Genomic DNA, 115,343 nt, shown 5'->3' on the forward strand with positions numbered 1-115,343 from the left:
AAAGAGCGGTTGGTTAAGATCTTTCGTCTCAACCGAGGCGCGCATTCTACAGCAGCCTCATTTGCTGTCAAGTGATTATTTTCAGAAGCTTTCGAAGAATTCTTCAACAACTTCAACCACTTGCGCTTCCGATCTCTCGTTAGCGGGAGGCGAATTCTACAGCGTTACACGCTGCCGTCAACACCTCTTTTTCTCCGCTTTCGACCGAGAGGATCGAAACGTTAATAGAGCCAAACTACACCGCTCTATCAACTCCTTCTGGGCTTCGATGAACTGAAGCAACCCGCTGTCGAATCTCGCATAACTCTTTGTTTACCAAGGAGTTTTCCGTTTCGACTGCGCCGGAAGTGGGGCGAATTATAGACTTTCAGAATCTGCCGTCAACACCTATTTTCACATTTCTGTCATATGCGTCAAAACCGCCCCAAAAACACGAAAGCCGGCCCAAAAGGGCCGGCTTTCAGCTCACCTTACAAGCTAGGGAAGGCGAACTGCGACGCTTCATGACTGGCCCGTTGCGGCCAGCGCTGGGTAATCGCCTTGCGACGGGTATAGAAACGCACCCCATCCGGCCCATAGGCATGCAAGTCGCCAAACAGCGAGCGCTTCCAGCCACCAAAGCTGTGATACGCCACCGGCACCGGCAGTGGAACGTTCACCCCCACCATGCCCACTTCGATTTCGTCACAGAACAAACGCGCCGCTTCACCGTCGCGGGTGAAGATGCAGGTGCCATTACCGTACTCGTGATCGTTGATCAGCTGCATCGCCTCTTCCAGGCTGCTCACCCGGACCACACACAGCACCGGCCCGAAGATCTCTTCCTTATAGATACGCATCTCAGACGTCACACGGTCAAACAGGCTGCCACCCAGGAAGAAGCCGTCTTCATGACCGGCAATACTCAAGCCACGACCATCAACCACCAACTCGGCACCCGACGCCACACCGTCTTCTATATAGCCGCTGACCTTATCCCGCGCCTGCCCCGTCACCAACGGCCCCATATCCAGGCCGCAGGACGTGCCCGCGCCAATCTTCAGCGCCTTGATCTGCGGCACCAGCTTGGCGATCAACGCATCCGCCACTTGGTCACCCACGCACACCGCCACCGAGATCGCCATGCAACGCTCACCGCAGGAGCCGTACGCCGCGCCCATCAAGGCACTGACTGCATTGTCCAGATCCGCATCCGGCATCAGCACCGCGTGGTTCTTCGCCCCGCCCAGTGCCTGCACGCGTTTACCGCGCTTGGTCGCTTCGGAATAGATGTACTCGGCAATCGGCGTAGAGCCCACAAAACTCAGCGCTTTCACCTCTGGCGCCTCGATCAACGCATCCACCGCGCCCTTGTCACCGTGCACAACGCTCAGCACGCCTTTAGGCAGACCGGCTTCCTGCAGCAATTGCGCGATCAGCAACGTCGAACTTGGATCACGCTCCGAAGGCTTGAGGATGAAACAGTTACCGCAAACGATCGCCAGCGGATACATCCACAACGGCACCATCGCCGGGAAGTTGAACGGCGTAATGCCGGCCACCACGCCCAACGGCTGGAAGTCCGACCAGGCATCAATGTTCGGCCCAACATTGCGGCTGTACTCACCCTTGAGAATTTCCGGCGCCGAGCACGCGTATTCCACGTTCTCGATCCCACGCTTCAGCTCACCCGCCGCGTCTTCCAACGTCTTGCCGTGTTCTTCGCTGATCAACTGCGAGATACGCGCTTCGTTCTGCTCCAGCAACTGCTTGAAACGGAACATCACCTGGGCACGCTTGGCCGGTGGCGTATTGCGCCAGGCCGGGAAGGCGGCCTTGGCCGAGTCGATCGCTCGCTGAATGGTTTCGCGACTGGCCAACGGCACCTGGTGGATCACCTGGCCGGTAGACGGGTTGTACACGTCGGCACTGCGACCGCTGTCGCTGACCATCTCACCGTTGATCAAATGCTGAATAAGGCTCATGCAGGGCTCCTGAAAAATTGTTCTATATAGAAGGAGAAATCAGTCGATCTTGTTCAGCACTTCGCCGACCGCATCGAACAGGCGATCCAGGTCCTGCGGCTTGCTGTTGAAGGTTGGCCCGAACTGCAGGGTGTCACCGCCAAAGCGCACGTAGAAACCGGCTTTCCACAAGGCCATACCGGCCTCGAATGGACGCACGATGGCATCGCCGTCACGCGGGGTGATCTGGATCGCACCGGCCAGGCCATAGTTACGAATGTCGATTACGTTCTTGCTGCCCTTCAACCCGTGCAGCGCATTCTCAAAGTGCGGGGCGACTTCAGCCACGCTCTGCACCAGGTTTTCCTTCTGCAACAGGTCCAGTGCCGCCAGGCCCGCCGCGCAGGCAACCGGGTGCGCCGAGTAGGTGTAGCCGTGCGGGAATTCCACCGCGTACTCCGGCGTCGCCTGGTTCATAAACGTGTGATAGATCTCGCTGCTGGCAATCACCGCGCCCATCGGGATCGCGCCGTTGGTGACTTGCTTGGCGATACACATCAGGTCCGGGGTCACGCCGAAGCTGTCGGCACCGAACATAGAGCCGGTACGGCCGAAACCGGTGATCACTTCGTCGAATACCAGCAGGATGTTGTGCTGGTCGCAGATCTCACGCAGACGCTTGAGGTAACCCTGTGGTGGCACCAGCACGCCAGCAGAGCCGGCCATCGGCTCGACAAACACCGCCGCGATGTTCGACGCGTCGTGCAACTCGATCAGCTTGAGCAGCTCATCGGCCAAGGCGATGCCGCCCAGTTCCGGCATGCCACGGGAAAAGGCATTGCTCGCCAGCAAGGTGTGGGGCAGATGGTCAACATCCATCATCGCCTGGCCAAACATCTTACGGTTGCCGTTAACACCGCCCAGGCTGGTACCGGCGATATTCACACCGTGATAACCACGGGCACGGCCAATCATCTTGGTCTTGGTGGCCTGGCCTTTCAGACGCCAGTAAGCCCGCACCATCTTCACCGCCGTATCGGCACACTCGGAGCCGGAGTCGGTGAAGAACACGTGGTTCAGGTTACCTGGGGTCAGGTCGGTAATCTTTTCCGCCAGCTGGAAGGACAACGGATGACCGTATTGGAAGCCCGGCGAGTAGTCCAGGGTGCCCAGTTGCTTGGCGACCGCTTCCTGGATTTCCTTTCGGGTGTGCCCGGCGCCGCACGTCCACAGGCCCGACAACGAGTCGTAGACCTTGCGGCCCTTGTCATCGGTCAACCAGCTGCCTTCAGCCGCCACGATCAGTCGCGGGTCACGCTGGAAGTTACGGTTGGCGGTGTAGGGCATCCAGTGCGCGTCCAACTTCAGTTGGCTGGCCAGGGACGAAGGGGCGTTTTCGGGCATGTTCATCAGCAAAACCTCGCAGGGCAAAAGGCAGCGTAGGGATTTGAAAGCGTTGTTGCAGCTAAATTGCCACGGGGATAAAGTCGGTGAAATCCAACTCTTATAACCTTCAGTCAGGCCTTCACTAAACTATGAGCAGTCGTCGACCCGATCCCCTGGCCCAAGTCAGCGACTTCGATATCCGTCTGCTGCGCATCTTTCGCAGCGTGGTGGAGTGCGGCGGCTTCTCGGCGGCGGAGACCGTGCTCGGCATCGGGCGCTCGGCCATCAGCCAGCAAATGAGCGATCTGGAGCAACGTCTCGGACTAAGACTGTGCCAACGCGGCCGCGCCGGCTTCTCCCTGACCGAAGAGGGCCGCGAGGTCTATCAATCCGCGCTGCAGCTATTAAGTGCGCTGGAAAGCTTCCGTACAGAGGTCAACGGCCTGCACCAGCACTTGCGCGGCGAACTGATCATCGGCCTCACCGACAACCTCGTCACCCTGCCCCATATGCGCATCACTCATGCCCTGGCGCAGTTAAAGGAACGCGGCCCGGACGTGCAGATCCAGATCCGCATGATCGCCCCCAACGAAGTCGAACAAGGTGTGCTCGACGGCCGCCTGCATGTCGGCGTGGTTCCCCAGGCAAGCGCCTTGTCCGGCCTGGAATACCAACCGCTGTACAGCGAACGCTCGCTGCTTTACTGCGCGGTCGGCCACCCACTGTTTTATGCCGACAACAAACAGTTGGACGACGAGCGCATCGACTCCCAGGACGCCATCGCCCCCACCTTCCGCTTGCCCGCCGAGATCCAGGCCCACTATCAGGCGCTCAACTGCACCGCCAGCGCCTCCGACCGCGAAGGCATGGCGTTCCTGATCCTCACCGGCCGCTACATCGGCTACCTGCCCGATCACTACGCCAGCCAGTGGGTGCAACAAGGCCGACTGCGCGCGCTGAAACCGGCTACGCGTTTTTACGATTTGAGCCTGGCATCGGTCACGCGCAAGGGCCGTCGCCCCCATTTGGTGCTGGAAAGCTTCCTCGAAAGTCTGGCGGCAACCCGCTAACGCGGGCTTTGCGCAAAAAGCTGAGCAACTGGACAGCTTTTTGCAAGGGCACAAGGACCTAGAACCGTCCGTCTCGAGTTTGCCCGCCATGCCACCAGATTCCTCCAGCCCCAGCGACCTGATCTACGGCCTCAACGACCGCCCCAAACCATTGCCCGCGATATTGGCTGCCTTGCAACATGTCCTGGCCGCCTTCGTCGGCATCATCACTCCACCGCTGATCATCGGTTCCACCCTGGGCCTTACCGCCCACCTGCCCTACCTGATCAGCATGGCATTGATGGTGTCCGGTGTCGGAACCTTCATCCAGGCGCGCAGGCCGTTTGGCATCGGCGCAGGGATGATCTGCCTGCAAGGCACCAGCTTTGCGTTTCTCGGTGCGGTGTTGTCGGCGGGTTTCCTGGTGAAGCAACGCGGCGGTAGCCCGGAAGACATCATGGCGATGATCTTCGGCGTGTGCTTTTTCGGTGCCGCCGTACAGATCGTGTTGAGCCGCTGCATAGGGCAACTGCGCAGGGTGATCACGCCGTTGGTGACCGGGATTGTCATTACCCTGATCGGTATCAGCCTGATCAAAGTCGGCATCACCGACCTCGGCGGCGGTTTCAACGCGCCCGACTTCGGCGCCCCCATCAATCTGGCGCTGGGCCTGTTCGTGGTATTGACGATCATCCTGCTCAACCGCTCGAACACCCCATGGGTGCGCCTCTCGGCCATCATCATCGGCCTGGCCCTCGGCAGCCTGGCGGCATGGTTCAGCGGCAAGCTGGTGCCGCAAGCCCTGCCCGATCTGCCCTTGATCAGCCTGCCAATCCCGTTTCGCTTCGGTTTCAACTTCGACTGGAGCGCCTTCCTACCTATCGCGCTGATTTATCTGATCAGCAGCATCGAAACGGTGGGTGACCTCACCGCCAACTGCATGATCGCCCGTGAGCCCATCAGCGGCCCTTCTTATATAAGCCGACTCAAGGGCGGCGTACTGGGAGACGGCGTGAGTTGCATGATCGCCGCCACGTTCAGCGCGTTCCCCAACACGACCTTTGCTCAGAACAACGGTGTGATCCAACTCACCGGCGTAGCCAGCCGTTACGTCGGCTTATATATAGGCGTGGTGCTGTTTTGCCTCGGCTTGTTTCCGCTGGTTGGCGCAGTGCTGCAGCAAATCCCCAAACCGGTACTCGGCGGCGCGACCCTGGTGATGTTCGGCAGCGTGGCCGCCGCCGGTGTGCGCATTCTCGCCCAGGCGCCACTTGACCGACGCAGCATGCTGATCATCGCCACCTCGCTTGGTGTCGGCCTGGGCATCGCCGCCCAACCCAACCTGCTGCACTTGATGCCGACCCTGGTGCAAAACCTGTTCGACTCGGCCATCACCAGCGGCGGGCTGACGGCCATCGTGTTGTGCCTGTTGTTGCCGGAAGCCAAAGGCACCACCGCTGCCGCAAACCACGCGCCGGAAAGCGACACGCTGGAATCGCTTTGACGGTTTTATTGCATCAGGACTTGTCTGAGGCTTGAGGGTGGGTTATCTGTGCACACGTCGTCTCTATCGATCAGCACGGAAACCTCCATGAGCCTCGAAGTTCCTGCCCACAGCAACCACGCCGGTAAACCCGCCAGCCGCATTCGGCAAAAGAACGAACAAGCGATTCTTCAAGCCGCTGAAGACGAGTTCGCGCGCCATGGCTACAAGGGCACCAGCATGAACACCATTGCTGCCAGTGCAGGGCTGCCGAAAGCCAACTTGCACTACTACTTCACCAATAAGCTGGGCCTGTATATCGCGGTGCTCAGCAATATCCTCGAACTGTGGGACAGCACCTTCAACGCGCTGACCGCCGAAGACGACCCGGCCGTGGCGCTCACCCGCTACATCCGCATCAAAATGGAATTCTCGCGGCGCCAACCGCAGGCTTCGCGGATCTTTGCGATGGAGATCATCAGTGGCGGCGAATGCCTGACCGAATATTTCAGCCAGGACTACCGCGCGTGGTTCAGCGGTCGTGCAGCGGTTTTCCAAGCCTGGATCGACGCCGGCAAAATGGACCCCATCGACCCCGTGCACCTGATATTCCTGCTGTGGGGCAGCACCCAGCACTACGCCGACTTCGCCACCCAGATCTGCCGCGTCACCGGTCGCACCAAGTTGACCAAGCAAGACATGGAAGACGCCGGCACCAACCTGATCCACATTATTCTCAAAGGCTGTGGCATCAAGCCGGCCCTCTGAAGAAGAGACTTATGCCTTTCATGCTCACCGGCCTTTGCGAGTTTCGTGAAGAAATACGCAAAAGCCGCTTTATCACCCTGGCCGCAGCAATCACCAGCCCGCAGGAAGCCCAGGCGTTTATCGAGCAACACAGTGACTTGAACGCCACGCACAACTGCTGGGCCTGGAAACTGGCCGATCAATACCGCACTAACGACGATGGCGAACCCGGCGGCACTGCCGGGCGACCGATTCTCGCGGCCATCGAAGCCCAGGGTTTTGATCAGGTCGTGGTACTGGTGATTCGCTGGTACGGCGGCATCCAACTGGGCACCGGCGGCCTGGCCCGCGCGTACGGCGGCGGCGCGAATAAATGCCTGCAAACCGCCGAGCGCATCGAGTTGATCAGCCGCGTGCCGCTGAGATGTGACTGTGGGTTCTCCGAGCTCAACCTGGTCAAGCTGCGCGTCGCCGAACTCGGCGGGCTGGTGGTGGAAGAAACCTTCACGGCCAATGGCGTCGAACTGCAACTGGCCCTGGGTGAAGCACATATCGAAACCCTGCAAACCCAGCTCGCCGACCTGAGCCGCGGGCGCATCCTGCTGCAACGCTGAAACTGCTAATGTTGCTCGCGACAATTCACTGAATCGCGTCTGAAAAGGAAGCTCTTCATGTCTACGCGTAAAACTGCACTGATCATCGGCGCCTCGCGCGGGCTGGGCCTTGGCCTGGTCAAGCAACTGCTGCAAGACGGCTGGGACGTGACCGCCACGGTCCGTGACCCGAACAAGGCCGATGCGCTGAAAGCCGTTGGCCCGGTACAGATCGAGAAGCTCGACATGGACGATCAGCAAGCCGTGATCGCCCTGAGCCAGCGCCTCAAGGACCGCACCTTCGACCTGCTGTTCGTCAACGCCGGCGTCAAAGGCCCGGCCAATCAGGAACCGGGCCACGCCACCCTGGCGGAAGTCGGCCAACTGTTTTTCACCAACGCCGTGGCGCCGATCAACCTGGCCCAGCGCTTTGTCGGACAGATCCGCAAAGACAGCGGCGTGCTGGCCTTCATGAGTTCGGTACTGGGCAGCGTGACAATCCCCGACGGTTCCGACCTGGCGCTGTACAAGGCCAGCAAGGCCGCACTCAACTCGATGACCAACAGCTTTATCACTCAGCTCGGTGATCATAAGCTGACGGTTCTGTCGCTGCACCCGGGCTGGGTGAAGACCGACATGGGCGGTGAAAACGCGCATATCGACGTCGACACCAGCGTGCGTGGCCTGGTGGATCAGGTGAATGCCTACACCGGCAAAGGCGGCCATCATTTCGTGGACTACAAGGGCGACACCATCGCCTGGTAAATGTCAGCGATCAAAATGTGGGAGGGGGCTTGCTCCCTCCCACATTTTGATCGCGTCCACTTTCCTACAGATAGACGAGATCCAGATCAACACGTAATCTACCCCCTCGCCTTCACCGGCAACCCTGGATCAGCAGACAGGGCAACACTGAGCTGGCAAACCTGAACCCATCATTCAGAGGAGCCGGCCAATGCCTGCGACCCGTATCTGGTTAAAAAACCCCCTCGCGATTTTCACTGCCAATGGCCTCGATGCCCGTGGTGGCCTGGTGCTGCAAGACGGTGTGATCACCGAAGTGCTGGGCTGGGGACGAGAACCCGCAGTGCCCTGTGCCCAAGTGTTCGACGCCCGCGAGCATGTAGTGCTTCCCGGGTTGATCAACACCCACCACCACTTCTATCAAACCCTGACCCGCGCCTGGGCACCGGTGGTCAATCAGCCGTTGTTCCCGTGGCTGAAAACCCTGTACCCGGTTTGGGCACGGCTGACCCCGGAAAAACTCGCCCTGGCCTCCAAAGTCGCCCTGGCCGAATTGCTGCTCTCGGGCTGCACCACTGCGGCCGATCACCACTACCTATTTCCCGATGGGTTGGAAAACGCCATCGACGTGCAAGTCGACACTGTGCGCGAACTCGGCATGCGCGCCATGCTCACCCGGGGTTCCATGAGCCTGGGCGAAGCCGACGGCGGCCTGCCACCACAGCAAACCGTGCAACAAGGCGCGGTGATTCTGGAAGATAGCCAACGCCTCATTCGCCAGTACCACGAACGCGGCGACGGCGCGCACATCCAGATCGCCCTGGCGCCCTGCTCGCCGTTCTCGGTCACCCCGGAAATCATGCAAGCCAGCGCCGAACTGGCCAACAGCCTCGATGTGCGCCTGCACACCCACCTGGCGGAAACCCTCGACGAAGAAGACTTCTGCCTGCAACGCTTCGGCCTGCGCACCGTGGATTACCTCGACAGTGTCGGCTGGCTCGGCCCGCGCACTTGGCTGGCCCATGGCATCCACCTCAACCCGGATGAAATTGCACGCCTCGGCGCCGCCGGCACCGGCATCTGCCACTGCCCAAGCTCGAATATGCGCCTGGCTTCCGGCATTTGCCCGACCCTCGACCTGCTCGCTGCCGGCGCGCCCATCGGCCTCGGCGTGGACGGCTCCGCCTCCAACGATGCCTCGAACATGATCCTGGAAACGCGCCAGGCCCTGTACATCCAGCGCCTGCGTTACGGCGCCGAAAAAATCACCCCCGAAGGCGTGCTGGGCTGGGCGACCAAGGGGTCGGCGCAATTGTTGGGGCGTAAGGATATTGGTGAACTGGCGGTCGGCAAACAGGCCGACCTGGCGCTGTTCAAACTCGATGAGCTGCGCTTCTCCGGCAGCCACGATCCGATTTCGGCGCTGTTGCTGTGCGGCGCCGACCGTGCGGACCGGGTGATGATCGGCGGCAAATGGCGGGTGATCGACGGCCAGGTCGAAGGCCTGGACCTCAAAGGCTTGATCGCCGATCACACCCAGGCGGCAAAACAGCTGATCGCCGGAACTTAAGCCAGACACCGTTCAAAATGTGGGAGGGGCGGTGCTTATAGGCCCAGCAGCGACAGCATGATAAAGGTCGCAAACAACACAAAATGGGTCATCCCTTCGATGGCGTTGGTTTCGCCATCGTTGAGGTTGATCGCGCTGACAATCAGCGTGATCAACACCATCACCGTTTGCACCGGCGTCATCGCCATCTGGAACGGCTGGCCGGTGTAGAGCGCCATGGCCTCCATCACCGGCACCGTCAGGATCACCGTCGACAACGACGCACCCAACGCGATGTTGACCACCGACTGCATGCGGTTAGCCAAGGCTGCGCGCAACGCGGTCAGAATTTCCGGTGCCGCAGAAATCGCAGCGACCACAATCGCCGTGATCACCGGCGGTGCGCCCGTACCTTCCAGGCCCAGGTCGAGAGTCTTGGACATCACCTCGGCCAGCGCGCCAATCACAATCACCCCAAACACCAACGTACCGATGGAAAACGCCAGGTTGACGGGGGCTGCCTCCGTTTCTTCCGGCTGTGTCTTGCGGCGTTTTTCCGGGTAGCTGTAGCTGAAGAAATAACTGTGCGGCCCCACCTGCATCCTCAGGAACAAGGTGTAGAGCACCACCATCGCGCCGATGGTAAAGGCCGAGTAGATTTTCCAGTCGGCCTCGGGGATAAATTCCGGCACCACCATCGACACCCCCATCGCCGTGAGGATCATCACGCTGTAGGTCCGCGCCGAATCATCGTTGTAGGACTGTTCGCCGTGCTTGATACCGCCCATCAGTGCGGCCAGGCCGAGGATGCCGTTGATATCCAGCATCACCGCCGAGTAGATAGTGTCCCGCACCAGCGTTGGCGACGGCTCGTTGCTCATCATGATCGCCAGGATCACCACTTCCACCAGCACGGCGGCGAGGGTCAGGATCATGGTGCCGTAGGGGTCGCCGACCTTTTCCGCCAGTTGCTCGGCATGGTGCGCAACGCGCATGGAGGCGACGACGATAAAGCCGATCAACGCCACGCCGGACAGCAGCGCGACCATTTGCCCGCTGTGCAGCATCCAGTGCTCCAGCGGGTAGGCGGCGATGGCGGCAATCAGCGCCAGCAGCATGTATTTTTCTTGCTTGAGGGATGTGAACATTGCGGGCCTTATCAAACGGTGAATCAGTCATTGATGGGGTACAGACTGCGCTACGCCGCTAACGTTTCGTTACACCTTAGTTCACGCAGCCCTTGCGCGAACAAAACGAATACTCTCCTGCTGGTCAGGTTTTGCCGATTATTTCAGCCATGGCCTGTAGAATGCCGCCATTGCACCTGATGAGATTTTAGAAATGTACGATTGGCTCAACGCCCTGCCCAAGGCTGAATTGCACCTGCACCTGGAAGGCTCGCTGGAGCCTGAGTTGCTGTTCGCCCTGGCCGAGCGCAACAAGATTGCGCTGCCGTGGAACGACGTCGAAACCCTGCGCAAGGCTTACGCCTTCAACAACCTGCAGGAATTTCTCGACCTGTATTACAAGGGCGCCGATGTGTTGCGCACCTCCCAGGACTTCTACGACCTGACCTGGGCCTACCTGCTGCGCTGCAAAGCCCAGAACGTGATCCACACCGAACCCTTCTTCGACCCACAAACCCACACCGACCGTGGCGTGCCGTTCGAAGTGGTGCTCAACGGCATCGCCGCTGCACTGAAAGATGGTGAGCAACAGCTGGGCATCACCAGCGGCCTGATCCTCAGCTTCCTGCGCCACTTGAGCGAAGCCGAAGCCGAGAAAACCCTCGACCAGGCGCTGCCGTTCCGCGACGCGTTTGTGGCCGTGGGCCTGGACAGTTCGGAAATGGGTCACCCGCCGAGCAAGTTCCAGCGCGTGTTCGACCGTGCCCGCCACGAAGGCTTCCTCACCGTGGCCCACGCCGGCGAAGAAGGCCCGCCGGAGTACATCTGGGAAGCCATCGACCTGCTGAAAATCCAGCGCATCGACCATGGCGTGCGCGCCATCGAAGACGAGCGCCTGATGCAGCGGATCATTGATGAGCAGATCCCGCTGACTGTGTGCCCGTTGTCTAACACCAAGCTTTGCGTGTTCGACGACATGGCCCAGCACAACATCCTCGACATGCTTGAGCGTGGTGTGAAGGTGACGGTGAACTCGGACGACCCGGCGTACTTCGGCGGTTACGTCACCGAGAACTTCCACGCGCTGTACACCTCGCTGGGCATGACCCAGGACCAGGCCAAACGCCTGGCGCAAAACAGCCTGGATGCGCGATTGGTCAAGCCATAACGAACGGTTTCACTGCAGGAGCGAGGCGGGCGGCTAGCCTCGTTCCTACAGGGTGAGTTCCTCCAGCGTCTTACCCTTCGTCTCCTTCCCAAACACCCACACCACCACCGCCGCCACCGCAAAACACAGCGCGCCCAAGGCAAACACCCCGCCCTGCCCGGTTATCGGGAACACCAGCCCGGTCACCAACGGCCCCAGCAACGAGCCCACCCGACCAATCGCCGAGGCAAACCCGGAACCGGTCGCACGCGCCGAGGTGGGATACAGCTCCGGCGTGTAGGTGTACAGCACCGCCCACATGCCAAACAGAAAGAACTGCATCAACAGCCCCGACGTGATCAGCAAACCCACATTGCCGCCAAACACCGCTGCTTGGCCGTAGAAAAACGCCATCACTGCGCCGCCGAGCAAGGTCACGACGCACACCGGCTTACGCCCCCAACGCTCCACCAGCCAGGCGGCCATCAAAAAGCCGGGAATCCCGCCCAGGGAAATGATCACGGTGTAATACACCGACTGGGTCACCGCAAAACCCGATTGCTGCAACAGGGCACTCAGCCACGAGGTCAGCCCGTAAAAACCGAGCAAGGCAAAGAACCACACACTCCAGATCATCATCGTGCGTTGGCGATACTGCGCCGACCACAGCTGCTGAAACGCCGAGAAAAAAGTCCCCGGCACACTCTCAACCCGTGGCAACGCAATCGGTTCCGGCAGGTCGGCGCGGCCCAGTGAGTCGCGAACCTTCTGCTCAATGCCCTGCAACACCTTGTCCGCCGCCTCATGCCGCCCGGCCTGTTCCAGCCAGCGCGGCGACTCCGGAATAAAAAACCGGATCGCCAACACAAACACCGCCGGCACCGCCAACACCAGGAAGATGTCGCGCCAGCCGATCACCGGCAGCAAAAAGTAGGACAGCACACCCGCCGCCACAAAACCCAACGGCCAGAAGCCATCCATCAAGGCGATATAGCGCCCGCGCCCCTTGGCCGGGATCAACTCCGACAGCATCGACTGCGCAATCGGAAACTCCATGCCCATGCCGATACCCAGCAGGATGCGAAACAGCGTCAGCGTCTCCACCGTCTGCGCGGTGGAACACAGGTAGCTGGCGATGCCCCACAGCACGATGCTCCACTGGAACACAGGCTTGCGGCCAAAACGATCCGCGAGCATCCCGGATAAAGACGCGCCCACCACCATGCCGAAAAAACTCGAACTGGCCAGCAGGCCGGCCTGGGCCGTACTCAGGCCAAACTCGGTTTTGATCGAGCCTAGAAGGAAGGTCATCATCGCCAGGTCCATGGAGTCGAAGAAAAACGCCAGGGCAATGATGATAAAAATGATTCGGTGGTAACCACTGATGGGCAACCGTTCCAGCCGTTCCGCTGCGCTATAGCCTTGCATACCCATGCCGCACCTCCTGTGTGGAAATCCCCTCAGCGAGTGTGCGGCATGGCTTTTCCCAATGATTGCTGGATGCGACCTGACTGAAACTCTGAACGACGCCAAACTGGACCAGGATCGCTAGGACGTGGCCAACCGGTTGATTTCCGCCAGCCCGGTATCGCTGACCAGCAACGCGCTGGACTCGTTGATCACGCTGAGCCAGTTCGACTGCAAAAACAGTTGCAACAGCCCGGCCCCCAACGCGCCGCCCAGGTGCGGCTGTTGCTGGCTCCAGTCGAAACAGTCGCACACCAGCGGCAATGACAGCGCCTGGGTAAAAATGCCCAGGCCCGCCAACTGCTGCGCGCCTTTGACGGTGACCTCGGTGCGCTGCTCACAGCGCTCGATCCACCCCACCTCCATCATTCGCTCGTACAGCCCCGCCGCGAGCTCGCCACCAAGGTGGCCGTGGCACAAGCGGGCACGGCGCAACAGCGGTGGCGCAACCAATGCCACCGGTAAGACATTCGGTGTACAGCGCACCGCACTGGCCATGGTGGTACTGGCCAAGGCGTCCACAGCGACACTGACATCGGCCGCTGCCACACGAAACAGCCGTTTGCCACGACGGGCCTCGACCCGCAGCAAACCGCTGCCGGTCAGCCGCGCCAAATGCGCATTGGCCGATGCCGGCGACAGCCCGGCGAGTGTGGCCAGTTCCTCCGAAGATTTGGCCGAACCGTCCATCAATGCCCAGAGCATTGCGGTGCGCTTGGGCTCGGCGAGCAAGTTGGCGATCTGACTGATGCAAGGTGCCTGTTCCATCGGTTCACTCCCTGTTAAATCATTTGTCTGCTGCGGTTGGCGCCAAAGTATAGGTGCGCAAGCCGCCGGTTCCGCGGCGTCTGACAGCGCGGATAGGGACAGGGTCTGAGTGAAATTTCCTGCTTTGGTGGAGGCTACTGCGCGGTGGTTACTCGCTCCGACCAGTGCGCGGACAATGTCGCACAACGGGACACGAGCATTTCCCGCAACAGGTTGATGGGTTTACTCAACTGCGCGCGGTGGGCGCACAGCAGATTGAGCGGCGTTCGTTCACCGCGCAGCTCCGGCAGGAGCACGCGCAAGCGCCCGGCCAGCACGTCGGTGCTTACATCCAGCCAGGACTTGTAGGCAATGCCCACGCCTGCCACCGCCCAGCGCCGTACCACGTCAGCATCGTCGCTAAAGCGATCGCCGCTCACCGTCAGGCTGACTTCGCGTTTGCCATCGTGAAAGGTCCAGTGGTCATGCACTCGGCTGCCGAGCATGTACAGCAGGCAATTGTGCTGGGCCAGTTGCTCCAGATGCCGGGGCTCGCCATGGCGTGCAAGGTAGCTGGGCGCGGCGCAGAGCACGCGCACATTGTTCGGCGCGATGGGCAGCGCGATCAGGCTGGAGTCCTCGGGCTCGCCATAACGCAGGGCGATGTCCACCGGTTGGCGGAACAGGTCGGCAATGCGATCGCCCAGCAGCAGGCGCACCGTCAGTTGCGGGTATTCACGCTGGAACTCATCGAGCCACGGCAACAGCTGGTTGCGGCCGAAGTCCGAGGGGGCGGAGAGTTGCAGCACACCGCTGACATGGTCCTGGCCACTGGCCAATAAGCGCCGCCCTTCGTCCAATGAACTCAGTGACGCGCGCGCATATTCCAGAAAGCCCTCACCCTCGGCGGTCAGGCGCAGGCTACGGGTGGAGCGCGCCAGCAAGCGCGCGCCGAGTTGCTGCTCGATGCGCTTCAACGCGGCACTCGCCACCGCAGGCGACAAGTCCATGACGCGCGCCGCCGCCGACAGGCTGCCCAGGTCCGCCGCGCGTACAAACAACTGCAAATCATCGAAACGCAGCATCTACCCCACTCATTATCAAAATATTGTTGAAACAGACTGCTGTTTTAGCGGCTTTTATCTTCACGGGAAATAGCCAATCATCTGCCCATCCCGTTCATCACGTGTCAGGAGTTGAATATGTCTGCTGCTTTTAACGTCATCGCCACGCTGATCGCCAAACCCGGCCAACAAGACACCCTCGAACCCCTGCTGCGCGGCCTGCTGGAACCCACCCGCGCCGAAGCCGGTTGCCAGCAGTACGACCTGCATCAGGACCTGCAACACCCCGAGACCTTCTACATGCTCGAGCGCTGGAGCGACGACGCAGCGCTGGCCGACCACGACCAGAGCGAGCACATCCAGAGTTTCCGCGCCAAGGCCGCTGACGTGATCGAACATTTCGAACTCAAGCGAATGAAATTTCTCGCCTGATCACCGCCGTTTTCCGGAGCCCCTATGAAAGCCATTGCCTACTACGCATCACTGCCAATCAACGATCCAAAATCCCTGCAAGACATCGAACTGCCGGAGCCCGTCGCCGGCCCGCGCGACCTGCTGGTGGAAGTCAAAGCCATCTCGGTCAACCCGGTGGACACCAAGGTCCGCCAGAACGTCGCCCCGGAAAACGGTGCGGCCAAGGTGCTGGGTTGGGACGTGGCCGGTGTGGTCAAGGCCGTCGGCAGCGAAGTCACGCTGTTCAAGGCGGGCGACAAGGTGTTCTACGCCGGCTCCCTGGTCCGTCCGGGCGGCAACAGCGAACTGCACACCGTGGATGAGCGCATTGTCGGCCATATGCCCAAGAGCCTGGGTTTTGCCGATGCCGCCGCCTTGCCGCTGACCGCCATCACCGCCTGGGAACTGCTGTTCGAGCGCCTGCAAGTGCGTGAGAGTAAAGAAGACCAAGGCCAGAGCTTGCTGATCGTCGGCGCCGCCGGTGGCGTGGGCTCGATCCTGACCCAACTCGCCAGCCAGCTCACCGCGCTGAAAGTGATCGGCACCGCCTCGCGCCCGGAAACCCAAGCATGGGCCAAGGCCTTGGGCGCCGACTTGGTGATCGACCACAGCCAACCGCTGAGTGAAGCGCTGAAAACCGCCGGCCACGCGCAAGTGACCCACGTCGCGAGCCTGACCCAGACCGAGCATCACCTGGACCAACTGGTGGAAGCGCTGCAGCCCCAAGGCAAGCTGGCGCTGATCGACGACCCGAAAGCGCTGGACGTGAGCAAACTCAAACGCAAGAGCCTGTCGCTGCACTGGGAGTTCATGTACACGCGCTCGATGTTCGAGACGCCGGACATGATCGAACAGCACAACCTGCTCAACCGCGTGGCCGAGCTGATCGATGCCGGCACCCTGAAAACCACGGTGGGCGAGCACTTCGGTGTGATCAACGCAGAAAACCTGCGCCGCGCCCACACGCTGCTGGAGAGCGGTAAAGCCAAGGGCAAGATCGTGCTGGAAGGGTTCTGAGAAAAGGTCTGTCAGTGTCGTCTGTTATTCCTGTGAGCAATGGACGACACCGCTAGTCAGAGAGTTGATCCTTGTCATATTTGTGAGCGTATTCGGGTTTATATTGGCCGCCTTTGCCACGATTTTTTTACGTGAGGAAGTCAGCAATGAAGATCCTGATAAAAGCGTTAGCAAAATCCCCAGGCAACAAATGGCAGGTCAGTCTCGACGGCGACGCGTTCACCTTCCGCAGTGAGGCCGAGGCCCGAGCTTTTGCCAACACCCTGCAAGCCCGCATCCAGGCGCCCCACCGCTTTCCGCTCGGCCAGCAACGCTCCGCCGCTGGCTGACTCGTACTTCAGGCCAGCGCCTGCAAGGCCCTCGCCTTTTGCAGGCGCTGGGTCCACATCGCAATCGTCACCGCCAATACACCGCACAAGCTGATGACCATCGCCATCGGCATCGCCGTGCCATCGTGCAACACGCCGACCAGCGACGCGGCGCCCGCCGCCACACCAAACTGAATGCAACCGAGCAACGCTGAAGCACTGCCGGCCCGTGCGCCCTGCCCGCTCATGGCGCAGGCCGACGTGTTGGGCAAAATGCAGCCCAGGCTGGCGATGCAGATAAACAGCGGCACCAGCAACGGCCACAAGGCTTCGGTGCGCAACGCGGCGATGCCCAGCAACGTCAACGCCGCCACAACGTAGACCCATACCGTGCGCGACAACAAAAACACCGGCCCGCGCTTGGCCAGCAACCGCGCGTTGAGCTGTGCCACCAGGATAAAGCCGGCGGCGTTTGACCCGAACAGCCAACCGTAATACTCGGCGGGTACGCCGTACAGTTTGATAAACACAAACGGTGACCCGGCGATGTAGGCAAACATGCCGGCAATCGAGATACCGCCGGTCAAGGCGTAACCGAGGTAAACCCGGTCTGACAACAGCGAGCCATAGCGGCGCAGCGACCCGGACAACGGCTGGCGCGGTTGATGGGCCGGAAAGGTCTCCGGCAACCCCACCGCCACCGCAATGGCCGCCATCACACTGAACACGGTCAGCGCGATGAAGATCGACTGCCAGCCCCACAACCCGACCATCACCCCACCGGCCAGCGGCGCGAGGATCGGCGCCAGGCCGGTCACCAGCATCAGTTGGGAAAATACCTTGGCAGAGCCCACGGCATCACATTTGTCGCTGACCACCGCGCGGGAAATCACCATGCCCGCGCAACCGCCGAGGGCCTGTACAAAACGTGCGCCGATCAGCCATTCGAGTGACGGCGCATACGCGCAGGCGAAGGACGCCAGGGTAAACAGGATGACGCCGCTGAGCAGCGGCACACGGCGGCCAAAGCGGTCGGCCAGCGGGCCGTAGATCAATTGGCCGATGGCCAGGCCGGTGAAGTACACCGCCAGGGTCAGCTGGATATGTTTTTCATCGGTGGCGAACGCGATGGCCATCGCGGGGAAGCCCGGCAGGTAGAAATCAATCGCCAGCGGCGCGAAGGCGCTCAAGGCGCCCAAAATAAGGATTATACGGAGGTTCATCGGGCACCCAAGTGAGTCGGCAGCCCGACAGTCTAGCCGCGCTTGGGTGCGTTGAACACGATAGCTCGCTAACTATTTTAATGCGTCAGGCAAGCTTGACGGCGTAGCCTTCTGCGCTGATCAGGCGGATCACCTCCTCCGACGACAGCTTGCTTTCAACGCCGACTTCCTTCGCTGCCAGGTCCACCCGCACGCTGGCCGCCGGGTCCTGGCTCTGCAACGCTTGGGTCACCGCCTTAACGCAATGGCCGCAGGTCATTCCTTCAACCGTAAATACTTGCATGACATGACTCCTTTAGTGAGGGTGGATGCAGTGTCGACCTTGCCATGATGGCAAGGTCAAGTTCTGAAAACATCGGCCGGGCTGGTATTCAGACGCGCCCTCGGCCAAGCTGCATCCATCAACGATTTGAATTTCGGAGAATTCGCCATGCGCTGGTCGTTTTTTGGCCTTGTCGGCCTGATGAGCTTGTCTGCCGCTGCGCCCATGGCCAGTGCCGCAGAGGACTATGCGGTGCTGATCATTTCCCGCGAACGCCTGGAAGTGCCGACCAATTGCGAAATCGGCCTGTACATCCAGGACCAGTTGGCCGGGCGCCTGTTTCAGGAACAGTCGACCTCGTTCAACCTGCCCGCTGGCAATGTTTCACTACGCCTTAAGCTGCTGCCGGGCCAATCGCCAGGTTGCCTGCCAGGCCTGCTGGCGCCACCCGCGCAGAACATCACGTTGAAGGTCGGTGACGTACGCAAGTTACGTATCGCCCAAGGGCCTGAGGGCATGTACCTCAAACCCGCCGCCCTCGAATACTGAATACCTCCCCTGGGGATCTTTCCCACGCGCAGCAACGAAATGCTTCATGGGACGCTCCAGCCGGCACAAGGCTCTAATTCGGCGCAACGGTGACGCAGAGCGTCACAGGATGTATTCCCACGCAGAGCGTAGGAACAATCGCTTGACCTTCCCCACAGGTCAAGGTTGATCCTTGGGGCAACTTCTCCTGGAGGACTGCCCCATGAATGGAACCACCACGTTTGACCTGCCCATCGGCGGCATGACCTGCGCCAGCTGTGCCGGGCGGGTCGAGCGCGCGCTGGGCAAAGTGCCTGGAGTGCAAAGCGTCAGCGTCAACCTGGCCAACGAGCGCGCCCATATCGAAGTGCTGGGCCCGATGGAGCCTGCTGTACTGATCGCCGCTGTCGACAAGGCTGGCTATACCGCGACCCTGCCACAAACCGAAACCAAGACCGACGCCGATCAGGCGCAGCGCCTGCATCGCGAACGCTGGTCTCTGCTGTTCGCCATCCTGCTGGCATTGCCCTTGGTACTGCCGATGCTGGTGGAACCCTTCGGTGTGCACTGGATGCTCCCGGCCTGGGTGCAGTTCGCCCTGGCCACGCCGGTGCAATTCATCCTGGGTGCGCGCTTCTATATAGCCGCGTGGAAAGCCGTGCGGGCAGGCGCCGGCAATATGGATTTGCTGGTGGCCATCGGCACCAGCGCCGGTTACGGCTTGAGCATCTATGAATGGCTTACCGCCCCCGCCGGCACCATGCCGCACCTGTATTTCGAAGCCTCGGCGGTAGTCATCGCGCTGATCCTGCTCGGTAAATACCTGGAAAGCCGCGCCAAACGCCAGACCGCCAGCGCCATTCGCGCACTGGAAGCCTTGCGCCCTGAACGCGCGATTCGCTTGCAGGACGGCCGCGAAGAAGACGTCGCCATCAGCGCGCTCGTGCTCAATGACTTGGTGCTGGTCAAACCCGGCGAACGCTTCCCGGTCGACGGCGAAGTGGTGGAAGGCCAAAGCCACGCCGACGAGGCGTTGATCAGCGGCGAAAGCCTGCCGGTGCCGAAACAGCCGGGCGATAAAGTCACCGGCGGCGCCATCAACGGCGAAGGCCGCCTGCTGGTGCGCACCCTGGCCCTCGGCGCCGAAAGCGTGCTGGCGCGAATCATCCGCCTGGTGGAAGACGCCCAGGCGGCCAAGGCTCCGATCCAGAAGCTGGTGGACAAAGTCAGCCAGGTCTTTGTGCCTGCCGTGCTCGTGATTGCACTCGCCACACTGGTGGGCTGGTGGCTGTACGGCGCGCCCCTGGAAACCGCGCTGATCAACGCTGTCGCCGTGCTGGTGATCGCCTGCCCTTGCGCCCTGGGCCTGGCCACGCCGACTGCGATCATGGCCGGCACCGGTGTCGCCGCGCGCCACGGGATTCTGATCAAGGACGCCGAAGCGCTGGAACGCGCCCATGAAGTGAGCGCGGTGGTCTTCGACAAGACCGGCACACTCACCTCCGGCACGCCGAAAATCGCCCATCTGGCGGCGGTGGACGGCAACGAGTCCCTGCTGCTGCAACAGGCCGGCGCCCTGCAACGCGGCAGCGAACACCCGTTGGCCAAGGCGGTGCTGGATGCCTGCAGCGAGCAACATCTGGACGTGGCCGATGTGAGCGCCAGCCAATCGCTGACCGGGCGCGGCATTGCCGGGACCCTCGACGGCCGGCAACTGGCGCTGGGCAACCGTCGCCTGCTGGAAGAAAGCGGCTTGAGCGCAGGCGACCTGGCCGGCTCCGCCAAAGACTGGGAGGCCGAAGGCCGCACCTTGTCCTGGCTGATTGAACAAGGCCCGCAACCGCGCGTGCTGGGGCTGTTTGCCTTCGGCGACACGCTCAAGCCGGGCGCCCTGGAAGCGGTGACGCAACTCAAGGCACGCCACATCAGCAGCCATCTGCTCACGGGCGACAACCGCGGCAGCGCCCGGGTGGTCGCCGAAGCGCTGGGCATCGACGATGTACACGCCGAGGTCTTGCCCGCCGATAAGGCCGCCACCGTCGCCGAACTGAAAAAAACCGGCGTGGTGGCGATGGTCGGCGACGGCATCAACGACGCCCCGGCCCTGGCCGCTGCCGATATCGGCATCGCCATGGGCGGCGGCACCGACGTGGCCATGCACGCCGCCGGTATCACCCTGATGCGCGGCGATCCACGCCTGGTACCCGCCGCGCTGGAGATCAGCCGCAAGACCTACGCAAAAATCCGCCAGAACCTGTTCTGGGCCTTTGTGTATAACTTGATCGGCATTCCCCTGGCGGCGTTCGGCCTGCTCAACCCGGTGTTGGCTGGCGCGGCAATGGCGCTGTCCAGCGTCAGCGTGGTGAGCAATGCGCTACTGTTGAAAACCTGGAAACCCAAGGATTTGGAGGATCGACAACCATGAACATCGGCCAAGCCGCCCGCCAAAGTGGCCTGAGCGCAAAGATGATTCGTTACTACGAATCCATCAACCTGCTGAAAGCCGCCCACCGCACCGACAGCGGCTACCGCGTGTACGGCGCCGACGACTTGCACACGCTTGCGTTTATCAAGCGCTCTCGGGACTTGGGGTTTTCATTGGAAGAGGTCGGCAAGCTGCTGACCCTGTGGCAAGACCGGCAACGAGCCAGCGCCGACGTGAAAGCCCTGGCGCGCCAGCATATCGACGAGTTGAATCAGAAGATTCTGGAGTTGGGCCAGCTGCGCGATACGTTGCAGGACCTGGTGGAGCACTGCCAGGGCGATCATCGGCCGGATTGTCCGATTCTCAAGGAGCTGGCGTCGGGAAACTGCTGCACCTGAGCATGATCGTTCCCACGCTCTGCGTGGGAATGCCTCACTGGACGCTCTGCGTCCGCTCTTGGGACGCAGAGCGTCCCTGGCTGCATTACCACGCAGAGCGTGGGAACGATCATTGCTGCGCGTGGGGACGATCAGAAAATCCGGCCTGGGCCGGATTTTTCGTTAGCGGCTCACTGCATCCAGGGCGGCGGCGGTTCTTCGGCCGTCTTGGTCGCCGGCGCATCATCCGCCGCGCGAATCGCCTGGCGACGCTCGTCATCCAGCCGCGCCGCTTCGATCTCGCGGATCACACCGTCCACATCGGCCAGCTCTTCCGGCTCGTCGAACTCGCCGGTCAGTATGCTGGCCGGGTGCAAGGTACCGGCTTCGTACAGCGCCCACATTTCCTTGGCGTACTTGGTGGTCTTCAACTCCGGGGCAAAACGCCCGAAGTAGGAGGCCATGTTGCCCACATCCCGCTCCAGCATGCTGAATGCGTGATTGTTGCCCGCTGCATCCACCGCCTGGGGCAGGTCGATGATCACCGGGCCCGTCGGCGTGAGCAGTACGTTGAACTCGGACAGGTCACCGTGCACCAGGCCGGTACACAGCATCAGCACGATCTGGGAAATCAGGAAGGCGTGGTATTCGCGCGCCTGGTCCGGCTCCAGCGTCACGTCGTTCAGACGCGGTGCTGCATCGCCGTACTCGTCGGCCACCAGTTCCATCAACAGCACGCCTTCAAGGAAGTCGTAGGGCTTGGGCACACGAACGCCCGCGCCGGCCAGACGAAACAGCGCCGCCACTTCGGCGTTCTGCCAGGCATCTTCGGTTTCTTTCTTGCCGAATTTGGAGCCCTTGGCCATGGCCCGGGCCTGCCGGCTGTTGCGGACCTTTCGGCCTTCCTGGTACTCGGACGCCTGACGAAAACTTCGTTTATTTGCCTCCTTGTAAACCTTGGCGCAACGCAATTCGTTGCCGCAGCGCACCACATACACAGCTGCTTCTTTACCACTCATGAGTGGGCGCAGCACTTCGTCGACCAGACCGTCTTCGATCAGGGGTTCAATGCGTTTAGGAGTCTTCATCAGCTTTTATTGTGGGTCCTGTATTACCAAACACGCGTGTGGCACTCGTTATACGGCAATCGGCTCGCCGGTGGGAGGGGCTACCGACCTCTGACCCCTTCAGAATGCATCCAATAGGCCAATTTAATGCGTAATCAACGTTCGATGATCGCCGTCACGCCCTGCCCGCCGGCGGCGCAGATTGAAATCAGCCCGCGCCCCTTGCCCGCCGCGTCCAGCAACTTGGCCAGATTGGCGACGATACGCCCGCCGGTGGCGGCAAACGGGTGCCCGGCCGCCAGGGAACTGCCCTTGACGTTAAGTCGGCTGCGGTCGATCGAGCCCAGCGGCGCGTCCAGCCCGAGGCGCGTCTTGCAGTAGTCCGCATCCTCCCAGGCCTTCAGCGTGCACAACACCTGGGCAGCGAATGCTTCGTGGATCTCGTAGTAATCAAAGTCCTGCAATGTCAGACCATTCCTCGCCAATAGGCGTGGCACGGCGTAAACCGGCGCCATCAGCAGGCCTTCGGCCCCGTTGACGAAGTCCACAGCGGCCGCTTCGCCATCGCGCAGGTATGCCAGGATCGGCAAACCACGCTCCTGGGCCCAGGCCTCGCTACCGAGCAGTACCAACGACGCACCATCGGTGAGCGGCGTGGAGTTGCCGGCAGTGAGAGTGCCTTTTTCGCTACGTTCGAAGGCCGGCTTGAGCGCGGCGAGTTTTTCCAGGGTCAGGTCGGGCCGCAGGTTGTTGTCGCGGGTGAGGCCCAGAAACGGCGTGAGCAAGTCGTTGTGCCAGCCTTCGGCATAGGCGGCGGCCATTTTCTGATGACTTTCCAGGGCAAGCTGGTCTTGCTCGGCGCGAGGGATCTGCCAGGTCTGCGCCATCAATTCGCAGTGCTGGCCCATGGACAGGCCGGTGCGCGGTTCGCCGTTGCGCGGCAGCTCCGGCTTGAGGTGATGCGGACGAAGTTGTAACAGGACTTTTAATTTATCCGCCATGGATTTGCTGCGGTTGGCTTGCAGCAGGATGTTGCGCAGCCCTTCATTCACGCCGATCGGCGCGTCGGAGGTGGTGTCCACTCCGCCGGCAATCGCGCATTCAATCTGGCCCAGGGCAATTTTGTTGGCCACCAGCAACGCCGCTTCCAGCCCGGTGCCGCAGGCCTGCTGGATGTCGTAGGCCGGGGTTTGCGGCGACAGGCGCGAGCCCAGCACGCATTCGCGGGTCAGGTTGAAGTCGCGGGAATGCTTGAGCACCGCACCGGCAGCCACCTCGCCGATGCGCAGGCCGTGCAGGTTGTAGCGTTCGATCAAGCCCTCCAGGGCGGCGGTCAGCATCGCCTGGTTGCTCGCCGTGGCGTACGGGCCATTGGAACGGGCGAAAGGAATGCGGTTACCGCCAATGATCGCTACACGGCGCAATTGAGTCATGAAAAGCTCCCTGTCTGTTGTGGGGTGAGTCTCTCAGACTAGCCTAGGCTCAATCGAACGACTGCCACCCCAAGATGGTCAACCCTTTGAACCCCAGCCTTCGGAGAGCGTTCCATGTCTGACCGTTATATCGACTTCGCCAACTCAAGCCTCGGCCATCGCCTGGTCGCCGCCATTGGCCTGCCGTCACCGGTACGCCTGGAACGCTGGCAAGCCGGGCGCTTGCGTCCGGTCGAAGGTGCACTGCTGATTGGCGGCGGCCCGCTGGCCGCGAAAATCCTGCCCTTCGGCAACAAGCTGACCGACGCCATTTACAGCTACGGCCCCGAGCCGCTGGCCGCGCCTGCCTGGATTCCAGGACATGGCCCAAAACTCAAGGCGGTGGTGTTCGACGCCAGTGACTTGCAGCACACCGACCAGCTCAAACAACTGCGTGAGTTCTTCCAGCCACTGCTGAAAAACCTCGACCACAGCGCGCACCTGGTCATCCTCGGGCGCGCGCCGGAAGGTCTCAGCGACCCATTTGCCGCCAGCGCACAGCGGGCCCTGGAAGGGTTCAGCCGTTCCCTGGCCAAAGAACTGCGCAGCGGCGGCGTGTTGCAATTGCTGTATGTCGGCGACGGTGCCGAGGACCAGTTGGAGGGCGCGCTGCGGTTCTTCCTCTCGCCCAAAAGCGCCTACATCTGCGGCCAGGTGGTTCGGCTGGAGGCCTGCGCAACGCCGGTCGAAGACTGGACGCGCCCTCTGGCCGGGCGTAAAGCGCTGGTCACCGGTGCCGCCCGCGGCATTGGCGCATCCATCGCCGAAACCCTGGCACGCGACGGCGCCGAAGTGATTCTGCTCGACGTGCCACAGGCCAAGGCCGATCTCGAAGCCCTGGCCGCGCGCCTGAGTGCGCGCACCGTCGTGCTGGATATCTGCGCCGAAGACGCCGCCAGCCAGTTGATCGAGCACCTGCCGGAGGGCCTCGACATCCTGGTGCACAACGCCGGTATCACGCGCGATAAAACCCTCGCCAACATGACCCCGGAATACTGGGACGCCGTACTGGCCGTCAATCTCAACGCCCCGCAAGTGCTGACCAAAGCACTGCTCGACAGCGGCACCCTGCACGACAACGCCCGCATAGTGCTGCTGGCCTCCATCAGTGGAATTGCCGGCAACCGCGGGCAAACCAACTATGCCGCGAGCAAGGCGGGGCTGATCGGCCTGGCCCAGGCGTGGGCGCCGCTGTTGAAGGAGCGCGGGATCAGTATCAACGCGGTGGCCCCCGGTTTTATCGAAACCCAGATGACCGCACATATTCCGTTCGCCCTGCGTGAGGCCGGGCGGCGCATGAGTTCGCTGGGCCAGGGCGGCTTGCCGCAAGACGTTGCCGAAGCCGTGGCCTGGCTCGGTCAGCCGGGCTCCGGTGCGGTCAGCGGCCAGGCACTTCGGGTGTGTGGGCAAAGTCTTTTGGGAGCGTAAGCATGGAATGGCAGACGTTGGGCAGCACCCCGTTTCTACTGCCGCTGTACTGGCGCGCGGCGCTCAAGCGCAAGATCACCGGCAGCACGTTGCCCGAGTTGGGGTTGCGTTGCCGGGTGAGCGTCAATCCTCAGGACGTGGCAGCGTATCGCAAGGTGTGCGGGTTTACCGACAGCCCGATCTTGCCGGCGACCTACCCGCATATCCTCGCGTTCGGTTTGCAGATGCAACTGCTCACCGACAAGCGCTTTCCGTTCCCACTGTTGGGGCTTGTGCACTTGAGCAACCGTATCCGCATCCACCGGCCGTTGGGTGCTGTGAGTGATCTGAACATCGCCGTGCACGCGCAAAACCTCAAGCCCCACGCCAAGGGGGCAACCTTTAACGTGGTGACCACCGTTGAAGATTCCCTCGGCCTGCTGTGGGAAGCCGAAAGCCGCATGCTCTGCCGTGGTGTGAAGCTTGATGGGGAAGCGGCGGATAACGGGTTGCCCATTCCCACTCAAGTCAGCGAACTGACGCGCTGGAAAGCCCCCGCCGATATCGGCCGACGCTATGCCCGGGTGTCCGGCGATTACAACCCGATCCACTTGAGCGCGCTGACCGCCAAATTGTTCGGATTCCCCCAGGCCATCGCCCACGGCCTGTGGAACAAGGCACGGACCCTCGCCGCCCTGGGCGAGCACCTGCCCGCTGCCAATATCGAAATACACGTTGAGTTCAAGAAGCCGGTACGCCTGCCCAGCGAGGTTACTTTGCATACCAGCGCCGCCGGTTCAAGTGGCGAATTACTCTTGAAAGGCACGGGCGACCTTGAACACATGGCAGGCAAGTGGCAGCCAATTGCGTGATTTACGCTGATTAATTGTATATATACACCTTAAGTTATAGCGGACTTTATTAAGTCCGCTTTTTTATTCAATCCATTGATTTAACTCATCTATATATCCTGATACACCCCACCCTTTATACCTTTGGTATTAGTCGTTAAGCGCTTCCAATGCACCTGTATATAAATCGTTAATACCAAGTTGAGCGTTGCGTGAAAGAGTCGCCAAGCCTGTTATAGCCCCACGGACAAACAGATCGCTATCCAAAGAAATAGCAGCTGTTTGAAGACAACCAAGGTTGTATCAGGTGCAAGGAACTCAATCATGAAAACTCAAGTAGTGTTTTGGAAAGCAAGTACCGCGCTGGCCCTTATTCTGGCAATGAGCCTCGGCGGTTGCAGCAGCGGTGGTGGCGGGCATAAATCCAGCGTGGCGTCGTCCTCGCCGGATGCGGCGGCGGGTGGCGGCACTGGCGGTGGCACTGGTGGCGGTACCGGCGGTGGCACTGGCGGCGGCACAGGTGGCGGAACCGGCGGTGGTACTGGCGGTGGCACAGGTGGCGGAACCGGCGGTGGTACTGGCGGTGGCACAGGTGGCGGAACCGGCGGTGGCACTGGCGGTGGCACCGGTTCGACAACGCCCCCTCTGGTCACTGGCCAGATTGCCGGCACGCTCGGCGGCATTGTCGGTAACGTAGGTGCTGCAGTCGGTGATCTTGGCGACACGTTGACCAACGTTCCCGTCGTTGGCGTCACCGCTGGCGGCCTGGTCACCGCGACCGGCAATGCCGTGACCAGCATCGGCACCGGCGTCACCGCCGGCCTGGGCTCCCTGGGCACTAACAGCAATTCCCTGGGCATCACCGTCGCTGGCGTCGGTAACGGCGTTGCCGACCTGGGCACCGTCGTCTCGAACACCGGCAAATCCCTGACAACTACCCTCGGCGGGATTCCCGTGGTCGGCGGCCTGACCGGCGGTGTCGGCGGTGCAGCAGGCGGCCTGGTGGACAAGGTCGGCCAAGCCGTGACCATGCTCGGCGATACCATCAGCGTGTCCAGCACCACCGGGCCGCTGGGTTCACTCACCGGCACAGTCGGTGGCAAAGTGCTGGTGCCTGTGGTGTCCCTGGTGGAAAACACCACCGGCAACCTCGGCAAGGCAACCGGCCTGGGCAGCCCGGTCAATGGCCTGCTGGATAAAGTCGGCTCCACCGTCACCGGTTTGGGCGGCCAGGTCGCCAGTGCCGGCGGCACAGGCAACCCGGTCACCAACATCGTGGGCGGTGCGCTGACCAGCGTCGGCGGCGTGCTCGACAAATCCGGCGGCTATGTCGCTCCAGCCAGTGGCGCGGCCACCCCCGGCCTGCCTGAATTGGTCGGTGGCCTGGTCGCCAACGTCGGCAGCGGTCTGAATGCGGGCAACACCAATGGCACCGTGAGTGCAGCCGGAGTAACCGGCGGCGCACTGGGCGGCACCGTGGCCTCCCTCGGCACCCTGATCGGCGGCAATGGCGTTGCCAACACCGCAGCCACCGCACCTGTCGCAGGCTTGGCCACTAACGTCGGCGCAGCGCTGAACCCTGTGACCTCCGGTGTTGCCAGCCTGACGCAAAACATCGGCACCACCACCGGTATCGGCGCACCGGTCAACGGCCTGGTGACTCAAGTCGGCGGCGCGGTCAGCAGCCTGGGCACCAACCTCACCGCAGCCAATGCCAACCCGATCACCAATGCCCTGGGCAGTACGGTTAACACAGTCGGCGCAACAGTGGGCTCGGTCGGTGGACTGGTCACCGGCGGCACCGGCACCAGCGGTGGCCTGCTCGGCGGCTTGAACGTAGGGGCCAGCGGCAGCGCAAGCACCAGCACCAGCGGCCTGGGCGGTTTATTGAACGGCCTGACCGGCAAAAAATAGAATTGCACCTGGCCGATTAGACGGCCTCCCCTACAGCGCCTACGCTTGGTTGAGACGAGAGATTCCGATGAGTCTCTCGTCTTTTTTATGGGCCGCAGTTTTTGTTAAAAGCCGGGCCTTCCCGAACCGAGTCCCAGAACTCGACGGGCCCAAAACGCTGCTGCAGTTTTGACCATGGAGTGTCCTATGCGCGTGTTGACACCGTTGTTATTGCTTACCCTCAGTGCTTACGTCCAGGCAGAGACCCTTCCCAGTTTTCTCAACAGCAACGACACCATTCGCAACTTGCCGGTCCCCAACCTCCCCGCCGACGCTTATCGACCGGTCACGCCGCAAACCCAGGTGCCCGAAGCACCGCCCACAGCGGGCCAGCCGCTGTTGATGGACACCAAAGTCACCATCCGCAAACTGCAGATCGAGGGCGGCACGATCTACCCACTGCAGGAGACGGCAAAAGTCTTCGAACCCTTGATTGGCCGTGAGACCACCCTGGCGCAACTGATCGAGGCCACGCGTGGCATTACCCGACGCTACCAACAGGACGGCTACCTGTTGTCCTACGCCTTCTTGCCCGACCAGCGCTTCGAAAATGGCCTGGTGCGCGTGGTACTGGTCGAGGGCTATATCAAGGATTACCAGCAAAGTGGCGATATCGGCGCGGTCTCGGCCTACGTCGACAAACTGGCCAATAAGCTGCTGGCCGAACGCCCGCTGACCCGCAAGACCTTCGAGCGCTATACCACGCTGATGGGACGTATCCCGGGCGTCACCCTGCAGGCGCAAGTGCCGCCGCCGGGTACCACCGATGGCGGCACGCACATGCAGATCCAGGCAAGCCGCAAGCCCTTCACCAGCAGCATGAGCATGACCGACGACAGCCGGGGCGGCCTGCAGGCGTTGCTCACTGGCACCAGCAACTCCCAGACGTCGATGGGCGAGCAGCTCAGCGTCAGCGGCCTGTTCCCGCCCGGCGAGGATAAGGAGCACTACTATCGCGTGGGCTACAGCCAATTCATCAACGCCGAGGGTAGCCAACTCACGCTCAACGCCGAACGTTATCGCGCCGATCCCAACAACAACCTGCAGTTGGACGGCGGCTTCGAACTCAAGCCGCACCAGGCCATCGACCGCTACTCCGTCGGCCTCAGCCACCCGCTGATTGCGTCACCCAACGAGTCGCTGACCCTGGGCGCGCGCCTGTACGCGGTGGACCAAAACACGCGCTATCAACTGGTGGGCTACCCGCAGCGTTTCGACATCGAAACCAACCTGCGCGCCCTGGCGTTCGAGGGCGATTGGCGTAAGTCGGACACGCGGCAATTGCGCATTCTCAGCGCCGGCCTGTATCAGGGCATCAACGGCCTGGGCGCCAAGACCCACAGTGATTTCGAGGGGCTCAAACCCGACCTGGACTTCTTCCGCCTGCGCCTCTCCGGCGTGCAAAGCGACAAGTTCTTCGACAACTGGCAAGGCGTGCTGTCGGGGGCGTTTTATTGGAGCAACGACACCCTGCCCGACAGCGAACGCGCCACCTTCGGCGGGCAAAACTTCGGTCGCGGCTATCCCGACGACCAAGGCTCCGGGGACAAGGGTTGGGGCGTGGCCTATGAGGTCAACTACAGCTATAACCGCGCCGGCGATTGGGTGAGGATCCTGCAACCCTATATCGTGTTCGACCGCGCCAAGACCTGGTTCAATGCGCTGCCGGTCAAGAGCAATGACATGTCATCGGCGGCCGTAGGCCTGCGCTTTGGTGACAACAAGTACTACAACATCGCATTGGAAGCGGCCAAGCCAATGTCGGACATTGCGCTGGACAGCTTCAATCGGCGGCCGCGTTACACCTTAAGTTTCAGTTATCAACTCTGATGAGAGCGGCAAGTAGCGGCTCAGCGCTTCAACTTGCCGCTTAAAGCTTGAAGCTTATAGCTGCTTTTTGCGGAAAAAGGCTGTCCAACGTATCGATCAACCGCACCAGGTAGATCGGTTTGCGAAACAGGTCCAGCACCTGCAGGCGCAGCATGTCGCTGACGTCATCCATCTCGGCATGGCCAGACATCACGATCACTGGCAAGTGTTGGCGTGAGGTGTGTTCGCGCAGGCGCTTGATCAAGGAAATACCGCTTTCCTCGGGCATGCGCAGGTCGGTGATGACCAGGGCGATATCGGGGTTCAGGGTGAGTTCCTGCAGGGCGAAGGTTACGGAGGTGGCGGTGAAACAGACGAACCCCTCGTTTTCGAGGGATTCGGCCAGTTCAATCAGCGCGTCTTCTTCGTCGTCCACTAACAGGATTTGTTGCCGGGAGGGCGTAGGGGCGCTCATTAAATTACCTTGTTTGCATCAATAACCAATGGTTGGCGCCCACACGTTTAAACCAAAAGGGTTCAAGTTCCGATTGCGGCCCCGACCCGCGCAAAGAAATTAGTAATACTGGTTCCCAAGCCCGTGCCCGCAGCAAGAATAACCAGCGCAACAATAGCCACAAGAATAACGTACTCAATTGCAGTCGCTCCCTCCCTGCGACGCACAAACAATTGAAGTTGTATGTAGAGCTTCATCACCAGAGTAAGGAACATAGGACTTCTCCTTTAGCGCACCATGCGGCGCGGGCATCACAGGCTTACGCAGTAATTGCGGTGTGCCACTAGAGCATTGTCAACAAACGTCACCCTCACAACTGTAAGAACGAATTAATCATAAAGTATTAGTTGCAAAGCTGACGCCATAAACCCGCATTCTCCAAGCCCATTTGGATCGTTCGGATAAATTTTCCACAGGGTAATGGCATTTTGTCCTAGCTGAACTACCTTCACATAGCGAAATAGTTAGATGTTCATAGCCGCCAGGTTGCGAATTAACCCGTTTGGAACAGCGGGTGCAGTGCAACGGAAAAAGGAGAGCCGTAATGAACAGTCGTTTCAGCATGATGCTGGCCGGGGTGCTGCTGGTGGGTGCATTGATCGCCGGTTACTGGGGGCTGGTGTTGACCCGCCCGGCAGCGCCCGTGGCAGCACCTACTGAACCTGTGGTGTCAGTTGAAAAAACCGTGGCCGCCGTTGAGGACCAGACACGTAAACCCGTCGTGGTCCTGGTGCACGATGTACCGCCCTTCACGCCTCTCGTTGCTGCCGACCTGGTCCTGGAAAACCTGCTTACCGTGCCCGCTGGCAGCTTGACCAGCCTCGACCAGGCCATCGGCCGCATGCCACTGCGCAGCCTGGGCGCCGGCGCCTGGCTTAATGAAGAAAGCTTCTCCGCCGGCGGCCCCCTCGCCCGCATGATTCGCCCGGACGAACGCGCCCTGGCCGTCGCCATTGACGAGGTCATCGGTGCCGGAGGCCAGTTGAGCCCCGGCGATTACGTCGATGTATTGCTGTTTCTGCGCCAGGACGCGAGCAACGTCGAGCCATCGGCACAAATCATCATTCCTGCCCTGCGCTTGCTCAGCGTTGGCGACCAACTGGGCCTGGCAAACGACGGCAAACCTGCCGTACCGCCCCCCGCCACCACCGAAGAAAAAGCTCAGGCCGCGCAACGCCGGGCTGGCGCACGCACCGTGGTGCTGGCCGTGCCCGAGCCGATGTTGAGCCGGCTGATGCTCGCGTCTCAGGCCGGCGCCTTGCGCCTGGCCGTGCGCAGCGCCGACGAAAAACTGCTCAGCCGCTACTGGGCCGGCGAAAGCGACGCACCAGACAAGCTGGCGGCGACCAACCGCGACCTCTATCAATTCACTCAGCTGGCCTTGGCGGGCCCGCCAAAAAGAATCGTACAAGCCGGCGCGGAACCCGGTGTGCGCCGCGGCGTTGAAGTGATACGTGGCGCCCAAGCGACCCAACAAACCCCCTGATTGAGCAAGGATGTCTTGAATGAGCCATCGCTACGCCCCCCTGTTCACGCACATCGCCTGCGCCGTCATGCTTTCGGGCGTGCCGGCCGGCATGGCCCTGGCCGCGCCGGGCAACTGCAGCACCCTGGGCCAGTTGCCGGCGGTGGTTGAAGTCGGTGAAGGCCTGCAACAAGAACTGCAATCCCCGGTGACCATTACCCGTTTAGCCATTGGCGATCCGAAAATTGCCGACGTGCGCGTCAACGGCGACCGCAGCTTTTTGCTGACCGGCGTCGGCACGGGCGCGACCAGCCTGATGGTGTGGACCGGCTGCTCGGCCACGCCGCGCCAGAGCATGGTGTTCGTCAAGGGCAAGGCCACCTCGGCACTGACCAGCCTGTCACTGTCGCCCTCGGACGACCCGACGCTACCCAGCCAAGTGCAAACCGACATTCGGTTTGTCGAAGTCAGTCGCACCAAGCTCAAGGAAGCCAGCACGCAGATTCTTGGCGCCGGTAAAAACTTCCTGTTCGGCAGCCCCAATTTAGTCTTCCCGACGCCGACGACCCCCGCCCTGAATATCAGCAGCACCAACTTCAATATCGGTTTCGGCGGCGGCCGGGTCTCGGCCATGATCAACGCCCTGGAAAGCAGCGGCTTCGCCTACACCCTGGCACGCCCAAGCCTGGTTGCCATGAGCGGCCAGAGCGCGACCTTCCTGGCCGGCGGTGAAGTGCCGATCCCGGTACCCAGCGCCGGCAGCGACACCATCTCCATCGAATACAAGGAATTCGGCATCCGCCTGACCCTGACCCCCACCGTGGTCGACCGCAACCGCATCACCCTCAAGGTCGCGCCGGAAGTCAGCGAGCTGGACTACAGCAACGCCGTGCAGATCCAGGGCATCCAGGTACCCGCCCTCACCGTGCGCCGCACCGACACCAGCGTATCCCTGGCCGATGGCGAAAGCTTTGTGATCAGCGGCCTGATCAGCACCAACAACCGCTCGACCATCAGCAAGTTTCCGGGCCTGGGGGACATCCCGATCCTCGGCGCGTTCTTTCGCGACTCCAACATCAGCCGCGAAGAAAAAGAGCTGCTGATGATTGTCACGCCGCACTTGGTTCAACCCTTGGCCGCCAACGCGCAACTGCCCTCTTTGCCCGGCGAAAAACTGCGCAGCTACGACCCCAACTGGTACCGCCTGTTCTTTCTTGAAAACGGCAACTTCGACCGTCGCAGTGGACTTTCCCAATGAGCGATAGCCTGAATCAGACCTTCCTCGCCATCACCCGCAACAACACCGACCTGGAATGGCTGCAGGGCGCACTGGCGCCCCTTGGCCAAGTGGTCAGCGCGGGCACCGGCACCCTGGATGAACTGCTGGCCCTGGTCGACGTGACCTTCGCCAGCCTGGTGTTTGTCGGCCTCGACCGCGAACACGTGGTGGCCCAGAGCGCGCTGATCGAAGGCGCGCTGGAAGCCAAGCCGATGCTCGCCATCGTCGCCCTGGGTGACGGCATGGACAACCAGCTCGTACTCAACGCCATGCGCGCCGGCGCCCGGGATTTTGTCGCCTATGGCTCGCGCTCAAGCGAAGTGGCCGGGCTGGTGCGACGCCTGAGTAAATGCTTGCCACCCACCGCACCCAATGCGCACCTCGGCGGCCTGACCGTGCTCTACGGCACCCAGGGCAACGCCGACGGAGCGCTGGTGGCCAGCCACCTGGCGATGGTGGTGCAAAAGAGTGGCCAGCAAACCCTGCTGCTCGACCTGGGCTTGCCGTGCGGCGACAGCCTGGCGCTGCTGGGGCTGGAAAGTACCTTCAATTTCGGCGATGCCCTGCGGCATCTGCGGCGCCTCGATACCACGCTGATCAACAGCGCCTTTGCCAGCGCTGAAGATGGCTTGCGCATCCTCGCCTATGCCGCCAGCAATGAGCCGCTGGAGCACACCAGCGCCGCCGAGCTGTACATGCTCCTCAGCGCCTTGCGCCAGCACTTCCAGCACATTGTGGTGAACCTCACCGGGCAAGCCGACAGCGAAGCCCTGCGCACCTTTGTCAGCCATTGCGACAAGCTGTTGTGGTGCACCGACCAGAACGTCATCGACTGCCGGCGCAACCTCGCCGTGCTGAACCTGTGGCGCGAAAAAGGTATGAAGCTCGACCACGCGCGACTGCTGGTGGACCGCTACATCAAAGGTGCTGCGCCCGATACCGAAGCCCTGGAAAAAAGCTTCGGCCTGGAGTGCATCGCCATCCTCCCCCTGAGCCCCGAAGTGCGCCTTAACGCCAAAAACCAGGGGCAAAGCCTGTTTACCGTTGCCTCGCGCGAACCCCTGACCCAAGCCCTGCGCACCCTTGGCGAACGCCTGGCCAAACGCTCCGAGGGCCTGGAAAAACCCTCGACCCGCTGGTTCGAACGCTTGCTGGGGTCGGGTAGATGAACGGCGAAAAGCTCTTCGGCAGCCCCGCTAGCGGCGGCGGCAATAACGACCATGACGGCCTGAAACTGGTGCTGCACCGTTACATCATCGATGCCATCGAAGAGTCCGGCACCAACCTGCTGGAAGGCTCGCGCCAAGTCCTCGCGCAATTTGTCATCGACAAGGTTTCCGAGTACATCACCCGCCTTCGCCTGGCGATTTCCCGCTATGAAATGGAGCGTCTGGCCGAAGAGATCGTCGATGAACTCACAGGCTTTGGCCCGTTGGAAGTGCTGCTGCGCGACCCGTCGGTGACCGAAATCCTGGTTAACGGCCCGCACCGGGTGTTTATCGAACGCGATGGTTTGCTGCATCAAAGCGACCTGCGTTTTATCGACGCCCACCACGTGGAGCGGGTGATGCAACGCATCCTCGCGCCACTGGGCCGGCGCCTCGATGAATCCTCGCCGATGGTGGATGCGCGGCTGCCCGATGGTAGCCGGGTCAACGCGATCATCCCGCCGATTGCCCTGGACGGCCCGTGCCTGTCGATCCGGAAGTTTCGCAAGGACATGCTCAAAAGCAGCGACCTGGTGGCGATGCAGACCATCGACCAGAACATCCTCGAGTTCTTCCAGGAGGCGGTGGGCAAGCGCTGCAACATCCTCATCAGCGGCGGTACCGGCACCGGGAAGACCACGCTGCTCAATATCCTCAGCCAATTGATCAACCCCCACGAACGCCTGGTGACCATCGAAGACGTCGCCGAGTTGCAACTGGGCCACCCGCACGTGGTGCGCCTGGAAACCCGCCCGCCGAATGCCGAGGGGCATGGTGAGGTCAAGGCCAGCGACCTGATCCGCAACGCCCTGCGGATGCGCCCCGACCGCATCATCCTCGGCGAAATTCGCGGCGTGGAAGTGCTCGATGTGATGACCGCCATGAACACCGGCCACGACGGTTCCATGAGTACCGTGCACGCCAACAACGCGCAGGACGCGCTGCTGCGCCTGGAAACCCTGGTGGGCCTGACCGGCCGCGTGGTAGCGGAAAAAACCCTGCGGCAAATGATCTGTGCGGCGCTGGATGTGGTGATCCAGTTGACCCGCCTGCCCGATGGCCGCCGCTGCGTGAGCGAGGTGGTGGAAGTGGTCGGCGTGCGCGATGACATCTACGTCACCAACACGCTGTTCCGCCTCGACCGGCGTACCGGTTTCGGCTTCCAGCGCGAGGCGCTCAACCCCGCGGGCGACAAACTGCGCCGCGAGTCGGCGTTGCCACTGTAACCAGGGAGGCGTGATGACAGGACCTGTTCTGCTGCTTCTCGGCGTCATCCTGGCGAGCCTGTCATTCCGGCTGTTCAGGTACAGCCTAAGCAAGACAAAAACCGACCGCGTGCTGGACCGCCTGGGCGAAGGGCAGCCGGTGGCAGCGGAAACCGCCAGTGGCTGGACGGCACTGGAGCGCATGTTCATGCGCGCCGGGCTGGGCAAGCCGACGGATCGCCTGGGGCTGTGGCTGACCGCCTGGGTGCTGGGTGCGCTGCTGGGGCTGGTGGTGGCCGACTGGCTGGGCTTGCTCGCCATGGTCGTGCTGCCGCCCTTGCTGTTGCGGCTGTACATCGCATGGCGCTATCAACGCCGCGTCCAGCGAATGATCGAGCAACTGCCGCAATTGCTCGACCACACCGTGCGCAGCCTCAAGTCCGGCCGCACCCTGGCGGATGCGGTACTGGGCAGTATCGAGACCGCCGAAGACCCGCTCAAGGCGGCGATGGGCCGGGTCGTGCGCAACGTGCAAATGGGCGTCAGCCTGCCGGATTCGGCGCATGACTTTGCCGAACTCTACGAGAAGGACGAGTTCCGCCTGTTTGCCCTCGGCCTGAAGGTCAACCACCGCTATGGCGGCAACGCCAGCGAGTTGCTGGAGAACCTGATCAAAGTCATTCGCGAGCGGGAGCAGGGTATTCGCCAACTCAAGGCCATGACCGGCGAAACACGGGTGACCGCCTACGTCCTGGCGGGTATGCCGGTGGCGCTGGTGGGGTATTTCATGACCATTAACCCCGGCTACCTCATGACCATGTGGAACGACGGCCCCGGCCGGACCCTGTTGTATCTCGCCGTCACCCTGCAGGTGCTCGGCTGCGTGGCGATGTGGCGCATGCTGAGGAGCCTTTGAGATGGCCTTGTTGATCAGTTTCCTGCTGTTTCTTGGCGCACTTGGGCTGGTCGCCAACCATCTGCTGGTACAGCGGCGCCGCGAGCGATTGGTAACCGAACGGTTGCAAGGGCATACGGTGCGTGGCGACCGATGGGCGGACTGGCTGCGCCGGCTGGGTTCCAGCCCCCTTGCGCAACACTCGATCAGCCTGGACCACGAAACCCAGTCGCTGCTCAACCGCGTCGGGTGGCGCAAAGCCAATCAGCGCGCGATGTTCGCCGCGTTCCAAGTGAGTGTGCCGCTGCTACTGATGGGGCTGGTGACGGTGTTTCAGCCGCTGCTTTTTCCCAATGTTCAATCTGCATGGATCGCACCGTTGGTGGCCTTGGGCATCGGTTATCTGATGCCCAAACGTATCCTCGCCAGCCTGGCCAAACGGCGCCAGGCACGCATTGCCAGAGAGGTGTCGACCTTCATTCCGCTGCTGCGCATTCTCTTTGAATCCGGTATGGCGGTTGAGCAGTCCTTGCGCATCCTGAGTACCGAGGCACAACGCCTGCTGCCCGCCTTGACCCATGAACTGCGCCTGGTGCTGAGCCGGGTCGACTCCGGCCTGGAACTGGGCGACGAACTGAGTAAAACCGCCAGGCTGTTAGCGGTGGATGAGTTCACCGACACCTGCGTCATTCTCCAGCAATTGCTTTCCCAGGGCGGTGGCGCAATGAAATCACTGTTGGCGCTCAAGCAATTGCTCGACGACCGACGCCTGACCCGCTTGCAGGAATACATCTCCAAGATGGCCGCCAAGATGTCCGTAGTGATGATGGTGTTCCTGTTTCCTGCCCTGCTGATCGTCCTCGGGGGGCCGGCGTTTATCGCGATCGGCCGCGCCCTGAGCAACCTCTAAGGAAAGCCCCATGAAAGCACTGATTGCCACGTTGACCCTGATGATGCTGGGCGGCTGTGCCACCAACGGCCAGGCGCCGTGGTCGAACTTGCTGGCGCCGGGCAGTTGCCCCAAGCCGAGCTCGGAGCAGGAATTGGCGCTGAACCTGGCCGATGACATGGCCAACGAGGGCAAGCTGCACGCCAGCCTGGCCAACCTGCAAAGCCTGCCCGACAACCTGCCCCAGGTACGCCAGCGCAAAGCCCGGGCCTATCGATTGCTGGGGCGCAACGAAGCCGAGCCGTTGTACCGCAGCCTGCTGGGCACCTGCCTGGCCGCCGACGGTGAACACGGCCTTGGCCAACTGGCCTCGGCCAAGGGTGACAACGGCCAGGCCTTGGCCCACCTGCAACGGGCGGCCCGACTGGCGCCCACTGACGAAAAGATCCGCAACGACCTGGGGGTGGTGTACCTCGACCAACTGCGCCTGGAAGACGCGCGCTTTGAATTCATGACCGCCATCGAGCTCAAGCAAACCGATCAACTGGCGGCGGTCAATCTGGTGACGCTGCTGATTTACCAGGACAACTGGAAACAGGCGGCCCAAGTGGTCAGCCAACTCGGACTGAGCCCGGAACAGGTCACAGAAGCACAGGCACGGGCACAAAAGCTCAAGTCTTCAACCCCGGTACGCCCCTCCAAAGACCAAGTAGCAGCCGTCAGCGATGCGCTGCCGGCCGTGAAATAAGGAGCTGATGATGAAATTCCATTATCTCGCCAGCCTGGCGATGTTGCCCTTGATGGCTCATGCCATCGAGCCGGGCCCCTCATCGCCTCAACAGGCTGAAACTGAAAACTGGCTGGCCTTGCAACAGAGCGGTCGCGTCGCCTCCAGCACGCCGCAGAAGACCACCCCGGCGGAACGCGAACAGGCGCTGCAACGGTTGCTGGACAGCAACAAGCATCCGATTCCGGAGTTTTTTGATCAGAAGGTTGGGGGGAATACGAAGTAAGCCCCCCATTGGATCAATGTGCGGTCACACGCTGGCGCATCGCCGAATGGCTCGGCGATAACGCCAGCGCCAGCTGGGTACGGTTGTGCATATGGGTCAGGCGCAACACCTGGGACACGTACAGCTTGACGGTGTTTTCGGTAATGCCCAGTTCGCAGGCGATCTGGTAGTTGGTCTGGCCCTTGCCCACCAACCGCGCCACATCCAGTTGGCGCGGTGACAGCTGATTGAAGATCGTCGGAATTTCCACCGGCCTGGGTTCATCGTCCGACAACTCGCCATCGCCGTCAGACACACCGGCGCCCGGGCTGCGGCGCACTTTGTCAAGGTCCTGGTACAAGTCATTGATGGATTCGGAAAGGTATTGCAGCTTCTGGTTCAAGTGCCCCAACTGCAGTTCTTTCTTGCGCTCCTCCAGCGCGGCTTCCTGACGCTGCAGGCCTTCAAGCAATTCATCGAGGTTGATCGGCTTCTGGTAATAGTCCGAAATCCCCGCACGCAGGGCCTTGATCACATCCTGCTTATCGGCGCGGCCGGTGAGCATGATCGCTTCGAACGCCCGCTGCTTGCCCGCGACCTTTTGCATGGCCTGGACCAGCTCGATGCCGTCCATGTCCGGCATATGCAGGTCGCACAGCACCAGGCCGATCTCGGGGTCTTCGCTGAAGCGCTTCAAGGCGTGTTGGCTGGACTCGCAAGGGACGCAACGATACCCACTGCTTTCAAGAAATTCACAGAGCTCTTCCACGATCAAGGGTTGATCGTCGACCACGAGCACTTTCACTGCTGACGTAAGCTTGTTCACACGCTACTCCATGCCTGGCAAGCCAAAGGTAACCTATCCGTTCTGACGTAAAATCCAGTACAACCACTTCATAAACGTAGACGTACTTTCCGACTATGTACATAGCAATAGAAGGCTTCGTCGACTAGTGGATCCAAAACGAAATCAACGCGAAACCTGTCAATACATACGGAGCAAACGGCTGTTTTGTTGACACGTGTGTTGGCGAGCGTTCTTCACGCGCACTAAACCCTTGACGCGTAAGCTGCCAGCCCGCCAATACCAGTGCTGCGCCGATCAATGACCACAACAAATGATCGACACTGCTGGCCAGTGCCAAGGCCGCCAGCAACTTCACATCGCCCGCGCCAAAACGGCCCAGCACATAGCCCGGCAAACCCAGCAGCAAGGCCAGCGCAAACGCCCAACCACCGTCACCGGCAGGCGCTCCCAGCCAGGTGCTGCCCGTCCAGAGCAGATAGATCAACGCCAGCAAACCCACACCCAGCGTCAACCCGTTGGAAATTTGGCGCTGATGCATATCCTGCACCGCGCACCCCCCCAGCCAGAGCAGCACCACTGCACTTTGGATCACGTAAAAAACATCCCTTTTTGCTGAATGATTCTATGCTGATATCAAGCAGTAGCCGTCAGGGTAGACGCAGTCATGAAAACAGGCCTGCCTGGAAAGCAAAAAGGGGCTGTGGCGATCGAATTCGCCGTGGTCTTTGTGATTTTTTTTGCCGTGTTCTATGGACTCATCAGCTACAGCCTGCCGCTGCTGCTGATGCAGTCGTTCAACCACGCGGCCGCTGAAGGTGTGCGCCGAAGCGTAGCACTGGACCCCGCTACGCCGGATTACCCAAACCAGCTCATCCTGCGTGCCAAAAGCGCGGCGCAAGCCCAACTGAACTGGATTCCTACCACCTTCCAGTTCCTGCCTGAACACATCACCGCGACCTACGATGGCACCACCCTTAGCCTGCAGATCAAATACCCGTCGGCCAAACTCAGAGGCGTCTTGCCCGTGCTGGTACTGCCCGGCATTGGTGCTGTGCCCAACCTGCCCACCCACCTCACCGCCCAGTCGAGCATTCGTTTTTGATCTCGGGGGATAACCTGTTCGGGCGTTTACTGGGGCGCCACAATGCCTTGGCCCTGGACGCCCCCGCTACGGCTTTCACGGGCCTGCAACTGCACCTGGATCACCAAGGCCGCGTGCTCAGTATCTCCGGCAGCCTGCGACCGCACCTCGCGCAACACTTCAGCAGCGACGCCAAACCGCTTCTACATACCCTGCTGTGCGCCAACAGCGCCCTGAGCGTCGAAGGGCTGCCCGCCGATTGGCAGCGCCACAGCCTCGACCTGGACTTCCAGGGCACCGCCGGCCACATCCTGCACACCCGCGGCGGGATCGAACCGTACGGCGAAGGCTGGACCCTGCGCCTGCTCGACATCAGTGACCTGCTCGTCGGCCAACAACTGGCCCAACAGCGCGAACAGGACCACCAACTGGCCTGCCACATCAGTGACCAGTTACGGGTGTGCAGCCTGAGCCGCCTGCCGGACGTGCTCAACGAACACCTGTGCAGCCTGGCGCAGCGCTGGCACATTCCCTGTGCCGCGTTGGCGTTGCTCGACGACGAATCCCAGGGTTGGCAGATCTACAGCTATTACGCCGCTCACGACGCCCCCGCCCTGTGGCAAACCGGGCAACGCCTCGGCACCAGCCTCGACAGCGTGAATGGCAACGCCCCACTCAGCCTGGACATTGCCCAGGGCCGTAGCGACAACCCGCGCTTACAGAGCGTGTTCGGCAATGCCGAAGGCTTTCTGGTGCCGTACCGAGACGGCCAAGGCGTAGCCGCCTGGTTACTCTGCGGCTTCTACACCGGCCAGCAACACACCAGCGACCGCGACTGGCTGAACCTCACCGCAGCCATCGCCGCCCCGCTGCTGAGCCGCCTGCGCGAGCAACGTCACCATCAACAGCTTGAACGGGTGGAAGCCTTGCAAGGCCTGCTGGGCACCGGGTGGTGGGAGTTGCTGCCGGCTACCCACGAGATTCAACTTGCGCCGCAACTGCTGCGCAGCCTGAGCCTGGAAGAAAGTGCGAGCCGCCAGACGCTGGACACCTGGCTGGAGCTGATCCACCCGGCCGACCGTCAAGAACTGAACAGCCGCCTGCAGGATTTACAGGCGTTGGGCAAACCGTTGCTCACCAGCGTGCGCCTGCAGCGCACCGATACCGAACAGAACCCGGTGTGGTATCGCGTACAAGGCCAGGTGCTGGGCGTGGGCGACAGCCGCCGCTGGATCGGTTTCATGCTCGACATCAGCGACATCAAGAACCAGCAACTGCAAGCCGCCGCCGCCCATGCGCGCCTGGATAACCTGATCGCCAGCTCACCGGCGGTGATCTACGTGCAACGCTACGTCAGCGGCGCGTTGCACCCGGCCTTTTTCAGCGACAGCCTGCTGCCGCTGCTGGGCTGGACACTCGCCGACTGCAGCCACGAAGGCCTGGCGTCATTGATCCACCCCGAAGACCGCGACCTCTACTTCGAGCGCACCCGCCAGTTACTGCGCGAAGGCAACGTGCGCAGCCGCTACCGAGTTCGCGACAAACTAGGCCATTACCACTGGCTGCTCGACGAAGCCAAGCTGCTGCGCGACGACCTCGGTTTACCGGTGGAAGCGGTGGGCCTGTGGCTGGATGTCACCGAGGCGACCCAGGCCGCTGAGCAGATCAAGCAGAGCGAAGAACGCTACCGCCTCCTCGTGGAAGACTCCCCTGCGATGATCTGCCGCTACCGGCCCGACCTCACGCTGACCTTCGGCAATACGCCGCTGGCCAACTACCTGGAATGCCGGCCGGCGCAACTGCCTGGGCTGCACTTGGGCGACTGGCTCTCGGACGAACAGCGCCAGGCCTTTGTGCATCGCATCAGCCAGCTGACCCCGGAATTTCCCGTGAGCACCGCCGAAATCAGCCTGCAACTGCCCGGGCGCGAACATGCCTGGTGGGTGTGGTCGGACCGTGGTGTGTTTGATGAACAAGGCGCGTTGGTGGAAGTGCAGGCGGTAGGCCGCGATAACACCGAAGTGCGTCGCTCGCAGCAGCAACTGACCCAAAGCGCCAAAATGGCCACCCTCGGCGAAATGGCCACGGGCCTCGCGCATGAGATCAACCAGCCGCTGAACGTGATGCGCATGGCCATCGTCAATGTGCTCAAGCGCTTGAGCAACGGTGATGTACAGATTGATTACCTGACGGAAAAACTCCAACGCATCGACACCCAGGTACAGCGCGCGGCGCGGGTGGTGGACCATATGCGGGTGTTTGGCCGACGTTCGGAAATCGAGCAGCAACCGTTTGACCCGGTGCAGGCTGTCGAAGGTACCTTGTCACTGCTCAGCGAGGGTTTGCGCGGCAAAGGCGTGGACGTGCGCATCAGCCCGGCGGACTTTTCGGTACAGGTCAAAGGCTATGTCGACCAACTGGAGCAGGTGCTGATCAACCTGATGGTCAACGCTCGCGATGCACTGCTCAGCCAACGCGAAAAACACCCGGAATTGCGGCCGTGGATCGCAGTGCACAGCGAGCACGACAGCCGTCACGTGCGCATCTGGGTCGAAGACAACGGCGGCGGAATTGACCCGCGCTTGCTGGAGCGGATTTTCGAGCCATTTTTCACCACCAAACCGATTGGCGTGGGGACAGGGTTGGGGTTGTCGGTGAGTTACGGGATTGTGGAAAACATGGGCGGACGATTGAACGTCGTCAATGGGGAGGATGGGGCGAGGTTTTGTGTGGAGTTGCCGATCGTTAGCGAGGGTTAGATCACCAGGTAGGCGCGGCCCATATGGCAACTGAGGTTGGCGCCGACTTCGGCGTTGCCCAAGGTGATGCCCAATGCACTCAGCAAGCCATCCACAATCGGGTCCAGCACCGGCGACAGAATGTTTTTTACTGCGCTCATCAGCGTATTGGTAATGGTTGTGAGCGAGCCCGAGACGCTCGACAGCGCCCCGCTCGGTGTGTTGCCGGGCGGAGGGTTGTAGGTCACCTGGAACGCACCCAGCGTGTTGACCAAACTGTTAACGATACCTGTAGCAGGAGGAACTGCCTTATAGGTTGGGGCCAGATTCATGTCATTGACGGGGGATATCAGCAGGCTTTGACTGCCGCCTCCCACGGTCGCATGCACAACGGATAACGATAAACTGCCTCCCACGCCGGCCTTGCGTGGCCCACAACCAAATATTCCCGCGCAGGTCTGCACGCCAATATCGACCAGTGCCACGGGCGACACGTTGGCTACCGCAGCCGAAGAAAATGCCTGCGCTGAATCAACTTTCCCTACCGATATATCCGCCAGCGCAGTGCCGACCTGAACGGTCAGTGACTTTGTCGCATTGCTTGCACAACTGAAATCCGTGACATAGCTTTTCGCGCTAGCGACTTCGATGTTGATGTCCAGGCCGGTCAGCAACTGAACATCGGTATGGTCACAAGGCTTCAAAAGCAGGCACAAAACCGGGTCCAACAGGCCCACTAGGTTCAGGTGCAACAGGTTGTTCACGACGCTGGTAACGGGGGTCGTTATCGCAGAAACCGCAGACGTCAGTTCATTGACTGTCTTGAGCACCGGTAGCTGAATAGACACCACCGTACGGACTTGCGCCGTGCGCACAAAAATCTGATCCGTCTGCGGAGTCTTCGACAACCCGGCCTTCGCCAGGGCTGGATTGCCGATGGCCGACAATTGCGGGGGTTCAATCACTTTGGTCTGAATCGAGACATTCCCTATCAACGGGACATTCAACTGAGCCGCAGCACTCACCGCGTTCTTGCTGCTGGACAGTTGCGCTACCGTCTCCAGTAGTTGAAACAACTGCACATTGGAATTCAAGGCGGAGACCGGTGTTCCGGTGGCGACTTTCAGGAGGTCCCCCACCTTCAACAACGGGGTGTTTGGAGCGATCGTTTTCAGTGAAATCACGTCATTGATAACGGCCGTGGCCACCGCGCCGTTTTTCTGCAAAACCTTCACCGCAGCGTCGATAAATTGGGTGGCGGACACAGCCGTGTTCAGCAGCGTGTCGTAATCACCCGCCGTTACATTCAATTGAATCGCCAACTGGTCCAGATAACCGAGCAGGTTCACGTTGGTTTGCAGCAAACCATTCCAGCCCGCCGCTGTGAGCGATAGGCTGCCGCCCAACAAATTGCCCATGACCAGATTCAGCATCGGGGATTTGGTGGAATCAACCGTCGCTAGGTTGCTGCGAATCGTCAGTTGCGCCACCGGCGGCGCCAAGGCCGCCACCGCTGTCGCGCTCAACGCGGTTTGCGCCGCGATCGACCCACCGCTGAACATATTCCAGATGCCGCTGGCGATACCGGTCATCACGCTGCGGGTCGCCACGACGCGGATCGCATCGCTTTGGGTGGCGTCGGCGGTAAACACGCGCATGTTGTTGGCGTTGGTCACCAGCGTGCCGCAGGTCACCGCCAAGCCTCGACTGGTGTCGCCAGCCACCACGGTGAAGCCGTTGCGCGTGGCGTTCTGCTTGGCGTAGTCGTTGGCGGTGGTGGTGGGGCTGCACAGCCCGCCGCGGTTGGCGGCTTCGAGCGCCGAGGTATCGGCGATGGACTGCAATTTGCGCTTTTCGAGGTACAGGCGTCCGCTGTCGACCGACAACAGCAGGAACACCAGGGCCATCGCCAGGGTTCCAACCGCCATTAACCCAATCGCACCACGCTGCTTGGAACGAAGTCGGGGAGACATCAGGCACTCCTTAGCGCTTACTCTCCGTAGTTGATTTGGAGTGTAGACAAGGCTTTGGAACTGCGCTGGCCAGTCGCCACATGAACGTATAGGGGAGATTTTGTGCCTGCCACAAAAAAATGTGGGAGCGGGCTTGCTCGCGATGACGGCGTATCAGTCAAAGATGTATCGACTGACGCTGCGCTATCGCGCGCAAGCCCGCTCCCACAGGGGTTTGGTGGTGCTCTTTAGTGGGGTGGGTAGTTGGAGAGGACTTTGGTGACAGTGGTGCGGATGGCGTTGGTGCGGTCCTGGGGCTCAGGCGAACTGGCCATGATCTGCTCGTCGCTGCCGCGCCACACGAGTTTGCCGTCTTTGGCGTCGAGCAGGTCGATCTGGATGGTCGCCACCTTGTAGGTGATGTTGCGCGTTTCGTTGTACATCGGCGCGCCCCAGTAGCCGTTCCACGGCCCACCCCAGGCGCCGCCGTAGTTGGTGGTGACTTGTTGCTGGCGGTCTTCGACGATCAGGTAGGCCTGTACGTTCAGGTCTGCCTTGGCGCCCGGCGCGGCAGGGCGCAGGCCACGCTGGTCAAGTTGTTCGCCCACAGCCTGGCGGATGCGTTGTTCGGTGAGGTCACTTTTGATCCGGGGATCATCAGGGCGGTATTGCAGGGCCGGGGTTTTCCAGGCCCAACTGCGGTAGGCGCCGAAGTCCCGGCTGGCATCAAAATCGTGGTTGACCTGGCTGGTCTGGCAACCGCCCAGCAGCACGACAAAAGCGAGCGTTGCGATACGACGAAGCATGGTTGTTCTCCAAAGAGCGACCCGAGCATTGGATGAGAATAGCTGTTAACTGGGAGGATACGCCGTCATTGCCTTTTGCACCGCCTGGCGCAATGCATCGCCCCGTTCACTGAGGCTGCCCTGGCTGCCGGTTTCAGCACTGGCGCTCCACACCGGTTGACCGCTGCGCGCGTCGAACAGATTGACGCGCACCACCACGACCTGCACTTCATAGGTGCGCACGATCGGCACCGAGTTGTACATGCCGTAGCCATTGCCATAGCGGTTGTAGCCGCCGTAACCGTAGCCGTAGTCGTCCTGAACTTGCTTGAGGCGCTTCTCCAGGCGCACGTCGGCGCTGACCAGCAGGTCTGGCGGCCGGTTGTCATGCAAAGGGCGCAGGCCGCGCTGGTCCAGCGCACCGCTGACCGCTTCGGCCACCTGGGCCGAATCCGCCCAGGCCGTGCCCGCTGGCAACTGGCCGTTGCGCCAGGCCCAATTGCGGTAGGCGCCGTAATCGCGCACCGGCGCGGGGTAGGCGCTGGTATCGAAGGTGTTGGCCGCCTGGGCGGGCGCTGGCGGCATGGGGGCCGAGGCCGCCACGTAAGGGTTGGGGCTGGAACAAGCGGCTAAGCCCAGGTACAGCGGCCCCACAGACAACAGGATTAAACAGAGACGACGCATTTCGACCTCCGCAGACTGGGCCGCTTAAACCGGACGGCAGATCCAGTGCAAATAACGCCCAAGTCCGGCAAAGCTTGGGTGACGACGGTGAGCGAGTTCCATCTCCACAAGTTCCTGCAAGTCAGCGCGGGCCTGGAATTCCACCGGCATATAGTCGTGGAATACCCGCACGCCACTTTGGCTTTCGACCTGCCAAAGGCCTTCTAGTTGCGCCGCCAGCTCGCGCGGGTCCAGCGGTTGTTGCGGCGTAAGGCTCTGCTTTTCGCCGGCCATGTCGTTCTTGCGCATTTTGCGGAAGTGGCCTTTGAGCAGGTTGCGGTAAATCAGCGCATCGCGGTTATAGAACGCCAAAGACAGCCAACCGCCAGGTACCGTCAGTTGGTGCAGCACCGGCAGAATCGCATGGGGCTCGGCCAACCATTCCAGCACGGCGTGGCACAGCACCAGGTCGTAGGGTTCGGTGAGTTGGCCGAGCAAATCCTGCCAGGGCGCGTGAATAAAGGTCGCCGTCTGCCCCGCATCGGCAAAGCGCTGGCGTGCGCCGTCGAGCATTGGCTCGGCGGGCTCGGCCAGTGTCACTTGATGGCCGCGTTCGGCCAGCCACAGCGACATATGCCCCAGCCCCGCGCCGATATCCAGCACGCGCAACGGGCGGTCCGGCAGGGCTTCGCTCAGGTCGGCCTGCAGCACCGCCAGGCGAATCGCGCCCTTCGCGCCGCCGTAGATCTTCTCGGCGAAACGCGTGGCAAGCTGGTCGAAATGGCGATCACTCATGGGCAAACCGCCGTTCGCTGTCGGCCAATTTGGCGCGCACCACCTCGTTCATGTCCAGGCCCAGTTCGCTGCACAGCAGCAGCAGGTACAGGACGATATCGCCGACTTCCTGGCCGGCGTGGGCGAGTTTATCCGCGGGCAACTGGCGCGATTGGTCTTCGCTGAGCCATTGGAAGATTTCCACCAGCTCGGCCATTTCCACACTGGCGGCCATGGCCAGGTTTTTCGGGCTATGGAACTGCTTCCAGTCGTTGGTATCGCGGATGCGGTGTAGGCGTTCGGTGAGGTGTTCGAGGTTCATGCGGGGGCTCCTGAAGGGGTATAGCTTCGGGGGGATGAGCGGGGAAGGCAAGTTAATCCCTGTGGCGAGCGGGCTTGCCACAAGGGAGGTATGCAACTTGGTTAGTCGACGACGCTGAATTCGATTCGGGCGGTTTGGCCGGCTTCGTCGAGGACGCTGAGTTGGTAGCGGCCGAGCTGTTCGAAGCTGGCGTTGACGCTGTCTTGGTTGGCGCTGTCGCCCAGGGGGGCGCCGTTGAGGAACCACCACCGTCGGCCACTGCCGCCCAGGGCCGAGATTTTCAGGCGCAGGGATTGTTGGCTGGCGGCGGGCAGGCGCAGTTGGTCGCCTTCGCGTACACCGACAATCGACAAGGGCGAAGACGCCGCCAGCGCCGGAGGCGGGCAATCCGGGTCGGCGGCCGGGATTCGCGCTTCACGGCGTTCCACCCTGGGTAACCAGGGCTCCAACGGCGCGGGCCACAGGGCGATGTCCCGGGAGACCGCGCCCGGGCAATGAGCGTCCACGCGCAGGCCCTTGGCGTTGACCCACACGGTTTCCTTCAGCCCCACACTCAGCGGTTGATCCAAAGCCTGCAGGGTCGGCGGAGTGGTGTTGTCCAGCGTCCAGGCGAAGCGTTGGCGGCGGCAATTGGGGTCACTGCGGCTCATGGGCTGACCCAAAGGCCAACAGATCGCCGCAACGCCGACATTAGCCGGCACGGGCTTAACCGGCGCGGTGATCCCGCGCTGGCTGTCGCGGTTGGTCAGCACATCGTGCACCTGCAACATCAACGGCGCCGCCGAGGCCAACCCGAACTGGCCGGGCACCGGGGTGCCGTCAGGCCGGCCGATCCACACGCCGATCAGGTAACGCGGCCCCACGCCAATCGCCCAGGCATCCCGAAAGCCATAGCTGGTGCCGGTTTTCCAGGCCAGCGCCGGCCGCTGCACCAGTTCGGCACGCGGGTCACGGTCGGGGCGGGCCTGGCCGCTGAGGATACGCCGCACAATCCAGGCGGCCCCTGGCGACAGTAATGGCCGCTCTCTAAGCGTATCGTCCGGCTGTAATCGAATGGTGGCGCTCCTGCCGTCCCGGGCGAAGGCGCTATACCCGCTCACCAAGTCTTCCAGACGACTGCCCGCACCGCCCAGGATCAGCGCCAGGTTCGGCTCGGCCAGCGCAGGCAACGCCAGGGGCACGCCGCCGATACGCATCTGGGCGGCAAACCGTTTCGGCCCGTAGGCCTCCAGCAATTGCACCGCCGGCAGGTTCAGCGAACTCGACAACGCCGTACTCGCCGGCACCGCGCCGGTAAACCCCATGGAGAAGTTGCCCGGTCGGTAATCGCCATAACGCCGGGGCACGTCCTGCAGCAGGGATTCGGAGTGAATCAACCCCTCGTCCAGGGCCATGCCATACAGGAACGGCTTCAAGGTCGAACCCGGCGAGCGCAGGGCGCTGATCATGTCCACATGGCCAAAACGCTTGGTGTCGTTGATGTCCACCGAGCCCAGGTAGGCGCGCACGGCCATGGTTTCTTCTTCCACCACCAGAATCGCGGCCGAGGTGTGTTCCGGCAACCGCGCGCGCCAGCCCAGCAGCAGGTCTTCGAGACGGCGTTGCAGGGTGGCATCCACGGTCGTGCGGATCAGCGGCGGGCTGTCGGGGCGGTTCAGGCGGCGGGCAAGCAAGGGCGCCAGGCTCGGTTCCAGACGCGGCGCGAGCAGCAGCGGCTCTTCGAGGGCTTCATCGACCGCCGATTGCGGCCAGACCTGGAATTCGGCGAGGCGGCGCAGCACCTTGTCCCGGGCTTGCTGGGCGCGCTGCGGGTGACGGTCGGGACGCAGGCGGCTGGGCGCCTGGGGCAATACCGCGAGCAACGCGGCTTCGGCGTGGGTCAGTTGCTGAGGGGACTTGCCCAGGTAGGCCCAACTCGCCGCCGCCACGCCCTGCAACGTGCCGCCAAAGGGCGCGCGGTTCAGGTACAGGTTGAGGATCTGCTCCTTGGACAAGTGCCATTCCAACTGCGCGGTGCGCCACAGTTGGCGCAACTTGCCGTGGAACGTGCGCGAGTGCGGATCGAGCAAACGCGCCACCTGCATCGACAAAGTGCTGCCGCCGGACACCACCCGCGCGCCAGTCAGGTTCTGCCACGTCGCCCGTACCAGCGCGAGCGGATTTACGCCGGGATGCTGATAAAACCAACGGTCTTCGTACGTCAGCAAAGCATCCAGGTAGTACGGCGATACCTCACTCGTCTGCACCGGATAACGCCACACACCATTGGCATCGGCAAACCGCCACAACGGCGTGCCATCCTCGGCCAGCACCACACGCGCCAGGTCATCCTGGGGCAGTGGCAACGGCCAGATGCGGTCGGCCAGCCACAGCAAGGCAATCACCAACAGCAAGCTGGCAAGGGTACAACGCGCAACAAAACGCAAATTCAACCGGCTAAACCTCTATGCTTCGGGGAACTAGCCGCGCCCCATCGCGACCAAAGGCTCAGTCCTGGCAATTTCGTCCACTTATTCATCGAGACACACCTATGCAAGCAGACTTTTTCGGATGGCTGGGTCACACACTCGGCTTGATCATCCACTACATCGTCGAGTTCTTCAGCGGGCTGTTCAATATGCTGTCCAATGCCGGCGGCGATTTTGTCGAAGGCATGTCCAGGGCGCTGGGCATGGACACGTCGATCATCAGCATCATCACCCTGATCATCGGCCTGCTCTTCCTGTATTCCGCCGTGCGCGCGTTCATGCGCGCCTCGATCATCATCGGCGTCATCTGGCTAATGCTCGGCCTCTGGCTCCTCAGCTGGATCGTCCACTAACCCCAAAACACCCAAATCCCCTGTGGTAGGGGGCTTGCTCCCGATGACGGTCTATCAGCCAAAAAATACATCGACTGATCCACAGCCATCGGGAGCAAGCCCCCTCCCACATTTAGAACCCGTTACGCCAGTTAAACCTCAGCGGCCCTTAATCACCATATCCGCCGGCGTCTCTCCCACCGCCTGCCAGTTCGGCCGGTACATCGACTCCACCTGCGGCGGCGGCACGCGGTAAGTCCCCGGTGTCACCGCCCGCGCCAGGTACAGCAGGTGCGTGGTGCCATAGCCATCCAGGTTCATCGCCGCCACATAACGATCATCGCGGAACTCCTGGTGCTTGAGGGACGCGTTCTGCATCGACTCACGCCATTCCTTCACCTGGCTGCTGGCGTTCTCCAGGCTGGCGGCACTTTGCGCCAGGTTCTGGTTTTCGAGCTCCAGGCCGGCGGGCAGCAGGTCCACCACCAGCGCATCCGGCACACGCTGCTTGGCACTGACCGCCAAGTGCACCAGCACCAGATCGCCGCTGTTGAGGTTGCGCAGGTTCAGCGGCTGGCCATTCATGCCGAGGTATTCGCGGCGAATGCTCAGGTTTTCGCCGCCCGGTGCCGGCGGCACTTGGGGATAACCCGAGATCGTCAATTGCTGATACACCGGCGTATCGCCCTGATTGCTCAAGGTCAAATCGCCGGACAGCAGCTTGCCGTCCAGTTCCAGGCTCGACTGCTGATTATTCAACTCACGCACGCCGGCGCTGCCGTCGAGCAGCACTTTCCACGGCGACTCAGGCTTGGCAAAGCCGCCTCGCCCAGCGAGGAACAGCGAATTACGCTCCTGGGTCGACAGGTACGGGCTGGCCGCCAACTGGTCCGACAGCGTAAACAAGCGCTCTTCACGCGCGCCCTTGGCCAAATCGTTTTCTTCCAGCAACGCCAGAATCATCGCTTGATCCCGCAGCGGGCTGCCGTAATCGGCGAGCCAGTCTTTGGCGCTGCGCTGCGCCGCCAACCCGGCCAACAGCGCCTGATCAGCCCGCGGCTGGTCGCCCATCTTCTGCAGGGCAATGGCCAACTGCACCAGCGGCAACCCGGAACGCGCGTCGCTACGCCGCTCGAAAATACTGCGCAACGCGCCCAACGGCGCCTGCTGGCTGCGCGCCAGGACCATACCGGCGTAGGCCTGCACGGCAAAGCGCGTGTGCTCGGCGTTGTCGCTGTAGTCGACTTCGATCAGGTTGCGCTCCTGCACATAACGCAACAGCCGCTCACTGGCTTTCTTCAAGACTTCAGGCGGGACGGCAAAGCCCTGGTCGCGAGCGCGCAGCAGGAAGTCCGTCACGTAGGCCGTCAGCCAATATTCTTCCTCGCCATCCGCGCCCCACAAACCAAAGCTGCCGTTGTAGCGCTGCATGCCCAGCAGGCGTTCGATGCCCAGCTCGATCTTGCGTTTGCGTTCGGCATCCGGCTCGCCCTTGATGCCCAGGCGTTTGAGCAAGGCATCGTCGGCGTATAGCGACGGATAGAGACCACTGGCGGTTTGCTCCAGGCACCCGTAAGGGTAGGCCTTGAGCGCGGCGATCTGCGCGCCGAGGTTCAACGGCGGCCGACTCGACAAACTCAGCAGTGCCTCGCGGCCCGACGCATCGAACTGATCAAGCGCACCTACCGGTAAACCCCATGGCTGATCCTTGAGCACAGCGCGGTAATGCTTGAGCAACGCCGGGTAGGCCGGACGTACGCCCAGGGTCCATTCGCGGCTGAACGGCGGCAGGTTTTCACCGGGCAGGTCCAGGCCATTGACCGTGACCTTGACCTTGCCCTGCCCCAAACCGCCCCAGGCCTTCACCGGGATGCGCAGCGTGGTGCGCTGGCCTTGCTTGAGTTCAACCGTGTGCCCAGCTGCGTCGACAGGCTCCAACTGGCCTTCGACGCTGATTTGCACGTCAAGCTTCTGCGCCTTGCCCGACAGGTTGGAGAGGTCCAGCGCCAAGGTGGTCTGGTCGCCGCCTGCGAGGAAACGCGGCGCAGACAGCTCGGCAATCAGCGGGGCGGCGATCACGGTTTTGCCTTCGGCCATGCCGTAGCGGCCATCGCTCCAGGCCTGGGCCATCAGGCGCAGTTCGCCGTTGAAGTCGGGGATATTGACGCTGACTTCGCCCTCGCCTTTATCGTTCAAGGTCACCGGCGCGCTCTGCAAGGCGACGATGGTCACGCTGGTGTCCGGGCGCTTGCCGCCCTTGGCCAACGCGGCGTCACCACCGAAAGCCAGGCTGGCCAGACGGCCCTGCCCCGCTTCGATCAACTGCCCGTAGATGTCAAATTGGTCAACACCATAGGCCTTGCGGCCGAACAGGCTGGAGTAAGGGTCTGGTGTCGGGTATTCGGTGATATTGAGGATGCCCACGTCCACCGCCGCCAGCAGCACATGCACCTGTTTCGGCACGCTGCCATCGGCATTTTTTGCGGTGATCTTCACCGTCAGCGGTTGTTTGGGGCGCATTTTTTCCGGCGCGGTGAGGGTCAGGCCGAGCTTGCGCTGGGTGCGATCCAGCGGCAGATGAAGCAGGCCCACCGCACGTTTTGGTGTGATATTGGCTTTGCGCTCGCCAGGACGAATCACCAGCGCACTCACATACAAATCATGCCGCGACCATTTCGGGTCGAGCTTTACCGCGAAGCTTTTGCCTTCGGCCGGCACATCGATTTCTTGCCACCACAGCGGGCCTTCAGCAGATTCCACCATCAGGTAGCCCTTACCCGCAGCCGGTGGCGTCACGGTGACGTTGGCGGTATCAGCGTCGCCATAGGCCGGTTTGTCCAACGCCAGCTTGACCTGATCGGGACGCACGGCGCCACCTTCGGTGTTGTCCTGGGCCTGGTAGCCGGCCCAGAAACGCAGGCTGCTGACCAAACCGGTCTGCGGGTCTTCAACCTCGACACGGTACGGGCCCCACTCCACCTGGAAGCTGACCTTGGCGGTGTCGCCAGCCTTGATGTTCAGTGTCTGTTCGTCGAGGTTGAGGAATTTTTCGTTGAAGTGATAGCTCCAGCCATCGCTGTCGGAGTAGTTCCAATAGTAGTCACGGCGCTCGCGCACCAGGCGCACCTTGAGGTCTTGCGCGGCGAGTTTCTGCCCGTCCTGGTTGGCCACCAGCACTTCGAATTCCGCCGGGCCATCGCCATTGGTTTCCGCACCATCAAACAACCCGCGCAGGCCCGGCAGTTGCTCGGCCGGCCAGATCGGCTGTACCAGACGCCGAGTGATCGGCCGCCCGCCCGACTCTTGCAGGCTGGCTTGTACGATTAATTGCAGCGGCGACTTGGCGTCCGCCCATTTGCTTTCCAGGGTCAGCGCTTCCTGGCCCTTGGCGTCGAGCACGCTTTCATCCAGCTCAAAATCCTGGCTCAGCTCTTCTTCGGTGACGGAGCCGAACTGATAGCCCGGCAGCGACTTGACCGCCTCGCGCAACGGCCGCACATAGACCTGTCCGCTAACGCGATTGCCCGACGCCGGCGCGCCGTACAAATAACGGCCGTTGACCTGAATGACCGGGTTATCCGACGGGCTCAACGCCGTGTCGCTGCCCTTGAGTTCAAGCGCCAGGCGCTCGGGCAGGAAGTCTTCGACGAGGAACTCATACAACTGCGGTTTGCCATCGCCCAGGTCGAACACCAACTGCCAGCGCCCGGTCGGTGCTTCGCCGGCCAGTTGCAGTTGATATTGATAGAGGCCAGACGCATCGGCATCCCATACGAATTTGCGGCTCACCTGCTCATCCGGGCGACGCACTTCGACGCTCACCGGTTGCGGCTTGATGGCATTGCCATCCTTGTCGCGCAGCAGGGCGTTGAGCAGCACGGTTTCACCGGGGCGATACAAGTCACGCGGGCCGAACACAAAGAATTGCAGCGGATGAGACGGCTGCCCGTCAATATCGAATTCCGCGAGATCGAGGGCGGCGCTGTCGAGGCGCAGCAGGCTGGTTTGTTCACCCTGCTTGGCGAGCAACACCTGGGCCTTTTTCGGCAACGGCAACTCAGCGTGTCCGCCCTTCTCGGTCTTGCCTTGGGCCAGCACGCGGCCCTCAGCATCGAGCACTTCGAGGTCGACGCCATCCAGCGCCTTGCCGCCTTCCAGCGCCTGGGTAAACACATCCAGGCGATTGGCGTAGCGGTGCACCGACAGGCCGATATCACTCAAGGTGAACAGCGTGGCCGGTTGCGAATAGTTGTAGCTGCCCGAGGCGCGCATCACCGCCAGGTACACGCCCGGCTGCTGCAATTGCTTGAGGCCGGCGATCGGCAGCAACAGGGTTTCGCGGGTGTTGCGCGCAGGGTTCAAATCGAAACGGCCGCCGTAGACCAGGTCGGCCATCGGCAGCAATTCACGGGATTCATAACTTTGCAGGCTGGTGTTACGCCCCCACTGCGCCAGGAACGACGGCAGAGACTCGGGCTTGATACGGAAAAATTCGACGTCGATCTTGTCGACGTTCAGCGCGATCACCGGCAAGCCTTCGGCCAGGCGCGTCGGCAATAACGTGCCCCGGCTGGCAAAGCCGACAGTGGCTTGCAGGTCGCGGGTTTCCAGGCGGGCGATGTACTCGGCGGCGAGCGTGTTGGCGTTGACGGCCTTCACCCCCGCATCGACGGTCAGCACCAGTTTGCGCTGCGGCTCCAGATGGCGCAGGCGCAATTCCATCAAGTTATCGGAGAGTTCCCAGGCGCCATCGACCTTGCCGGATTTGCTGTCCACCAAATGCAGCTTGTCGGCGAACTTCTGGTCCGGGTCCAGAGGAATGGAGAAGCTTACCGACAAGGTACTTGCCCCATCCAACTGGACTTCGGACACGTCCACCACGCTCAGCTCACGCCCGGCATAACGCTGCTTCAGCGCCGCCACATCCACCGCCGCCCTGGCCGGTTTCGGCGCTGCGGATGTTGCCGCCGCAGGAGCAGTCGGGGCTGCCGGTTTATCGGAAGAATCGCAGGCGCTCAGCAGGGCCAGCGCACAGGCAAGGAACAGTCCTTTGTTAAGCATGGGGCACTCATAGTGAGAGGGAACCGAGGGGTGAACTATATATCAGCGCGGGCAAAACCGATGTGGCGCTGGTCACATTGACCGACGGAGGGTGGTTTGGTTCTGAGCGGTCCCCAGCCCAAGCCAAATCCCACAAACACCGGGCAACTGATCGTTCCCACGCGCCCGCGTGGGGTATCCCGTGACGCTCCGCGTCACCCGTGCGCAGGGCTTGAACCGTTCGCCAAAGGGCAGGACGCGGAGCGTTCCAGGCGGCATTCCCACGCAGAGCGTGGGAACGATCAGGTTACGCAGTTACAATGCCGCTCCCCCAAGGAGCCCGCATGTCCATCTTGCTCACCGACTGGCGCCACCGTCCCACCCACCGCCGCGTCTGGGCCCTGGCCGCGCCGATGATCCTGTCGAATATCTCGGTGCCGTTGGTGGCCCTGGTCGACAGCATGGTCATCGGCCACCTGCCCCACGCCCACCAACTGGGCGCCGTGGCGGTCGGGGCCAGTCTGTATACCTTTCTCGCCTGGGCCATGGGCTTTTTGCGCATGGGCTCCACCGGTTTCGCCGCCCAGGCCGCCGGGCGCAATGATGGGGCCGCGCTCCGACAAATCCTGCTGCAAGGCCTGTTGCTGGCACTGGGCCTGTCCATGCTTTTGGGCACGGTGGGCATCCCCCTGAGCCATCTGGCGCTGGAATGGATGCAACCCTCCCCCGAACTCAATCAACTGACCCAGGCGTTTTTCCACACTCGCTTATTCGGCCTGCCCGCCGCACTGGCCAGCTATGCACTTGTAGGCTGGTTCCTCGGCACCCAAAACGCCCGCGCACCGCTGGCGATTCTGCTGACCACCAACCTGGTCAACATCGCCTTGAACCTGTGGTTCGTCCTCGGACTGGACTGGGGTGTGGTCGGCTCTGCCCGCGCATCCGTGATCGCCGAATGGACCGGCGCCCTGCTCGGCCTGGCCCTCACGCAAAAGGCCCTGCGCGCCTACCCCGGCCATATCGCCTGGGCCGCGCTCAAACTGTGGCAAAGCTGGCGCCCGCTGCTGGCAGTGAACCGCGACATCTTTATCCGCAGCCTCGCGTTGCAGTCGGTGTTTTTCATGATCACCGTGCAAGGCGCGCGGTTGGGCGATGCCACAGTGGCGGCCAACGCGCTGCTGCTTAACGGCCTGTTGCTGACTGCTCACGCACTGGATGGCTTGGCCCACGCGGTCGAAGCCCTGTGCGGCCACGCGATCGGCGCCCATGACCGCCATTCCTTACGCCGCTCACTGGTAGTCGCCGGTGGTTGGTCGCTGATCGCCAGCGTCGGCTTTGCCCTGCTGTTCACCGTTGCCGGCCACCTGTTTATCGCCATGCAGACCGATATCCCCAGCGTGCGCGAAACCGCCGACCTCTACCTGCCCTATCTCGCGGTACTGCCGTTGATTGCGGTGTGGAGTTACCTGCTGGACGGCCTGTTTATCGGCGCCACCCGCGCGCGGGAAATGCGCAATGGGATGTTGCTGACGCTGTTGCTGACACTGCCAATTGCCTGGGCGTTGCAAGGTTTGGGCAACCACGGCCTGTGGCTGACGTTCCTGCTATTCATGGCGTTACGCAGTCTCACGTTGTGGGCCGTCGCCTGGCGTATTAGCAAGCAGGACCGCTGGCTCAGCCAACCCTGAAAGCGCTCGTCGTGATTAGATTATTACAAACCAGTTTGGCTTTTTTCGGGATTCAAACCACAGAGCATTTATACCTCTGTGGTTAAACAGCGTCCTTCAAATAAAGTTGATCTGTGAATGAACATACTCCCGACTCCCTCAACATCCCCCCTCCTTTCTCCATCCACCCACTTACCGGCAGAACCGGATGGCACCCGGCATTACAGCGTTTTAGTCGATGACGGAAACGCCAAGATCCAACACATTTCAACCTATAAAACAGATCATCAAGGAAAGCGGGGCCTGGATGTCAGTAGAGTCCTGATTACCACTACCGACCAGGCTGACAAGGTCAGTATTACCGTTGGCGCAGACAACCTGCTCAACGCGCATATCAATGGCAGAGACTACAAACTCCCACTGACTGCGAACAACGATGCGCACTCGCTGAGAATCAAAACCGAGGGAGGAAATGATCGTATTACCGTCGACGAGCACATCAACATCGAAATGCATCTACACGGTGGCGATGGCGACGACTTTATCGCGGCGAACGGACGACTGGGTACGGTCACCGGAGACAAAGGGAACGACTACATACGCCTGGGCACCGGGGAGATGGTGGCCTTTGGCGGTGATGGCCACGATACAATGATCGCAGGTACCGGCAACGCCTTGTTATCGGGCGGCAAAGGCAACGACACGTTATACGCTGGCTACCCCTCGCAGAAAACCGACCTGCGCCAGGTTTACCTCAATGGCGACCAGGGTGATGACGAACTGTATGCCGGGACGGGCAAAACCATTTCAAATGGCGGACTCGGCAACGATAAGCTCGTGGGCTATCGCCAGACCACTTTCTATACCGGTGCGGGCCAGGATTCGGTCCACTCTTATGACACTCAGGATCGGATCTACGCTAAAAAAACCGATACAGTCCAAAGCCCCGAACAGGTGAAATCGCCCCCTGTCGAATACAGCGGCGCGGGTAAAAAAGGCTTCAAAATAGAAGGCCCCGCAGCATTCACTGAACGGGCAGAGGACTATCTTGAGCAACTCAGAGGGTCGCCGGTCGGACAGCTAATGCTTCAGGAAATGGACCGCCTAGCCGAGGAGAATGGCGGCCCGGTGACCATAACGCCATCTAGTACGATCGCGACGAACTCTTATCGCTTCGCCAATGCCTTCAGAGACAACATACCCGACAGCGAGTATGAAAAATTCAAATACCGGCCTGAACTCGGCTTCATAAAAGATGGCGTTGCCGGGTCACCTGCCACACATGCAGAGATAGGCTTTATTCCCGACTATTTCGAAAAGGCCTTTGCACTATCGCCCTTAGTCGCCCTCTACCATGAGATGAGTCATGCCTATGACGGCGCCACCGGTCGATTCATACCAGGCAATTCGCCGATCTTTAATAAAGATGGAAGCCCGGTCATGGTTGATGGCAAGCAGTTGAGGGTGGAAAACTCCGAATATCAAGCCATGGGGCTTCCAAGCAACAGCCCGCCTTTTGATTTCGACAACGATCCGTCGACACCTCCAACCACCACGAATCCATGGCCATTCACTGAAAACACCCTGCGTGCAGAGATGGGCATACCCCTGCGTGATCGATATGACGAGAAGGAACCCACGCGCATCGTTTAGGACCGGGTTAGAAGCATAGTGACGAGATGTCAGTCTGCAGTGGGCGTAGACCTGATAAAAGCCGTCACCTTGTCCAGTACCGGAGCCAGCCAGCGCAACGGTTTGGCAAAAGACGCAACCAGTGTTACGTGGTTGGTCTTGGTAAAGTAGAACGCTTCAACCGGCACGCGTGCTGCGCGCAACTTGGTCGCCAGCCCGCCAGTATTGCGTGTGGGGTTGACCAGGTTGTCGTCCGTTGAGGCGATCAACAGGCTCGGCGGCGCGTCGGCGCTGACGTGGTTGATCGGCTGGGATTCCGGCGGCGAATTCGGGAAGAAGAACACCGGTTGCACGTCCTTGTTTTCAATCGGCAGGAAGTCATAAGGCCCGGCCAGGCCGATCCAGCCCTTGAGCATTGACGGCGACAAATCAACTGCGTTCAGCCAACGCGCATCCAGTGCCAGCATCGAGGCGTTGTAGGCACCGGAACTGTGGCCCATCAGGTAGAGCTGCCCGGGATCGGCGCCGTATTCGGCGATATGTTGATAGGTCCAGGCAACCGCTTTGGCGTTGTCCTGAAGGAAGAGTGGGTAACGTACTTGCGGGTAGAGCCGGTAATCCGCGATCACTACCACGATGCCGCGTGAGGCCAGGGCCTCGCCGACAAAACCGTACTGGTCCTTTGAGCCGCTGTTCCAGCTGCCGCCATAGAAGAACACCACCACGGGGGCGTTGGGAGAGGCGGTGACGGGGCGGTAGATATCGAGTTTCTGGCGGGGGTCAGTGCCGTAGGCAACCGATGAGGTTTTGCTGAAGGTGTTTGAAGGCGTCAGTGCATTGAGCACTTTGATCGGAGAGCACGCCGCCAGCAGGGCGGCGATTGCCAGGGTGACCGCTTGCAGAAATTTGCTCGACATCGCTCAGCCCTTCTGTAGGAGCGAGGCGGACGGCTAGCCTTGCTCGCGAAAAACCGCCAGGCAACGCGGGCATCCAGATAGCCCGCGTTATCGTTAACGTCCATCGCGAGCAAGGGCTAGCCGCCCGCCTCGCTCCTACAGTTTTACGAGGACAGGTAGGACGAACGGGTCAAGCCCAGACGCAACGCATCCAGGAACTGAGTCCGCTCCGCCGCCGTGATCTTCGCGCTCGCACACTTGTCACGGTAGTGCGTCATCAACTCCTCCGGCGACAAGTGCACGTAGCGCAGCATGTCTTCGATGGTGTCGTGGGTCTCGATGCCGGCGCTGTACACCGAACCGTCTTCACGCTGGTAGATGTTCACCGAGTCGGTGTCACCGAACAGGTTGTGCATGTCGCCGAGGATTTCCTGGTAGGCGCCCACCAGGAAGATGCCCAGCAGGTAGTCTTCGCCGTCGTTCAGGGCGTGCACCGGCAGGCTGGTCTCGATGCTCTGCTCGTCAACGTACTGCTTGATCTTGCCGTCGGAGTCGCAGGTCAGGTCTTGCAGCACGGCGCGGCGCAGCGGCTCTTCGTCGAGACGATGCAGCGGCAGGATCGGCAGCACCTGGCCGATGGCCCAGGTGTCCGGCAGGCTCTGGAACACCGAGAAGTTGCAGATGTACTTGTCGGCCAGCTTGTCGTTGAGTTCGTCCAGCACCTGGCGGTGCGAGCGCTGGCGGGCTTTCAACGAGTTGTGCAGGCGGCGGCACACGGCGAAGTAGCACTGTTCGGCCAGTGCCTTTTCCGCCAGGGTCAGTTTGCCGTCGGCGTACTGGGTGGCCACGTCACTCATGTAGTGCGTGGCGCGCCAGTAGGTTTCGGTGACCATTTCGATGTCGGTCGGGCCCAGCAGGTCCACCAGCCATTGCACGGTTTCCGGCAGGTTTTCCTTGTTCTCGATCACCGGGATTTCGTCGTTGTGTTTCTCGACGTCGGTGACTTGCACCACCAGCATGGCGTGGTGGGCGGTCAGGGAACGGCCGCTTTCGGAGAAGATGTTCGGGTGCGGCAGGCTCTGCGCGTCGCAGAATTCCTTGAGCATGCCCACGACCACGCCGGCGTAGTCGTCCATGTCGTAGTTGATCGAGCTGGCGTTACGCGAGTGAGTCCCGTCGTAGTCCACGCCCAGGCCGCCGCCTACATCGATGTGGTCGACCGGCAGGCCGAGGTTGCGCAATTCGCCGTAGTAACGAATGGCTTCCTTGAACCCGTGCTGGTAGTCGGCCAGGTTGGCGATCTGCGAACCCATGTGGAAGTGCAGCAGACGGATACCCTGGTCCAGGCTGGCAGCGCGGAAGCGCTCGACCACAGACAGCAGTTGCGCCGCCGACAAACCAAACTTGGACTTCTCGCCGCCGGTGTCTGCCCACTTGCTCGATGCCAGGGACGACAGGCGCACGCGCAGGCCGACCTGTGGCTTGACCTTGAGGTTGGCGGCTTCTTCGATCACCAGCTCAACTTCGGACTCTTTCTCGATCACGATAAACACGTTGTGGCCGAGCTTCTGGCCCATCAGCGCCAGGCGGATGAACTCGCGGTCTTTATAACCGTTGCAGACGATGGTGCCGCCCTTCGGTGCCAGGGCGAGCACGGCCAGCAGCTCTGGCTTGGAGCCGGCTTCCAGGCCGATAGAGACGTCCTGGGTGGCGATGATATTTTCGATCACCGCTTCCTGCTGGTTCACCTTGATCGGGTACAGCGCAGTGTATTTGCTCTGGTATTCCAGGCGTTCGATGTTCGCATCGAAGGCACCGGTCAACTGGCGCACGCGGTCTTGCAGGATGTCGGGGAAGCGCACCAGCAGCGGCAGCGACAGGCCGCTTTTGCGCAACTCGTCCACTTGCTCGTACAGGTCGACGGGCGTGCTGTTCGGGCCGTTCGGACGAACTTCAACGCGACCGGCTTCATTGATCGCGAAATACCCGGCCCCCCAATGGCGAATCCCGTAAACACTGCGGCTGTCCGCAACTGTCCATTGGCTGCCATCGTCTTTGCGTGTGCGTCGTACGGACATCGAAGTCCCCTATATAAAGTCGAAGAGCGCCGCACCCTTTTCGTAAGGCTGGCGCAGTCTAAAGAATGAAAATGACGATTTGCCTGTAAGGGAGGTAGACCCCACTCGCAGGACAGAGTTTAGACACAGGTTGGGAAGAGGCTGTCAGCCGCCGGACTTCTTGGCCTTGTAACCAAGCTTGATCAGCTCGGCCAACAGCAGTTCGACATGATCGCCCTGGATTTCGATGACCCCGTCTTTCAACGCGCCACCGGTACCACAGCGCTTTTTCAGCGTGGTGGCTAATTCCCTGAGAGCGTCTTCTGCAAGCGGCGCGCCGGTGATAGTCGTCACCGTCTTGCCACCACGGCCTTTGCTCTCGCGTCGCACGCGGGCAATACCGTCGCCTTCAGGGATCAGGGTCTGTTTGCAGGTGCACGAATCCACGGGCTGACGACAGTCCGGGCAGTGTCGACCTGCGTCGGTGGAAAATACCAGGCCACCAAGGGCGGCGAAGGATGCGGCTTTTTTGGCCACCGGCAATCCTCTTGGGAGGACAAAGACAGATCGGCGCCCGAAGGGGTTAGCCGACCGCGAAGCCCCACTCAGGCAGGGGCAGCGCTACCGACCCGCCAAGGCGGTTCGGGTGAAAAGTCGCGCAGTGTAACCACAAAAAGCCCACTTGCTAAGGGCCAAATGGCGCCAATTTATGCAACTTTAGCGACGTAAGGCCAGATAGCGGCGCAAGCCCTCTTGAGCGTCCGGGCAATAGGGCTTCAGTTCGGCTTCCTGCAGGACAATATCAAGGGGTAAAAAGCGCGCTTCCATGACTTCTTCGGGCTGCAATCGCAGCGGGCCATCCCACACAGCGGAGTAGGATTTGCACCACAGCCGGCTGTCGCCATCTTCGAAGTAGAAATGGTCGTGTTCGGTCAATTCAACACCGCCCACACCCAGCTCTTCTTCCAGCTCGCGGGCTGCCGATAAGGCATAGGACTCACCCGCCGCGACCATCCCGCCCGCCGCCGTGTCCCAGAAACCGGGGTACATGGCTTTGCTCAGGGTGCGCCGGTGCACGCACAACTCACCGGCCGAATTGAACAGGAAGATAAAGGTGCAACGGCCGATCAGGCCACGCTGACGAAGGTCGGACCTGACCCGGTTGCCGAGCAGGTTATCGCGCTCGTCGACCCAGCAGATCAGTTCGGCATCAGAGGCCGCGCGGTGCGCGGCCTCCTGTTGAGAAACGTCCATCATTAACCTTGGTTGAGCAGCTGACGCAAATCGATCACCGCAGCGTTGGCCCGGGAAATGTAGTTGGCCATCACCAGCGAGTGATTCGCCAGTACGCCAAAGCCGCTGCCGTTCAGAATCATCGGGCTCCACACGGGCTCCTGCGAGGCTTCCAGCTCACGAATGATCTGGCGCACGCTGACCGTGGCGTTTTTCTTCGCCAGCACGTCGGCAAAGTCTACTTCAATGGCGCGCAGCAGGTGGGACAAGGCCCACGCCTGGCCACGGGCTTCGTAGAACACGTTGTCGATCTGCATCCATGGGGTTTCCACCACTTCTTCATCGACCTGCGGCACTTCACCCGGCGCCAGAGCTTCGGTTTTCAGTGCGGTGTTGAGTTTGACCCGGCCGACGCTGGCCGACAGGCGCTGCGACAGCGAACCCAAACGGGTGGCGACGTCGCCCAGCCAGTTATTCAGGTTGTCGGCACGCGCATAAAACAATGCGCCACGCTGATTCGGGTCGGAGAGGCGCGCTTCATAGCGGCTCAAGGAATTGATACCGTCCTGGTATTCCGACTCGCTGGACGGCAGCACCCAGCTCTTGTTGTCGAAGTTAAAGCGCGGCTCAGCCTTGGCCAAGTCAGCGTCTTCAGCCGACTGCGACTGGGAGCGAGCGAAGTCTTTACGCAGGGCGCGGGTCAGGTCGCGCACCTGCACCAACACGCCATATTCCCAGCTCGGCATATTGTCCATCCACAGGCCTGGCGGGAAACGGTCGTTGGAAATGTAGCCGCCGGGCTTGTTCAGCAATGTGCCGACCACGGTCTTGAGGGTTTCGACAGTGGTGAAACCCACCACCATCTGCTTGCCTTCTTTCTCGGCGGCAATCTGCGCATTCTGCTGGACCGGAAACAGCGCCGGTTCTTCGCTCCAGTACCAACCCAGGGCACCGGTGACCAACAGGTACAAGCCGAGCACGCTGAGCAGGGCCCGGCTCATCAGCAAGGTACGAAAATAGCTGCGGTTGGCCGACTTGGGCTCAGGGGCGGGGCCTTTGGCACTGCCTGCACGGTTTTTCCAGTCCAGCATGGCGATATCCTTTCAATCACTTGAGTTCATGCACTTCAAAAGGCGGCGTGCGTTCAAACACTCCGACAGCAACCCTACCCCATCGTGCCCGTCAATGCGGGCTTTTAATCAAACTCGCACGCCTGGGGCGATGGGCTATAAAGGATGCACGTTTTTGCACTGCGCGACCAATGGGTCCACAACTGAATATCAGAGACACGCAGTTAATTGACGTATGACACTCATGTAACCGAAAAGAGGTGCTAGCATAGAGCCATCAGTCGACCTCAGCATGCACCCTCACCTAGTAGTCAGGATATGACCGAGCCAGAAGACCCCAGCCGTGAGCGTCTCAAGCAGCATTTTGCCCAGCGGGTAATTCATCAGGCACGTCAAATTCTTGAGATCTGGCAGCGCCTGCAACGCAGCGAATGGTCGAACACCGACCTCTGCGAACTCAGCGAAGCCAACCTGCGCCTGCTGCGCTTTGCCGAGCGTTTCGAACAGCCGGAGCACGGCGAGTTGGCGCAGCACATCGGCGAGTCGCTCAAAGCGGTGGACGAAAATCGCGGCCGCCTGAGCAGCCATTTGATCACCGAACTCAACCGCTTGATGCAGCGCTTGTCCCGCACCGGCCTGCGCCAGGGCGATCAGCTGGAACAAACCTTCCTGCCGCCGCTGCGCAAGCCGATCTACGTGATGCTGGCCGATCACGACCGGGCCGAGCGTCTGGCCAAGCAGCTGGAATTCTTTGGTATGAGCGCCCAGTCGCTGGACAGCGTGGCGGAGTTTCACGCGTCCATGGCCGAGCGCTTGCCGTCGGCCATCGTCATGGACGTGGATTTCTGTGGCGCAGGCCTGGGCCTCAAGCTCGCTGCCGAAGCCCAGGAAGGCCTTGAGCAAAAGCTGCCCCTGCTGTTTTTCAGCCTGCATGAAACCGACACCCCGACCCGACTGGCCGCCGTGCGCGCCGGCGGCCAGGAGTTCCTGACCGGCACGCTGGAAGCGTCGAGCCTGCTGGAAAAGATCGAAGTGCTGACCTGCGTCGCTCAATACGAGCCGTATAAAGTACTGATCATCGACGATTCGCGGGCCCAGGCGCTGCACACCGAGCGGCTGCTCAACAGTGCCGGCATCATCACCCGTACCTTGATCGAGCCGATCCAGGCGATGGCCGAGCTGGCGGATTTCCAGCCCGACCTGATCATACTCGACATGTATATGCCCGCCTGCACCGGTACCGAACTGGCCAAAGTGATCCGCCATAACGACCGTTATGTGAGCGTGCCGATCATTTACCTGTCGGCCGAAGACGATCTGGATAAACAGCTGGACGCCATGAGCGAAGGCGGCGACGACTTCCTCACCAAGCCAATCAAGCCGCGCCACCTGATCACCACCGTGCGCAACCGCGCCGCCCGCGCGCGCAACCTCAAGGCCCGGATGGTGCGCGACAGCCTCACCGGGTTGTACAACCACACCCACATCCTGCAATTGCTCGAAGACTGCAGCTTTCGCGCGCGCCGCGAGAACAAGCCGTTGAGCTTTGCCATGCTCGATATCGACCACTTCAAGCGGGTCAACGACAGCCACGGCCACCCCATGGGCGACCGGGTGATCAAGAGCCTGGCGCTGTTTCTCAAGCAGCGTTTGCGCAAGACCGATTACATCGGTCGTTATGGCGGTGAAGAATTCGCGATTGTGATGCCCGATACCGACCTGGAATCGGCCTGTAAGGTGCTGGATGAAATTCGCGGGCGCTTTGCCGAAATCCACTACCCGGCCCAGCCGCAGGATTTGTGGTGCACCTTCAGCGCCGGGCTGGTGGAGCTGTGCGACGACTCCGACAGCCTGATGATGGCCGCCCAGGCAGACGAAGCGCTGTACCGCGCCAAGCACGACGGACGCAACCGCGTGCAAGCCGCGCGCACATCAAGGCAAAATGCCATCTTTTCACAGGAATCCACCGATTCCGTCATAACCCTGTAACGGAAACGCAATAACTTCAGGCACTTATCTTTGCTGTCGGTTGAAACCACGCATGCGCCTGAAGCTGCTGACCAATCTCAATACCCTACTGCTGGTGGCTGTGTGCCTGGCCCTTGGGGCGACACTTTGGTGGTCGCAACGGGCGCTGGAACGGCCTTATCTGCTGATGGAACGCTACCTTGGCCTGTCGCAGACCTTTCAGAACCAGGCCGCGCGCAACATCGACGACTACCTGGCCAGCGGCGACGCCCTGCGCTTGAGCGCCGCCAGCCAGAGCCTGGAAAGCCTGTTGCAACACCTCGACGAACTGCCGGCAGACCTGGCGCAAAACCTGCGCCCCAGCCTGGCGAACCTGGATGCCTTCAGCAAAACCGACCTGCTGGCCGCCGGCAAACTGGCCGGTGACCCACAAGCGCTATTGCTGCAAGCCGAGCGCGAACTGGGCGCCAACCTGGAGCAATTGAGCCAGTACGCCCTCGGCGTCAACTCGGTTGAAGCCGCGCGCTACCTGCCGCCGCTGCTGGCGGCGTCCCAGCACTTGGGCAAACTATCCCTGGCCCGCGACAAGCTGGTGAGCAGCGGGCGCGCGGAACTGGCGGACGATGTGGAGCGCGAAGTCACCCATATCCGCACCCAGGCTGATCAACTTGAACAACTGCCGTTACTCGGCGTAAAGACCAGCGCCGACTCCAACACCGATGATTTTTCTGCCTTGATGGGCCTGGAAAACACTGAAAAAGCTGAAGCCCAGGACACCGGCGTCGACCTCAAGCGCGAACTCAACAGCCTGCTGACCCGCTACCCCGCCGAGCTCAAGCGCACCCGCGAGCAGATCCAGCAACGCGCCGACCTGGCCGCCGGCACCCACCTGAAAATCGCCGCCGTGCAACAGGCCATCGCCGGCCTGGAGCCGGTGGTGCGCGCCCAACACGCGCTGATCCAGGGCGAAGTGCGCCTGATACAAGGGGTGATGATTGGTCTGATCCTGTTGATCGCGCTGCTGATCGACACCCTGCAACGGAAACTGGCGCGCGTGCTGACCAACCTGGCACCGGCCCTCTCGACCTGGGCCGAAGGCGATTTCAGCCAGCCGATTGCCCTGGGTAAAACCAACCGTGAATTACACGACATCGAAGCCTCTCTGAACCGTTTGCGCGCCTACCTGGTGGACCTGGTCGGCACCATTCGCGGCAATGCCGAAGAAGTCGCCGGCAGCAGCCGCGCCCTGGCCGAGCTGAGCAGCGGCCTGCATGACGGCGCTGAACGCCAGGCCTTGGACACCGCACAAATTCGTGACTCGTTGGGTGAGCTGGAAGCCACCATCCAGCAAGTCGCCGGTGATGCCAGCCAGGCGGCCGGTGCCAGTCGCAGTGCGGGCCAGGCGGTGGAACAAGGCCAGCGCGTGATCGGCTTGAGCCTGACCGGGCTGCATGCCCTCGTGGGCGAAGTGCAGCAGAACGCGCAGATGATCGAAAAACTCGCCGAAGAATCCGCCACCATCGGCGGCGTGCTGACGGTGATCCGCTCGATTGCCGACCAGACCAACTTGCTGGCGCTCAACGCCGCCATCGAAGCCGCGCGTGCCGGTGAAGCCGGGCGCGGGTTTGCCGTGGTCGCCGACGAAGTGCGCTCGTTGGCGCAGCGCACCGCCGGCGCTACCACCGAAATCCAGGGTTTGATCGCCAGCCTGCAAACCGCCGCCCACCAGTCGGTGCAAGGCATGCGCGCGCAGGTCGAACACGCCGAAGCCACCGCCCAGCAAGCCCAGGCGGCCGACGGCGCGCTGGATAAAATCGTCGGGGCGATCCAGACCATTTCCGACACCGCCGTGCGCATCGCCGATGTGACCGCGCAGCAGAGCGGTGCCGTCAGCGAGATTCGCGACAACAGCGAACGGATTCACCAACTGGGTGAGGACAACCTGTTGCGCATTGGCCAGGGGCGTAGCCAAGGCGAACACCTTCTGGTGCTGGGCGGGCAGCTCAACACGGCCGTACAAGCCTTCCGCGTCTAACCGATCTCCCGCCTTGGGACGATCAAATGTGGGAGGGGGCTTGCTCCCGATTGCGGTGGATCAGCCAATAATCCAGGGACTGACACACCGCTGTCGGGAGCAAGCCCCCTCCCACATTTGATCTCCATGGATTTCGAGACCGTATTACCAATGACCGGATTCCGGGCGCCAGTCACAAATTTTGCGCAATCCTCGCTAATCGTGCTGCCTACTGCATAGAACTAGACAGTCACAAAGGCTTTGCGGCATAGTCGCCGGGTTCTGCCGTACCCACATCAATAACAAGGAACAGCCGATGGCGACCTTACTGGTTCTTCACGGACCCAACCTGAACCTGCTCGGCACCCGCGAACCGGGGGTCTACGGGGCAGTCACCCTCGATCAGATCAACCTCGATCTGGAACGACGGGCACGTGAGGCCGGCCACCATTTGCTCTACCTGCAAAGCAATGCCGAGTACGAATTGATTGATCGCATCCATGCCGCGCGCGGCGAAGGTGTGGACTTTATCCTGATCAATCCCGCCGCTTTTACGCACACAAGCGTTGCATTACGTGACGCGCTGCTGGCGGTGAGCATCCCATTCATCGAAGTGCATTTGTCCAACGTGCACAAACGCGAACCTTTCCGCCATCACTCTTACTTCTCCGACGTAGCGGTAGGAGTGATCTGCGGCCTTGGCGCCAGCGGTTACCGACTGGCCCTGGAGGCCGCCCTGGAACAGCTTGAAGAACAGGCCAAGCGCCCCTGACCGACCCTTGGGAGTTGATGATTCATGGATATCCGTAAAGTTAAGAAACTGATCGAACTGCTGGAAGAATCCGGTATCGACGAGCTGGAAATCAAGGAAGGCGAAGAGTCCGTACGGATCAGCCGTCACAGCAAGACCCCGGCCCAACAGTTCTACGCGCCACAGATGCAAGCACCGGCGCCTGCTGCTGCCCCGGCCGCCGCACCTGTTGCTGCTGCCCCAACTGCGCCAGCCGCACCTGTGCTGAACGGTTTCGTGGTCAAGTCGCCAATGGTCGGTACTTTCTACCGCACCCCGGCACCGACCTCGCCAGCGTTCGTTGAAGTGGGCAAGACCGTGAAAGTGGGCGACACCATCTGCATCGTTGAAGCGATGAAAATGATGAACCACATCACGGCCGAAAAAGCCGGCGTCATCGAATCCATCCTGGTAGAAAACGGTCAGCCGGTTGAGTACGACCAGCCGCTGTTCACCATCGTTTGAACCGCGGAGCGCCTTCGATGTTGAAACCTGCGAAGAAACTGCAAAAAGTCCTGATCGCCAACCGCGGCGAAATCGCGCTGCGTATCCTGCGCGCCTGTAAGGAAGAGGGCATCAAGACCGTCGCTGTTTACTCGACGGCCGATACCGAATTGATGCACGTGAAACTGGCGGACGAAAGCCTCTGCATCGGCCCGCCACTGGCCACGGACTCGTACCTGAAAGTCTCGAACATCATCGCCGCGGCAGAAGTGACCGGCGCTGATGGCATCCACCCGGGCTACGGCTTCCTCGCGGAAAACGCCGATTTCGCCGAACAGGTCGAAAAATCCGGGTTTGCCTTCATCGGCCCTAAAGCCGACACCATTCGCCTGATGGGCGACAAGGTATCGGCCAAGGACGCCATGATCGCAGCCGGCGTACCCACCGTTCCCGGCTCCGACGGCCCGCTGCCGGAAGACGAGGCCACCGCTCTGCGCATTGGTCGTGAAGTCGGTTACCCGGTGATCATCAAGGCCGCCGGTGGCGGTGGTGGTCGCGGCATGCGCGTGGTGCACAAGGAAGAAGACCTGATCGAAGCGGCCAAGCAGACGCGCTCCGAAGCGGGTGCCTGGTTCGGCAACCCGATGGTCTACCTGGAAAAGTACCTGACCAACCCACGTCACGTGGAAGTGCAAGTACTGTCCGACGGCCAGGGCCACGCCATCCATCTGGGCGACCGCGATTGCTCGCTGCAACGTCGTCACCAGAAGGTACTGGAAGAAGCTCCGGCACCGGGCCTGGATGAGACCGCTCGCGAGGAAGTACTGGCTCGCTGCGTCAAGGCGTGCATCGACATCAACTACCGTGGCGCAGGCACTTTCGAGTTCCTGTACGAGAACGGCCGCTTCTACTTCATCGAGATGAACACTCGTGTGCAGGTAGAGCACCCGGTTACGGAAATGGTCACCGGTATCGACATCGTCAAGGAGATGCTGAGCATCGCCGCTGGCAATGTGCTGTCGTACACCCAGGACGACGTGAAGATCCACGGCCACTCGCTGGAATGCCGGATCAACGCCGAAGACCCGAAAACCTTTATGCCGAGCCCAGGCCTGGTCAAGCATTTCCATGCTCCAGGCGGCAACGGCGTTCGCGTCGATTCGCACCTGTACAGCGGCTACAAGGTTCCGTCCAACTACGACTCGTTGATCGGCAAGCTGATCACCTGGGGCGCGACCCGCGACGAGGCCATGGCCCGTATGCGCAACGCCCTGGACGAAATCGTGGTCGACGGCATCAAGACCAACATCCCGCTGCATCGGGACCTGGTTGTTGATAAAGGCTTCTGCGAAGGTGGTGTGAATATTCACTACCTGGAACACAAGCTGGCCAACCAGTAAGTGTTTCACCCAACAAAGCCGCCTTCGGGCGGCTTTGTTGTTTGTGGGCCTTCGATTCCGAAACTATGCATAGTTCAAATGTGGGAGGGGGCTTGCTCCCGATTGCGGTGGATCAGTCAACTTATGCATCGACTGAAACCCCGTCATCGGGAGCAAGCCCCTCCCACATTTGGTTCCGTGCACACCCACTACACTGCATATAGTCGGTGGTGTCGTCTTATTACGCGGGGTCGCGTAAACTTGCGCGCTTTCGCAGCTCCACCCCGCTGCACACTCATTTTTTCAAAGGTGCCCGCCATGCCTTGGCTGCAAGTCCGTCTCGCCATCAGCCCAGAACAAGCCGAAACCTACGAAGACGCTTTCCTCGAAGTGGGCGCTGTCTCGGTAACCTTTATGGACGCCGAAGACCAACCGATCTTCGAACCCGAGCTGAACACCACGCCGCTGTGGTCCCACACCCATTTGCTGGCCCTGTTCGAAGACGGCACCGATGCCGCTGCCGTGCTGGCCCATATGGAACTGCTCACCGGCGGCCCGCTGCCCGAGCATCACAGCGAAATCATCGAAGACCAGGACTGGGAACGCAGCTGGATGGACAACTTCCAGCCTATGCGTTTCGGCCAGCGCCTGTGGATCGTACCCAGCTGGCATGCCGCCCCTGAACCAGAGGCAGTGAACCTGCTGCTGGACCCGGGCCTGGCGTTCGGTACCGGCACCCACCCAACCACAGCACTGTGCCTGGAATGGCTGGATGGCCAGGACCTGAAGGACTGCAACGTGCTGGACTTCGGTTGCGGCTCGGGCATTCTGGCGATCGCAGCCCTGCTGCTGGGCGCCAAGGAAGCCGTCGGCACCGATATCGACGTGCAGGCGCTGGAAGCCTCTCGCGATAACGCCGGGCGCAACAACATTCCTGAAGCTAAATTCCCACTGTACTTGCCGGAACAATTGCCCCAGGTGCAGGCCGATGTGTTGGTCGCGAATATTCTGGCAGGGCCGCTGGTTTCCCTGGCGCCGCAGCTTTCGAGCCTGGTCAAGCCGGGTGGCCGCCTGGCGCTGTCGGGCATTCTGGCCGAACAGGGCGAAGACGTTGCCGCCGCTTATGCGCAGGATTTCGAGCTGGACCCGATCGCCAACCGTGACGGCTGGGTGCGCATCAGCGGGCGTCGGCGCTAAAATGAGCGCTTGCCTGAATCGGATGGCCGCATGACCGACAGTTTCGTCACCCAGTGCCCGCATTGCCAAACGCGCTTTCGCGTCAGTCATGCTCAATTGAGCGTGGCCCGTGGCGTGGTGCGCTGCGGCTCGTGCCTGCAAGTGTTCAACGCCGCTCGCCAGTTGCTGGAGCAGCGCGCCCATGCGCCTGCGCCGCAAGCTGAGCAGCCGAATGCCGCTGAGCCAGCTCCAGAGGCCCCTCGGGCCATCAGCCAGAAACAGTGGACGGCCGAAGAGCTGGACCTCGACAACCTGGACCTGGACGAGGAACTGGCCAAGCTGGAACGCCGCGAGATTCAGCATACCCAACCCCTGGGCGCGGATCGCCGTCAGCCCGGCGCCGACCGTCGGCAAAAGGAAGAGGCCCTCAGCGCCAGCCGCGAGACCGTCAAGGCCGAGGAAGAAAAATGGGCCGCAAGCCTGTTCAGCGACCCGCCAGAAGAGCGCGCCCAAGCCCTGGAAGCCGAGCCCGAGGACGAACCTGAACCCGCCAAGGCCCCTGCGAACCGGCAGCGCACCGAACCGTCCATGTCGTTCCACGTAGACGATACCGACGACGAACCTCTGCTGCGCTCAACACCTGACGATGACGAACTCGACCCACCGATGACAACCGTCACCGACGCAGTGGACGAACCGGAACCCGAAGAACGCTCGCAGCCCCGTCGCAAGCGCCTGCGCGCCGAAGCAAGTGCCCACGACGATGTGCTCCAGGACCTGGAAGACGACCCGCTGCACCTCTACGCGCAGAAACGCCCGTCGGGTTTGGGCCGTCGCCTGATCTGGCTGCTGCTCGTGCTGATCGCCGCCGGCGGCCTCGCGGGCCAGTACATCGCGTACCAATTCGACGACCTCGCGCGCCAGGACGCCTACCGCCCGTGGTTCCAGGAGTTGTGCCCAAAACTGGGCTGCACAGTGCCATCACGGGTCGATATCGCCCACATCAAGAGCAGTAACCTGGTGGTGCGCAGCCATCCGGAGTTCGCCGGGGCGCTGGTGGTGGATGCGATCCTGTATAACCGCGCGACATTTTCCCAACCGTTCCCGCTGCTGGAACTGCGTTTTGCCGATCTGAACGGCAGCCTGATCGCCAGTCGTCGTTTCAAGCCCGCCGAATACCTCAGCGGCGAGCTGGCCGGCGTGAGCGAAATGCCTTCGCAGACGCCGATCCATATCTCCCTGGACATCCTGGACCCAGGCAATAAAGCCGTGAATTACAGCCTGAGCTTTCACTCGCCCGAGTGAGCCGGGTCTCGCACCGAGGTTTGACGGCGGATTATTGACTTGGCCGCCGGCAACCAAACCGGTGGCGATAAAGAAATAACTGTTCAGATTTTATCCAATTCAGCCTTTATCCAGTCATCGAGAGCGGGTATCATGCCAACCCTTTTTCGAACTCTAATGATCCGGCCCCACAACAGGGAAGTCCTATGTCGGCGGTACGCATCGGCCCATACACATTGCAGAACGGCTTGATTCTCGCCCCCATGGCGGGCGTCACTGACCAGCCCTTTCGTCAGCTATGCAAGCGCTTGGGCGCGGGTCTAGTAGTCTCGGAAATGGTCACCAGCGACATGAGCTTGTGGAACACCCGCAAATCGCGGATGCGCATGATCCACGAAGGTGATCCCGAGCCCCGCTCGGTACAGATCGCCGGCGGTGATGCGCAAATGCTGGCGGATGCGGCCCGGGCCAACGTGGAGTTGGGGGCGCAGATCATTGATATCAACATGGGCTGCCCGGCCAAGAAGGTCTGCAACAAGGCCGCCGGTTCCGCGCTGTTGAAAGATGAGCAGTTGGTTGCCGAGATCCTGCAGGCCGTTGTTGGCGCAGTGGATGTGCCGGTCACCCTGAAGATTCGTACCGGCTGGGACCGGGACAACAAAAATGGCCTGACGGTGGCGAAAATCGCCGAACAAGCCGGTATTACAGCGCTGGCGGTGCATGGCCGCACCCGCGCCGACCTTTACACCGGTGAAGCCGAGTACGACACCATTGCCGCGATCAAGCAGGCAGTGTCGATGCCGGTGTTTGCCAATGGCGATATTGACTCAGCCGAGAAAGCCCGGCGCGTGCTTCACGCTACCGGTGCCGATGGCCTGTTGATTGGCCGGGCCGCCCAGGGGCGGCCGTGGATTTTTCGTGAGATCGAGCATTTTCTGCGTACCGGCGAAGTATTGCCGGCACCGGAGTTGATCGAGGTGGAACGTATTCTGCTAGAGCATCTGGCTGCCCTGCACATCTTCTATGGAGACGTGATGGGCGTGCGCATTGCTCGCAAGCATGTGGGTTGGTATCTCGCAACCCTGCCGGGCGCCAGGGAGTTTCGCACCGGGTTCAATCGTTTGGATGAAACGCAAGCACAGGTCACCGCCGTTCGTGAGTTTTTTGCCGAACGAGACAAGAGCCTGAGAGCAGGGGACGGAGAAGGGGTGGCCGCATGACGATGATGACCGAGACTTTAGTGAGTGGAACAACACCCGTGAGCGACAACGTCAATTTGAAACAGCACCTCAACACGCCGAGCGAAGAAGGCCAGACCCTTCGCGGGAGTGTCGAGAAGGCGCTGCACAATTATTTCGCCCACCTTGAGGGCGCTTCCGTCACGGACGTGTACAACCTGGTGCTCTCCGAAGTCGAGGCGCCCTTGCTCGAAAGCGTGATGAACTACGTCAAGGGCAACCAGACCAAAGCCAGTGAGCTGCTGGGCCTCAATCGTGGCACCTTGCGCAAAAAGCTCAAGCAATACGATTTGCTGTAAGCATTCAATCAAACCAGAAAGGCGCCCGCGTAAAACCGGTCGCCTTTTTTGCTGACTCCTTTGCTTTTGATGGAAATTGAAATGACCGACCAGACTACCCGCCTGCAGATCCGCCGTGCCTTGATCAGTGTTTCCGACAAGACCGGGATCCTCGAATTTGCCCGGGAGCTGGAAGCCCTGGGCGTGGAAATCCTCTCCACGGGCGGGACCTTCAAACTGCTGCAGGACAACGGCGTGGCCGCAGTGGAAGTGGCGGACTACACCGGCTTCGCAGAAATGATGGACGGTCGGGTCAAGACCCTGCACCCGAAAATCCACGGCGGCATCCTCGGCCGTCGCGGTATCGACGACGCCATCATGACCGAGCACGGCATCAAGCCAATCGACCTGGTGGCCGTTAACCTCTACCCGTTCGAAGCCACCATCAACAAGCCAGGCTGCGACCTGCCGACCGCTATCGAGAACATCGATATCGGCGGCCCGACCATGGTTCGCTCCGCCGCGAAAAACCACAAAGACGTGGCCATCGTGGTTAACGCAAGCGACTACGCCCAAGTGCTCGAAAGCCTGAAAGCCGGTGGCCTGACCTACGCCCAGCGCTTCGACCTGATGCTCAAGGCGTTCGAACACACTGCTGCCTACGACGGCATGATCGCCAACTACATGGGCACCGTGAACCAGGCGGCTGCAACCCTCAGCACAGAAGACCGCAGCCAGTTCCCGCGCACCTTCAACAGCCAGTTCATCAAGGCCCAGGAAATGCGCTACGGCGAGAACCCGCACCAGAGCGCGGCGTTCTACGTGGAAGCCAAGCCTGCCGAAGTGGGCATCGCCACTGCGACCCAACTGCAAGGCAAAGAACTCTCCTACAACAACGTGGCCGACACTGACGCCGCGCTGGAATGCGTGAAGAGCTTCGTCAAGCCGGCCTGCGTGATCGTCAAGCACGCCAACCCGTGCGGCGTGGCCGTGAGCCCGGACGCTGAAGGCGGTATCCGCCAGGCGTACGAACTGGCCTACGCCACCGACACCGAGTCGGCGTTCGGCGGCATCATCGCGTTCAACCGCGAACTGGACGCTGAAACCGCAAAAGCCATCGTCGAGCGTCAGTTCGTCGAAGTGATCATCGCCCCTTCCGTCAGCGAAGAAGCCCGCGCCATCGTCGCCGCCAAAGCCAACGTACGCCTGCTGGCCTGCGGCGAGTGGTCGGCTGAGCGCGCTGCTGCCTGGGACTACAAGCGCGTCAACGGCGGCTTGCTGGTACAGAGCCGCGACATCGGCATGATCGGCAGCGAAGACCTTACAGTCGTGACCAAGCGCGCCCCGACAGAACAGGAAATCAACGACCTGATCTTCGCCTGGAAAGTCGCCAAGTACGTTAAATCCAACGCCATCGTCTACGCCAAGAACCGCCAGACCATCGGCGTCGGCGCCGGCCAGATGAGCCGCGTGAACTCGGCGCGTATTGCTGCCATCAAGGCTGAACATGCTGGCTTGCAGGTGCAGGGTTCGGTCATGGCATCGGACGCATTCTTCCCGTTCCGTGATGGCCTGGACAATGCGGCCAAGGCCGGTGTAACTGCCGTGATCCAGCCAGGTGGTTCGATGCGCGATGCTGAAGTAATTGCCGCCGCTGATGAAGCCGGCATCGCGATGGTCTTCACCGGCATGCGTCACTTCCGTCACTGATCCAACTCGATTGAAATGTGGCAGCGGGCTTTTTGTGGCGAGCGGGCTTGCCCCGCGTTGGGCTGCGCAGCAGCCCCAATCAAGAAGGATGCGGTACGCCAGGCAATCCGCAGTGTTTGGTTTTGGGGCCGCTTCGCAGCCAACGCGGGGCAAGCCCGCTCGCCACATGGGTTCGGCTCTACATTTAAAGCGCTTCTGCAGCGCCTACAGAATTTGAGGTTTTTGAAATGAATGTTTTGATCATTGGCAGCGGTGGCCGTGAACACGCCCTGGCCTGGAAAGTTGCCCAGGACTCGCGCGTCCAGAAAGTCTTCGTGGCGCCCGGCAACGCCGGTACCGCGATTGAAGCCAAGTGCGAAAACGTCGCCATCGACGTCTTGGCCCTTGAGCAGCTCGCCGACTTCGCCGAGAAAAACGTATCCCTGACCATCGTTGGTCCGGAAGTGCCGTTGGTTGCCGGCGTCGTGGACCTGTTCCGCAGCCGTGGCCTGGATTGCTTCGGCCCGACTGCCGGCGCCGCCCAGCTGGAAGGCTCCAAGGCGTTCACCAAGGATTTCCTGGCACGCCACAAGATCCCGACTGCCGACTACCAGAACTTTACCGAGATTGAGCCGGCCCTGGCTTACCTGCGTGAAAAAGGTGCGCCGATCGTGATCAAGGCCGACGGCCTGGCTGCCGGTAAAGGCGTGATAGTCGCCATGACCCTGCAGGAAGCCGAAGACGCCGTGCGCGACATGCTCGCCGGCAATGCCTTTGGTGAAGCCGGTTCGCGCGTTGTTATCGAGGAATTCCTCGATGGCGAAGAAGCCAGCTTTATCGTGATGGTCGATGGCAAGAACGTCTTGCCGATGGCTACAAGCCAGGACCACAAACGCGTCGGCGACGGCGACAGCGGCCCGAACACCGGCGGCATGGGTGCCTACTCCCCTGCCCCAGTGGTCACCAGCGAAGTGCACAAGCGCGTGATGGACCTGGTGATCTGGCCGACTGTGCGTGGCATGGCCGACGAAGGCAACGTCTACACAGGCTTCCTGTACGCAGGCCTGATGATCGACAAGGCCGGCAACCCGAAAGTCATCGAGTTCAACTGCCGCTTCGGCGACCCGGAAACCCAACCGGTGATGCTGCGTCTGCAATCGAGCCTGGTGCTGCTGGTAGAAGCTGCACTGGCCCAGGCCCTGGACAAGGTTGAAGCGCAATGGGACCCACGTCCAAGCGTTGGCATTGTGCTGGCCGCCGGTGGTTACCCTGCCGACTACGCCAAGGGCGATGTGATTGAAGGCCTGGATGCGGCGGCTACGCTGGAAGGCAAGGTGTTCCATGCGGGCACCGCGCTCAAGGATGGCAAGGTCGTGACCGCAGGTGGCCGTGTGTTATGCGCCACCGCGATGGGTGCCAGTGTCGACGCCGCGCAACAACAGGCGTACAAGCTGGCAGCGAAAATCGATTGGAAAGGCTGCTTCTACCGCACAGACATCGGCTATCGCGCCATTGCCCGTGAACGTGGCGAGGATCAGTAAGTCGCCACGTCAGTAGCTATCCGTTCGGTCAGGTAAGGGCCCTGGGCCCTTGCCGTACTCATGCCACCCCGCGCATAGTTAACTCGTGCATCAACCTACGAAGGGATTTCGCCGTGCGCTGGCTCAGGATCGCCATAGGTTTTACTGTCAGTCTGCTGACACTGCTTTGCCTGTTCCCGGCCCAGGCCGCTGCGCAAGGCAGTGGTTGGGCAGTATTGCTTGATGAACAAGCGGACCTGCAACTGAGCGACATCCGCTCCTCGCGCTACACCAATCAATTCAGCCCCATCGAACTGGACCGGATTACCGCCGCCGAGCCGGACGGTGCGTTGTGGGTACGTTTCAAGCTGCAACCCGGCAAGCACGAACAAGTGCTGCGGGTATTCGCCCCGGACCTGTCCCACCTGAGCCTGTATGTGCTGGACGGCGACACCCTGGTCGAGCAACAAAGCACCGGCACCCGCCAACCCCAGGCTGAACGCCCGCTGCCGAGCAGCGACTTCATGCTGCCGATGCCCCAGAGCCAGAAGCCCCTTGAGGTGTACCTGCGCCTGGTCTCCGAACACGAACTGCGCCCCTATATCACTCTGGAGCCGGCCGTACTGGCCGCCGCCGACCAGAACCAGACGCTGATCTACGGCCTGCTGTTCGGCTGCCTGTTGATGCTGATCCTGCACAACCTCACCCGCTTCGCCTACCACCGTTCGCGCAGCAGCCTGTGGTTGGCGGCCTGCGAACTGCTGTTGATGCTCAGCCTGGCACTGCTGCTCAATCTGGTGGGGCCATGGTTGCCGAACTGGCACGCGATCCAGACCCCGGGCGCCTACCTCGCCCTGTTGCTGACCGCGCCGTGTGGGTTGATGTTTGCCTATCGCTTCTTCATGCCGCTGGGCCCGCACCCGCTGAACAAGCTGCTGATGGCCGACATCCTGCTCATCGTGCTGTGCGGCTTATTGCTGTTGTTCGTCAACACTCTGCCGCTGAACATCATCACCTACGCCCTGGTGGCGCTGGCCGGCCTGAGCATGCTGTTTGTCTCGGCCTATCACTGGCAAAAAGGCTACCGGCCGGCTCGCCTGTTTGTGGTGGCGATGGTGGTGTTCAACCTCGGCACGCTGATCATCCTCCCCGCCCTGCTTGGCCTGACGCTGCTGGCGCCGCAAGGTTTGATCATCACCCTGCTCGGTTTTATCTGCCTCAGCGGCCTGCTGATGAGCCTGGCCCTGGGCGAACGTCAGCGCGCGATTGTCGAAAAACGCTTCAGCCTCAGCCGCGACCTCGCCGCCAGCAATGCCGAAATCGCCGCCAAGGCCGAGTTCCTGGCGAAGATCAGCCACGAAATCCGCACCCCCATGAACGGCGTACTGGGCATGACCGAGCTGCTGCTGGGGACGCCCCTGTCGGTGAAGCAGCGCGACTATGTGCAGACCATCCACAGCGCCGGCAACGAACTGCTCACGCTGATCAACGAGATCCTCGACATCTCCAAGCTCGAGTCCGGGCAGATCGAACTGGACGACGTGCAGTTCGATCTCAACGCACTGATCGAAGACTGCCTGAGTATCTTCCGCGCCAAGGCCGAGCAGCAGAACGTCGAGCTGATCAGCTTTATCCAGCCCCAGGTGCCCCGCGTGATCAGCGGCGACCCGACGCGCCTGCGCCAGGCGATACTGAGCCTGCTGGAAAACGCCCTGCAGAAAACCGATGAAGGTGAAGTGCTGATCGTCGTTGCCCTCGACGAGCGCAGCAGCAAGCCGCGCCTGCGCATTGCCGTGCAGGACAGCGGCCTGCCGATGGAAGCCGCCGAGCGTGACGCGTTGTTGCACAGCGAATTGCACAGCAAGAACTTCCTGTCGGCGACGCGCTTGAGCGGCCACCTGGGCCTGGTGATCGCACGCCAATTGATCCTGTTGATGAACGGCGAGTTCGGCATCAAGAGCGGCGCCCAACAGGGCAGCACCCTGTGGCTGACCCTGCCGCTGGACCCGGAACGCCTCGAACACCCGACCTCCGACCTCGACGGCCCGCTCAAAAACGCGCGGGTGTTGGTGGTGGACGACAACGACACCTGCCGCAAAGTGCTGATGCAGCAGTGCACGGCCTGGGGCCTCAACGTCAGCGCCGTACCTTCGGGCAAGGAAGCGCTGGCGCTGCTGCGCACCAAGGCGCACTTGCGCGATTATTTCGACGTGGTGCTGCTGGACCAGAACATGCCCGGCATGACCGGCATGCAACTGGCGGCGAAGATCAAGGAAGACCCGAGCCTGAACCACGATATTTTGCTGATCATGCTCACCGGTATCAGCAACGCGCCGAGCAAGATCATCGCGCGAAATTGCGGGATCAAACGTATCCTCGCCAAACCCGTGGCCGGCTACACCCTCAAGACCACCCTGGCCGACGAGCTGACCCAGCGCAACAAGGGCGGCGCTCAGCCGCGTGCCATCCTCAGCCCACCGGCGGCAGTGACCGTGCCCGCAGACTTCCGCATCCTGGTGGCCGAAGACAACAGCATCTCGACCAAAGTGATTCGCGGCATGCTCGGCAAGCTCAACCTCAACCCGGACACCGCCAGCAACGGCGAAGAAGCCCTGGAAGCGATGAAAGCCCAGCGCTACGACCTGGTGCTGATGGACTGTGAAATGCCAATCCTCGATGGCTTCTCCGCCACCCAGCAATTGCGCGCGTGGGAAGTCAGCCACCAACGCATTCGCACGCCAGTGGTGGCGCTGACGGCACACATTCTCTCGGAACATAAAGAACGCGCACGCCAGGCCGGAATGGATGGGCACATGGCCAAGCCGGTGGAGCTGTCGCAGTTGCGCGAGCTGGTGGAATTCTGGGTGGCCCAGCGTCAGCAACGCCCGGAACACGCCCCGTCCTGAAACACGCTCCTGTGACGAACACACCTACTGTAGCGAGCGGGCTTATTGTGGCGAGCGGGCTTGCCCCGCGTTGGGCTGCGAAGCAGCCCCAAAAACACTCACCGCATCCTTTATGGAAAAACTGATCGTTCCCACGCTCCGCGTGGGAACGCCGCCCCGGACGCTCTGCGTCCCCTCCGGAAAGTGACGCGGAGCGTCACGGGATGCATTCCCACGCGGAGCGTGGGAACGATCATCTGAGACTGTTAGACTCACCCCCATCTCCCCACAACGAGCCACCCCCCATGCTCCACGTGTTGTTCAGCGTTTACCTGAAGATGCTGGTGCTCTACAGCCCATTCTTCGTGCTGTCCTGCTTTATCAGCCTGACCCGTGGCTATTCCAGCAAGGAACGCCGGCGCCTGGCCTGGAAAGTGGCGCTGGCGACACTGGTGTCGAGCGTGTTGCTCTACCTGTTCGGCCGGGTGATTTTCAGTGTGTTCGGCATCACCGTGGACGCGTTCCGCATCGGCGCCGGCAGCGTGCTGTTTATCTCCGCGCTGGGCATGGCTCAGGGCAAGTCGGCCGTGCAGACCGACAACGTGCAGCAGGACGTGACCATCGTGCCGCTGACCATCCCGCTCACGGTCGGCCCCGGCACCATCGGTGCGCTACTGGTGATGGGGGTCAGCCAACCGCATTGGGATGACAAGATCACCGCCATCCTCAGCATCGCCCTGGCCAGCCTCACGGTCGGCGTGGTGCTGTACCTGTCCAACCGCATCGAACGCATTCTCGGCGACCAGGGCTTGCAAATTGTCAGCCGGCTGATGGGCTTGTTCGTGTGCGCACTCGCCGCACAAATCATCTTTACCGGGGTACGCGGTTACCTGGTGCCTTAAATCCGGTATTTGGCGATCGCCAGTTGCACCTTGTCGCCCGCGCTCTCGCGCATCAGCTGGATAGTCTTTTCGTTGACCACCGAGGTGTTCAGCACCAGGCAGGTTTGCCCGCTGAAAGCCTCGAACGAGGAACTGTCCCACTCCAGAAACGGCAGGCCCACCTGCTTGCTCACGCCATGGGTGCTGTAAGTCACCAGCACCATCATCACTTCGCCGTCGGTTTCGGCGCAGGACGCCAGGCCGAAGTCACCGCCCTGGTGCACGGTGCTCGTGCGCTTGAACAGCTCAAACGACGCAGGTTGCTGCTTCATCGCCTCCAGCGCATCGGCCGCCAGCTTCGGCAGCACCGTCAGCAACGGCCCCGCCAGTGCGCTCGAGGCCAGCATCGCGGTGATCAGGTTCAGCACCGCCAACTGCACCGTCAGGCCCTTGCCCGAGCTTGAAACACGTTCAAAACTGCTGCGCACCGGCAGCCAGCCCAAACTGATCATCACCTTGATAAATTCGTCGTACCAATTTTCGGTACCTCGATGAATCTTCAACACATCGCTGACGTAGCTGCTGGCCAGCAAGTAGCTTTTGCGGATGTACTCCCGGTTCAAGCCGGACAGGCCCTCGGCAAACGAAATCACGCTGTTGTTCACCACGGCCGCGTTGCTGTCGTCCTCCCTGTCGCCGGACACGGATGGCCGCGCGCCCGGTGCCCCCGGCAACTTGTAGGCGGCAATCAACTTGCGCCTTTTCAGGCTGTTGATCCTTCTGTGATGTCGCTCCATTTTCAGTTCTCCACAAGCACCCCACATGGGGCGTGTGTTCACACTAGTCCAGCCGCTGGCGGGCTTTCCAGACGACAAACATCGCTTGCAGCCACACGCCACAAAGCGCCGCCCCGCAATTGTTGGGCGTGCTGCCAGGCCTTCCGGTTTTCATCGATAAAAAAAGAAAAAGCCCCGGATAACGGCAGGTAATGACCCAGCGTTACTCGGAGCTTTCCGGCAGCCGCGAAGCTGTTTTCAGGAGGCGGGTTTGGCCCCATACCAACGCGGTGTGTACACCCATGTACCGCCATCGGCACGCGGGAATGTGCAGGTGGTGGACGAGCCGATCAGCACCATGGTGCGCATGTCGACCTGCTCAGGCGTCAACTGCCCCAACGTGGTCACGCGCAACGTCTGGCCTGGGCGACCGATATCGCGGCCCAGCACCACCGGTGTTTCAGCCGTGCGGTGCTGCGCGACGATCTCCAGCGCGCGCCCGAGTTGCCACGGCCGCGAACGTGAGATCGGGTTGTAGAACGCCAGGGCGAGGTCAGCCTGGGACGCGAGGTCCAGGCGCTTTTCGATGATCGACCAGGGTTTGAGGTTGTCCGACAGTGACATCACGCAGAAGTCATGCCCCAACGGCGCGCCCGCCTGGGCGGCGGTGGCCAGTGAGGCGGAAACGCCCGGCAGGATTTCCAGGTCGACCTGATGCCAGGCCGGGTCGTCGGACTCATGCAAGGCCTCGATCACCGCCGCAGCCATGGCGAAGACGCCGGGATCGCCGGAAGACACCACCACCACCGAGCGCCCTTGCGCGGCCAGCTCGAAGGCGTGGCGGGCGCGCTGCATTTCTTCGCGGTTGTCGGTGCAATGTTGCACTTGGTCATCGCGGAACGGCCCGGCCATGCGCACATAGGTTTCATACCCCAGCACATCGGTACAGCGCGCCAGTTCGGCCTTCACCGCCGGCACCATCAGTTCGGCAGCGCCAGGGCCGAGGCCGATCACCGCGAGGCGGCCACGCGGGCGCCCCAGCTGCGACAAATCCAACGGTTGCTCGGCGACGCTGATCGCGATGTCCGCGTCCTGTTTCACGCGGGAAAAACGCAGCGGCACACCCAATGCCAACGCAGCCTCGTGCAATGAGGCAGCAGCCATGTGTGTGTCGCTGGCCAACAGACAGGCGAGGGATTGCAGCGCAATGCCCGCGTCGTGCAACGCCGTGCGCACGCGCTCAGCCAATTGCGCGCCGGGCTTGCACGTAACGCACACGTTCAGCGGATAAATCAGCAATTCGTTTGCGGCCGGCACGCGCTCGGCACTGCCCACATGGATCGCCAAACGCGCGTGCTGATCCTGCGGCAGATTGGCCTGGTCCAGCCACGGCGCGACGCCTTCGATACGCACGCTTTCACCGGCCAGCAGGTCGGAAACAAAGCGCTTGCCCAACTCCAGGTCGGCCAGTTGATAACCCGCCGGCGGGTTAAGCAGGCAGGTGCCGAAACGCAGCTCGCCACTGGTGGTGATCGCAGCGGCCACGTCCAGGGCGGCAGCAATCTCCCGTGCCATGACGTTCACGCCACCCAGCCCGCCGAGCAACGGCACGACCGCACTGCCGTCTTCGGCCACAGCCAACACGGCGGGCTCTTCACCTTTCTCCAGCAGCAGCGGCGCCAGGGTGCGAATCACGATGCCGGCGGCGCACAGCGCAATCAGCGGCGTACCTTGTTGATAGAGCTGGCGCAGGGTCGCGCCGAATTCGCTGTAGGCCTGGTCTGCGCCCTCAACCCGCCCGGCCAGCCCGTGAATCACCGCACCGGGGTAAACCTGCTGGATTCTGCGCGCAGTCGCCAGGCTGCCCTGGCCGAGAATGACAATCGCCGGGCGCATCAACCTTGCCACCGTTCACCTGGCACGATGATCAGCGAGAAGTACGGCGACGACATCGGCTCCACCTGGTCCAGCGGCACGATCTTTTGGTTCGCCATGGTCGCGCGTTCCACATACAGCGCGCGCTCGGCCAGGCCCAACTCTTCCAGCACCTGGCGCACCTTGGGGAAGTTACGCCCCAGCTTCATGATCACCGCCGCGTCGGCATCCGCCAGACGTCGTTTGAGGTCTTCATGAGGCAGCACACCCGACAGCACCGACAGGCTCTGATTGCGATACACCAACGGCGCGCCGAGCACCGAGGCACCGCCGAGCATCGAGCACACACCCGGAATGACTTGCGCTTCGTAGCGCTCGGCCAGGCGGTCATGCAGGTACATGTAGGAGCCGTAGAAGAACGGGTCGCCTTCGCAGATCACCGCCACATCGCGGCCGGCATCCAGGTGCGCGGCGACGTCGACACTGGCCGTGTCGTAGAAATCGCTGATCACTTGTTCATACGACAGCGGCGCCGGCAGCGCTTCGGTGGTCACCGGGTACACCAGCGGCATCAGGGTCTGCTGTGGCACCAGGTGGTCCTCGATGATGCCGAAGGCGTTGCCCTTTTTGCCCTTGGCCACGAAGTACGCCACCACCGGTGATTCGCGCAGCAGGCGCAGGGCCTTGAGGGTGATCAGCTCCGGGTCGCCGGGGCCTACGCCCAGGCCGATCAAACGTCCGCGTGCCTGCATTATTCGACCTCCGTGGCCAGCGCGTTGACCGCCGCCGCCGCCATGGCACTGCCGCCCAGGCGGCCCCGCATGATCACGAACGGCACGCCACGGCTGTCTGCAGCCAGCATCGCCTTGGATTCGGCAGCGCCGACAAACCCAACCGGGAAGCCAAGGATCAACGCTGGTTTCGGCGCGCCCGCATCGAGCATTTCCAGCAGGTAGAACAAAGCAGTCGGCGCGTTGCCGATCACCACCACGCTGCCTTCCAGGTGCGGGCGCCACAGCTCCAGCGCGGCGGCGGAACGGGTGTTGCCCAGCTCCCGCGCTAACTCCGGCACGCTTTCGTCGCGCAGGGTGCAGATCACTTGGTTGTTGGCCGGCAGGCGCGTGCGGGTCACGCCTTCGGAGACCATCCGTGCATCACACAAGATCGGCGCGCCGGCAGCCAGCGCATCGCGCCCAGCCTTGCCCGCACCGATGGAAAACTGCAGGCCGTCGATCGCGTCGACCATGCCGCACGCATGAATCACCCGCACCGCGAGTTTTTCCAGGTCGGCCGGGATGCGGTCCAACTTGGCTTCCGCGCGAATAATGGCGAAGGAGTTGCGATAGATCTCCTGACCGTCGCGGATGTAATCAATCATCGGTGTTGCTCCGTGGGCGAGCGCGCAGCAAGGCGCCCGCCGCTTCAATGGAAAGAGTGCGCGCGTGCAGCCGGCCGAAACCGGGCTGGGCTGCCTCGCGAAAATAGACGTCGTAGTGGCCGGGGCTTACTGCCAGCAAGGTGACGGGGGCGGTGTGCGCAGCGGCGCAGGAACGTGGGCAGCCGGACAAGTGGATGTCGTGGCCGGGGTGCAGCGCGGCGAGTTGCACGGCGTCGGCCTTGGTGTCGGCCAGGCCTTTGCCACAACCGCTGGAGCCGGTGCAGGCGATCAGGCGCGCCAGCGGTTGGTCGGCTGAGCAGAGGAAGCCCAGTTGCTCCAGGCTTTCGGTAACGGCCTTGGGGGTTTTGACGTTGGGCAGCAGCACACCTTGCCAGGGTGTGAAACGCAGCGTGCCGTCGCCGTACTCACTGGCTAACCGGGCTGCGCCCTTGAGCATGTGTGAGTCCAGGCGCCCCAGCGGCGCAACGGCAGCAACGTAGACCTGATCTTTTTGACGCTGTGGATAAGTCCCCAGGTGCAGCAAAGCGCCGCTGGCCGGGCGTTTGAAGCGATCGACCGGCAGCAATGGCAGATTCAGACGGCCGATGAAGTTATCCACAGGCAAATGCCGCATGCGGGTTTGCGCGGGGGTAGCGACGTCGAGAAACAGCTCCAGCACGGCGACCACCAAGGCATGGCCCTGATCCAGGGGCACGGCCGCCAGCGGCGCATCCAGCCCCGGGCAACCGGCCAGGCCGAACGCGAGCAGCGTCTCGCCGTCCTGTTCGAACGCGGACAGCCACAGGTCGTGGTGATGTTCGAGCATCGCCAGGGCTTCGCCGCCATCCAGCTGCACGGCGAACTTGGCCGACAGCTCATGGAAGCGCGGATGGTTTTGCAGGGTGGCGAGAATCTGATCGGCCAGCGGGCGCGTGTCGAACAGCATCTGCGGGTCGATACCGGCGCTGGGGCTGAGCATCAGGTTGCGTACATCGTCGCCGGCGGCATTATTGGGCCCCAAGTCTGCGGCCAGCAGCAGCGCGATCAACGCGTCCTGCTCGGCGCCGATCCCGCGAATTTGCAGGTTGGCGCGATTCGTCGCCTCGATCACCCCGCCGGCATAGGTCCGGGCGGCATCGGCTACCGCTTCGGCTTGCTTGCTGGTGATCGAACCACCGGCGAGTTTGATCCGGCAAATCCCGCCATCCAACGCCTGGACAATACGCAGCAACCCCGGACAAGCCGAGGGGCGCAAGGTGTTCAGAGCAGGCGTTGGGTTCACGGGGCTACCGGTTGACGGGTAAAGGCGCGGTATTATGCCTGCTTTGTCCGGCGGCATGAAAAGCCTGCCCGTCGGATGTCGTTCAAGGAATTCATATGTCGCCCTGGCTGACGGTAGTAGGCATCGGTGAAGACGGCTTCAAGGGGCTGGGCAGGAATGCCCGGCACGCCCTGTTGCGCGCCACCCGGATTATAGGCGGCCAACGCCAGTTGGACCTGTTGCCGGTGTGTATTCGCGGTGAGCGTCAACCGTGGCCGAGCCCGTTTTCCCTGAAACCGGTGCTGGCAAGACGCGGCGAGCCTGTATGCGTGCTGGCCAGCGGCGATCCGATGTTCTATGGCGTTGGCGCCAGCCTGGCGCGGCAAGTGGCAGCTGAAGAATTGCTGATTTTGCCGGCGCCGTCGTCGGTTTCCCTGGCAGCGGCGCGGTTGGGCTGGCCGTTGCAGGAGGTGGTGACGTTATCCGTGGTGGCCCGGCCGTTGGCGGCGCTGAATGCGCATCTGGCCAGTGGCGTGCGGGTGCTGGTGTTGAGTAATGACGGGCAGAGCCCGGCGGCGATTGCGGCGCTGTTGGCTGAGTCCGGGTTTGGGTCGAGTCGTCTCAGTGTCTTTGAGCACCTGGGGGGTGAGGATGAGCGGCGTATCGATGGGCTGGCGCAGGGTTGGATAGATCCTTCAGTCGCCGACCTGAACCTGGTTGCCATCGACTGTCTGGCCGATGCCAATACGCAGGGTCTGTCGCGTCTCGCCGGTCTGCCGGATTCGGCGTTCAAACATGACGGCCAACTGACCAAACGTGATGTGCGCGCCATGACCCTGGCCCGTCTCGCCCCAATGCCCGGCGAATTGCTGTGGGACGTGGGCGCGGGCAGTGGCTCCATCGGCATCGAATGGATGCGCGCGCACCCGAGTTGCCGCGCGTTGGCGATTGAAGCGGATGAAGGCCGCCAGGGCCTGATCGAACATAACCGCGACGCCCTCGGCGTACCCGGCCTGCAACTGATTCGCGGCACCGCACCCCAGGCGCTCGCCGGCCTGGAAGCCCCCGACGCGATCTTCATCGGCGGCGGCGTCACCCGCGACGGCGTGCTCGACACCTGCTGGCAACACCTGCGCCCCGGCGGACGCCTGGTGGCCAACGCCGTGACCTTGCAGAGCGAAATGACCCTGATGAATTGGCGTGCTCAACACGGCGGCGAACTGACGCGCGTCCACGTAGCCCAGGCTCAGCCGCTGGGTGAGTTCGACACGTGGCGGCAGGCGTTGCCGATTACGTTGCTGGAAGTGGTTAAACCGCTATGAAACGGATCCTGCTGCTGGGCGGTGTCACTGAAGCCTTGGCCATCGCCCGCACACTGGGCCCGGAGCATACCTACAGCCTGGCCGGTGTTGGCCGTGTACCGACTGACCTTACGTGCCAAGTGCGTGTCGGCGGCTACGGTGGATTTGAAGGGCTGGCGCAGTTTGTTCGCGATGAAAATATCAGCCTGATTTTTGATGCTACGCATCCGTATGCGGCACAGATCAGCCAAAACGCTGCCCAGGCTGCGCGGTTATGCGGCATTCCTTGCTGGGCGTTGCGTCGCCCGGCGTGGCAGCCGCAGCCGGGGGATGATTGGCGCGAGGTCGGAGAGTGGGCGGAGCTGATTGAGGCGCTGAAACCCTTCAAGCGGCCGTTGTTCACGTTGGGCCGCGAGCCGTTGCAGCACCTTGATGAAATCCCCGTTGACCAATTCTGGACGCTGCGCGCGCTGGATGTGTATCCCGGGAATGCGCGTTGTGAAGTGATTGGGGCGCGTGGGCCGTTTTTGATCGAAGACGAGCGCGCGCTGTTTGAACGGCGCGCGATTGATGTGCTGATCAGCAAGAACAGCGGCAGCACCGCCACCGAGCCGAAACTGGAAGTAGCGCGCGAGCGTGGGGTGCCAGTGCTGGTGTTGAAGCGGCCGGTGTTGGCTGCGGTGGATAGGGAGTTCACGACAGTAGACGCAGTGTTACAGGCCCTATGGCACTGATCGTTCCCACGTTGATCGTTCCCACGCTCTGCGTGGGAATGCCGCCCTGGACGCTCTGCGTCCGCTCTTGAAGTCGTGACGCGGAGCGTCACAGGATGCATTCCTTTGCTGCGCGTGGGAGCGATCAGTGTCAGGCTGTTAACTCACCGAGGCTGTCGGCTGCCCGATGCCATCGTGCACCCTATCAGCCAGCAACTGCGCCAGTTCGATCAACTGCGCAACGCCCAGCAATTCTTCTCGTGATGCCCCTTCCAGGTTGAAGGCAATGTCGCAACTCAGCGCATTGGCCGAGGCGAGTGTTTCGCTGAGGTTGACCAGCAGGTCTTCGGTGCTGATTCCGTCGGCAACGGTGAATAGCCGGACCGGGGGATTGATCGTTTGATCGTTCCCACGCTCTGCGTGGGAATGCCGCCCTGGACGCTCTGCGTCCGCTCTTGAAGTCGTGACGCGGAGCGTCACAGGATGCATTCCCACGCCGAGCGTGGGAACGATCAGTGTAAGGCTGTTAACTCACCGAGGCTGTCGGCTGCCCGACGCCATCGTGCACCCGATCAGCCAGTAACTGCGCCAGTTCGATCAACTGCGCAACGCCCAGCAATTCTTCGCGTGATGCCCCTTCCAGGTTAAAGGCAATGTCGCAACTCAGCGCATTGGCCGAGGCGAGTGTTTCGCTGAGGTTGACCAGCAGGTCTTCGGTGCTGATTCCGTCGGCAACGGTGAACAGCCGAACCGGGGGATTTGGGGTGGGTTTAATCATTGTGAAGCTCCTTGGTAAAAGTGGAGCTGCCACTGATCGCCGCGACGCGATGGAGGGTGGCAGCTGTACGCAGGTTCGCGGACCGGTTACCAAAGAACCCGGCATACCCGAAGGTATCCCGCGCACAGCCGCCATAGGCCGCACAGTAGACGATAAAAAGGCGTCAACTGAAAGGGACGATGGCGCTTTTGCGCATTGGTAAACCGGGCCGCGAAGCCCGACCGCTGCGTTTGCAGCGGTGTACGGAGACTAGAGACTGAGTTTCCGACCGGCAACCTCAAAGAGCTGTCGGACGTTTCCGCGCCCCCCCCCCCCACATTCGCACTGCATAACGGCGCAACGAGAAGTTACCTACATACGCACCGGAACCCGCTGACTGCCAAGAAACGTATGCTTTTAGCAATGACCTCAGCATCTCGCCCATCGACATTAAACATTGGTCGTTCCAACGCTCCGCGTGGGAATGCAGCCTGTGACGCTCCGCGTCACGGCCTCAAGAGCTGACGCAGAGCGTCCAAGGCGGCATTCCCACGCAGAGCGTGGGAACGATCGAAGTGGGGCGCGGGAACGATCGTATTTGGAGAAAAAAAGTGACCCATGACTGAATTTACCGACTTCGATGTGGCAGAACACCTCAAGCCCCCCGGGGACATGGCCGAATATCTTGAAGCCTGTTTCGAGGAGGATGCCGGTGATGGCTTGCTTATTCGTTCAGCGCTCAACGACATCGCCCGCGCCCAAGGCATGACTCAAGTAGCCCGCGACGCTGGCCTGGGACGAGAAAGTCTGTACAAAGCCCTCTCCAGCACAGGCAATCCCGAGTTCGCGACTATCATGAAAGTCATGAAAGCTTTAGGCCTCAAGCTTCACGCCACGGCGGTCTGACACCACTGCGACACCAAACCACACCGCCGCTTTTTACTTATCCCCCCCGATCAGGCTAAATACCCACCTGATCGTTTAACCCTACGGATTGTCCGCCATGGCCCGTCAACGCTTTGCAATCGTCTGGATCGCCTGCTTTGCAGTGCTGTTCAACGCCTTTGCCATGCCGCTGGCCAGTGCGATGCAGCAGTCCCAGGACCCCGTGCAGCAATTGCTGTGGGGCAGTTTCTGTTCGTCCAATGGCGCCAGCCTGAAGACGATTGCGCTGGGCACGCTGGAGATTCCGGCACCGCAGCAGGATGATCACTCCACCATGCAGCATTGCTGGTGTTGCTCGGGCTCGGCGCCGTGGGTGGCGTTGCCGGGGCATGTGCCGCAGTTGTATGTCACGCGGTTCGAGTCGGTGCAGAGCCTGCCGCCGCCTTCATTGCAAAACCCCACCCCGCGCCAGCAATGGCCGAGCCTCAACCCCCGCGCCTCTCCAACGGTCTGATTTTCTTCGCAAGTGAACTGCGTTTAGAACCGTTCTGGAGAACTGCCATGCTCAAATCTTCCCTGCTTCTGGCTGCGTTATTGCTGCCGGTGTTCAGTGCTGCCAATGCCGAGGACTACACCGTCGGCGAACTCAAGGTCCGTGACCCCTGGTCCCAGGAGTTGCCGCCCAACGCGCCCACGGTCGCGGCATATTTCGTGATTCATAACGAGGGGGAAACCCCCGACCGACTGCTCAGCGTCGAGACGCCGGTGGCGGACAAGGCAGAGCTGCATGAGCATGTGATGCAGGGCGACTTGATGAAGATGCAACAAGTGCCAAGCGTTGCCGTGCCGGCGAAGGGTGACTTGACCTTCGCCCCGATGGCCTATCACGTGATGTTGCTGGGCATTAAAGACCGCAGCCTGTTGACCGATGGAAAACAGTTCCCACTGACGCTCAACTTTGAAAAAGCCGGCAAGGTCGACGTCGAAGTATCGGTACAGAAAGTCCCGCCGATGGCCACCCACGAGCATAAGCACGCCCAGTAGGCCAACACTCGATGGGCGCCCCTCGCGCCAGGTTTTCCCCGCACCGCCGCAGGCCCATGGGCCTGATGCGCGGCAGTTGGATCAGCCTGTTCGCCATGCTGATGATCTTTATCGGTCCGCTGATTTCCCAAGCGATGCCGATGGATCAGCACGCCGGCATGTCTTCCAATGGCAGCAGCATGAGCATGTCCATGGACATGCCCAGCTGCCATGGCGAACCCAAGCAAACCAAAGCCCCCGACGAACACCACGTTCTGTGGGAAAAGTGCGGCTATTGCAGCCTGCTCTTCAGTTGCCCGGCACTGCCCGGCAGCGTGTCCTACGTCACCCTCGGCACCCCGCCACCCGCTAACGCCCTCATCCCCGCCCCGCGCCTGGGCCATGCCCGGCAGAGCATCTTCCCCGGCGCCCGCAGCCGCGCGCCGCCCATCGCCGCGTAAACACTTAGCACCGTTACTTCACCCCGGCCGACGTTAAACAGACAGCCGCAGGCTGCTGGCCGTGTTGTTTACGACTATTGATGGAACTTGTCATGTCCAGGTTTTCTGCTGACACCCGCTTGGGAAGCACCCCCGTGTTCGCCGTTCTGTGCGGCGCGCTATTGATGCCACAGGCTCACGCCGATGAGCACGCCGAGCATGAGTTGAGCCCCACCGTGATCACCGCAATCGCCCCCAGCTCACCGCTGACCGTGGTCACCCATCCGAAAGACCCGCGCCAACCGGTGCCCGCCAGCGACGGCGGCGACTACCTCAAGACCATCCCCGGCTTCGCCCTGGTGCGCAACGGCGGCACCAATGGTGACCCGGTGCTGCGCGGCATGTTCGGTTCGCGCCTGAATATCCTCACCAACGGCAGCATGATGCTCGGCGCCTGCCCTGGCCGGATGGACGCGCCCACCTCGTATATCTCACCGGAAACCTACGACACACTCACCGTGATCAAGGGCCCGCAAACCGTGCTCTGGGGCCCGGGCGCGTCGGCCGGCACTATCCTGTTCGACCGTGAACCCGAGCACTTCGGCGAGTTGGGCACTCGGCTCAATGCCAGTGTGCTGGCTGGCTCCAACGGGCGCTTCGACAAGGTCATCGATGCCGCCGCCGGCGGGCCGCTGGGCTATGTGCGGGTGATCGGCAACCAGGCTCACGCCGACGATTACAAGGACGGCAACAACGACACGGTTGCGTCGCGCTACGACAAGTGGAACAGCGACGTCGCCGTCGGCTTCACCCCCGATGCCGATACGCTGTTGGAACTCACCGCCGGCCGTGGCGACGGCGAAGCGCGCTACGCCGGGCGCGGCATGGACGGCTCGCAGTTCCTGCGCGAAAGCCTGGGGCTGCGTTTCGAGAAGTCCAATATCGGTGAGGTGCTGGACAAGGTCGAAGCCCAGGTCTACTACAACTACGCCGACCATGTGATGGACAACTACAGCCTGCGCACACCGTCGGGCACCGGGATGATGGCCGGGCCCATGGCCTCCAACGTCGACCGCCGCACCCTCGGCGCGCGGGTCAAAGCCACCTGGCGCTGGGCCGATGTGCAGCTGATCGGCGGCCTGGATGCGCAGACCAACGAACACCGCCAGCGCAGCAGCATGGGCATCGACACCTACAAGGACCTGCCGCGCAACAAGGACGCCAACTTCCACAACTACGGCGTGTTCGGCGAATTGACCTGGTACGCCACTGACCGCGACCGCCTGATCACCGGCGCGCGCCTGGACCGTGCCTCGGCCAAGGACTTGCGCCAAACCACCGGCTCCGGAATGACGGCACGCCCCAACCCGACCGCCGACGACACGCGCGCCGACACCCTGCCATCTGGCTTTATGCGCTATGAACACGACCTGGCCGACAGCCCCACCACCGTCTACGCCGGGCTGGGCCACGCCGAACGCTTTGCGGATTACTGGGAACTGTTTTCCCCCAACACCGGGGCGGTCGGTTCGGTGAATGCCTTCGACGGTGTTAAGCCGGAGAAGACCACCCAGCTCGACTTCGGCGCGCAATACAAAGCCGAAAAGCTGGAGGCCTGGGCCTCGGGTTACGTCGGCCAGGTACGCGACTTCATCCTCTTCGACTACAGGCCGGGAATGATGGGCACCACCTCCCAGGCCCGCAATGTGGACGCACGCATCATGGGCGGCGAATTGGGCGCGGCGTACAAGCTGACGCGCAACTGGAAGGCGGATGCGAGCCTCGCCTACGCCTGGGGCAAGAACAGCAGCGACGGCAAGGCGCTGCCGCAAATGCCGCCGCTGGACGCACGCCTGGGCCTGACCTACAGCGAGGACGACTGGAGCGCCGGTGCCCTGTGGCGGGTGGTGGCGGCGCAAGACCGTATCGACCCGAACAAGGGCAACGTGGTCGGCAAGGACTACGACAAGAGTGGCGGCTTTGGTGTGTTCTCGCTGAACGGCGCGTACCGCATCAACAAAAACTTCAAGGTCAGCACCGGCGTCGACAACCTGTTCGGCAAAGCCTACGCCGAGCATCTGAACCTGGCCGGCAACGCCGGGTTCGGCTACCCGGCCAGCGACCCGCAGGCCATCAAGGAGCCGGGGCGCACACTCTGGACTAAAGTCGATATGAGCTTTTAACGCATTGCAGGAGCGCGCCCTTTGTGGCGAGGGAGCTTGCTCCCGCTGGGTTGCGAAGCAGCCCCAAAACCAGACGACCGAGGTGCACCGCGGGGACCGGTTTGGGAGTGCTGCGCACTCCAGCGGGAGCAAGCTCCCTCGCTACAAAGGGCGCGCTCCTGCAGGTTTGGCGTTCACAACCTAATAAAATCACAAGCCTTGCGGAGAAAAGCCTGATGAACACTCAAAAAGTTTCCTTCTACAACCTGGCCTGGCGTTGGCATTTTTACGCCGGGCTGTTTGTCGCACCCTTTATGGTGCTGCTGGCCGTGACCGGCATCATCTACCTGTTCAAACCCCAACTCGACCCGCTGATGTACGGCAACCTCCTCACTGTGCCCGCCGCCGAACACGCGCTGAGCGCCGACGAACAACTGCAACGCGCCAAGTTCGCCTACCCCCAAGCCACCATCAGCAAATACCTGCCACCGGCAGACGCCACCAGCAGCGCGCAGTTCGTCATGCGTAACGACGGCCGCGAAGTGACGGTCTTCATCGACCCGTATCGAGGCCTCGTACTCGGCGAGCAGGACGCGAAAGACAACCTGCAAGCCATCGCCCGCGCGCTGCACGGCGAGCTGATGATCGGCACCGTCGGCGACCGCCTGGTGGAACTCGCCGCCGGTTGGGGCGTGATGCTGGTGGTGTCTGGCCTGTACCTGTGGTGGCCGCGCGGCAAGTCATCGGCCGGGGTGTTGTGGCCACGCTTGAGCAGTCGTGGACGTGTGTTCTGGCGCGACCTGCACGCCGTCGCCGGCTTCTGGGGCGCCGCATTTTTGCTGGTGATGCTACTTAGCGGCATGACCTGGACCGGCTTCTGGGGCAAGCAATATGCTGACCTGTGGAACACCTTCCCGGCCGCGATGTGGAACAACGTGCCGCAGTCCGACCAGCAGGCGCGCGTGCTCAACACCGCGACTCAACAGACCGTGCCCTGGGCCATGGAAAACACGCCGATGCCGATGTCTGGCGATCACGCAGAACACATGAACCACGGTGCGATGAGCAGCGGCCCGGCCGCGCCCACCTTGCGCCTGCAACGGGTGGTCGACCTGGCCAACGCGCGCAAGGTAGAGCCCGGCTACAGCATCACCTTCCCCACCACCGCCGAAGGCGTCTTCACCCTCGCGGTATTCGCCAACGACCCGCGCAATGACGCGACCCTGCATGTGGACCAGTACACCGGCAAGGTCCTGGCCGATGTGCGCTGGGAACACTACAACACCGTCGCACGCGCCACCGAGACCGGCGTGATGCTGCATGAAGGCAAGATGTTCGGCTGGGTGAACCAGCTGATCGTATTGCTGATCTGCCTGATGATTCTGCTCAGCGCCGTCAGCGGTGTGGTGATCTGGTGGAAGCGTCGGCCTGAGGGCGGCCTGGGTGTACCGCCGTTGCGCCACGACTTGCCGAAATGGAAAACCGCGATGGTGATCATGCTCGGCCTCGCGCTTGCTTTTCCGCTGGTGGGGGCGTCGTTGATCGTGGTCTGGGCGCTGGATCGCCTGGTGTTGTCGCGGCTGTTTGGCCAACGTGAATCTGCCTCAGGTTCGGCATGAAGTAGGCGAGATGCCTAATGCCGATCAGTTAAGCAGTAGAAAGAGCGCAAAATAACCTGTGGCGAGGGAGCTTGTCGGATCGCCACAGTTACAGTGCTTACCCTTAACTGATCGGCATTAGGCGATTGGCGGGTTGTTTTTTATCGCGCTGATGCGCAGGCGCTAATCCTGCTCAGACAGCGTCCCTCTCGGTAGTTACAGCTCATCCTTGTCTCGACCCAGCAGGATGCTCTCGGGATCAGGTTCGGCCTGTACATCTTTCACTTGCCACTCATCACCCAGGGAACCCAGACGGGTCCAGAAAGCATCGGTCTCCAGCACCAGCAGTTTCCCGCTCTCCCTCAGTTTGCTGATCAATTGAGAGGCGGAGCGATTGGCCCCCGAAACAGCCAGCATGTGTTCTGCCGCGGGGTCTGTCGGCAGGTACTTGAGCAGCGCCCCGCCCCGGCCGATGAAGTAGCAACCCAGGGCCGACGGCGCGTTGATTTTCACGGTATCGAGCATTGCCTTCAAATCAACCTCGGCGATGAAGTTTTCTCTCAGGGCGCTGTCGAAAACCTCGGTTCCCGTTAAAGGTGTCATCGCCTTGTAGAACGACTGCACCGCGATGACCTTGTAGTAACCCGATGGATGGGACGACACCAGCGTCACGCCGCCTCCATCGGAAAACAGCGCTTGGACGGTCAGTATCGTGTTCCCTGCCTCCTCCAGGGGTATCAAGGCACACACATCGTTAGTCGTGGCCACCTTGAGCACGCCCCCCAGGTAGGTCTTGCCAGTAAACCCGGTAAACAGACCCTGACTGTGCCGGGCGGCGTCATCAGGATGAGCGCACACCGGCCCGCACACCATTTCAGGCGAGCCCTCTATGGTTAAAGCCTCTGCCCCCGGTTGCCAGACGGTGGTGATGCGGCCTCGACTCGCCCAAATCGCGCTCGGCCTCAGGACATCCAGCATCCCGTTGGCCGACAGGCTGCGAACATAATCAAGCACCTTGAGGGAGCCCGCCAGCAAACTCCTGCGCAGGCTGGCCGCCTCACTGGAAAACATCAGCGATGAGTCGCGACCATCAAAACGAAACTTGAGCAAGGCATTGTCAGCACACAGCAGATACAGCGGCCAGTAGCCTCCGTTCGCAGGCTTTTTGACGAAATTCAACCCGTCGGCGATTTCCTGTGGCCAAAAAAAGCTGCGCGCCATGGTGTCGTCAGCCTTGGCGATTGCCGCGTTGGAGGCACACAAATACACCCCCTCAATGGCATAACCTTGAGGCAACTGAGCGTAGGGGAAAACTTGTTCAAACCGGGCGTAGCTCTGCCGTTGCAACGGCAACGTGACCATGTAGTGTTGTTTTTTGGTTGATTTAAACAGATACCCAAACGCCAGCCCCTCTCGCAACCCAGGCTCTGGGAGCACTGAACGCACAGCGTCATCAGCCTGGGTGAAGATCGGGCTGAACTCTGGATCAGCTTGGGCGCCGCGAATCAAAAGCCCCGGCGATTGATAAGTGAACGCGACAAATTCGCCGATCAGTCGCCTGGGTGGTCCCCAGACCTCGCTCCCCTCAATCACCCGCAAATCGCCGGCCTTCGCGACACGCGAAACAAAATCAGCGGGCAACAGCTCGCCGTTGCGGATCTGCCGCTCGATGAGGTTATCCCCTGCATCGCCCTTGACCAGATCGAGCGGCGCCAGCTCAACTTTTAGCCGCTGCTCTTCGTCGGAGTCCGTCAGGCTGTAACTCAGCAAGGTGCCAGTGGGCCCGATCAGGTACTCGCGCTTGATATGCACCTCACGGTTCAACAGGTTCGACAGCACGCTGGTGGGCACCATGGAGGTATAAATCGCCTTCTGCGGCGCAGACAACACCGTTGGCAGCTCCCGCTCCACCACCGAGCGGTACCGCGCAACCAGGGTCGCGTTCTCCGGATACAGGCCTTTCACAACGGCCTGGTCGGGGTAGATCCAGTTGAGCGCAAAGCCTTGAGGGGGCACGGCCAACGGTTCCGTAGCGGTAAACAGCCCATTGCCCAGCCTGAGCAGCACACCACCATAAGCCCGCTGCCGCCCAATGCCGATCAGGCGGCGCACATGGCGCACGGCATCGTCAGGCTCGGCAAACATCGGGGTCAGGCGTCGACGCACAATCGTCGCATAGCTCTGCCACCCCTCGCTGACCGCCCCAAGGTCACCCCAACACTGGCTGGTACGCACCACATTGAGCTGACCGCGTTTGGCCCATTCCCGCACAAAGTCCAGCGGCGTCTTGGCGCCACTTGCCAGCGCCGCCTGAGTGCTCTCTAGTTCCTTTTCAAGCGCACCGCCGCTCCCAAACGCGAACGGCCCCGGCATTCGGTAGCGCAGTAAAGCCCCCTCCTCGGTGGAGAAATACAGGGGCAAGTTGTCTCCCGCATTGTAGAGTTCGCCCCAACGCAGGGCGTCGTAAAGGGCCGAATACAAAACCGCTGGTACGACGAAAAACCGCGTCAGCCACGCGTTCGCGCTGGCCAGTCCACTGGCTTTCCATTGCTGGGAACGAAACAGCCCCCGCAGCGCGAAACCTTCCGGGAACACATAGCCCTTTTCCGTCTGCGCAAACAACGCACCGCGCCTAAACAGCTTGGAACGCGCATCGACGCCGACCACCTGCGTGGCAATGTACTGCTCGTGTTGCGCATGCTTGAGGATGAACGCGAAACACGACTGAGCCGCGAGGTTACGCCCATGAACCCGCATGTGAAGATCGCGAGCGGCGGCATCGGCGGTGGAAAAAATCGCCCCATAGGTGATGAAATCGGGCGGGCCTTCTCTGTCCGCATACGTGAAGTGCGGGGTCCAGTCCGAATACACCGGGGAGCGCGGCCCCCACAGTCGGTTGCCCTGAATAATCCGCAAGTCACCGGACTCGGCCAACCCAACGACCCATTGCGCAGGTTTGGTCAGCCCGCGGTCCAGCCGCTGTTGAAGCGAGCTGCCACCGGGCTGTGGCGCGGTGCTGCTAAAAACCAACGCCTCCTGGGAAGAACCGCTCGGCGCGTACGCCAGCAAACAGTCCTCGCCTCCCGACAAATACGCCGGACGCCCCTGCTGGATCACTGCGCGGATTTCTTCGGCAGAAAAGATTTGCAGGTTGATCTCGGTATCTTCCCGCGTCCAGCGCCGCTGCCCGACCCACCCAGGATCAACCATCGACAAAGCCGTGTGAGAACCGTAGCGCGCATGGATCGCGTAGGGTTCGGGGGGGATCAACGGGCCTTGGTCGCCCGCGGGGAAAAACAGTGCCGATGCAAAGGGGTTGGCGTGACTTTCCATCGGCTCGGTCACGACAAAGCGGCCATCCTCGCCCTTGAGAATGTAGCCGCCATAAGGCCGGTCAAGCCGGGCTCCGATTTTCTCGTGGGCATAAGTGGCCGCGTCGCTGGCAGAGAGAAACGCAGGGCTGAGCATCGCCTGATAAAACGGCGTGAGCAATGCGGTGCGATTGTCGACCTGGCCAACCCGACGCCAGACATCACCGGGTTGGACCACAGACAGGTCCCCCGCCAAGATCGCACGCCGGACATAAGTACGCGGGGTCAGGGTGCCGGCCTGCATCGCGGCCTGGGCACCGTTGTCATCGAGTACACCCGCCGCCGTTTCTCTCGCCAGCTCAGTGGATGCCTGGGCATCCGGTAATTGAAACCTCAACCAGGCGCCGTCTTCGGCCAACAGGTAGAGGACCAGGCCACGTGACTTGTTTTGTATCTCCAGGGTCGCCCGCGCTTGAACGATGGCTGCAACCATTTCTGCCGGGGAAAAGAACAGCGAGTACAACCAGGATTCCAGGGCCGGAATATCCGCGGCCAATGGTTTGGAACGATAGTAAATCGCCTCCAACCGGAAGTTGGAGGGCAGCCTCAACTTGCCCGGCGCCCGTTCAGGGAATACCCCGGCCGGAGAGAACAACGGCACAGTTTCAGTCTCGGGATAAGTCGCCACATAACCTTCGCCTCCCGTGTGTTTGAGCACAAAGCCAAGTGTGCGACCGGCAGGTGTACCTTGAGTTAGAGCCTTCGCCGCCAGAACAGCCTCTTCGGCGCGCGCGAAGACCTGAGTAAAAAACGGCTGTATCTCGGGTACTTTGGTCGCAGGCCGCCCGACTTTCCAATCGGTAGTAATACGCCCTCTCACGCCACCCCACACGACGTTGGGTACCACCACCCGCAGATCACCGGCCTGAGCGGTCCTCCAGATGAAGTACTCGAACACTCTCGGGAGCGATCCAAACTGCTTGCCGTCGATCAAGAACGTGTGGAAATCACTTTCCTCTTTCGAACCGCTACTCTCGTACTTGAGCAAACTACCGTCTGGACCGCTCAGGTAATGCGCGCGTGCCGTATTACGATGCTCGATGGTGAACTTCAAGTCGGGCACGGAGTAGAAGCTCAGAAGAGTCGAAACCTGATCTGAGGTAAAGCTGGGGTTCTGACGCTTGGTCTCTTCGGGGTTATTCGGATGGGAGTGGTAATACGCCTCGCCGGTATAACCTGCGGGCATGATGAAATCACCGGCTGCATCCGTCGGGAGCAGGATTCGATGATCGAATGTGATCTCCCTGTCGGGGATCGGCTGCGTGGCAAAAAAGCGGCCGCCGCGCTTGAGAATTGCGCCGCCGTATTCCTTGTCGAGAGGCTGACGAAGAATGAATGTATGTGCCCAGCGCGCGGCATCGTCAGCGCTGATAAAAGGCGGGCTCAGGGGAGGTAAAACCGGATTGAAACCTGATGCACGCGTGGTTCGGTATGAACGGGTAAGCATTGAAGCACTCCTGAAAGTGGATGAAACCGCGCCGGCCGAAAGGCCTCGGACGCTCACCTAACCTTCCACTCGATTGCCAGAAGCCTGGGGCTACATAAATAGCGATCACCCCCACATCCGCACCGGCCAATGCCGATCAGTTAAGGGTAAACACCGTAACTGTGGCGAGCGGGCTTGTCCCGCGTTGGGCTGCGCAGCAGCCCCAAAACCAGGCGCAGAGGAGTGCCCGATACACCGCATTCGTCTTCATCAGGGGCGCTTCGCACCCCAACGCGGGACAAGCCCGCTCGCCACAGAGGTCCCAGTTTGCTGCGCGACAGCGCTACGTCGACGAGGTAGTGGGACCTCCCACATGGGTTTTGTGTAGCGCTGTAGATCAGGCGTTTTCCAGCAAGTTATGCAGCGCCACAAATTGCTGCGTCAGCTTATGCCGTGGGTCCAGGTGGATCAGCGGTTTGCTCTCCTGGTGCGACTCACGCATGCGTACCGAACTGGCCAGGTAAACCGGCAGCACCGGCAAGCCCTCGGCAATCAACTCGTCGAGCATCTGCTGCGGCAGGCTCGCCCGGGCCTGGAACTGGTTGACCACGATGCCTTCCACTTCGAGGCCTTCGTTGTGGTCTTCTTTCAACTCTTCGATTTCCGCCAGCAGGCCATACAGCGCCTGGCGCGAAAAGCTGTCGCAATCAAAGGGAATAAGCACACGATCAGCGGCAATCAACGCCGAAACTGCGTAAAAATTCAACGCCGGCGGGGTATCCAGGTAAATCCGGTCGTAATCTTCACTCAGCTCATCCAGCAGCTTTCGCAGCTTGTTGATCTTGTGCTTGGCCTCGAGCTTGGGCTGCAAATCTGCCAGCTCGGCGGTGGCCGTGATGAGATGCAGGTTATCGAACGGCGTTTCGTAGATATCCACGCGGTTTTTCTTGGAAAACGGCCCGGACGACAGGGTTTGCTTGAAAAATTCAGCAATGCCCATCGGGATATCATCGCCGGTCAACCCTGTGAGGTACTGGGTTGAGTTGGCCTGTGCATCGAGGTCCACCAACAGGGTTCGATAGCCCTCACTGGCGCTGACCGCCGCCAGGTTGCAGGCGATGCTGGACTTGCCAACGCCACCTTTCTGATTGAACACCACGCGCCGCATGGAAAAACCTCCGTGTATCAATGAATGTCCGAGTGTAGAGGGCAAAAGCGCCTGTTAGCTACCTCGTTCATCCATGCACTGCTGCATTAAAGGCCAGCTATGGCACGTCACACACAAACGAATAAGAACAGTCCGACAATCCAACTCGGCCTCCGGTGAAGGACAATCTGTAAATCTTTCCCACCAAACTGTAATCAGCCGTGAACAATTCTTTACCAAAGTTTGCTAGAACCCCGCAGCACCGGGATAATGCGCGCCACTCGGCTATTGTTCCCTGTCCCGGTATTCGGGGCCAACGGCCGCACATGGAAGCCCGCAGGGGCGGGATAACTTCTCAGTGATCAACTTCAACATCGCCCAATGGCGCGCGTGGGCTCCGAGCCTCGACAGCGCGCAAGACTGGCACGCCTGGTGTCAGGCGCCAGTGCAGCTGCCTGCCAGCGATGCCTCCCCCGACGTGTCTTTTTTGCCGGCCATGCAACGCCGCCGCCTGAGCCGTCTGGCGCGCATGGCGTTCAGCGTAGGCTGGCCGTTGGCCGAGGGCCTGCAAGACTTGCCCCTGGTGTTCATCTCCCGCCACGGCGAAACCCCGCGCACCCTCGACATCCTCAGCGACCTGGCCAACGACCAGCCACTGTCGCCGACTCAGTTCAGCCTGTCGGTGCATAACGCGGTGATCGGCCTGTGGTCGATCCTGCGCAATGAAACCAGTGAGATGACCGCCCTCGCCGCCGCCGGCGATGGCCTGGAGCACGGCATGCTCGAAGCCGCCGCCCTGCTCAACGAAGGCGCCCCGGCGGTATTACTGGTGATCACCGAAGAACAGCCCCCCGAGGCCTACGCCAGCTGGATCGTTGACGTGCCCTTCCCCTACGCCCTCGGCCTGCTGCTGACGCCAGGCGACGAGTGGCAACTGGAACTCACCACCGGCACTGTCCAACCCACTCAAACCCAGTGGCCCCACGCCCTGAACCTGCTGCGCACCCTGCTCCTTGAACAGGGCGCCTGCCAACATGCCTGGAAGAACCGTGTATGGAACTGGCGACGCAAGCCCTGACCGACAAGCCAAGGCAGGCCTATTACTGGCGCCTGTTCGCCACCGCCACCAGCTTCGCGCTGTTCGGCGTCGGCGGGCTGTGCCTGCGTTTGCTGGTGTTTCCGCTGCTCAGTTGCCTACCGGGCAGCGCCGAAAAACACCAGCGCCGCGCCCGTCACACCATCAGTAGGTTGTTCTGGTTTTTTATCCGCATGATGCAGCGCCTGGGCATTCTCACCTTCAGCGTCGAAGGCGCCGACAAGCTCGGCCGCCCGGGCCAGATGATTATCGCCAACCACCCGTCGCTGATCGACGTGGTGTTCCTGATCGGCCTGATGCGCCAGACCAACTGCGTGATCAAGCAGAGCCTGTTTCAGAACCCGTTCACCCGCGGGCCGGTGCGCGACGCGGGCTATATCAGCAATGACGGCAGCGCAGACATGCTCGACGCCGCCGCGGACGCCCTGCGCGAAGGCCAGACCCTGATCATCTTTCCCGAAGGCACTCGCACCACACCCGGCGCGGCCCCCGCCTTTCATCGTGGGGCCGCCGCCATTGCACTGCGCGGTGCGACAATCATCACCCCGGTGGTGATCAAGGTCAGCCCCACCACCCTGACCAAGGCCGAACCCTGGTATCGCATCCCAAAATGCCGCTTTCACTTCAGTTTGCGGGTGGGTGCCGATATAGAACCACAGGCGTTCGCAACACTGGGACCCGCGCCCCAGGCCTCACGCAAGCTCAACGATTACCTGCACCATTATTTTATTAAGGAGCTCGCCGAAGATGAGCGACCAACACAGCCTTGAGTGCGAAATAAAGGCGCTGATCATCGAGGCCCTCGGCCTGGAAGACATCAGCGTCGACGATATCGGTAGCGACCAAACCCTGTTCGGCGAAGGCCTGGGCCTGGATTCGGTAGACGCCCTGGAATTGGGCCTGGCGATCCAGAAAACGTACGGCATCAAGATCGATGCCGACGCCAAGGACACCCGCAATCACTTCACCAACGTGACCAGCCTTGCGGCGTTCGTCACGGCCAAACAGGCAGCTTGAGACCGGACCATGCAAAATCGTGACGATATTTTCAACACCCTGCGCGATGCCTTGGTGGAACTGTTTGAACTGGAACCTGAACGCGTCACCCTCGACGCCAACCTGTACCAGGACCTGGAAATCGACAGCATCGATGCTGTGGACCTGATCGACCATATCAAGCGCCAGACCGGCAAGAAGATCGCCGCCGAAGAGTTCAAGGCGGTGCGCACCGTGAACGACGTGGTTGAGGCGGTATACCGTCTGGTCCAGCCCGCCGCATGAGCAGGCTGATCGGCCTTGGCCTGTTGCTGGCGGGGCTGCTGTACCCCTTCGCGGTGTATTACGGCACCGAACACTTTGCGCCGTGGCAATTCGGCCTGCTGCTGGGCAGCCTGTGGCTGTTGCGCGCTCTCACCGGTGCGCGGCGCCCCGGCAGCCGCTGGATGGCCGTGGCAGTGATCGTGTTTTGCCTGCTGCTGGCCTGGTTCGACAACCCGCACCTGCTGCGCTGGTACCCCAGCCTGGTCAGCGCCTTCATGCTGGCGCTGTTTGGCCTGAGCCTGAAATACGGCCCGCCGATGGTCGAACGCCTGGCGCGCATGACCGACCCGGAGCTGGCGCCCAACGCTATCGTGTATACGCGCCAGGTCACCGTGGTGTGGAGTGTGTTTTTTCTGTGTAATGGCCTGCTCGCTGCCGCCCTCACCCTGTGGGCGCCGCTGAGCTGGTGGACGTTGTACAACGGGCTGATCGCCTACGGGCTGATGGGGCTGTTGTTTGCCGTGGAATGGCTGGTACGACAAAGGGTTCGAGGCCGCGTATGAAAGGGTTGAATCTTGAGCACTTGCTGCTTGAGCCGCTGGAACAGCGCTGGGTCACCACCGAGCCTGCGATGAATCACGCCCAGCTGCTGGAGCACTCGCTGCGCCTGGCGGCCGGGCTGCAAGCGCGTGGCATCCAGCGTTTGGCCGTGCACCTTGAAGACGCCGGCCTGTTGGCGATCGCCCTGCTGGGCGCCTGGCGCGCCGGCGTCAGCGTGCTGCTGCCGGCCGACCTGCAACCTCAGACCCGCCAACGCTGGGCCGATGCCGTCGATGCCTGGCTGATCGACGCCGCTGACCTCGACGCGCTGTATCAAGCGCCGTTGAGCCCTGCCGCCCTCGATCTGGATACCTGCCAACTGAGCCTGTGCACCTCCGGCTCCAGCGGGGAGCCCAAGCGTATCGACAAGACCCTGCGCCAACTGGCCAATGAGGTCCAGGCGCTGGAAGCCTTGTGGGGGGCGGACCTTAAAGACGCGTGCATCATCGGCAGCGTCGCCACTCAACACATCTACGGTTTGCTGTTCCGCGTGCTGTGGCCGTTGTGCGCGGGCCGCACCTTTGTACGCCGACAACTGGCGTTCCCCGAGGATTTGCAGCGCGCCAGCCGCGAACACGCGCAGTTCGCCTGGGTCGCGAGCCCGGCGTTGCTCAAGCGCATGGGCGACAATCTCGATTGGCCGGCGCTGAGCCAAGTATCCCGCGTGTTTTCGTCCGGCGGCGCCTTGCCCGTCGAGGCTGCCGAAAGCCTTCACGACCGCCTGCAACAATGGCCGACTGAAATCCTCGGCAGCTCGGAAACCGGCGGCATCGCCTGGCGCCAGGGCGAACAACCGTGGCAGCCATTTGCCGATGTGGAGTTGAGCCAGGACGCCGAGGGTGCGCTGCGCATCGCCTCGCCTTACCTGCCCCCCGGGCATATCGAACAGACCGCCGACGCTGCGCGCATCCACGCCGATGGCCGCTTCGAGCTGCTCGGCCGCCTGGACCGCATCGTCAAACTGGAAGAAAAACGTATCTCCCTGCCCATGCTCGAACACGCATTGATGACGCATGCCTGGGTCGCCGATACCCGCCTGGGCGTGGTACAGGAAAACCGCGCGTCCCTCGGTGCCCTGGTGGTGCTGAGCGCCGACGGCCTGCATGCCCTGCGCAACCAGGGCCGACGCACCGTCACCCAAACCCTGCGCCAGCACCTGAGCCAACACTGCGAAGCCCTGGCCCTGCCGCGTCGCTGGCGTTTGCTGCGCCAATTACCGCTTACCAGCCAAGGCAAACTGCCCCAGGCCGAGGTCGAAGCGTTGCTGTTGGCACCACGGCCGAAAGCGCCGCAAGTGCTGGAGCAAGTCGAAGCCAACGGGGAGTGGACCCTGCAACTGAGCATCCCACCGGACCTGGCGTATTTCAGCGGCCACTTCCCGGTCACCCCGGTGCTGCCGGGCGTGGTGCAGGTGGAATGGGCGTTCAACCTGGGCCAGCAACTGCTCGACCTGCCGGCGACCTTTGCCGGCATGGAGGTGCTGAAATTCCAGCAACTGGTGCGCCCCGGCGACCGCATTGAACTGCATCTGCGCTTCGATCAGGAGCGTAGCAAGTTGTACTTCGCTTACCGCAATGGCGTTGCAGCCTGTTCCAGCGGGCGGATAGTGCTGGGGCAGGCGCATGCATAAGCTTTTGTGGCGAGCCGACCTCCTGTGGAATCCGGGCTTGTTGTGGTTAGCGGGCTTGTTGTGGCGAGCGGGCTTGCCCCGCGTTGGGCTGCGGAGCGGCCCCAAAACCTGCGATGGAGTTCTGTCTGACACGCCTCGGTTACCTTACTGGGGCCGCTGCGCAGCCCAACGCGGGGCAAGCCCGCTCGCCACAGGAAGCCCGCTTGCCAAAGGTTTTTCGTCAGTCCGAGAGGCGCGCCATGCATAACCCCTGCGCCCTGATCCCGGTCTATAACCATGAAGCCGCCGTGCCCGCCGTGGTCCACAGCCTGCTGAACAGCGGTCTACCGTGCCTGTTGGTGGACGACGGCAGCAGTCAGGCCTGCGCAGCGGTGCTGGCGCAATTGGCGACGCTCGATAACGTCACACTGCTGACCCTGCCCACCAACCAAGGCAAGGGCGGCGCCGTGATGGCGGGTTTCCGTGAAGCGGCGCGCCTGGGCTTCACCCATGCCCTGCAAGTCGACGCCGACGGCCAGCACGACCTGCGCGAAGTCGAGACCTTTATCGACACCTCACGCAGACACCCCAACGCGGTCATCTGCGGCTACCCCGAGTACGACGAGAGCGTGCCCAAAGGCCGCCTGTACGCGCGCTACCTGACCCACGTGTGGGTGTGGATCAACACCCTCTCGTTGCAGATTCGCGACTCTATGTGCGGCTTTCGCGTGTACCCGCTGGCGCCCACGCTGGCCCTGATGGACTCGGCCTACATCGGCACCCGCATGGACTTTGACTCGGACATCCTGGTGCGTTTGGCCTGGCGCAACCAGCCGATGCGCTGGCTGCCGACCAAAGTGCATTACCCCGCCGACGGCCTGTCGCACTTCCGCCTTTTCCGCGACAACGTACGCATCTCGGCCATGCACACCCGGCTGTTTTTCGGCATGTTGGTGCGCGCGCCGATGATCCTGTGGCGGCGGTGGCAGGCATGAGCGACAGCACCAAACACTGGGCCGACCGCGAGGAGCGCGGCAGCTTCTGGCTGATGAAATTCACCGCGGTGGCCACCAAGCTACTCGGCCGCCGAATGTTGAGCCCGTTGCTGTACAGCATCGTTTTCTACTTCTTCCTGTTCGGCCGCACCGCGCGCCAGAGCGCCTGGCAATACCAGCAGCGCCTGGCCGACTGGAGCGGGCGTGATGAGCTGCGCCCCACGCATAAAAAAGTCTTCGGCCAGTTCATGGCCTTCGCCGACGCCCTGCTCGACAAGCTCGACGTGTGGAACGGCAAGCTGCGCCTGGAACAGATCGAGATCAACGATCCGGCGCAACTGCGCGGGCAACTGCGCGGCGAGCGCGGGCAGATGCTGGTCGGCGCGCACCTGGGTAACCTCGAAGTGTGCCGCGCGCTGGCAGAGATCGGCGAACAAGTCACCATGAACGTACTGGTGCACACCAAGCACGCCGAACGCTTCAACCGCCTGCTGGGCGAAGCCGGCGCGACCCATTTGCGCCTGATCCAGGTCAGCGAACTGGACCCGGCCACCATGCTGCTGCTCAGCCAGCGCCTGGACGAAGGTGAATGGCTGGCGATTGCCGGCGACCGCGTGCCGCTGCACGGCGGGCGTACGGTGCGCGTGGATTTCCTCGGCCATGACGCCGCGTTTCCTCAAGGTCCGTGGCTGCTGGCAGGCCTGCTCAAATGCCCAGTCAACCTGCTGATGTGCCTCAAACACCAGGGCCGCTATCGCCTGAGCATCGAGCCGTTCACCCAATTGATCGAATGGAAACGCAGCACCCGCGAGCAGGTCATTGCCCTGTGGACCGCGCGCTACGCCGCACGCCTGGGCCAGTTCTGCCTGGAAGCGCCCCAACAATGGTTCAACTTTTACCCTTTCTGGAAGACCGATGACGACGCATCTTGAGCCGGTAACGTTTGGCGAACGCGCTTTGCGCATTGAAGACGTGTTGGCCCTGGCCAACCGTCAGGCGCCCACGCGCTTGCAGGACGACGCCGCGTATCGCCAGCGCATCGCCAAGGGCGCGCAGTTCCTCGATTCGCTGCTGGACAAGGAAGGCGTGATCTACGGCGTGACCACCGGCTACGGCGACTCGTGCGTGGTGGCGGTGCCGTTGCAGCACGTCGAAGCGTTGCCGCGTCACCTCTACACCTTCCACGGTTGCGGGCTGGGCAAGTTGCTCGACGCACAGGCCACCCGCGCGGTGCTGGCGGCGCGTTTGCAGTCGCTGTGCCACGGCGTGTCCGGGGTGCGCGTGGAATTGCTGGAGCGCCTGCATGCGTTCCTCGAACACGACGTACTGCCGCTGATCCCGGAAGAAGGCTCGGTGGGCGCCAGCGGTGATTTGACGCCGCTGTCGTACGTGGCTGCGACCTTGTCCGGCGAGCGTGAAGTGATGTTCCGTGGCGAGCAGCGCCAGGCCGCCGATGTGCACCATGAACTGGGCTGGGAGCCGCTGGTATTGCGCCCCAAGGAAGCCCTGGCGCTGATGAACGGGACCGCCGTGATGACCGGCCTGGCCTGCCTGGCCTTCGCCCGCGCCGACTACCTGCTGCAACTGGCCACACGCATCACCGCGCTGAACGTGGTGGCGCTGCAAGGCAACCCGGAACACTTCGACGAGCGCCTGTTCGCCGCCAAGCCGCACCCTGGGCAGATGCAAGTCGCCGCCTGGCTGCGCAAGGACTTGGCGATTGATGCACCGACCGCACCGCTGCATCGCTTGCAGGACCGCTACTCGCTGCGCTGCGCGCCTCATGTGCTCGGGGTGCTGGCGGACAGCCTGAACTGGCTGCGCTCGTTTATCGAGATCGAGCTGAACAGCGCCAACGACAACCCGATCATCGACGCTGAAGAAGAGCGCGTGCTGCATGGCGGGCACTTCTACGGCGGGCATATCGCCTTTGCCATGGACAGCCTCAAGACCCTGGTGGCCAACGTCGCCGACCTGCTCGACCGCCAGCTCGCACTGCTGGTGGACGTGCGTTACAACCACGGCCTGCCGAGCAACCTGTCGGGCGCCCCGGCCGACCGCGCGATGATCAACCACGGCTTCAAGGCCGTGCAGATCGGCACCAGCGCCTGGACCGCCGAAGCGCTGAAAAATACGATGCCGGCCAGCGTGTTCTCGCGCTCTACCGAGTGCCACAACCAGGACAAGGTGAGCATGGGCACCATCGCCGCCCGCGATGCGATCCGCGTGCTGGAGCTGACCGAACAGGTCGCCGCCGCCACCTTGCTCGCGGCGAATCAAGGCGTGTGGCTGCGCGCCCAGGCTGAAGATGCGCGCGCATTGCCACCGGCGTTGGCGGCGATGCACGAAGAGCTGGCCAAGGACTTCCCGCCCGTCATCGAAGACCGCGCCCTGGAAGGCGAACTGCGCCTGTGCCTGAAGCGCATCGCCGAGCAACACTGGAGGCTGCATGCGTAGTCAGGGCGTGCTGCACAGCGACACTGAAATCCTCGTGCCGTTTTTCGATGTCGACACCATGAACGTGGTGTGGCACGGGCACTATGTGAAGTACCTGGAAATCGCCCGCTGCGCGTTGCTCGACAAGATCGGCCATAACTACACGGCGATGCTCGAATCCGGCTATGCCTGGCCGGTGATCGACATGCAACTGCGCTACGTGCGCGGCGCGACCTTTGGCCAGACGATCAACGTGCGCGCCAGCCTGGTGGAGTGGGAGAACCGCTTGAAGGTCAATTACCTGATCACCGACCTCGCCAGCGGCGAACGTTTGACCCGCGCCAGCACGGTGCAGGTGGCGGTGGAAATCGCCAGCCGCGAGATGCAATTAGCCTCCCCCAACGTATTCACCGACGCCGTAGAGAGACCCTTGAAATGAGATCCAATGTGGGAGCGGGCTTGCTCGCGAAGATCGTCAACGATAACGCGGGTCGCCTGACACTACGCGGCGCTCTCAGGTTCTTCGCGAGCAAGCCCGCTCCCACAGGGATCGCGTTAATCCTGTTACTCGGCATTCCAGGACTGGCCCATGCTTTCGACTTGCAGCAGCTCAGCGACCAGTTGGCCAAGCCCAGCGTCATCCACGGCAGTTTCATCCAGGAAAAACACCTGCGTGCCCTGCCCCAGCCGCTGGTCAGCAAAGGCACCTTCGTGCTCGCCAAAGACCACGGCCTGCTCTGGCTGCTGAAAACCCCGCTGCAACAGGACTACCGCATCAGCGCCCAGGGCATTGCCCGCCGCGACGCCAACGGTTGGCAACCGCTGCCGAACAAGAGCGCCGGCGCCGAACAGAACCGTCTCTTTCTCGCCGTGCTCCAGGGCGACAGCAGTGGCTTGCAGCGTGACTTCGAACTGCAACTGCAAGGAGAGGCCCAGCAGTGGAAGCTCACACTGACCCCGCGCTCTCTGCTGCTCAAGCAGGTGTTCACCCAGATCAATATCGACGGCGGCGAGCTGGTGCAGAAAATCGAACTGCTGGAAACCCAAGGCGACAGCACCGTGCTGCGCATGCAGGACAGCACTGCCGGCCAGCCGTTAAGCGACGTGGAGCAACACGACTTTGCCCAGTGAGCGCTTGTTGCCGCGCCTGTTCCTGATCCTGCTGGTGGCCGTGCTGGCCTTGGCCGGCTGGCAGTGGCGCCACGGTGCACCGCTGTCGGCCAACCTGATGGAGCTGGTGCCGGGCAGCACGCCGGACGCCCTGGAGCTGAAGGCCGAACAACGCATGCAGGAACCGCTGAACCGCGAGATGCTGGTGCTGGTGGGGCATACCGACCGCCAGCAAGCGGTGGCCGTGGCGCAGCAGTTGGGCGAGCGCTGGCAAGCCAGTGGCCTGTTTGAAAAGGTGCAGTGGAACCTGCAGGCCGACCTGCCGGCGCTGCGCGAGCAACTACTGCGCGGGCGGCTGGCGATGCTCTCTGCCAAGGACCGCGAGCAACTGATCGAACAGCCCGACGCGTTCATCCAGCAACGTGTGCAAGCACTGTTCGACCCGTTTACCGGGTTCAGCCTGGTGCCGAGCCAGGACGACTGGCTGGGCCTGACCGGACGTATCCAGAACAGCCAGCCGCAAAATGGCTCGGTGCAACTGGACATCGGCAGCGGCGCGTTGATCGCCGATGCCGACGGCAAAAGCTGGGTGTTGCTGCGCGCGCGCACCACCGGCAATGCCTTCGACATGAAACTGCCGTTGCAAGTGGCGGATTTGCTCCAGGCCAGTCGCACACAAGCCAGCGAGCAAGGCGCGCAATTGCTCGCCGCCAGTGGCTTGCTCTACGCGGCCAGCGGGCAGCAGCAGGCCACTCGGGAAATCACCTGGGTGGGCGGCGGCGCGACCGTGGGCATCCTCTTATTGCTGTTGCTGGCGTTCCGCCGCTGGCGGGTGCTGCTGGCGTTTGTGCCGGTACTGGTGGGCATGCTGTTCGGCGCCGTGGCCTGTGTGGCGCTGTTCGGCCATATGCATGTGATGACGCTGGTGCTGGGCTCCAGCCTGATCGGCGTGGCGGTGGATTACCCGCTGCATTACCTGTCCAAAAGCTGGAGCCTGCAGCCCTGGCGCAGCTGGCCGGCATTGCGCCTGACCCTGCCGGGGCTGAGCCTGAGCCTGGCCACCAGTTGCATCGGCTACCTGGCCCTGGCCTGGACGCCGTTCCCGGCGCTGACCCAAATCGCCGTGTTCTCCGCCGCAGGCCTGGTCGGTGCGTATCTGTCGGCCGTGTGCTTGCTGCCGGCGCTGCTCAAGGGTGTCGAACTGCGCCCGGCGCAATGGCCACTGCGTATCGCCGAATGCCTGTGGCTGATGCGCGCCTCTTTACTCAAGCGCGTGCCGAGCTCGGTACTGCTGGTGTGGGTGCTGCTGTTTTGCGCCGGCGGCTTGTGGCAGTTGAACACTAAAAACGATATCCGCCAGTGGATCGGCGCGCCGCCACAATTGCTGCAAGAGGCGCAGGCCGTGGCGCGCATCACCGGGTTCCAGCCCACCAGCCAGTTCTTCCTGGTGCGCGCGGACAACCAGCAGCAGTTGCTCGAACGTCAGGCCGCGTTGGGCCATCGCCTGGACCAACTGGTGAATATGGACAAGCTCCAGGGTTACCTGGCGCTCAATCAACTGGTCAACCTACCCACCGAGCAGCAACAGCTGCGTGATGCGCTGACTAAACTTCCAGAACATTGGCAACCGCTGCTGGACCTCGGTGTGCCCGCCAACGCGCTGCAAGCCGAAGTGACGCAGCTGCAAGCGCTGCCCACCGAAGACATCGACGCCGCGCTGGTCGGGCCGCTGGCCGAGCCTTGGCGCATGCTCTGGCTCGGCCCGGTCGACGGCGGCGTGGCGGCGATGGTCAGCCTGCAAGGCTTGAACAACCCGGCGCTGCTGCGGGTGCAGGCGCTGGATTTGCCGGGGGTGCAACTGGTGGATCGGCTTGGTGACTTGAACCGCGTATTCGCCGACACGCAGATCAGCGCCGCCGAATTGAAGTTGATGTCGTGCGTGCTGATCGTGCTGTTGCTGATTCTGCCGTTTGGTTTTGGCGGCGCCTTGCGCATCGTCGCCCTGCCGCTGCTGGCCGCGCTGTGCAGCCTGGCCAGCCTCGGTTGGCTGGGCCAGCCGCTGACGTTGTTCAGCCTGTTTGGCCTGTTGCTGGTCACGGCGATCAGCGTCGACTACGCGATTTTGATGCGCGAGCAGATCGGCGGCCCGGCGGTGAGCCTTTTGGGAACGCTGCTGGCAGCGCTGACAACCTGGTTGTCGTTCGGCCTGCTGGCGGTGTCGAGTACCCCGGCCGTAAGTAATTTCGGCCTTTCGGTCAGCCTGGGCCTGGCGTTCAGCTTTATGCTGGCGCCCTGGGCCGGCCAACAGAAGCACGCCTTATGAATGTGATTATCGCCAATGTGGCAAGGAGCCCTCGTGCCCATAGTTGAAATGGAACGCCGCCAGGTGGTGGTGATCGGTGCCGGCCCGTCCGGGGCCATCGCCGCCGCACTATTAAAGCGCAAAGGGCATGATGTATTGATCATCGAGCGCGAGCATTTCCCGCGTTTTTCGATTGGCGAAAGCTTGCTGTCGCACTGCATCGACTTTATCGAAGAAGCCGGCATGCTCGACGCCGTGCAGGCGGCGGGTTTCCAGGTGAAAACCGGCGCGGCCTTTGCCTGGGGCGAGCGCTACAGCGCGTTTGATTTTGGTGACACGTTCAGCAACGGCAAGCCGACCACCTTCCAGGTGCAGCGCGGCGAGTTCGACAAGTTGCTGGCCGATCAGGCGGCGCTGCAAGGCGTGGACATTCGCTACGGCCAAACCCTCGTCGGCGTGGACTTTTCCGGTGAGTGCCGCTACCTGCATGTGCGCCGCGAGAATGGCAGCGAGTACCACATCAAAGCCAAGTTCGTGCTCGACGCCAGTGGCTATGGCCGCGTGCTGCCGCGCCTGCTGGACCTGGAAGCACCGTCGAATTTCCCGCTGCGCCAGGCGGTGTTCACCCACGTCGAAGACCGCATCGAGCACCCAGGCTTCGACCGCACCAAGATCCTGATCACCACCCACCCGACTCAGCGCGATATCTGGTTCTGGACCATCCCGTTCAGCAACGGCCGCTGCTCGGTGGGTGTAGTCGCGGCGAAGGAGCATTTTGACGGCCGCGACAGCGGCCGCGACAGCGGCCTCGACGCCTGCCTGCGCGGCTTTGTCGACGAAACCCCAAGCCTGTCCGGCGTACTGCAAAACGCCGTGTGGGACACGCCGGCGCGCACCATCGGCGGCTACTCGGCCAACGTCAAAACCCTGCACGGGCCAGGCTTTGCGCTGCTGGGCAATGCGGCGGAATTCCTCGACCCGGTGTTCTCCTCCGGCGTGACCATCGCCATGCGTTCGGCGAGCATGGCGGCCGGCGTGTTGCACCGCCAGCTCAAAGGCGAGACCGTGGACTGGCAAACCGAATTCGCCGAGCCGTTAAAACGCGGTGTCGACACCTTCCGCTGCTACGTCGAAGGCTGGTATGCGGGGACGTTCCAGGATGTGATTTTCCATCCCGGCAGCTCGCCGGAGATTCGCCGGATGATCAGCTCGATCCTCGCCGGTTATGCCTGGGATGAGCGCAACCCGTTTGTCAGCGAGCCCAAGCGGCGGTTGCGGATGTTGTCGGAGATTTGCGCTGGGGATGTCGCATGAGCAGTCCTGCTTTTGAAAAAAATTACTTAAGTAAGAACTACGTCGAAGAAACCAAATTCGGCTTCTGGTTCCTGCGCAGCCACACGTGGCAGCACCATGTATTGCGCGTGGCGATCAACGACTTGCGCAGCTTGTTTACCGACCCTCTGCCGCAGGCACCCGTGCTGTTGGACGCCGGTTGCGGCCAAGGGAAATCATTCCAATACTTGCAGCAAGTATTCGCCCCCGAACGCCTGATCGGCCTGGACGCCGACCCTCACAGCCTGGCGCTGAGCAAAGCCGAAGCCGCACGCCAGGGCATGACTGTCGAGCTGATCGGCAGCGACTGTGCCACGCTCGACGTGCCGGACGCCAGCGTCGATATCCTGTTCTGCCACCAGACCTTTCATCACCTGGTGGAACAGCATCGCGCGTTGAAAGAGTTCTATCGTGTGCTCAAACCGGGCGGCTACCTGCTGTTTGCCGAATCCACCGAGGCCTATATCGACACCTGGGTAATTCGCTGGCTGTTCCGCCACCCCATGCACGTACAAAAAAGCGCCGAAGAATACCTGGAGATGCTCCGCGAGCAGGGCTTTGAGTTCGGCGCGCAGAACGTCTCGTACCCGTATCTGTGGTGGAGCCGTTCCAGCGATTTCGGCCTGCTGGAGCGCTGGGGCCTGCGCAAGGCGCCGCCGGTGGGCCAGCGCGAAGAAACCCTGGTCAACTGCGTGGCACGCAAACCCCTGGCGAGCGCCGCACCATGATCCGCCTGCTGCTGATCAGTTGCCTGTTGCTGCTGAGCGCCTGCGCCAGCCAA

101 protein-coding genes (1 of these 101 running past the window's edge) are annotated in these 115,343 nt (G+C 61.8%); 66 read left to right on the plus strand and 35 right to left on the minus strand.

Translation table 11 applies throughout. The features are described from left to right. Positions 1-470 precede the first annotated feature (470 nt). Both ACR52_RS08585 and ACR52_RS08590 read right to left on the minus strand, forming a co-directional pair. A complete protein-coding gene (locus tag ACR52_RS08585) occupies positions 471-1,964 on the minus strand; it encodes a CoA-acylating methylmalonate-semialdehyde dehydrogenase (protein ID WP_048723007.1) in 1,494 nt (497 codons plus the stop codon). A 39-nt stretch (positions 1,965-2,003) separates the two neighbouring features. Further along, positions 2,004-3,353 carry an aspartate aminotransferase family protein gene (locus tag ACR52_RS08590; RefSeq protein ID WP_048723009.1) on the minus strand — a complete coding sequence of 450 codons (1,350 nt, stop codon included), beginning with the start codon at positions 3,351-3,353 and terminating at the stop codon, positions 2,004-2,006. A gap of 125 nt (positions 3,354-3,478) precedes the next feature. Between ACR52_RS08590 and ACR52_RS08595 the strand changes: the two genes are divergently transcribed. The 6 genes from ACR52_RS08595 to ACR52_RS08620 all read left to right on the plus strand — a co-directional run bounded on the left by ACR52_RS08595 (position 3,479) and on the right by ACR52_RS08620 (position 9,515). Beyond that, positions 3,479-4,399, plus strand: a complete 921-nt coding sequence (locus ACR52_RS08595; RefSeq protein WP_048723011.1) for a LysR family transcriptional regulator — start codon at positions 3,479-3,481, stop codon at positions 4,397-4,399. A gap of 88 nt (positions 4,400-4,487) precedes the next feature. Then, positions 4,488-5,882 carry a uracil-xanthine permease family protein gene (locus ACR52_RS08600; RefSeq protein ID WP_048723013.1) on the plus strand — a complete coding sequence of 465 codons (1,395 nt, stop codon included), beginning with the start codon at positions 4,488-4,490 and terminating at the stop codon, positions 5,880-5,882. Between the two features lie 87 nt (positions 5,883-5,969). Further along, the gene (locus ACR52_RS08605; protein ID WP_048723015.1) at positions 5,970-6,629 is read left to right on the plus strand and encodes a TetR/AcrR family transcriptional regulator; all 660 of its coding nucleotides are present in this window, start codon (positions 5,970-5,972) and stop codon (positions 6,627-6,629) included. Between the two features lie 11 nt (positions 6,630-6,640). Further along, the gene (locus ACR52_RS08610; RefSeq protein WP_048723016.1) at positions 6,641-7,222 is read left to right on the plus strand and encodes an IMPACT family protein; all 582 of its coding nucleotides are present in this window, start codon (positions 6,641-6,643) and stop codon (positions 7,220-7,222) included. 57 nt (positions 7,223-7,279) lie between these two features. Further along, positions 7,280-7,966 (plus strand): SDR family oxidoreductase, encoded by a 687-nt coding sequence (locus tag ACR52_RS08615; protein WP_048723018.1) that lies wholly within the window; start codon positions 7,280-7,282, stop codon positions 7,964-7,966. Positions 7,967-8,156: 190 nt separating this feature from the next. Further along, positions 8,157-9,515 carry an 8-oxoguanine deaminase gene (locus tag ACR52_RS08620; RefSeq protein ID WP_048723019.1) on the plus strand — a complete coding sequence of 453 codons (1,359 nt, stop codon included), beginning with the start codon at positions 8,157-8,159 and terminating at the stop codon, positions 9,513-9,515. A gap of 35 nt (positions 9,516-9,550) precedes the next feature. On the opposite strand, the gene ACR52_RS08625 is transcribed toward ACR52_RS08620, so the two are convergent. Continuing rightward, positions 9,551-10,642 carry a calcium:proton antiporter gene (locus ACR52_RS08625; protein WP_048723021.1) on the minus strand — a complete coding sequence of 364 codons (1,092 nt, stop codon included), beginning with the start codon at positions 10,640-10,642 and terminating at the stop codon, positions 9,551-9,553. A 193-nt stretch (positions 10,643-10,835) separates the two neighbouring features. On the opposite strand from ACR52_RS08625, the gene ACR52_RS08630 reads away from it, so the two are divergent. Continuing rightward, positions 10,836-11,789, plus strand: a complete 954-nt coding sequence (locus ACR52_RS08630; RefSeq protein WP_043051475.1) for an adenosine deaminase — start codon at positions 10,836-10,838, stop codon at positions 11,787-11,789. 45 nt (positions 11,790-11,834) lie between these two features. Here the strand turns inward: ACR52_RS08630 and ACR52_RS08635 are convergent, their stop codons facing one another. The 3 genes from ACR52_RS08635 to ACR52_RS08645 all read right to left on the minus strand — a co-directional run bounded on the left by ACR52_RS08635 (position 11,835) and on the right by ACR52_RS08645 (position 15,067). After that, positions 11,835-13,202 carry an MFS transporter gene (locus ACR52_RS08635; RefSeq protein WP_048723026.1) on the minus strand — a complete coding sequence of 456 codons (1,368 nt, stop codon included), beginning with the start codon at positions 13,200-13,202 and terminating at the stop codon, positions 11,835-11,837. A 114-nt stretch (positions 13,203-13,316) separates the two neighbouring features. Next, on the minus strand, positions 13,317-14,003 hold the full coding sequence (locus ACR52_RS08640; protein ID WP_048723027.1) for an ArsR/SmtB family transcription factor: 687 nt from the start codon (positions 14,001-14,003) through the stop codon (positions 13,317-13,319). Positions 14,004-14,137: 134 nt separating this feature from the next. After that, entirely contained in the window at positions 14,138-15,067 is a 930-nt protein-coding gene (locus tag ACR52_RS08645) for a LysR family transcriptional regulator (protein WP_048723029.1), read from the minus strand. Between the two features lie 117 nt (positions 15,068-15,184). On the opposite strand from ACR52_RS08645, the gene ACR52_RS08650 reads away from it, so the two are divergent. The 3 genes from ACR52_RS08650 to ACR52_RS08660 all read left to right on the plus strand — a co-directional run bounded on the left by ACR52_RS08650 (position 15,185) and on the right by ACR52_RS08660 (position 16,845). Continuing rightward, on the plus strand, positions 15,185-15,478 hold the full coding sequence (locus tag ACR52_RS08650; RefSeq protein ID WP_048723030.1) for a putative quinol monooxygenase: 294 nt from the start codon (positions 15,185-15,187) through the stop codon (positions 15,476-15,478). Positions 15,479-15,502: 24 nt separating this feature from the next. Next, positions 15,503-16,516, plus strand: a complete 1,014-nt coding sequence (locus tag ACR52_RS08655; RefSeq protein ID WP_048723032.1) for a zinc-binding alcohol dehydrogenase family protein — start codon at positions 15,503-15,505, stop codon at positions 16,514-16,516. 146 nt (positions 16,517-16,662) lie between these two features. Next, a complete protein-coding gene (locus ACR52_RS08660) occupies positions 16,663-16,845 on the plus strand; it encodes a hypothetical protein (protein ID WP_048723034.1) in 183 nt (60 codons plus the stop codon). An 8-nt stretch (positions 16,846-16,853) separates the two neighbouring features. Here ACR52_RS08660 and ACR52_RS08665 read toward each other — a convergent pair whose 3' ends face one another. Then, positions 16,854-18,047, minus strand: coding sequence for a multidrug effflux MFS transporter (locus ACR52_RS08665; protein WP_048723036.1), 1,194 nt, complete (start codon positions 18,045-18,047; stop codon positions 16,854-16,856). Between the two features lie 85 nt (positions 18,048-18,132). Then, complete coding sequence (locus ACR52_RS08670) at positions 18,133-18,330, minus strand: heavy-metal-associated domain-containing protein (protein WP_048723037.1); 198 nt, start codon at positions 18,328-18,330, stop codon at positions 18,133-18,135. A 147-nt stretch (positions 18,331-18,477) separates the two neighbouring features. Here ACR52_RS08670 and ACR52_RS08675 point away from each other — a divergent pair, with 147 nt between their 5' ends. From ACR52_RS08675 to cueR, 3 genes are all read left to right on the plus strand, one after another. Continuing rightward, a complete protein-coding gene (locus tag ACR52_RS08675) occupies positions 18,478-18,858 on the plus strand; it encodes a hypothetical protein (RefSeq protein ID WP_048723039.1) in 381 nt (126 codons plus the stop codon). A gap of 202 nt (positions 18,859-19,060) precedes the next feature. Beyond that, positions 19,061-21,262, plus strand: coding sequence for a heavy metal translocating P-type ATPase (locus tag ACR52_RS08680; RefSeq protein WP_048723042.1), 2,202 nt, complete (start codon positions 19,061-19,063; stop codon positions 21,260-21,262). Next, positions 21,259-21,660 carry a Cu(I)-responsive transcriptional regulator gene (cueR, locus tag ACR52_RS08685; protein ID WP_048723044.1) on the plus strand — a complete coding sequence of 134 codons (402 nt, stop codon included), beginning with the start codon at positions 21,259-21,261 and terminating at the stop codon, positions 21,658-21,660. The genes ACR52_RS08680 and cueR overlap by 4 nt, the downstream gene beginning before the upstream one ends. A gap of 170 nt (positions 21,661-21,830) precedes the next feature. On the opposite strand, the gene ACR52_RS08690 is transcribed toward cueR, so the two are convergent. Then, positions 21,831-22,727, minus strand: a complete 897-nt coding sequence (locus ACR52_RS08690; protein WP_048723046.1) for a PA4780 family RIO1-like protein kinase — start codon at positions 22,725-22,727, stop codon at positions 21,831-21,833. Positions 22,728-22,861: 134 nt separating this feature from the next. Further along, a complete protein-coding gene (locus tag ACR52_RS08695) occupies positions 22,862-24,139 on the minus strand; it encodes an acetyl-CoA C-acetyltransferase (protein ID WP_048723048.1) in 1,278 nt (425 codons plus the stop codon). Between the two features lie 114 nt (positions 24,140-24,253). On the opposite strand from ACR52_RS08695, the gene ACR52_RS08700 reads away from it, so the two are divergent. The 4 genes from ACR52_RS08700 to ACR52_RS08715 all read left to right on the plus strand — a co-directional run bounded on the left by ACR52_RS08700 (position 24,254) and on the right by ACR52_RS08715 (position 30,219). Next, positions 24,254-25,606, plus strand: a complete 1,353-nt coding sequence (locus tag ACR52_RS08700; RefSeq protein ID WP_048723049.1) for a 3-oxoacyl-ACP reductase — start codon at positions 24,254-24,256, stop codon at positions 25,604-25,606. Positions 25,607-25,608: 2 nt separating this feature from the next. Beyond that, positions 25,609-26,457, plus strand: coding sequence for a MaoC family dehydratase (locus ACR52_RS08705; protein WP_048723050.1), 849 nt, complete (start codon positions 25,609-25,611; stop codon positions 26,455-26,457). 303 nt (positions 26,458-26,760) lie between these two features. Continuing rightward, complete coding sequence (locus ACR52_RS08710) at positions 26,761-28,350, plus strand: collagen-like triple helix repeat-containing protein (protein ID WP_048723051.1); 1,590 nt, start codon at positions 26,761-26,763, stop codon at positions 28,348-28,350. Positions 28,351-28,536: 186 nt separating this feature from the next. Beyond that, positions 28,537-30,219: a ShlB/FhaC/HecB family hemolysin secretion/activation protein gene (locus ACR52_RS08715; protein ID WP_048723053.1), complete on the plus strand. Its 1,683-nt coding sequence runs from the start codon at positions 28,537-28,539 to the stop codon at positions 30,217-30,219. A gap of 40 nt (positions 30,220-30,259) precedes the next feature. Here ACR52_RS08715 and ACR52_RS08720 read toward each other — a convergent pair whose 3' ends face one another. Together ACR52_RS08720 and ACR52_RS08725 are read right to left on the minus strand one after the other, a co-directional pair. Further along, complete coding sequence (locus tag ACR52_RS08720; RefSeq protein WP_048723055.1) at positions 30,260-30,673, minus strand: response regulator; 414 nt, start codon at positions 30,671-30,673, stop codon at positions 30,260-30,262. Between the two features lie 62 nt (positions 30,674-30,735). After that, positions 30,736-30,927 carry a Flp family type IVb pilin gene (locus ACR52_RS08725; protein ID WP_048723056.1) on the minus strand — a complete coding sequence of 64 codons (192 nt, stop codon included), beginning with the start codon at positions 30,925-30,927 and terminating at the stop codon, positions 30,736-30,738. 329 nt (positions 30,928-31,256) lie between these two features. Between ACR52_RS08725 and cpaB the strand changes: the two genes are divergently transcribed. Genes cpaB through ACR52_RS08765 form a run of 8 tightly spaced genes read left to right on the plus strand, consistent with a single transcriptional unit; the run spans position 31,257 to position 38,666 of the window. Further along, complete coding sequence (cpaB, locus tag ACR52_RS08730) at positions 31,257-32,198, plus strand: Flp pilus assembly protein CpaB (protein ID WP_048723058.1); 942 nt, start codon at positions 31,257-31,259, stop codon at positions 32,196-32,198. Between the two features lie 19 nt (positions 32,199-32,217). Continuing rightward, the gene (locus ACR52_RS08735; protein ID WP_048723060.1) at positions 32,218-33,435 is read left to right on the plus strand and encodes a type II and III secretion system protein family protein; all 1,218 of its coding nucleotides are present in this window, start codon (positions 32,218-32,220) and stop codon (positions 33,433-33,435) included. Further along, positions 33,432-34,625: an AAA family ATPase gene (locus ACR52_RS08740; protein ID WP_048723062.1), complete on the plus strand. Its 1,194-nt coding sequence runs from the start codon at positions 33,432-33,434 to the stop codon at positions 34,623-34,625. Before ACR52_RS08735 ends, ACR52_RS08740 begins: the two co-directional genes overlap by 4 nt. Then, positions 34,622-35,890: a CpaF family protein gene (locus ACR52_RS08745; RefSeq protein ID WP_048723063.1), complete on the plus strand. Its 1,269-nt coding sequence runs from the start codon at positions 34,622-34,624 to the stop codon at positions 35,888-35,890. Before ACR52_RS08740 ends, ACR52_RS08745 begins: the two co-directional genes overlap by 4 nt. Positions 35,891-35,903: 13 nt before the next feature. Beyond that, positions 35,904-36,785, plus strand: a complete 882-nt coding sequence (locus ACR52_RS08750; protein WP_048723065.1) for a type II secretion system F family protein — start codon at positions 35,904-35,906, stop codon at positions 36,783-36,785. Between the two features lies 1 nt (position 36,786). Next, the gene (locus ACR52_RS08755) at positions 36,787-37,674 is read left to right on the plus strand and encodes a type II secretion system F family protein (RefSeq protein WP_048723066.1); all 888 of its coding nucleotides are present in this window, start codon (positions 36,787-36,789) and stop codon (positions 37,672-37,674) included. 10 nt (positions 37,675-37,684) lie between these two features. Beyond that, on the plus strand, positions 37,685-38,401 hold the full coding sequence (locus tag ACR52_RS08760; RefSeq protein ID WP_048723068.1) for a tetratricopeptide repeat protein: 717 nt from the start codon (positions 37,685-37,687) through the stop codon (positions 38,399-38,401). 10 nt (positions 38,402-38,411) lie between these two features. Continuing rightward, positions 38,412-38,666 (plus strand): DUF3613 domain-containing protein, encoded by a 255-nt coding sequence (locus ACR52_RS08765; protein ID WP_048723069.1) that lies wholly within the window; start codon positions 38,412-38,414, stop codon positions 38,664-38,666. A gap of 13 nt (positions 38,667-38,679) precedes the next feature. Here the strand turns inward: ACR52_RS08765 and ACR52_RS08770 are convergent, their stop codons facing one another. Continuing rightward, positions 38,680-39,471, minus strand: a complete 792-nt coding sequence (locus ACR52_RS08770; RefSeq protein WP_048723071.1) for a response regulator transcription factor — start codon at positions 39,469-39,471, stop codon at positions 38,680-38,682. Positions 39,472-39,595: 124 nt separating this feature from the next. Beyond that, on the minus strand, positions 39,596-40,045 hold the full coding sequence (locus ACR52_RS08775) for a prepilin peptidase (RefSeq protein ID WP_048723073.1): 450 nt from the start codon (positions 40,043-40,045) through the stop codon (positions 39,596-39,598). Positions 40,046-40,117: 72 nt separating this feature from the next. On the opposite strand from ACR52_RS08775, the gene ACR52_RS08780 reads away from it, so the two are divergent. Then, on the plus strand, positions 40,118-40,555 hold the full coding sequence (locus ACR52_RS08780; protein ID WP_048723074.1) for a TadE/TadG family type IV pilus assembly protein: 438 nt from the start codon (positions 40,118-40,120) through the stop codon (positions 40,553-40,555). Continuing rightward, a complete protein-coding gene (locus ACR52_RS08785) occupies positions 40,552-43,293 on the plus strand; it encodes a PAS domain-containing protein (protein WP_048723077.1) in 2,742 nt (913 codons plus the stop codon). Before ACR52_RS08780 ends, ACR52_RS08785 begins: the two co-directional genes overlap by 4 nt. Here ACR52_RS08785 and ACR52_RS08790 read toward each other — a convergent pair. From ACR52_RS08790 to pbpC, 6 genes are all read right to left on the minus strand, one after another. After that, complete coding sequence (locus ACR52_RS08790; protein ID WP_048723079.1) at positions 43,290-45,245, minus strand: pilus assembly protein TadG-related protein; 1,956 nt, start codon at positions 45,243-45,245, stop codon at positions 43,290-43,292. The two genes, ACR52_RS08785 and ACR52_RS08790, sit on opposite strands and share 4 nt — an antisense overlap. Before the next feature lie 227 nt (positions 45,246-45,472). After that, positions 45,473-46,030, minus strand: a complete 558-nt coding sequence (locus ACR52_RS08795) for a DUF4136 domain-containing protein (RefSeq protein ID WP_048723081.1) — start codon at positions 46,028-46,030, stop codon at positions 45,473-45,475. Between the two features lie 45 nt (positions 46,031-46,075). Continuing rightward, the gene (locus ACR52_RS08800) at positions 46,076-46,693 is read right to left on the minus strand and encodes a DUF4136 domain-containing protein (protein ID WP_048723082.1); all 618 of its coding nucleotides are present in this window, start codon (positions 46,691-46,693) and stop codon (positions 46,076-46,078) included. A gap of 24 nt (positions 46,694-46,717) precedes the next feature. Further along, the gene (locus tag ACR52_RS08805; protein ID WP_048723084.1) at positions 46,718-47,467 is read right to left on the minus strand and encodes a methyltransferase; all 750 of its coding nucleotides are present in this window, start codon (positions 47,465-47,467) and stop codon (positions 46,718-46,720) included. Next, the gene (locus ACR52_RS08810) at positions 47,460-47,768 is read right to left on the minus strand and encodes a MazG-like family protein (RefSeq protein WP_048723087.1); all 309 of its coding nucleotides are present in this window, start codon (positions 47,766-47,768) and stop codon (positions 47,460-47,462) included. The genes ACR52_RS08805 and ACR52_RS08810 overlap by 8 nt, the downstream gene beginning before the upstream one ends. 101 nt (positions 47,769-47,869) lie before the next feature. Beyond that, a complete protein-coding gene (pbpC, locus tag ACR52_RS08815; RefSeq protein ID WP_048723089.1) occupies positions 47,870-50,200 on the minus strand; it encodes a peptidoglycan glycosyltransferase PbpC in 2,331 nt (776 codons plus the stop codon). 98 nt (positions 50,201-50,298) lie between these two features. Between pbpC and ACR52_RS08820 the strand changes: the two genes are divergently transcribed. Next, positions 50,299-50,589: a hypothetical protein gene (locus tag ACR52_RS08820; protein WP_048723092.1), complete on the plus strand. Its 291-nt coding sequence runs from the start codon at positions 50,299-50,301 to the stop codon at positions 50,587-50,589. Positions 50,590-50,727: 138 nt separating this feature from the next. Here ACR52_RS08820 and ACR52_RS08825 read toward each other — a convergent pair whose 3' ends face one another. Then, positions 50,728-55,629, minus strand: coding sequence for an alpha-2-macroglobulin (locus tag ACR52_RS08825; RefSeq protein WP_048723094.1), 4,902 nt, complete (start codon positions 55,627-55,629; stop codon positions 50,728-50,730). 323 nt (positions 55,630-55,952) lie between these two features. Between ACR52_RS08825 and ACR52_RS08830 the strand changes: the two genes are divergently transcribed. Together ACR52_RS08830 and ACR52_RS08835 are read left to right on the plus strand one after the other, a co-directional pair. Continuing rightward, positions 55,953-57,296 (plus strand): MATE family efflux transporter, encoded by a 1,344-nt coding sequence (locus tag ACR52_RS08830; protein ID WP_048723096.1) that lies wholly within the window; start codon positions 55,953-55,955, stop codon positions 57,294-57,296. Between the two features lie 117 nt (positions 57,297-57,413). After that, positions 57,414-58,928, plus strand: coding sequence for a M91 family zinc metallopeptidase (locus tag ACR52_RS08835; RefSeq protein ID WP_048723098.1), 1,515 nt, complete (start codon positions 57,414-57,416; stop codon positions 58,926-58,928). Between the two features lie 29 nt (positions 58,929-58,957). Here the strand turns inward: ACR52_RS08835 and ACR52_RS08840 are convergent, their stop codons facing one another. The 5 genes from ACR52_RS08840 to ACR52_RS08860 all read right to left on the minus strand — a co-directional run bounded on the left by ACR52_RS08840 (position 58,958) and on the right by ACR52_RS08860 (position 64,184). After that, positions 58,958-59,824: an alpha/beta hydrolase gene (locus tag ACR52_RS08840; protein WP_048723099.1), complete on the minus strand. Its 867-nt coding sequence runs from the start codon at positions 59,822-59,824 to the stop codon at positions 58,958-58,960. A 143-nt stretch (positions 59,825-59,967) separates the two neighbouring features. Next, positions 59,968-61,881: an arginine decarboxylase gene (speA, locus tag ACR52_RS08845; RefSeq protein ID WP_048723101.1), complete on the minus strand. Its 1,914-nt coding sequence runs from the start codon at positions 61,879-61,881 to the stop codon at positions 59,968-59,970. A 144-nt stretch (positions 61,882-62,025) separates the two neighbouring features. Further along, positions 62,026-62,397, minus strand: a complete 372-nt coding sequence (locus tag ACR52_RS08850; protein ID WP_048723103.1) for a translation initiation factor Sui1 — start codon at positions 62,395-62,397, stop codon at positions 62,026-62,028. A gap of 180 nt (positions 62,398-62,577) precedes the next feature. Beyond that, complete coding sequence (locus ACR52_RS08855) at positions 62,578-63,114, minus strand: NUDIX hydrolase (protein ID WP_048723106.1); 537 nt, start codon at positions 63,112-63,114, stop codon at positions 62,578-62,580. A gap of 2 nt (positions 63,115-63,116) precedes the next feature. Continuing rightward, positions 63,117-64,184, minus strand: a complete 1,068-nt coding sequence (locus ACR52_RS08860; RefSeq protein WP_048723109.1) for a DUF2333 family protein — start codon at positions 64,182-64,184, stop codon at positions 63,117-63,119. Between the two features lie 297 nt (positions 64,185-64,481). Here ACR52_RS08860 and ACR52_RS08865 point away from each other — a divergent pair, with 297 nt between their 5' ends. The 13 genes from ACR52_RS08865 (at position 64,482) to ACR52_RS08925 (ending at position 81,730) form a co-directional block, all read left to right on the plus strand. Continuing rightward, positions 64,482-66,152 (plus strand): response regulator, encoded by a 1,671-nt coding sequence (locus ACR52_RS08865; RefSeq protein WP_048723110.1) that lies wholly within the window; start codon positions 64,482-64,484, stop codon positions 66,150-66,152. Between the two features lie 1,465 nt (positions 66,153-67,617). Further along, positions 67,618-68,166 (plus strand): methyl-accepting chemotaxis protein, encoded by a 549-nt coding sequence (locus ACR52_RS31690; protein WP_406957168.1) that lies wholly within the window; start codon positions 67,618-67,620, stop codon positions 68,164-68,166. Positions 68,167-68,461: 295 nt separating this feature from the next. Beyond that, on the plus strand, positions 68,462-68,917 hold the full coding sequence (aroQ, locus tag ACR52_RS08875) for a type II 3-dehydroquinate dehydratase (protein ID WP_003171482.1): 456 nt from the start codon (positions 68,462-68,464) through the stop codon (positions 68,915-68,917). A 24-nt stretch (positions 68,918-68,941) separates the two neighbouring features. Beyond that, the gene (gene accB, locus ACR52_RS08880) at positions 68,942-69,400 is read left to right on the plus strand and encodes an acetyl-CoA carboxylase biotin carboxyl carrier protein (RefSeq protein WP_048723114.1); all 459 of its coding nucleotides are present in this window, start codon (positions 68,942-68,944) and stop codon (positions 69,398-69,400) included. A 17-nt stretch (positions 69,401-69,417) separates the two neighbouring features. After that, entirely contained in the window at positions 69,418-70,779 is a 1,362-nt protein-coding gene (accC, locus tag ACR52_RS08885) for an acetyl-CoA carboxylase biotin carboxylase subunit (protein WP_048723116.1), read from the plus strand. A gap of 297 nt (positions 70,780-71,076) precedes the next feature. After that, positions 71,077-71,955, plus strand: coding sequence for a 50S ribosomal protein L11 methyltransferase (gene prmA, locus ACR52_RS08890; RefSeq protein WP_048723118.1), 879 nt, complete (start codon positions 71,077-71,079; stop codon positions 71,953-71,955). Between the two features lie 30 nt (positions 71,956-71,985). Beyond that, positions 71,986-73,239, plus strand: a complete 1,254-nt coding sequence (locus ACR52_RS08895) for a DUF3426 domain-containing protein (RefSeq protein ID WP_048723120.1) — start codon at positions 71,986-71,988, stop codon at positions 73,237-73,239. 185 nt (positions 73,240-73,424) lie between these two features. Next, positions 73,425-74,438 (plus strand): tRNA dihydrouridine synthase DusB, encoded by a 1,014-nt coding sequence (gene dusB, locus ACR52_RS08900; protein WP_048723121.1) that lies wholly within the window; start codon positions 73,425-73,427, stop codon positions 74,436-74,438. Next, positions 74,435-74,755: a DNA-binding transcriptional regulator Fis gene (fis, locus tag ACR52_RS08905; RefSeq protein ID WP_002555375.1), complete on the plus strand. Its 321-nt coding sequence runs from the start codon at positions 74,435-74,437 to the stop codon at positions 74,753-74,755. The genes dusB and fis overlap by 4 nt, the downstream gene beginning before the upstream one ends. Before the next feature lie 81 nt (positions 74,756-74,836). After that, on the plus strand, positions 74,837-76,444 hold the full coding sequence (purH, locus tag ACR52_RS08910) for a bifunctional phosphoribosylaminoimidazolecarboxamide formyltransferase/IMP cyclohydrolase (RefSeq protein ID WP_048723146.1): 1,608 nt from the start codon (positions 74,837-74,839) through the stop codon (positions 76,442-76,444). A gap of 227 nt (positions 76,445-76,671) precedes the next feature. Then, positions 76,672-77,964 carry a phosphoribosylamine--glycine ligase gene (gene purD, locus ACR52_RS08915; protein ID WP_048723149.1) on the plus strand — a complete coding sequence of 431 codons (1,293 nt, stop codon included), beginning with the start codon at positions 76,672-76,674 and terminating at the stop codon, positions 77,962-77,964. Positions 77,965-78,077: 113 nt separating this feature from the next. Beyond that, complete coding sequence (locus tag ACR52_RS08920; RefSeq protein WP_048723151.1) at positions 78,078-80,849, plus strand: hybrid sensor histidine kinase/response regulator; 2,772 nt, start codon at positions 78,078-78,080, stop codon at positions 80,847-80,849. A gap of 284 nt (positions 80,850-81,133) precedes the next feature. Continuing rightward, the gene (locus tag ACR52_RS08925; protein ID WP_003217330.1) at positions 81,134-81,730 is read left to right on the plus strand and encodes a MarC family protein; all 597 of its coding nucleotides are present in this window, start codon (positions 81,134-81,136) and stop codon (positions 81,728-81,730) included. Here ACR52_RS08925 and ACR52_RS08930 read toward each other — a convergent pair. From ACR52_RS08930 to cobG, 5 genes are all read right to left on the minus strand, one after another. Next, the gene (locus tag ACR52_RS08930) at positions 81,727-82,506 is read right to left on the minus strand and encodes a hypothetical protein (RefSeq protein WP_048723155.1); all 780 of its coding nucleotides are present in this window, start codon (positions 82,504-82,506) and stop codon (positions 81,727-81,729) included. The two genes, ACR52_RS08925 and ACR52_RS08930, sit on opposite strands and share 4 nt — an antisense overlap. 237 nt (positions 82,507-82,743) lie before the next feature. After that, complete coding sequence (gene cobJ / locus ACR52_RS08935; protein ID WP_048723156.1) at positions 82,744-84,381, minus strand: precorrin-3B C(17)-methyltransferase; 1,638 nt, start codon at positions 84,379-84,381, stop codon at positions 82,744-82,746. After that, a complete protein-coding gene (locus ACR52_RS08940) occupies positions 84,381-85,112 on the minus strand; it encodes a precorrin-2 C(20)-methyltransferase (RefSeq protein WP_048723158.1) in 732 nt (243 codons plus the stop codon). Before ACR52_RS08940 ends, cobJ begins: the two co-directional genes overlap by 1 nt. After that, the gene (locus tag ACR52_RS08945; protein WP_048723160.1) at positions 85,112-85,738 is read right to left on the minus strand and encodes a precorrin-8X methylmutase; all 627 of its coding nucleotides are present in this window, start codon (positions 85,736-85,738) and stop codon (positions 85,112-85,114) included. Before ACR52_RS08945 ends, ACR52_RS08940 begins: the two co-directional genes overlap by 1 nt. Continuing rightward, the gene (gene cobG, locus ACR52_RS08950) at positions 85,731-87,077 is read right to left on the minus strand and encodes a precorrin-3B synthase (protein ID WP_048723162.1); all 1,347 of its coding nucleotides are present in this window, start codon (positions 87,075-87,077) and stop codon (positions 85,731-85,733) included. Before cobG ends, ACR52_RS08945 begins: the two co-directional genes overlap by 8 nt. 38 nt (positions 87,078-87,115) lie before the next feature. On the opposite strand from cobG, the gene ACR52_RS08955 reads away from it, so the two are divergent. Both ACR52_RS08955 and ACR52_RS08960 read left to right on the plus strand, forming a co-directional pair. Continuing rightward, positions 87,116-88,321, plus strand: a complete 1,206-nt coding sequence (locus ACR52_RS08955; protein WP_048723164.1) for a bifunctional cobalt-precorrin-7 (C(5))-methyltransferase/cobalt-precorrin-6B (C(15))-methyltransferase — start codon at positions 87,116-87,118, stop codon at positions 88,319-88,321. After that, positions 88,318-89,034, plus strand: a complete 717-nt coding sequence (locus tag ACR52_RS08960; RefSeq protein WP_048723166.1) for a cobalt-precorrin-6A reductase — start codon at positions 88,318-88,320, stop codon at positions 89,032-89,034. Before ACR52_RS08955 ends, ACR52_RS08960 begins: the two co-directional genes overlap by 4 nt. Before the next feature lie 138 nt (positions 89,035-89,172). Here the strand turns inward: ACR52_RS08960 and ACR52_RS08965 are convergent, their stop codons facing one another. Together ACR52_RS08965 and ACR52_RS08970 are read right to left on the minus strand one after the other, a co-directional pair. Continuing rightward, positions 89,173-89,409, minus strand: coding sequence for a DUF6124 family protein (locus ACR52_RS08965; protein WP_048723437.1), 237 nt, complete (start codon positions 89,407-89,409; stop codon positions 89,173-89,175). Positions 89,410-89,539: 130 nt separating this feature from the next. Next, entirely contained in the window at positions 89,540-89,791 is a 252-nt protein-coding gene (locus ACR52_RS08970) for a DUF6124 family protein (RefSeq protein WP_048723167.1), read from the minus strand. Between the two features lie 597 nt (positions 89,792-90,388). On the opposite strand from ACR52_RS08970, the gene ACR52_RS08975 reads away from it, so the two are divergent. From ACR52_RS08975 to ACR52_RS09000, 6 genes are all read left to right on the plus strand, one after another. Beyond that, positions 90,389-90,676: an addiction module antidote protein gene (locus ACR52_RS08975; protein ID WP_048723169.1), complete on the plus strand. Its 288-nt coding sequence runs from the start codon at positions 90,389-90,391 to the stop codon at positions 90,674-90,676. 97 nt (positions 90,677-90,773) lie between these two features. Beyond that, on the plus strand, positions 90,774-91,169 hold the full coding sequence (locus ACR52_RS08980) for a DUF2946 domain-containing protein (protein ID WP_048723171.1): 396 nt from the start codon (positions 90,774-90,776) through the stop codon (positions 91,167-91,169). Positions 91,170-91,216: 47 nt separating this feature from the next. Next, on the plus strand, positions 91,217-91,699 hold the full coding sequence (locus ACR52_RS08985) for a copper chaperone PCu(A)C (protein ID WP_048723173.1): 483 nt from the start codon (positions 91,217-91,219) through the stop codon (positions 91,697-91,699). Between the two features lie 65 nt (positions 91,700-91,764). Beyond that, entirely contained in the window at positions 91,765-92,139 is a 375-nt protein-coding gene (locus ACR52_RS08990) for a DUF2946 domain-containing protein (RefSeq protein ID WP_048723439.1), read from the plus strand. Between the two features lie 92 nt (positions 92,140-92,231). After that, positions 92,232-94,301, plus strand: coding sequence for a TonB-dependent copper receptor (locus ACR52_RS08995; RefSeq protein ID WP_048723174.1), 2,070 nt, complete (start codon positions 92,232-92,234; stop codon positions 94,299-94,301). A 215-nt stretch (positions 94,302-94,516) separates the two neighbouring features. After that, entirely contained in the window at positions 94,517-95,899 is a 1,383-nt protein-coding gene (locus tag ACR52_RS09000; RefSeq protein WP_048723176.1) for a PepSY-associated TM helix domain-containing protein, read from the plus strand. Between the two features lie 195 nt (positions 95,900-96,094). On the opposite strand, the gene ACR52_RS09005 is transcribed toward ACR52_RS09000, so the two are convergent. Together ACR52_RS09005 and ACR52_RS09010 are read right to left on the minus strand one after the other, a co-directional pair. Continuing rightward, positions 96,095-100,696, minus strand: a complete 4,602-nt coding sequence (locus ACR52_RS09005) for a DUF4329 domain-containing protein (RefSeq protein ID WP_048723178.1) — start codon at positions 100,694-100,696, stop codon at positions 96,095-96,097. Positions 100,697-101,072: 376 nt separating this feature from the next. Continuing rightward, positions 101,073-101,843 (minus strand): ParA family protein, encoded by a 771-nt coding sequence (locus tag ACR52_RS09010; protein WP_048723180.1) that lies wholly within the window; start codon positions 101,841-101,843, stop codon positions 101,073-101,075. Between the two features lie 337 nt (positions 101,844-102,180). Here ACR52_RS09010 and ACR52_RS09015 point away from each other — a divergent pair, with 337 nt between their 5' ends. The 15 genes from ACR52_RS09015 to ACR52_RS09085 form a co-directional block, all read left to right on the plus strand. Further along, positions 102,181-102,900: a beta-ketoacyl synthase chain length factor gene (locus ACR52_RS09015; protein ID WP_048723181.1), complete on the plus strand. Its 720-nt coding sequence runs from the start codon at positions 102,181-102,183 to the stop codon at positions 102,898-102,900. Continuing rightward, positions 102,876-103,688: a lysophospholipid acyltransferase family protein gene (locus ACR52_RS09020; protein WP_048723182.1), complete on the plus strand. Its 813-nt coding sequence runs from the start codon at positions 102,876-102,878 to the stop codon at positions 103,686-103,688. Before ACR52_RS09015 ends, ACR52_RS09020 begins: the two co-directional genes overlap by 25 nt. Beyond that, entirely contained in the window at positions 103,666-103,935 is a 270-nt protein-coding gene (locus ACR52_RS09025) for a phosphopantetheine-binding protein (protein ID WP_048723184.1), read from the plus strand. Before ACR52_RS09020 ends, ACR52_RS09025 begins: the two co-directional genes overlap by 23 nt. A 9-nt stretch (positions 103,936-103,944) precedes the next feature. Then, a complete protein-coding gene (locus ACR52_RS09030) occupies positions 103,945-104,199 on the plus strand; it encodes an acyl carrier protein (RefSeq protein WP_048723185.1) in 255 nt (84 codons plus the stop codon). Then, a complete protein-coding gene (locus ACR52_RS09035; RefSeq protein ID WP_048723187.1) occupies positions 104,196-104,741 on the plus strand; it encodes a COG4648 family protein in 546 nt (181 codons plus the stop codon). Before ACR52_RS09030 ends, ACR52_RS09035 begins: the two co-directional genes overlap by 4 nt. Continuing rightward, complete coding sequence (locus ACR52_RS09040; RefSeq protein ID WP_048723189.1) at positions 104,738-106,408, plus strand: acyl-CoA synthetase family protein; 1,671 nt, start codon at positions 104,738-104,740, stop codon at positions 106,406-106,408. Before ACR52_RS09035 ends, ACR52_RS09040 begins: the two co-directional genes overlap by 4 nt. A 239-nt stretch (positions 106,409-106,647) precedes the next feature. Beyond that, positions 106,648-107,382 (plus strand): glycosyltransferase family 2 protein, encoded by a 735-nt coding sequence (locus ACR52_RS09045; RefSeq protein WP_048723190.1) that lies wholly within the window; start codon positions 106,648-106,650, stop codon positions 107,380-107,382. Further along, positions 107,379-108,314 carry an LpxL/LpxP family acyltransferase gene (locus tag ACR52_RS09050; protein WP_048723192.1) on the plus strand — a complete coding sequence of 312 codons (936 nt, stop codon included), beginning with the start codon at positions 107,379-107,381 and terminating at the stop codon, positions 108,312-108,314. Before ACR52_RS09045 ends, ACR52_RS09050 begins: the two co-directional genes overlap by 4 nt. Further along, positions 108,298-109,839, plus strand: coding sequence for an HAL/PAL/TAL family ammonia-lyase (locus ACR52_RS09055; protein ID WP_048723194.1), 1,542 nt, complete (start codon positions 108,298-108,300; stop codon positions 109,837-109,839). The genes ACR52_RS09050 and ACR52_RS09055 overlap by 17 nt, the downstream gene beginning before the upstream one ends. Beyond that, positions 109,832-110,257: an acyl-CoA thioesterase gene (locus ACR52_RS09060; protein WP_048723195.1), complete on the plus strand. Its 426-nt coding sequence runs from the start codon at positions 109,832-109,834 to the stop codon at positions 110,255-110,257. Before ACR52_RS09055 ends, ACR52_RS09060 begins: the two co-directional genes overlap by 8 nt. Continuing rightward, positions 110,254-110,949, plus strand: coding sequence for an outer membrane lipoprotein carrier protein LolA (locus ACR52_RS09065; protein WP_048723197.1), 696 nt, complete (start codon positions 110,254-110,256; stop codon positions 110,947-110,949). The genes ACR52_RS09060 and ACR52_RS09065 overlap by 4 nt, the downstream gene beginning before the upstream one ends. Next, on the plus strand, positions 110,939-113,251 hold the full coding sequence (locus ACR52_RS09070; RefSeq protein ID WP_048723199.1) for an MMPL family transporter: 2,313 nt from the start codon (positions 110,939-110,941) through the stop codon (positions 113,249-113,251). Before ACR52_RS09065 ends, ACR52_RS09070 begins: the two co-directional genes overlap by 11 nt. A 33-nt stretch (positions 113,252-113,284) precedes the next feature. Further along, positions 113,285-114,544: an NAD(P)/FAD-dependent oxidoreductase gene (locus tag ACR52_RS09075; RefSeq protein WP_082143121.1), complete on the plus strand. Its 1,260-nt coding sequence runs from the start codon at positions 113,285-113,287 to the stop codon at positions 114,542-114,544. After that, complete coding sequence (locus ACR52_RS09080) at positions 114,541-115,290, plus strand: class I SAM-dependent methyltransferase (protein ID WP_048723202.1); 750 nt, start codon at positions 114,541-114,543, stop codon at positions 115,288-115,290. The genes ACR52_RS09075 and ACR52_RS09080 overlap by 4 nt, the downstream gene beginning before the upstream one ends. Continuing rightward, positions 115,287-115,343, plus strand: partial view of a hypothetical protein gene (locus ACR52_RS09085; RefSeq protein WP_048723204.1) — the 5' portion only. 426 nt of this gene lie beyond the right edge of the window; 57 of the gene's 483 nt are visible here — the first part of the coding sequence; the start codon lies at positions 115,287-115,289; its stop codon lies beyond the right edge, outside the window. Before ACR52_RS09080 ends, ACR52_RS09085 begins: the two co-directional genes overlap by 4 nt.

It is taken from the genome of Pseudomonas fildesensis (genome assembly GCF_001050345.1).
In the GTDB taxonomy this organism is placed as follows: Bacteria; Pseudomonadota; Gammaproteobacteria; order Pseudomonadales; family Pseudomonadaceae; genus Aquipseudomonas; species Aquipseudomonas fildesensis.

What these genes read in the sequence shown, in the direction of transcription:
- ACR52_RS08995 (WP_048723174.1), top strand. Translation starts at nt 92,232, where the DNA reads ATGTCCAGGTTTTCTGCTGACACCCGCTTGGGAAGCACCCCCGTGTTC.
- ACR52_RS08970 (WP_048723167.1), bottom strand. Translation starts at nt 89,791, where the DNA reads ATGATTAAACCCACCCCAAATCCCCCGGTTCGGCTGTTCACCGTTGCC.
- ACR52_RS09080 (WP_048723202.1), top strand. Translation starts at nt 114,541, where the DNA reads ATGAGCAGTCCTGCTTTTGAAAAAAATTACTTAAGTAAGAACTACGTC.
- ACR52_RS09020 (WP_048723182.1), top strand. Translation starts at nt 102,876, where the DNA reads ATGGAACTGGCGACGCAAGCCCTGACCGACAAGCCAAGGCAGGCCTAT.
- ACR52_RS08985 (WP_048723173.1), top strand. Translation starts at nt 91,217, where the DNA reads ATGCTCAAATCTTCCCTGCTTCTGGCTGCGTTATTGCTGCCGGTGTTC.
- ACR52_RS08610 (WP_048723016.1), top strand. Translation starts at nt 6,641, where the DNA reads ATGCCTTTCATGCTCACCGGCCTTTGCGAGTTTCGTGAAGAAATACGC.
- ACR52_RS08835 (WP_048723098.1), top strand. Translation starts at nt 57,414, where the DNA reads ATGAACATACTCCCGACTCCCTCAACATCCCCCCTCCTTTCTCCATCC.
- ACR52_RS08620 (WP_048723019.1), top strand. Translation starts at nt 8,157, where the DNA reads ATGCCTGCGACCCGTATCTGGTTAAAAAACCCCCTCGCGATTTTCACT.
- ACR52_RS08895 (WP_048723120.1), top strand. Translation starts at nt 71,986, where the DNA reads ATGACCGACAGTTTCGTCACCCAGTGCCCGCATTGCCAAACGCGCTTT.
- ACR52_RS08715 (WP_048723053.1), top strand. Translation starts at nt 28,537, where the DNA reads ATGCGCGTGTTGACACCGTTGTTATTGCTTACCCTCAGTGCTTACGTC.
- ACR52_RS08595 (WP_048723011.1), top strand. Translation starts at nt 3,479, where the DNA reads ATGAGCAGTCGTCGACCCGATCCCCTGGCCCAAGTCAGCGACTTCGAT.
- ACR52_RS08725 (WP_048723056.1), bottom strand. Translation starts at nt 30,927, where the DNA reads ATGTTCCTTACTCTGGTGATGAAGCTCTACATACAACTTCAATTGTTT.
- ACR52_RS08925 (WP_003217330.1), top strand. Translation starts at nt 81,134, where the DNA reads ATGCTCCACGTGTTGTTCAGCGTTTACCTGAAGATGCTGGTGCTCTAC.
- ACR52_RS08615 (WP_048723018.1), top strand. Translation starts at nt 7,280, where the DNA reads ATGTCTACGCGTAAAACTGCACTGATCATCGGCGCCTCGCGCGGGCTG.
- ACR52_RS08975 (WP_048723169.1), top strand. Translation starts at nt 90,389, where the DNA reads ATGACTGAATTTACCGACTTCGATGTGGCAGAACACCTCAAGCCCCCC.
- ACR52_RS08660 (WP_048723034.1), top strand. Translation starts at nt 16,663, where the DNA reads ATGAAGATCCTGATAAAAGCGTTAGCAAAATCCCCAGGCAACAAATGG.
- ACR52_RS08590 (WP_048723009.1), bottom strand. Translation starts at nt 3,353, where the DNA reads ATGAACATGCCCGAAAACGCCCCTTCGTCCCTGGCCAGCCAACTGAAG.
- ACR52_RS08695 (WP_048723048.1), bottom strand. Translation starts at nt 24,139, where the DNA reads ATGACTCAATTGCGCCGTGTAGCGATCATTGGCGGTAACCGCATTCCT.
- ACR52_RS08960 (WP_048723166.1), top strand. Translation starts at nt 88,318, where the DNA reads ATGAAACGGATCCTGCTGCTGGGCGGTGTCACTGAAGCCTTGGCCATC.
- ACR52_RS08795 (WP_048723081.1), bottom strand. Translation starts at nt 46,030, where the DNA reads ATGCTTCGTCGTATCGCAACGCTCGCTTTTGTCGTGCTGCTGGGCGGT.
- ACR52_RS08705 (WP_048723050.1), top strand. Translation starts at nt 25,609, where the DNA reads ATGGAATGGCAGACGTTGGGCAGCACCCCGTTTCTACTGCCGCTGTAC.
- ACR52_RS08860 (WP_048723109.1), bottom strand. Translation starts at nt 64,184, where the DNA reads ATGCTGGACTGGAAAAACCGTGCAGGCAGTGCCAAAGGCCCCGCCCCT.
- ACR52_RS08640 (WP_048723027.1), bottom strand. Translation starts at nt 14,003, where the DNA reads ATGGAACAGGCACCTTGCATCAGTCAGATCGCCAACTTGCTCGCCGAG.
- ACR52_RS08790 (WP_048723079.1), bottom strand. Translation starts at nt 45,245, where the DNA reads ATGTCTCCCCGACTTCGTTCCAAGCAGCGTGGTGCGATTGGGTTAATG.
- ACR52_RS09035 (WP_048723187.1), top strand. Translation starts at nt 104,196, where the DNA reads ATGAGCAGGCTGATCGGCCTTGGCCTGTTGCTGGCGGGGCTGCTGTAC.
- ACR52_RS08675 (WP_048723039.1), top strand. Translation starts at nt 18,478, where the DNA reads ATGCGCTGGTCGTTTTTTGGCCTTGTCGGCCTGATGAGCTTGTCTGCC.
- cobG (WP_048723162.1), bottom strand. Translation starts at nt 87,077, where the DNA reads ATGCCGCCGGACAAAGCAGGCATAATACCGCGCCTTTACCCGTCAACC.
- ACR52_RS31690 (WP_406957168.1), top strand. Translation starts at nt 67,618, where the DNA reads ATGATCGAAAAACTCGCCGAAGAATCCGCCACCATCGGCGGCGTGCTG.
- ACR52_RS08980 (WP_048723171.1), top strand. Translation starts at nt 90,774, where the DNA reads ATGGCCCGTCAACGCTTTGCAATCGTCTGGATCGCCTGCTTTGCAGTG.
- ACR52_RS08690 (WP_048723046.1), bottom strand. Translation starts at nt 22,727, where the DNA reads ATGAAGACTCCTAAACGCATTGAACCCCTGATCGAAGACGGTCTGGTC.
- purH (WP_048723146.1), top strand. Translation starts at nt 74,837, where the DNA reads ATGACCGACCAGACTACCCGCCTGCAGATCCGCCGTGCCTTGATCAGT.
- ACR52_RS08745 (WP_048723063.1), top strand. Translation starts at nt 34,622, where the DNA reads ATGAACGGCGAAAAGCTCTTCGGCAGCCCCGCTAGCGGCGGCGGCAAT.
- dusB (WP_048723121.1), top strand. Translation starts at nt 73,425, where the DNA reads ATGTCGGCGGTACGCATCGGCCCATACACATTGCAGAACGGCTTGATT.
- ACR52_RS08755 (WP_048723066.1), top strand. Translation starts at nt 36,787, where the DNA reads ATGGCCTTGTTGATCAGTTTCCTGCTGTTTCTTGGCGCACTTGGGCTG.
- ACR52_RS09065 (WP_048723197.1), top strand. Translation starts at nt 110,254, where the DNA reads ATGAGATCCAATGTGGGAGCGGGCTTGCTCGCGAAGATCGTCAACGAT.
- ACR52_RS08825 (WP_048723094.1), bottom strand. Translation starts at nt 55,629, where the DNA reads ATGCTTAACAAAGGACTGTTCCTTGCCTGTGCGCTGGCCCTGCTGAGC.
- speA (WP_048723101.1), bottom strand. Translation starts at nt 61,881, where the DNA reads ATGTCCGTACGACGCACACGCAAAGACGATGGCAGCCAATGGACAGTT.
- ACR52_RS08655 (WP_048723032.1), top strand. Translation starts at nt 15,503, where the DNA reads ATGAAAGCCATTGCCTACTACGCATCACTGCCAATCAACGATCCAAAA.
- ACR52_RS08750 (WP_048723065.1), top strand. Translation starts at nt 35,904, where the DNA reads ATGACAGGACCTGTTCTGCTGCTTCTCGGCGTCATCCTGGCGAGCCTG.
- ACR52_RS08710 (WP_048723051.1), top strand. Translation starts at nt 26,761, where the DNA reads ATGAAAACTCAAGTAGTGTTTTGGAAAGCAAGTACCGCGCTGGCCCTT.
- ACR52_RS08735 (WP_048723060.1), top strand. Translation starts at nt 32,218, where the DNA reads ATGAGCCATCGCTACGCCCCCCTGTTCACGCACATCGCCTGCGCCGTC.
- ACR52_RS08840 (WP_048723099.1), bottom strand. Translation starts at nt 59,824, where the DNA reads ATGTCGAGCAAATTTCTGCAAGCGGTCACCCTGGCAATCGCCGCCCTG.
- ACR52_RS09055 (WP_048723194.1), top strand. Translation starts at nt 108,298, where the DNA reads ATGACGACGCATCTTGAGCCGGTAACGTTTGGCGAACGCGCTTTGCGC.
- ACR52_RS08780 (WP_048723074.1), top strand. Translation starts at nt 40,118, where the DNA reads ATGAAAACAGGCCTGCCTGGAAAGCAAAAAGGGGCTGTGGCGATCGAA.
- ACR52_RS08585 (WP_048723007.1), bottom strand. Translation starts at nt 1,964, where the DNA reads ATGAGCCTTATTCAGCATTTGATCAACGGTGAGATGGTCAGCGACAGC.
- ACR52_RS08930 (WP_048723155.1), bottom strand. Translation starts at nt 82,506, where the DNA reads ATGGAGCGACATCACAGAAGGATCAACAGCCTGAAAAGGCGCAAGTTG.
- ACR52_RS08600 (WP_048723013.1), top strand. Translation starts at nt 4,488, where the DNA reads ATGCCACCAGATTCCTCCAGCCCCAGCGACCTGATCTACGGCCTCAAC.
- ACR52_RS08810 (WP_048723087.1), bottom strand. Translation starts at nt 47,768, where the DNA reads ATGAACCTCGAACACCTCACCGAACGCCTACACCGCATCCGCGATACC.
- ACR52_RS08800 (WP_048723082.1), bottom strand. Translation starts at nt 46,693, where the DNA reads ATGCGTCGTCTCTGTTTAATCCTGTTGTCTGTGGGGCCGCTGTACCTG.
- ACR52_RS08765 (WP_048723069.1), top strand. Translation starts at nt 38,412, where the DNA reads ATGAAATTCCATTATCTCGCCAGCCTGGCGATGTTGCCCTTGATGGCT.
- ACR52_RS08665 (WP_048723036.1), bottom strand. Translation starts at nt 18,047, where the DNA reads ATGAACCTCCGTATAATCCTTATTTTGGGCGCCTTGAGCGCCTTCGCG.
- cobJ (WP_048723156.1), bottom strand. Translation starts at nt 84,381, where the DNA reads ATGCGCCCGGCGATTGTCATTCTCGGCCAGGGCAGCCTGGCGACTGCG.
- accC (WP_048723116.1), top strand. Translation starts at nt 69,418, where the DNA reads ATGTTGAAACCTGCGAAGAAACTGCAAAAAGTCCTGATCGCCAACCGC.
- ACR52_RS08830 (WP_048723096.1), top strand. Translation starts at nt 55,953, where the DNA reads ATGTCCATCTTGCTCACCGACTGGCGCCACCGTCCCACCCACCGCCGC.
- ACR52_RS09025 (WP_048723184.1), top strand. Translation starts at nt 103,666, where the DNA reads ATGAGCGACCAACACAGCCTTGAGTGCGAAATAAAGGCGCTGATCATC.
- ACR52_RS08670 (WP_048723037.1), bottom strand. Translation starts at nt 18,330, where the DNA reads ATGCAAGTATTTACGGTTGAAGGAATGACCTGCGGCCATTGCGTTAAG.
- ACR52_RS09060 (WP_048723195.1), top strand. Translation starts at nt 109,832, where the DNA reads ATGCGTAGTCAGGGCGTGCTGCACAGCGACACTGAAATCCTCGTGCCG.
- fis (WP_002555375.1), top strand. Translation starts at nt 74,435, where the DNA reads ATGACGATGATGACCGAGACTTTAGTGAGTGGAACAACACCCGTGAGC.
- ACR52_RS08635 (WP_048723026.1), bottom strand. Translation starts at nt 13,202, where the DNA reads ATGGGTATGCAAGGCTATAGCGCAGCGGAACGGCTGGAACGGTTGCCC.
- ACR52_RS09050 (WP_048723192.1), top strand. Translation starts at nt 107,379, where the DNA reads ATGAGCGACAGCACCAAACACTGGGCCGACCGCGAGGAGCGCGGCAGC.
- ACR52_RS09045 (WP_048723190.1), top strand. Translation starts at nt 106,648, where the DNA reads ATGCATAACCCCTGCGCCCTGATCCCGGTCTATAACCATGAAGCCGCC.
- ACR52_RS08700 (WP_048723049.1), top strand. Translation starts at nt 24,254, where the DNA reads ATGTCTGACCGTTATATCGACTTCGCCAACTCAAGCCTCGGCCATCGC.
- ACR52_RS08650 (WP_048723030.1), top strand. Translation starts at nt 15,185, where the DNA reads ATGTCTGCTGCTTTTAACGTCATCGCCACGCTGATCGCCAAACCCGGC.
- ACR52_RS09030 (WP_048723185.1), top strand. Translation starts at nt 103,945, where the DNA reads ATGCAAAATCGTGACGATATTTTCAACACCCTGCGCGATGCCTTGGTG.
- purD (WP_048723149.1), top strand. Translation starts at nt 76,672, where the DNA reads ATGAATGTTTTGATCATTGGCAGCGGTGGCCGTGAACACGCCCTGGCC.
- ACR52_RS09010 (WP_048723180.1), bottom strand. Translation starts at nt 101,843, where the DNA reads ATGCGGCGCGTGGTGTTCAATCAGAAAGGTGGCGTTGGCAAGTCCAGC.
- cueR (WP_048723044.1), top strand. Translation starts at nt 21,259, where the DNA reads ATGAACATCGGCCAAGCCGCCCGCCAAAGTGGCCTGAGCGCAAAGATG.
- ACR52_RS08740 (WP_048723062.1), top strand. Translation starts at nt 33,432, where the DNA reads ATGAGCGATAGCCTGAATCAGACCTTCCTCGCCATCACCCGCAACAAC.
- ACR52_RS08805 (WP_048723084.1), bottom strand. Translation starts at nt 47,467, where the DNA reads ATGAGTGATCGCCATTTCGACCAGCTTGCCACGCGTTTCGCCGAGAAG.
- cpaB (WP_048723058.1), top strand. Translation starts at nt 31,257, where the DNA reads ATGAACAGTCGTTTCAGCATGATGCTGGCCGGGGTGCTGCTGGTGGGT.
- ACR52_RS08645 (WP_048723029.1), bottom strand. Translation starts at nt 15,067, where the DNA reads ATGCTGCGTTTCGATGATTTGCAGTTGTTTGTACGCGCGGCGGACCTG.
- ACR52_RS08680 (WP_048723042.1), top strand. Translation starts at nt 19,061, where the DNA reads ATGAATGGAACCACCACGTTTGACCTGCCCATCGGCGGCATGACCTGC.
- accB (WP_048723114.1), top strand. Translation starts at nt 68,942, where the DNA reads ATGGATATCCGTAAAGTTAAGAAACTGATCGAACTGCTGGAAGAATCC.
- ACR52_RS08605 (WP_048723015.1), top strand. Translation starts at nt 5,970, where the DNA reads ATGAGCCTCGAAGTTCCTGCCCACAGCAACCACGCCGGTAAACCCGCC.
- ACR52_RS09005 (WP_048723178.1), bottom strand. Translation starts at nt 100,696, where the DNA reads ATGCTTACCCGTTCATACCGAACCACGCGTGCATCAGGTTTCAATCCG.
- ACR52_RS08760 (WP_048723068.1), top strand. Translation starts at nt 37,685, where the DNA reads ATGAAAGCACTGATTGCCACGTTGACCCTGATGATGCTGGGCGGCTGT.
- ACR52_RS08955 (WP_048723164.1), top strand. Translation starts at nt 87,116, where the DNA reads ATGTCGCCCTGGCTGACGGTAGTAGGCATCGGTGAAGACGGCTTCAAG.
- ACR52_RS08945 (WP_048723160.1), bottom strand. Translation starts at nt 85,738, where the DNA reads ATGATTGATTACATCCGCGACGGTCAGGAGATCTATCGCAACTCCTTC.
- ACR52_RS08720 (WP_048723055.1), bottom strand. Translation starts at nt 30,673, where the DNA reads ATGAGCGCCCCTACGCCCTCCCGGCAACAAATCCTGTTAGTGGACGAC.
- ACR52_RS08865 (WP_048723110.1), top strand. Translation starts at nt 64,482, where the DNA reads ATGACCGAGCCAGAAGACCCCAGCCGTGAGCGTCTCAAGCAGCATTTT.
- aroQ (WP_003171482.1), top strand. Translation starts at nt 68,462, where the DNA reads ATGGCGACCTTACTGGTTCTTCACGGACCCAACCTGAACCTGCTCGGC.
- ACR52_RS08630 (WP_043051475.1), top strand. Translation starts at nt 10,836, where the DNA reads ATGTACGATTGGCTCAACGCCCTGCCCAAGGCTGAATTGCACCTGCAC.
- ACR52_RS08940 (WP_048723158.1), bottom strand. Translation starts at nt 85,112, where the DNA reads ATGCAGGCACGCGGACGTTTGATCGGCCTGGGCGTAGGCCCCGGCGAC.
- ACR52_RS09000 (WP_048723176.1), top strand. Translation starts at nt 94,517, where the DNA reads ATGAACACTCAAAAAGTTTCCTTCTACAACCTGGCCTGGCGTTGGCAT.
- ACR52_RS08625 (WP_048723021.1), bottom strand. Translation starts at nt 10,642, where the DNA reads ATGTTCACATCCCTCAAGCAAGAAAAATACATGCTGCTGGCGCTGATT.
- ACR52_RS08855 (WP_048723106.1), bottom strand. Translation starts at nt 63,114, where the DNA reads ATGGACGTTTCTCAACAGGAGGCCGCGCACCGCGCGGCCTCTGATGCC.
- ACR52_RS08820 (WP_048723092.1), top strand. Translation starts at nt 50,299, where the DNA reads ATGCAAGCAGACTTTTTCGGATGGCTGGGTCACACACTCGGCTTGATC.
- ACR52_RS09040 (WP_048723189.1), top strand. Translation starts at nt 104,738, where the DNA reads ATGAAAGGGTTGAATCTTGAGCACTTGCTGCTTGAGCCGCTGGAACAG.
- ACR52_RS08990 (WP_048723439.1), top strand. Translation starts at nt 91,765, where the DNA reads ATGCGCGGCAGTTGGATCAGCCTGTTCGCCATGCTGATGATCTTTATC.
- prmA (WP_048723118.1), top strand. Translation starts at nt 71,077, where the DNA reads ATGCCTTGGCTGCAAGTCCGTCTCGCCATCAGCCCAGAACAAGCCGAA.